Origin of the sequence: Saccharopolyspora karakumensis, assembly GCF_004349225.1 — a bacterium.
Lineage (GTDB): Bacteria > Actinomycetota > Actinomycetes > Mycobacteriales > Pseudonocardiaceae > Saccharopolyspora > Saccharopolyspora endophytica.
Genome location: NZ_SMLA01000002.1, coordinates 169,629 through 259,182, shown reverse-complemented (window position 1 = coordinate 259,182; position 89,554 = coordinate 169,629). Strand labels below are relative to the sequence as shown.

90 protein-coding genes (1 of these 90 running past the window's edge) are annotated in these 89,554 nt (G+C 70.3%); 20 read left to right on the top strand and 70 right to left on the bottom strand.

Annotated elements, in window-relative coordinates; translation table 11 throughout:
- From E1202_RS02520 to rfbA, 3 genes are all read left to right on the top strand, one after another.
- Nucleotides 1-181: VOC family protein (locus E1202_RS02520; protein ID WP_207918425.1), on the top strand; the 181-nt coding region annotated here is incomplete at its 5' end.
- Between the two features lie 46 nt (nucleotides 182-227).
- Nucleotides 228-719, top strand: coding sequence for a YajQ family cyclic di-GMP-binding protein (locus E1202_RS02515; protein ID WP_132680605.1), 492 nt, complete (start codon nucleotides 228-230; stop codon nucleotides 717-719).
- Nucleotides 720-961: 242 nt separating this feature from the next.
- The gene (gene rfbA, locus E1202_RS02510) at nucleotides 962-1,837 is read left to right on the top strand and encodes a glucose-1-phosphate thymidylyltransferase RfbA (protein ID WP_132680604.1); all 876 of its coding nucleotides are present in this window, start codon (nucleotides 962-964) and stop codon (nucleotides 1,835-1,837) included.
- Here the strand turns inward: rfbA and htpX are convergent.
- Complete coding sequence (gene htpX / locus E1202_RS02505) at nucleotides 1,834-2,709, bottom strand: zinc metalloprotease HtpX (RefSeq protein ID WP_132680603.1); 876 nt, start codon at nucleotides 2,707-2,709, stop codon at nucleotides 1,834-1,836. The genes rfbA and htpX overlap by 4 nt on opposite strands.
- 195 nt (nucleotides 2,710-2,904) lie before the next feature.
- Here htpX and E1202_RS02500 point away from each other — a divergent pair, with 195 nt between their 5' ends.
- Entirely contained in the window at nucleotides 2,905-3,813 is a 909-nt protein-coding gene (locus tag E1202_RS02500) for a YceI family protein (protein ID WP_132680602.1), read from the top strand.
- A gap of 49 nt (nucleotides 3,814-3,862) precedes the next feature.
- On the opposite strand, the gene ddaH is transcribed toward E1202_RS02500, so the two are convergent.
- Nucleotides 3,863-4,717 (bottom strand): dimethylargininase, encoded by an 855-nt coding sequence (gene ddaH / locus E1202_RS02495; protein WP_132680601.1) that lies wholly within the window; start codon nucleotides 4,715-4,717, stop codon nucleotides 3,863-3,865.
- 74 nt (nucleotides 4,718-4,791) lie between these two features.
- Here ddaH and E1202_RS02490 point away from each other — a divergent pair, with 74 nt between their 5' ends.
- A complete protein-coding gene (locus tag E1202_RS02490) occupies nucleotides 4,792-5,235 on the top strand; it encodes an Lrp/AsnC family transcriptional regulator (RefSeq protein ID WP_132680600.1) in 444 nt (147 codons plus the stop codon).
- 15 nt (nucleotides 5,236-5,250) lie between these two features.
- Here the strand turns inward: E1202_RS02490 and E1202_RS02485 are convergent, their stop codons facing one another.
- From E1202_RS02485 to E1202_RS02390, 20 genes are all read right to left on the bottom strand, one after another.
- Entirely contained in the window at nucleotides 5,251-6,390 is a 1,140-nt protein-coding gene (locus E1202_RS02485) for a sunset domain-containing protein (RefSeq protein ID WP_132680599.1), read from the bottom strand.
- Between the two features lie 146 nt (nucleotides 6,391-6,536).
- Nucleotides 6,537-7,565, bottom strand: a complete 1,029-nt coding sequence (locus E1202_RS02480) for a polyprenyl synthetase family protein (RefSeq protein WP_132680598.1) — start codon at nucleotides 7,563-7,565, stop codon at nucleotides 6,537-6,539.
- Nucleotides 7,566-7,612: 47 nt separating this feature from the next.
- Nucleotides 7,613-9,154: an NADH-quinone oxidoreductase subunit NuoN gene (gene nuoN / locus E1202_RS02475; RefSeq protein WP_132680657.1), complete on the bottom strand. Its 1,542-nt coding sequence runs from the start codon at nucleotides 9,152-9,154 to the stop codon at nucleotides 7,613-7,615.
- Nucleotides 9,155-9,180: 26 nt separating this feature from the next.
- Complete coding sequence (locus E1202_RS02470; RefSeq protein WP_132680597.1) at nucleotides 9,181-10,758, bottom strand: NADH-quinone oxidoreductase subunit M; 1,578 nt, start codon at nucleotides 10,756-10,758, stop codon at nucleotides 9,181-9,183.
- 64 nt (nucleotides 10,759-10,822) lie between these two features.
- Nucleotides 10,823-12,805, bottom strand: coding sequence for an NADH-quinone oxidoreductase subunit L (gene nuoL / locus E1202_RS02465; protein ID WP_132680596.1), 1,983 nt, complete (start codon nucleotides 12,803-12,805; stop codon nucleotides 10,823-10,825).
- A gap of 23 nt (nucleotides 12,806-12,828) precedes the next feature.
- Nucleotides 12,829-13,128: an NADH-quinone oxidoreductase subunit NuoK gene (gene nuoK / locus E1202_RS02460; protein WP_093414272.1), complete on the bottom strand. Its 300-nt coding sequence runs from the start codon at nucleotides 13,126-13,128 to the stop codon at nucleotides 12,829-12,831.
- Nucleotides 13,125-14,078 (bottom strand): NADH-quinone oxidoreductase subunit J, encoded by a 954-nt coding sequence (locus tag E1202_RS02455; protein ID WP_132680595.1) that lies wholly within the window; start codon nucleotides 14,076-14,078, stop codon nucleotides 13,125-13,127. The genes nuoK and E1202_RS02455 overlap by 4 nt, the downstream gene beginning before the upstream one ends.
- Entirely contained in the window at nucleotides 14,075-14,641 is a 567-nt protein-coding gene (nuoI, locus tag E1202_RS02450) for an NADH-quinone oxidoreductase subunit NuoI (RefSeq protein WP_132680594.1), read from the bottom strand. The genes E1202_RS02455 and nuoI overlap by 4 nt, the downstream gene beginning before the upstream one ends.
- On the bottom strand, nucleotides 14,628-15,935 hold the full coding sequence (gene nuoH, locus E1202_RS02445) for an NADH-quinone oxidoreductase subunit NuoH (protein WP_132680593.1): 1,308 nt from the start codon (nucleotides 15,933-15,935) through the stop codon (nucleotides 14,628-14,630). The genes nuoI and nuoH overlap by 14 nt, the downstream gene beginning before the upstream one ends.
- Nucleotides 15,932-18,460 carry an NADH-quinone oxidoreductase subunit G gene (locus E1202_RS02440; RefSeq protein WP_132680592.1) on the bottom strand — a complete coding sequence of 843 codons (2,529 nt, stop codon included), beginning with the start codon at nucleotides 18,458-18,460 and terminating at the stop codon, nucleotides 15,932-15,934. The genes nuoH and E1202_RS02440 overlap by 4 nt, the downstream gene beginning before the upstream one ends.
- A complete protein-coding gene (nuoF, locus tag E1202_RS02435) occupies nucleotides 18,457-19,755 on the bottom strand; it encodes an NADH-quinone oxidoreductase subunit NuoF (RefSeq protein WP_132680591.1) in 1,299 nt (432 codons plus the stop codon). Before nuoF ends, E1202_RS02440 begins: the two co-directional genes overlap by 4 nt.
- Nucleotides 19,756-19,763: 8 nt before the next feature.
- Nucleotides 19,764-20,519 carry an NADH-quinone oxidoreductase subunit NuoE gene (nuoE, locus tag E1202_RS02430; protein WP_132680590.1) on the bottom strand — a complete coding sequence of 252 codons (756 nt, stop codon included), beginning with the start codon at nucleotides 20,517-20,519 and terminating at the stop codon, nucleotides 19,764-19,766.
- Complete coding sequence (locus tag E1202_RS02425) at nucleotides 20,516-21,844, bottom strand: NADH-quinone oxidoreductase subunit D (RefSeq protein ID WP_132680589.1); 1,329 nt, start codon at nucleotides 21,842-21,844, stop codon at nucleotides 20,516-20,518. The genes nuoE and E1202_RS02425 overlap by 4 nt, the downstream gene beginning before the upstream one ends.
- Before the next feature lie 19 nt (nucleotides 21,845-21,863).
- Nucleotides 21,864-22,625 (bottom strand): NADH-quinone oxidoreductase subunit C, encoded by a 762-nt coding sequence (locus tag E1202_RS02420; protein WP_132680588.1) that lies wholly within the window; start codon nucleotides 22,623-22,625, stop codon nucleotides 21,864-21,866.
- Nucleotides 22,626-22,630: 5 nt separating this feature from the next.
- On the bottom strand, nucleotides 22,631-23,302 hold the full coding sequence (locus tag E1202_RS02415) for a NuoB/complex I 20 kDa subunit family protein (protein WP_132671790.1): 672 nt from the start codon (nucleotides 23,300-23,302) through the stop codon (nucleotides 22,631-22,633).
- A gap of 85 nt (nucleotides 23,303-23,387) precedes the next feature.
- Nucleotides 23,388-23,753, bottom strand: a complete 366-nt coding sequence (locus E1202_RS02410) for an NADH-quinone oxidoreductase subunit A (protein WP_132680587.1) — start codon at nucleotides 23,751-23,753, stop codon at nucleotides 23,388-23,390.
- A 193-nt stretch (nucleotides 23,754-23,946) separates the two neighbouring features.
- On the bottom strand, nucleotides 23,947-25,245 hold the full coding sequence (locus tag E1202_RS02405) for a geranylgeranyl reductase family protein (RefSeq protein WP_132680586.1): 1,299 nt from the start codon (nucleotides 25,243-25,245) through the stop codon (nucleotides 23,947-23,949).
- Between the two features lie 257 nt (nucleotides 25,246-25,502).
- The gene (locus tag E1202_RS02400; RefSeq protein WP_132680585.1) at nucleotides 25,503-25,802 is read right to left on the bottom strand and encodes an AtuA-related protein; all 300 of its coding nucleotides are present in this window, start codon (nucleotides 25,800-25,802) and stop codon (nucleotides 25,503-25,505) included.
- Entirely contained in the window at nucleotides 25,789-27,078 is a 1,290-nt protein-coding gene (locus tag E1202_RS02395; protein WP_132680584.1) for an acyclic terpene utilization AtuA family protein, read from the bottom strand. The genes E1202_RS02400 and E1202_RS02395 overlap by 14 nt, the downstream gene beginning before the upstream one ends.
- Complete coding sequence (locus tag E1202_RS02390) at nucleotides 27,079-28,350, bottom strand: CitMHS family transporter (protein ID WP_132680583.1); 1,272 nt, start codon at nucleotides 28,348-28,350, stop codon at nucleotides 27,079-27,081.
- Nucleotides 28,351-28,448: 98 nt separating this feature from the next.
- Here E1202_RS02390 and E1202_RS02385 point away from each other — a divergent pair, with 98 nt between their 5' ends.
- The gene (locus E1202_RS02385) at nucleotides 28,449-29,366 is read left to right on the top strand and encodes a LysR family transcriptional regulator (protein ID WP_132680582.1); all 918 of its coding nucleotides are present in this window, start codon (nucleotides 28,449-28,451) and stop codon (nucleotides 29,364-29,366) included.
- An 11-nt stretch (nucleotides 29,367-29,377) separates the two neighbouring features.
- On the opposite strand, the gene E1202_RS02380 is transcribed toward E1202_RS02385, so the two are convergent.
- Both E1202_RS02380 and E1202_RS02375 read right to left on the bottom strand, forming a co-directional pair.
- On the bottom strand, nucleotides 29,378-30,067 hold the full coding sequence (locus E1202_RS02380; RefSeq protein WP_132680581.1) for a demethylmenaquinone methyltransferase: 690 nt from the start codon (nucleotides 30,065-30,067) through the stop codon (nucleotides 29,378-29,380).
- A gap of 34 nt (nucleotides 30,068-30,101) precedes the next feature.
- Complete coding sequence (locus E1202_RS02375; RefSeq protein WP_207918424.1) at nucleotides 30,102-31,226, bottom strand: glycosyltransferase family 4 protein; 1,125 nt, start codon at nucleotides 31,224-31,226, stop codon at nucleotides 30,102-30,104.
- 177 nt (nucleotides 31,227-31,403) lie between these two features.
- Here E1202_RS02375 and E1202_RS02370 point away from each other — a divergent pair, with 177 nt between their 5' ends.
- Nucleotides 31,404-32,255: an inositol monophosphatase family protein gene (locus E1202_RS02370; RefSeq protein WP_132680579.1), complete on the top strand. Its 852-nt coding sequence runs from the start codon at nucleotides 31,404-31,406 to the stop codon at nucleotides 32,253-32,255.
- On the opposite strand, the gene E1202_RS02365 is transcribed toward E1202_RS02370, so the two are convergent.
- The 3 genes from E1202_RS02365 to E1202_RS02355 all read right to left on the bottom strand — a co-directional run bounded on the left by E1202_RS02365 (nucleotide 32,248) and on the right by E1202_RS02355 (nucleotide 34,428).
- The gene (locus E1202_RS02365) at nucleotides 32,248-32,763 is read right to left on the bottom strand and encodes a hypothetical protein (protein ID WP_235877571.1); all 516 of its coding nucleotides are present in this window, start codon (nucleotides 32,761-32,763) and stop codon (nucleotides 32,248-32,250) included. The two genes, E1202_RS02370 and E1202_RS02365, sit on opposite strands and share 8 nt — an antisense overlap.
- A 130-nt stretch (nucleotides 32,764-32,893) precedes the next feature.
- Nucleotides 32,894-33,826, bottom strand: coding sequence for a 1,2-phenylacetyl-CoA epoxidase subunit PaaC (gene paaC, locus E1202_RS02360; RefSeq protein ID WP_132680578.1), 933 nt, complete (start codon nucleotides 33,824-33,826; stop codon nucleotides 32,894-32,896).
- Between the two features lie 104 nt (nucleotides 33,827-33,930).
- Nucleotides 33,931-34,428, bottom strand: a complete 498-nt coding sequence (locus tag E1202_RS02355; protein ID WP_235877569.1) for a DUF3592 domain-containing protein — start codon at nucleotides 34,426-34,428, stop codon at nucleotides 33,931-33,933.
- 91 nt (nucleotides 34,429-34,519) lie between these two features.
- Between E1202_RS02355 and E1202_RS02350 the strand changes: the two genes are divergently transcribed.
- Nucleotides 34,520-35,806, top strand: coding sequence for an isochorismate synthase (locus E1202_RS02350; RefSeq protein ID WP_235877566.1), 1,287 nt, complete (start codon nucleotides 34,520-34,522; stop codon nucleotides 35,804-35,806).
- Nucleotides 35,807-35,810: 4 nt separating this feature from the next.
- Here the strand turns inward: E1202_RS02350 and E1202_RS02345 are convergent, their stop codons facing one another.
- Both E1202_RS02345 and menD read right to left on the bottom strand, forming a co-directional pair.
- Entirely contained in the window at nucleotides 35,811-37,310 is a 1,500-nt protein-coding gene (locus E1202_RS02345) for a M1 family metallopeptidase (RefSeq protein ID WP_132680577.1), read from the bottom strand.
- 247 nt (nucleotides 37,311-37,557) lie between these two features.
- Complete coding sequence (menD, locus tag E1202_RS02340) at nucleotides 37,558-39,237, bottom strand: 2-succinyl-5-enolpyruvyl-6-hydroxy-3-cyclohexene-1-carboxylic-acid synthase (RefSeq protein ID WP_132680576.1); 1,680 nt, start codon at nucleotides 39,235-39,237, stop codon at nucleotides 37,558-37,560.
- Between the two features lie 133 nt (nucleotides 39,238-39,370).
- Between menD and E1202_RS02335 the strand changes: the two genes are divergently transcribed.
- From E1202_RS02335 to E1202_RS02325, 3 genes are all read left to right on the top strand, one after another.
- The gene (locus E1202_RS02335; protein ID WP_132680575.1) at nucleotides 39,371-40,294 is read left to right on the top strand and encodes a 1,4-dihydroxy-2-naphthoyl-CoA synthase; all 924 of its coding nucleotides are present in this window, start codon (nucleotides 39,371-39,373) and stop codon (nucleotides 40,292-40,294) included.
- A 338-nt stretch (nucleotides 40,295-40,632) separates the two neighbouring features.
- Entirely contained in the window at nucleotides 40,633-41,802 is a 1,170-nt protein-coding gene (gene menE, locus E1202_RS02330; protein ID WP_132680574.1) for an o-succinylbenzoate--CoA ligase, read from the top strand.
- Nucleotides 41,803-41,837: 35 nt separating this feature from the next.
- Entirely contained in the window at nucleotides 41,838-42,710 is an 873-nt protein-coding gene (locus E1202_RS02325) for a 1,4-dihydroxy-2-naphthoate polyprenyltransferase (protein WP_132680573.1), read from the top strand.
- Nucleotides 42,711-42,845: 135 nt separating this feature from the next.
- On the opposite strand, the gene E1202_RS02320 is transcribed toward E1202_RS02325, so the two are convergent.
- The 3 genes from E1202_RS02320 to E1202_RS02310 are packed head-to-tail and all read right to left on the bottom strand — an operon-like array spanning nucleotide 42,846 to nucleotide 44,918.
- Nucleotides 42,846-43,412 (bottom strand): DUF3558 family protein, encoded by a 567-nt coding sequence (locus E1202_RS02320; protein ID WP_165943707.1) that lies wholly within the window; start codon nucleotides 43,410-43,412, stop codon nucleotides 42,846-42,848.
- Between the two features lie 37 nt (nucleotides 43,413-43,449).
- Nucleotides 43,450-44,547, bottom strand: coding sequence for an L-cysteine desulfhydrase Cds1 (cds1, locus tag E1202_RS02315; protein WP_132680571.1), 1,098 nt, complete (start codon nucleotides 44,545-44,547; stop codon nucleotides 43,450-43,452).
- Nucleotides 44,544-44,918, bottom strand: coding sequence for a DUF4229 domain-containing protein (locus E1202_RS02310; protein ID WP_328590933.1), 375 nt, complete (start codon nucleotides 44,916-44,918; stop codon nucleotides 44,544-44,546). Before E1202_RS02310 ends, cds1 begins: the two co-directional genes overlap by 4 nt.
- Before the next feature lie 194 nt (nucleotides 44,919-45,112).
- On the opposite strand from E1202_RS02310, the gene E1202_RS02305 reads away from it, so the two are divergent.
- Nucleotides 45,113-45,337, top strand: coding sequence for a BldC family transcriptional regulator (locus tag E1202_RS02305; RefSeq protein WP_093414319.1), 225 nt, complete (start codon nucleotides 45,113-45,115; stop codon nucleotides 45,335-45,337).
- Between the two features lie 322 nt (nucleotides 45,338-45,659).
- Entirely contained in the window at nucleotides 45,660-45,857 is a 198-nt protein-coding gene (locus E1202_RS02300) for a hypothetical protein (protein WP_132680570.1), read from the top strand.
- Nucleotides 45,858-46,080: 223 nt separating this feature from the next.
- On the opposite strand, the gene E1202_RS02295 is transcribed toward E1202_RS02300, so the two are convergent.
- The 15 genes from E1202_RS02295 to hemB form a co-directional block, all read right to left on the bottom strand.
- Nucleotides 46,081-47,547 carry a MinD/ParA family ATP-binding protein gene (locus tag E1202_RS02295; RefSeq protein ID WP_132680569.1) on the bottom strand — a complete coding sequence of 489 codons (1,467 nt, stop codon included), beginning with the start codon at nucleotides 47,545-47,547 and terminating at the stop codon, nucleotides 46,081-46,083.
- A gap of 194 nt (nucleotides 47,548-47,741) precedes the next feature.
- A complete protein-coding gene (gene ccsB / locus E1202_RS02290; protein ID WP_132680568.1) occupies nucleotides 47,742-48,740 on the bottom strand; it encodes a c-type cytochrome biogenesis protein CcsB in 999 nt (332 codons plus the stop codon).
- Nucleotides 48,740-50,365: a cytochrome c biogenesis protein ResB gene (resB, locus tag E1202_RS02285; protein WP_132680567.1), complete on the bottom strand. Its 1,626-nt coding sequence runs from the start codon at nucleotides 50,363-50,365 to the stop codon at nucleotides 48,740-48,742. Before resB ends, ccsB begins: the two co-directional genes overlap by 1 nt.
- On the bottom strand, nucleotides 50,365-51,147 hold the full coding sequence (locus E1202_RS02280) for a cytochrome c biogenesis CcdA family protein (protein ID WP_132680566.1): 783 nt from the start codon (nucleotides 51,145-51,147) through the stop codon (nucleotides 50,365-50,367). The genes resB and E1202_RS02280 overlap by 1 nt, the downstream gene beginning before the upstream one ends.
- A 417-nt stretch (nucleotides 51,148-51,564) precedes the next feature.
- Nucleotides 51,565-52,155: a TlpA family protein disulfide reductase gene (locus E1202_RS02275; RefSeq protein ID WP_207918423.1), complete on the bottom strand. Its 591-nt coding sequence runs from the start codon at nucleotides 52,153-52,155 to the stop codon at nucleotides 51,565-51,567.
- The gene (locus tag E1202_RS02270) at nucleotides 52,152-52,796 is read right to left on the bottom strand and encodes a histidine phosphatase family protein (RefSeq protein ID WP_132671814.1); all 645 of its coding nucleotides are present in this window, start codon (nucleotides 52,794-52,796) and stop codon (nucleotides 52,152-52,154) included. Before E1202_RS02270 ends, E1202_RS02275 begins: the two co-directional genes overlap by 4 nt.
- Nucleotides 52,793-54,142 carry a glutamate-1-semialdehyde 2,1-aminomutase gene (hemL, locus tag E1202_RS02265; RefSeq protein ID WP_132680565.1) on the bottom strand — a complete coding sequence of 450 codons (1,350 nt, stop codon included), beginning with the start codon at nucleotides 54,140-54,142 and terminating at the stop codon, nucleotides 52,793-52,795. The genes E1202_RS02270 and hemL overlap by 4 nt, the downstream gene beginning before the upstream one ends.
- Nucleotides 54,143-54,263: 121 nt before the next feature.
- Nucleotides 54,264-54,596: a hypothetical protein gene (locus E1202_RS02260; RefSeq protein ID WP_132680564.1), complete on the bottom strand. Its 333-nt coding sequence runs from the start codon at nucleotides 54,594-54,596 to the stop codon at nucleotides 54,264-54,266.
- Between the two features lie 13 nt (nucleotides 54,597-54,609).
- A complete protein-coding gene (locus E1202_RS02255) occupies nucleotides 54,610-55,245 on the bottom strand; it encodes a hypothetical protein (RefSeq protein WP_132680563.1) in 636 nt (211 codons plus the stop codon).
- 101 nt (nucleotides 55,246-55,346) lie between these two features.
- The gene (locus tag E1202_RS02250) at nucleotides 55,347-55,796 is read right to left on the bottom strand and encodes a DUF3093 family protein (protein WP_132680562.1); all 450 of its coding nucleotides are present in this window, start codon (nucleotides 55,794-55,796) and stop codon (nucleotides 55,347-55,349) included.
- On the bottom strand, nucleotides 55,793-56,152 hold the full coding sequence (locus E1202_RS02245; RefSeq protein WP_132680561.1) for a hypothetical protein: 360 nt from the start codon (nucleotides 56,150-56,152) through the stop codon (nucleotides 55,793-55,795). Before E1202_RS02245 ends, E1202_RS02250 begins: the two co-directional genes overlap by 4 nt.
- Nucleotides 56,152-56,808, bottom strand: coding sequence for a hypothetical protein (locus tag E1202_RS02240; protein ID WP_132680560.1), 657 nt, complete (start codon nucleotides 56,806-56,808; stop codon nucleotides 56,152-56,154). The genes E1202_RS02245 and E1202_RS02240 overlap by 1 nt, the downstream gene beginning before the upstream one ends.
- Before the next feature lie 111 nt (nucleotides 56,809-56,919).
- The gene (locus E1202_RS02235; RefSeq protein WP_132680559.1) at nucleotides 56,920-57,447 is read right to left on the bottom strand and encodes a hypothetical protein; all 528 of its coding nucleotides are present in this window, start codon (nucleotides 57,445-57,447) and stop codon (nucleotides 56,920-56,922) included.
- 43 nt (nucleotides 57,448-57,490) lie between these two features.
- Nucleotides 57,491-58,066, bottom strand: coding sequence for a hypothetical protein (locus tag E1202_RS02230; protein WP_132680558.1), 576 nt, complete (start codon nucleotides 58,064-58,066; stop codon nucleotides 57,491-57,493).
- The gene (gene hemB / locus E1202_RS02225; RefSeq protein WP_132680557.1) at nucleotides 58,063-59,046 is read right to left on the bottom strand and encodes a porphobilinogen synthase; all 984 of its coding nucleotides are present in this window, start codon (nucleotides 59,044-59,046) and stop codon (nucleotides 58,063-58,065) included. The genes E1202_RS02230 and hemB overlap by 4 nt, the downstream gene beginning before the upstream one ends.
- A 995-nt stretch (nucleotides 59,047-60,041) precedes the next feature.
- Between hemB and E1202_RS31220 the strand changes: the two genes are divergently transcribed.
- Nucleotides 60,042-60,182, top strand: coding sequence for a hypothetical protein (locus E1202_RS31220; protein WP_165943706.1), 141 nt, complete (start codon nucleotides 60,042-60,044; stop codon nucleotides 60,180-60,182).
- Nucleotides 60,183-60,255: 73 nt separating this feature from the next.
- On the opposite strand, the gene E1202_RS02220 is transcribed toward E1202_RS31220, so the two are convergent.
- The 5 genes from E1202_RS02220 to E1202_RS02200 all read right to left on the bottom strand — a co-directional run bounded on the left by E1202_RS02220 (nucleotide 60,256) and on the right by E1202_RS02200 (nucleotide 65,503).
- A complete protein-coding gene (locus E1202_RS02220; RefSeq protein WP_132671824.1) occupies nucleotides 60,256-61,788 on the bottom strand; it encodes a bifunctional uroporphyrinogen-III C-methyltransferase/uroporphyrinogen-III synthase in 1,533 nt (510 codons plus the stop codon).
- A 14-nt stretch (nucleotides 61,789-61,802) separates the two neighbouring features.
- Nucleotides 61,803-62,741: a hydroxymethylbilane synthase gene (gene hemC, locus E1202_RS02215; RefSeq protein WP_132680556.1), complete on the bottom strand. Its 939-nt coding sequence runs from the start codon at nucleotides 62,739-62,741 to the stop codon at nucleotides 61,803-61,805.
- Nucleotides 62,738-64,123, bottom strand: coding sequence for a glutamyl-tRNA reductase (locus tag E1202_RS02210; RefSeq protein WP_132680555.1), 1,386 nt, complete (start codon nucleotides 64,121-64,123; stop codon nucleotides 62,738-62,740). Before E1202_RS02210 ends, hemC begins: the two co-directional genes overlap by 4 nt.
- The gene (locus E1202_RS02205; protein ID WP_132671827.1) at nucleotides 64,120-64,986 is read right to left on the bottom strand and encodes a redox-sensing transcriptional repressor Rex; all 867 of its coding nucleotides are present in this window, start codon (nucleotides 64,984-64,986) and stop codon (nucleotides 64,120-64,122) included. Before E1202_RS02205 ends, E1202_RS02210 begins: the two co-directional genes overlap by 4 nt.
- A 298-nt stretch (nucleotides 64,987-65,284) precedes the next feature.
- Complete coding sequence (locus E1202_RS02200; RefSeq protein ID WP_132680646.1) at nucleotides 65,285-65,503, bottom strand: glutaredoxin family protein; 219 nt, start codon at nucleotides 65,501-65,503, stop codon at nucleotides 65,285-65,287.
- A 427-nt stretch (nucleotides 65,504-65,930) separates the two neighbouring features.
- Between E1202_RS02200 and E1202_RS02195 the strand changes: the two genes are divergently transcribed.
- Entirely contained in the window at nucleotides 65,931-66,617 is a 687-nt protein-coding gene (locus E1202_RS02195; RefSeq protein ID WP_132680554.1) for a sigma-70 family RNA polymerase sigma factor, read from the top strand.
- Nucleotides 66,618-66,802: 185 nt separating this feature from the next.
- Nucleotides 66,803-67,690, top strand: a complete 888-nt coding sequence (locus E1202_RS02190) for an HAD family hydrolase (protein ID WP_132680644.1) — start codon at nucleotides 66,803-66,805, stop codon at nucleotides 67,688-67,690.
- A gap of 197 nt (nucleotides 67,691-67,887) precedes the next feature.
- On the opposite strand, the gene E1202_RS02185 is transcribed toward E1202_RS02190, so the two are convergent.
- The 6 genes from E1202_RS02185 to proC form a co-directional block, all read right to left on the bottom strand.
- A complete protein-coding gene (locus E1202_RS02185; protein ID WP_132680553.1) occupies nucleotides 67,888-68,298 on the bottom strand; it encodes a VOC family protein in 411 nt (136 codons plus the stop codon).
- A gap of 143 nt (nucleotides 68,299-68,441) precedes the next feature.
- Entirely contained in the window at nucleotides 68,442-69,350 is a 909-nt protein-coding gene (locus E1202_RS02180; protein ID WP_132671830.1) for a lysophospholipid acyltransferase family protein, read from the bottom strand.
- Nucleotides 69,351-69,373: 23 nt separating this feature from the next.
- Complete coding sequence (locus E1202_RS02175) at nucleotides 69,374-70,408, bottom strand: NAD-dependent epimerase/dehydratase family protein (protein WP_132680552.1); 1,035 nt, start codon at nucleotides 70,406-70,408, stop codon at nucleotides 69,374-69,376.
- A gap of 146 nt (nucleotides 70,409-70,554) precedes the next feature.
- On the bottom strand, nucleotides 70,555-70,656 hold the full coding sequence (locus E1202_RS02170) for a 30S ribosomal protein bS22 (protein WP_010241351.1): 102 nt from the start codon (nucleotides 70,654-70,656) through the stop codon (nucleotides 70,555-70,557).
- A 181-nt stretch (nucleotides 70,657-70,837) separates the two neighbouring features.
- Nucleotides 70,838-71,062 (bottom strand): helix-turn-helix domain-containing protein, encoded by a 225-nt coding sequence (locus E1202_RS02165; RefSeq protein WP_132621425.1) that lies wholly within the window; start codon nucleotides 71,060-71,062, stop codon nucleotides 70,838-70,840.
- Nucleotides 71,063-71,443: 381 nt separating this feature from the next.
- Entirely contained in the window at nucleotides 71,444-72,259 is an 816-nt protein-coding gene (gene proC / locus E1202_RS02160; RefSeq protein ID WP_132680551.1) for a pyrroline-5-carboxylate reductase, read from the bottom strand.
- A 140-nt stretch (nucleotides 72,260-72,399) separates the two neighbouring features.
- On the opposite strand from proC, the gene E1202_RS02155 reads away from it, so the two are divergent.
- Nucleotides 72,400-74,028 (top strand): long-chain fatty acid--CoA ligase, encoded by a 1,629-nt coding sequence (locus E1202_RS02155; RefSeq protein WP_132680550.1) that lies wholly within the window; start codon nucleotides 72,400-72,402, stop codon nucleotides 74,026-74,028.
- A gap of 54 nt (nucleotides 74,029-74,082) precedes the next feature.
- Here the strand turns inward: E1202_RS02155 and E1202_RS02150 are convergent, their stop codons facing one another.
- The 12 genes from E1202_RS02150 to E1202_RS02095 all read right to left on the bottom strand — a co-directional run bounded on the left by E1202_RS02150 (nucleotide 74,083) and on the right by E1202_RS02095 (nucleotide 87,472).
- On the bottom strand, nucleotides 74,083-74,868 hold the full coding sequence (locus E1202_RS02150) for a thioesterase family protein (protein ID WP_132680549.1): 786 nt from the start codon (nucleotides 74,866-74,868) through the stop codon (nucleotides 74,083-74,085).
- A gap of 101 nt (nucleotides 74,869-74,969) precedes the next feature.
- Nucleotides 74,970-75,833, bottom strand: coding sequence for a sugar phosphate isomerase/epimerase family protein (locus E1202_RS02145; protein WP_132680548.1), 864 nt, complete (start codon nucleotides 75,831-75,833; stop codon nucleotides 74,970-74,972).
- A gap of 105 nt (nucleotides 75,834-75,938) precedes the next feature.
- Nucleotides 75,939-77,093, bottom strand: a complete 1,155-nt coding sequence (locus E1202_RS02140; protein ID WP_132680547.1) for a hypothetical protein — start codon at nucleotides 77,091-77,093, stop codon at nucleotides 75,939-75,941.
- Nucleotides 77,090-78,181 carry a Ppx/GppA phosphatase family protein gene (locus E1202_RS02135; RefSeq protein WP_132680546.1) on the bottom strand — a complete coding sequence of 364 codons (1,092 nt, stop codon included), beginning with the start codon at nucleotides 78,179-78,181 and terminating at the stop codon, nucleotides 77,090-77,092. The genes E1202_RS02140 and E1202_RS02135 overlap by 4 nt, the downstream gene beginning before the upstream one ends.
- Before the next feature lie 132 nt (nucleotides 78,182-78,313).
- Nucleotides 78,314-78,994, bottom strand: coding sequence for a response regulator transcription factor (locus E1202_RS02130; protein WP_132621411.1), 681 nt, complete (start codon nucleotides 78,992-78,994; stop codon nucleotides 78,314-78,316).
- Complete coding sequence (locus E1202_RS02125; RefSeq protein ID WP_235877564.1) at nucleotides 78,991-80,232, bottom strand: ATP-binding protein; 1,242 nt, start codon at nucleotides 80,230-80,232, stop codon at nucleotides 78,991-78,993. The genes E1202_RS02130 and E1202_RS02125 overlap by 4 nt, the downstream gene beginning before the upstream one ends.
- Nucleotides 80,233-80,481: 249 nt before the next feature.
- A complete protein-coding gene (locus E1202_RS02120; protein ID WP_132680545.1) occupies nucleotides 80,482-81,225 on the bottom strand; it encodes a phosphoglyceromutase in 744 nt (247 codons plus the stop codon).
- Between the two features lie 642 nt (nucleotides 81,226-81,867).
- Complete coding sequence (locus E1202_RS02115; RefSeq protein ID WP_132671839.1) at nucleotides 81,868-82,350, bottom strand: type III secretion system chaperone family protein; 483 nt, start codon at nucleotides 82,348-82,350, stop codon at nucleotides 81,868-81,870.
- A complete protein-coding gene (gene mshA / locus E1202_RS02110) occupies nucleotides 82,347-83,642 on the bottom strand; it encodes a D-inositol-3-phosphate glycosyltransferase (RefSeq protein WP_132680544.1) in 1,296 nt (431 codons plus the stop codon). Before mshA ends, E1202_RS02115 begins: the two co-directional genes overlap by 4 nt.
- Before the next feature lie 217 nt (nucleotides 83,643-83,859).
- Complete coding sequence (locus E1202_RS02105) at nucleotides 83,860-84,999, bottom strand: L,D-transpeptidase (protein ID WP_132680640.1); 1,140 nt, start codon at nucleotides 84,997-84,999, stop codon at nucleotides 83,860-83,862.
- A gap of 275 nt (nucleotides 85,000-85,274) precedes the next feature.
- Entirely contained in the window at nucleotides 85,275-86,282 is a 1,008-nt protein-coding gene (locus E1202_RS02100) for a chymotrypsin family serine protease (protein ID WP_132680543.1), read from the bottom strand.
- Nucleotides 86,283-86,359: 77 nt separating this feature from the next.
- On the bottom strand, nucleotides 86,360-87,472 hold the full coding sequence (locus E1202_RS02095) for a UDP-N-acetylmuramate dehydrogenase (protein WP_132680638.1): 1,113 nt from the start codon (nucleotides 87,470-87,472) through the stop codon (nucleotides 86,360-86,362).
- Between the two features lie 37 nt (nucleotides 87,473-87,509).
- Between E1202_RS02095 and E1202_RS02090 the strand changes: the two genes are divergently transcribed.
- From E1202_RS02090 to E1202_RS02080, 3 genes are all read left to right on the top strand, one after another.
- Nucleotides 87,510-88,028, top strand: coding sequence for a DUF2505 domain-containing protein (locus tag E1202_RS02090; RefSeq protein WP_132680542.1), 519 nt, complete (start codon nucleotides 87,510-87,512; stop codon nucleotides 88,026-88,028).
- A gap of 104 nt (nucleotides 88,029-88,132) precedes the next feature.
- Complete coding sequence (locus E1202_RS02085) at nucleotides 88,133-88,984, top strand: class I SAM-dependent methyltransferase (RefSeq protein WP_132680636.1); 852 nt, start codon at nucleotides 88,133-88,135, stop codon at nucleotides 88,982-88,984.
- Nucleotides 88,985-89,027: 43 nt separating this feature from the next.
- Nucleotides 89,028-89,554: the 5' portion of a maleylpyruvate isomerase family mycothiol-dependent enzyme gene (locus E1202_RS02080; RefSeq protein WP_132680541.1), read on the top strand. 199 nt of this gene lie beyond the right edge of the window; only the first 527 of its 726 coding nucleotides appear in the window; it begins with the start codon at nucleotides 89,028-89,030; its stop codon lies beyond the right edge, outside the window.

Sequence of the window (89,554 nt, the reverse complement as noted above, 5' to 3'; positions counted from 1 at the left end):
GAACCAGACCGGGGGTCGGGTGGGTTTCTTCCTGCAGGTCGACGACTTCGACGCGCAGTACCGGCGGATGGTCGAGGCCGGGGTGGAGTTCCTGGGCGAACCCCGCAGCGAGCCCTACGGCCGGGTGGTCGTGTTCCGCGACGTCGCGGGTAACAGGTGGGATCTGCTCGGACCCCGGTAGCGTGTCCTGGCAGACCTGAACGACGGCTCAACGGGAGGTAGTCAAGGTGGCAAACCCGTCCTTCGACGTGGTCAGCAAGGTGGATCACCAGGAGGTGGACAACGCGCTGAACCAGGCGGCCAAGGAGCTCGCCAACCGGTTCGACTTCCGCGGCACCGGGACCAAGATCTCCTGGTCCGGCGAGGACGCCGTCGTCCTGGAGTCGGAGACCGAGGAGCGTTGCAAGGCCGCGATCGAGGTCTTCAAGGAGAAGCTGATCAAGCGGAACATCTCGCTGAAGGCCCTGGACATGGGCGAACCGGCGAGTTCCGGCCAGATCTACAAGGTCACCGGCAAGATCGTGCAGGGCATCTCGCAGGAGACCGCGAAGAAGATCTCCAAGAAGGTCCGCGACGAGGCCCCCAAGGGCGTCCAGGCGCAGATCCAGGGCGACGCGCTGCGCGTGTCCGGCAAGAAGAAGGACGACCTGCAGGCCGTCATCTCGCTGCTGAAGTCCTCCGACTTCGACGTGGCGCTGCAGTTCGAGAACTACCGGTAGACCCCAGCTCGTCCGCGCTGGGCCCGGCCCAGCGCGGGGGCCGGGGCCGGTCTCAGGCGGTTGTGGTCCGAACCGTCCATGATCGATGCCCCTCTTGCCCGGTGCGTTCGGACCACGACCGCCCCGCCGTGGCGGGAACCCGCCTCGGAGCTGCGCGGATGTCCCCTTCGCTCCTCTCCCGGATACCCTCGTCGTCGGGTTCGGGGCGGGTACGCCGCGCCGGCTGATCGGGAAGGTGCTGTGTGAAGGGGATCGTGCTGGCCGGAGGCAGCGGGACTCGGTTGCACCCGCTCACCCAGGCCGTGTCGAAGCAGCTTCTCCCGGTCTACGACAAACCGATGATCTACTACCCGATCTCGGTGCTGATGCTCGCCGGCATCCGGGAGGTCCTGCTGATCTCCACCCCGTCCGACCTGCCGCTCTTCCGGCGTCTACTGGGCGACGGGTCGCAGTTCGGCCTGGACATCTCCTACGCCGAGCAGCCGCAGCCCAACGGGCTGGCGGAGGCCTTCGTCATCGGGGCCGACTTCGTCTCCGACGAGCCCGTCGCGCTGGTGCTCGGCGACAACATCTTCTACGGCCAGGGCTTCTCCGGAATCCTCCGCAACTGCGCTCGTGACCTGCGCGGATGCACCCTGTTCGGGTATCCGGTGCGGGATCCGCAGCGGTACGGGGTCGGGGAGGTCGACGCGGACGGCAAGCTGCTGTCGATCGTGGAGAAGCCCGCCGAGCCCCGGTCGAACATGGCGATCACCGGGCTGTACTTCTACGACAACGCCGTCGTCGACATCGCCAAGGGCCTCTCGCCGTCGGCGCGAGGCGAGCTGGAGATCACCGACGTCAACCTCGCCTACCTGCGAGAAGGTCGCGCGCACCTGACCGAGCTGGGCCGCGGCTTCGCCTGGCTGGACACCGGGACGCACGACTCGCTGCTGGAGGCCGGGCAGTTCGTGCAGGTGCTCGAGCACCGCACGGGGGTGCGGATCGCCTGCCTGGAGGAGATCGCGCTCAAGATGGGTTTCATCTCCGCCGAGGCCTGCTACGAGCTCGGCGCGAAGCAGGCCAAGTCCGGGTACGGCGAGTACGTGATGGAGGTCGCCCGCAAGGCGGGTGCCTAGTGGATCGGGGGCAGCTGCCTGCCCGCCATGCCCTCCAGCCGCGCGATGCGCTCGTCCATCGGCGGGTGCGTCGAGAAGAACCGGGTCAACCGCTCGCCCGGGCGGAACGGGTTGGCGATCATCAGGTGCGACTGCGACACCAGCTGCGGCTCCGGGGCCAGCGGCACCGCCTGCGTGCCCAGCTGCAGCTTGCGCAGGGCGGAGGCCAGGGCCAGCGGGTCTCCGGTGAGCTGGGCGCCCGAGGCGTCTGCCTGGTACTCGCGGGAGCGGCTGACCGCCATCTGCACCACGGCCGCCGCGATCGGCCCCAGCAGGGCCACCAGCAGCATCGCGAACGGGTTCGGGCGGTCCTCGTCGCTGCCGCCGAACATGCCGAAGAACATCCCGAAGTTCGCCAGGAAGGTCACGACGCTGGCCAGCGCTCCGGCCACGCTGGAGATCAGGATGTCGCGGTTGTAGACGTGCGAGAGCTCGTGGCCGAGGACCGAGCGCAGCTCGCGCTCGTCGAGCAGCTCCAGGATCCCGGTCGTGCAGCACACCGCGGCGTTGCGCGGGTTGCGGCCGGTCGCGAACGCGTTCGGGGCGCGGGTGGGGCTGATGTACAGCGAGGGCATCGGCTGGCGCGCCGAGGTCGCCAGCTCGCGCACGATCCGGTACATCGCCGGCTGCTCGGCCTCCGAGACCGGCCTGGCGTGCATCGACCGCAAGGCCAGCTTCGCCGAGTTGAAGTAGGCGAACCCGTTCATGCCCAGCGCCACGACCAGCGCGATGACCAGTCCGGCCCGTCCGAAGATCGTACCGACCAGCAGCACCAGCGCGCTCATCCCGCCGAGCAGCACCGCGGTTTTCAGACCGTTGAAATGACTGTGCACCTCTGCCTCCGCCCGTGATTCAACTGGAAAACGCTTGGCGTCGGCGGCTGGTTCCGCTGAACGAATGTGCGGAAGACAACTTCACCCTCCGATCGGGTGAACTCGTTAGTCGATCTAGGCTGAAAACCACAGCCGTTGAAAGCGAAAATTGATCCTCCGGTTCCCCCCGCGGAGGATGCTCAGAAGGGATTCTCAATGGTCCTCGCCAAGCTGCGCCGGCGGTTGTCGGCCAGCCCCGGCACTCCGGCGCGCTCCCCCCGCGGCGGATTCTTCCTGCACCCCAGGCCACTGGACAGCGGTCTGGTGAGCGGGCAGGTGCACGACGAGCGCGGTTCACTGCTCCCCGACGTGAACGTCACCATCGTCGACCGGCTCAACCAGGTCATCGGTGAGACCAAGACCGACTCCTACGGCGGCTTCGCCCTCTCCGTCGCTCCGGGCACGCACAAGCTGTCCCTCACCGCCGGCGGTTACCGACGCTACAGCGCCCGGATCCAGGTGCAGGTCAACCAGCACTCCCCGCTCGGCACCATCGGGGTGGAGCCGGACGACTCGCTGGAGCTGCCGCAGCCCGGCCGCTACCGGTTCGACCCGTACCACACCGAGATCCGTTTCGTCGCCCAGCACATCGGGATGTCCAAGATCCACGGGGAGTTCCGGCGGTTCGACGGCGTGATCGACGTGGCGCCGCGGTTCGAGGACTCCCGGATCGAGGTCGTCATGGAGGCCGCCTCCATCGACACGGGCGTGAAGATGCGCGACGACCACCTCCGGTCGGCGGACTTCCTCGACGTCGAGTCGCACCCGCAGCTGCACTTCCGCAGCAACCGGCTCACCCACGTGCGCGCGGACCGCTGGAAGGTCAGCGGCGCCCTCACCTTGCGCGGCACCACGAGCCCGGTGGATCTGGCCACGGTCTACCTGGGGCAGCGCAAGTTCCAGGGTCCCGGGTTCGACGGCGACCTGCGGGTCGCCTGCGACGCCACCGCGACCCTGCGCCGCGAGGACTACTCGGTGAACTGGCAGGCCACGCTCGCCAAGGGCATCGCGGTGGTCGGCCCGACGGTGAGCATCGAGCTGGGCGTTCAGGCCGTCATGGTGTGACTGCGCGGAGAACGGCTGCACGACCACCTCGTGCAGCCGTTCCACCAGGTCAGGCGTGCAGTTCCATGGTGCAGCACTTGGGTCCGCCTCCGGACTTGCGGAGCTCGGACATGTCCAGCCCGAACACCTCGTAGCCGCGTTCCTCCAGCTGCGCGGCCAGGCCCGTCGCCTCGAACGGCAGCACCACGTGGTGCCCGTCGGAGACGCCGTTGAGGCCCAGGCAGGACGCGTCGGCCTCGTCGGCGATCACCGCGTCCGGGAACATCCGCGCCAGCACCCGGCGCGAGCCCTCCGAGAAGGCGCCCGGGTAGTAGGCGATCTGCGCGTGGGGGCCCTTGTCCAGCACGAACAGGGCCGTGTCCAAGTGGTAGTAGCGCTCGTCGACCAGGTTGAGCGAGACGACCGGAACGCCCAGGGCCTCCTGCGCCTCGGCGTGCGCCGCGGGGTCGGTGCGGAACCCGGTCCCGGCCAGCAGCACCTCACCGGTCCAGGCGAAGTCGCCCTCCGCCTCGTTGATCCGCGTCGGCATCACCAGGTCGCGGTGGCCGCGGGTGACGAACCAGCGGCGGAAGTGCTCGGCCTCCGCGGCGCGCTCGGGAGCCCGGAACTTCGAGCCGAGCACGCGGCCCTCGATCACGGTGCCGGAGTTCGCGGCGAAGACCATGTCGGGCAGGCCGGGCTGCGGCTCGATGGTGTCCACGGTGTGACCGAGCCGCACGTAGGTGTTCTTCAGCTCTTCCCACTGCGCCATCGCCAGCGCCGCATCCACCGGTTCGTCCGGGTTCATCCACGGGTTGATCACGTACTCGACGGTGAAGTACGTGGGCGGGCACATGAGGAAGTGGCGGGTGGTGGCCTGCTTGGCCGCGAGCGTTTCGGCGGGTCGCGCCGCTGTTGCCGTCATGAATCGAAATCTAAGTGCTATGGATACCTACCATCAACGCCGCTCCGTTCGTCGTTTGCGGCAGAATGTTGCACATGGACGCCTTGGACCAACGAATCATTTCGCGCCTGGTCGCCGACGCTCGCGCGAGCTACGCGGAGATCGGTTCGGACGTGGGACTGTCCGCGCCCGCGGTGAAGCGACGGGTCGACAAGCTGCTCGACCAGGGCGTTCTGCAGGGGTTCACCGCGGTGGTCGACCCCGAGGCGCTGGGCTGGGGGACGGAGGCGTTCGTGGAGGTCCACTGCCACGGCAACGTCCCCGCGCACCGGATCCGGACCGGGCTCGAACCGCTGCCGGAGGTCATCGCGGCCTACACGGTCTCCGGGCAGGCGGACGCCATCGTGCACCTGCGCGCGGCCGACATCCACCACCTGGAGGAGGCGATGGAACGGCTCCGCGAGGTCGACTTCGTCTCACGCACGGTCTCCACCGTCGTCCTCTCGCGCCTGCTCGAGCGCCAGCCGCAGGCCGACTGACCCGACCGCGTGGGGTCAGGAGCGGTTCCAGGCTTCGAACCCGGCGATCTCGGCGTCGGAGGGGGTGCGGAACCAGACGTCCGCGCTGATCTGGTCGTACTGCGGGGAGTCCGGCGTGTGGTACGTGCGGGACGCCGAATGCCCCTTGATCACCGGACCCGCCGGGGCCTGGGCCGGCTTGGGCCGAGGGGCCTCCGCCGCTGCCCGGCGGGGTTCCGGCCGGTCCGGGACGGGCTCCTGGGCCTGCGGGGTCTCCGAGGGCTTCTCCCAGTTGGCGTCGCGGCCCGGGTGAGGGCCTGCGCCCGGGGTCCGGCGGGGAAGCGGAGCGGAGTCGTCGGGGTTGTCGACCAGCTTGATCTCCGGGGCTTCCGCGCCCTCGTCACCGCGCGCGAGCGGTTCGCCGTTCTCGACGCGCTGCCGCAGCGCATCCGGGATCTTCGGCGGGTCGGCCTGCACGGGCGAGTCGGAGCGCGGCTGCGGAGTGCGCTTCGGCAGCGGCTTGGCCTCGGCACCGTCGGCGTTCGGGCTGCCGCCGGCCTGCGGCTGCTCGCGGGGGACGGCCGGGATGACCTGCGTGGCGTCGGCGCCGACCGGCGGCGTGTACGGCTCGGCGGCGTCGCCGCTGGACTCCGGCTCGAACAGCGAGCGGAGCTGTCCGGAGAGCTGATCGGACTCCTCGTCGTCGGCTCCCGGCGGGAAGTGCGACGGGCGCGCCTCGGTCCTGGTCTCCTCCACCTCGGGGTTGCGGAACCAGGTGTTGTCCCCGGACGGGGCCTCGGGCTCGGGCTCCGGTTCCGGCAGGCGCTGCGTCTCCGCCGGAGCGGAGCGCAACGTCGCCTCCGCCGCGACCCACGGGCGCGGCCTGCGGTCCCACTCCTCGAGCTGCTGCTCCTCGGGGGACTCCCACTGAGGCGGGCGCTGCTCGAGCAGGTCCAGCGACCGGTGCTCGGTGACCGGCTCGTCCTCGTAGGTCTCGTAGACGGGCTCGTCGTAGACCGGCTCGTCGTAGACGGGTTCGGCGTAGCGCGGCCTGGCCAGCTCAGCCTCGAGCCTGCGCCGCAACGGCCGGACGAACAACGCCCAGGTGACGAGCGCGCCCAACAGGAAAGCGGCGAGGCTCCACAGCCACACCTGGGTGAACAGCCAGGTGATCACGAGAGATGTCCCTCCTCCGGGGCTCCAGCAGCTACGCCGGTCACTCCCGGGTTCCTACCACGCGTGCGGCGCCGCCCGGTACCTCTTTGACCCGCTCGTGACTCGGACGGCGAGTTCAAGACAGACGGCGCGTTGACAGCGGCACGTCACCAGGTGCGGGCGACCACGTAGTCGACGAGGGAGGACAGCGCCTCCCTGGCCGGCACGTCGGGCAGCGACGCGAGTTCCTTGCGGGCGTCGTCGGCGAACTCCTGCAGCGTGCCGCGAGTCCGCTCCAGACCGCGCGACTCGCGCAGCAGCTCCAAGGCCTCGGCGACCTCGGCGTCGGAGGACAGCGGACGTCCCAGCAGCTCGCGCAGCCGGGGCGGGCAGTTCTCGTCGGCCAGCGCGTAGAGCATCGGCAGCGTCTTGACGCCCTCGCGGAGGTCGGTGCCCGGGGTCTTGCCGGACTCCTTCGACGGCGAGGCGATGTCGATGATGTCGTCGGAGATCTGGAAACCGGTGCCGATCAGCTTGCCGATCCGCTCCAGCGACTCGATGGTCGCCGCGTCGGCCCCGGAGAACCAGGCGCCGAACCGGCCGGCGGTCGCGATCAGCGAACCGGTCTTCTCGTAGATCACCTTGAGGTAGAAGTCGATGGCGTCATCGCCCTCGCCGACCCCTTCGGTCTCCCGCATCTGCCCGGTGACCAGCGCCTCGAAGGTGGCCGCCATCCGGCGGACCGCCTCGGCGCCGAGGTCGGCGATCAGCTGGGAGGCCTTGGCGAACAGGAAGTCGCCGGTGAGGATCGCGACGGAGTTGTCCCAGCGGGCGTTGGCGCTGGTCGCGCCCCGCCGCATGGTGGCCTCGTCCATCACGTCGTCGTGGTAGAGCGTCGCGAGGTGGATCATCTCCACCACCGCGCCGGACTTGACCACCTCGTCGGTGGTCGGGTCGCCGAACTGAGCGGCGAGCAGGACGAACAGCGGGCGGAAGCGCTTCCCGCCCGCGTCCACCAGGTGCAACGAGGTGCGCGTGGCGAAGTCGAGGTCGCTTTGCACCTCGTCGTGCAGCAGCTGCTCGACGCGTGCCATGCCCTGCTTGACCGAGTCGGCCAGCTCCGTGTCGGTGATCTGGAAACCACCCAACCCGGCTGCGCTCAGTTCACTGATCGGGTCATCCGCTGGCCTGCTCACGTCACCGTCGCCTTCGCTCCCCCACGATCGCCCTACGGGCGAGCACTCTACGACACGAATCCCCCGACGTTCGCCCAGTCCAGAGCCAACGTCGGCAGCACGCCCAGCAACAACGTCACGACCACGCCCAGCGTGATCGCCGCCGTCGTGAACGCACCCGGCACGCTCACGGTGGGGCCGTCAGCAGCCGGTTCTTGGAAGTGCATCAGCACGATGACACGAAGGTAGAAGAAGGCCGCAACCGCACTCGCCACCAGGGCCACCACGACCAGCGGTGCCATGCCGTCGGTGAGGGCGGCCTCGAAGACCACGAACTTTCCGACGAAACCGCTGGTCATCGGGATGCCGGCGAGGGCCAGCAGCAGGAAGGTGAACACCCAGGCGACCAGGGGTGAACGCTTCGCCAGACCCGCCCAGTCCGAAAGGTGAGTTGCCTCACCGTCGGACCGCCGTACGAGGCTGATCACACCGAACACGGCGATCGTGGTGAACCCGTAGGCGAGCAGGTAGAACAGCGTCGCCGCCAGACCGCGGTCGGAGAGCGCGAGCGCGCCCAGCAGCATGAACCCGGCGTGGGCCACCGAGGAGTAGGCGATCATGCGCTTGATGTCGCGCTGGGTCAGACCCAGCACCACGCCGATCACCATCGAGACCACGGCGATCGTCCAGACCACGCCGCGCCACTCCCAGCTGGAGGCCTCGAAGGCGACCTGCAGCACGCGCAGGATGCCGCCGAAGGCAGCGACCTTCGTGCAGGCCGCCATGAAACCGGTGACCGCGGTCGGGGCTCCCTGGTAGACGTCCGGGGTCCAGGTGTGGAACGGACCCACCGACGCCTTGAACAGCAGACCCACCAGCAGCAGGCCGAGACCGGCGAACAGCAGCGTGTCGGAGCGCTCCGAACCGGCGGTGGCGTCGGCGATCGCCTGCAGCTTCACCGAGCCCGCGTAGCCGTAGAGCAGCGCGAGGCCGTAGAGGAAGAACGCCGAGGCGAACGCGCCCAGCAGGAAGTACTTCACGGCCGCTTCCTGCGACAGCAACCGGCGGCGCTTGGCCAGCCCGCACATCAGGTACAGCGGCAGGCTCAGCACTTCCAGCGCGATGAACATCGTCAGCAGGTCGTTGGCCGCGCAGAACACCATCATCCCGCCCAGCGAGAACAGGGCCAGCGGGAAGACCTCGGTGCGCATCCCGGACGCCGACGCGGCGGCGCGGCTCATCGTCCCCGGGCCCTCGGCCGGGATCGCCTCCGCCACGAACGCGCCGCCCGGCTCCACCGAGCGGTCCGCGATCAGCAGCACCGAACCCAGTCCGAGCGCCAGCAGCGTGCCCCACAGGAACAGCGTCGGCGGGTCGACGGCCAGCGAGTCGGACAGCGTGGTCACACCGGTCCCGGCGGACCGCGCGAACGCGGCCAGCGCGACACCGGCGATGACGATCGACGCCAGGCTGAGCCCGACCTGCACCGACCAGCGCTGGTGGCGGGGCAGGAACGCCTCGACCAGGATCGCCAGGCAGGCGGCACCGAGGATCACCAGCACCGGCGCGATCGCCGCGTAGTCGATCGGCGGAATCTCGACGGAACCCAGCTGGCTCGGGAATCCCTTGACCACTGTCAGTTACCTCCCTGCGAGGTCACGGGGTCGGTGACGCCGACCTCGCTCATGGTTGCCGCGACCGACGGGTTGATCACGTCCAGCACCGGCTTCGGGTACACGCCGAGCCCGATGATCAGCACGACCAGCGGGGCCAGCACGGCGATCTCCCGGGCACCGAGGTCGGCCAGCCGGAGCCGGTGCGCGCCTTCGCGGTTCGGGTCGGTCACCGCCCCGGGGCCGGTCGCGGTGCCCAGCAGCGCGTCTCCGCGGACCGGGCCCTGCATCGTGCGCTGGTACAGCCACAGCACGTAGACCGCGGCCAGCACCATGCCGATCGTGGCCAGCGTCGTGTACACCGGACGGGTCGGGAAGGACCCGACCAGCACGAGGAATTCGCTGACGAAGGAGTTGGTGCCCGGCAGCGACAGGGTGCTCAGACCCGCGATCAGCAGGGTGCCCGCCAGCAGCGGGGTCACCTTCGCCATGCCGCCGTAGTCGGCGATCCGGGTCGAACCGCCGCGCACGATGATCATGCCGATCACCAGGATCAGCATGCCCGTGGCGATGCTGTGGTTGATCATGTACGACACCGCGCCGACGTGCGCCTGCGAGGTGAACGCGAAGATGCCGAGCGCGATGAACCCGAAGTGCGCGATCGAGACGTAGGCGATGAAGCGCTTGAGGTCGGTCTGCCCGAACGCCTGCAGCGAGCCGTAGAGCACCCCGATCACCGCGAGCACCAGCACCAGCGGCGCCAGCTGCTGCGACGCCTGCGGCGTCAGCGGCAGGCTGTAGCGCAGGAAGCCGAAGGTGCCGACCTTGTCCAGCACGCCGACCACGATCACCGCGACGCCGATCGGCGCCTGCTGCGCGGCGTCCGGCAGCCAGGTGTGGAACGGGATCAGAGGGGCCTTGATCGCGAACGCCGCGAAGAAGCCCAGGAACAGCCAGATCTGCACGTTCAGCGGGGCGTCCGACAGGATCGGGACGAGCTTGGCCCAGTCGAACGTGCCCTCGCCGGTGACCTGCGCGCTGTAGCTGTACGCGCCGATGGCCGAGGCCAGCATGATCAGGCCGCCGAGGAACGAGTACAGGAAGAACTTCACCGCCGCGTAGCTGCGCTTCTCACCGCCGTAGCCGCCGATGAGGAAGTACATCGGGATCAGCATGATCTCGAAGAGCACGTAGAACAGGAACACGTCGGTGGCGGCGAAGACCGCCACGGTCAGCGCCTGCTCGAGCAGCAGCAGCGAGAAGAACCCGCCGTGCGTGCGGCCCTCGGGCAGCTTCTCGCCCCAGCTGTAGCCCAGCACCAGCGGCATCAGCACGGCGATGACCAGGACCATCACCAGCGCGATGCCGTCCACGCCGAGCGAGAAGTTGATGTCGAACGACGGGATCCACGGGATCGAGCTGGTCAGCTGCATCCGCGGGCCGGCCGGGTCGTAGGCGAACCACGCGGCCACGGCGATCACGAGCTCGGCGAGGGAGAACCCCAGCGCGGTCCACTTCGCCGCGGCGGCGTTGCCGCGCAGCAGCGCCACCACCACCGACCCGACGATCGGCAGCAGCACCAGGGCGAGCAGCAGGGTCATCGGATCTCCTCCCGGAGCTCACTGTGCCGAACAGGACTGGGCAGAACGGGTCCGTGCGAGGTCGTCATGTCGGGATCCCCACTGCCATCAGGGCGGCGATCACCACGACACCGCCGAAGAGCATGGACAGCGCGTAGGACCGGACGAAACCGGTCTGCCAGCGGCGCATCCGGCCCGAGCTGAAGGTCAGCAGCGCGGCGATGCCGGAGACCGTGCCGTCGACGCCCTTGCGGTCCACCGCGAGCAGGCCCTTGGTGAGGCCGAAGGTCGGGCGCACCGCGACGAGGTCGTTGAGCGCGTTGCCGCCGAGGTCGGCGCGAGCCGCGCGCACCACCGGCGAGACCTTCGCCGGGCGCTCGACCGGTACCGGCTTGCGGCCCACGACCAGCCACGCGATCACCGCTCCCAGCGCCGAGATGGCCACCGTCAGCACGGGGATCATCGCGTGCGGGATGGCGGTGTGGTGAGCTTCCTGCAGCTCGCCCAGCGACGGCGACAGGAACGTCACCAGCCGGTCGCCACCCGCCAGGAACATGCCGGCGCCGATCGAACCGATGGCCAGCACGATCATCGGCGCGGTCATGATCGCCGGCGACTCGTGGGGGTGGAACTCCTGGCCGTTGCTCGCCTTCAGGTCCTTCCAGCGCTTCTCGCCGAAGAACGTCATCAGCACCAGCCGCGTCATGTAGAACGCGGTGATGCCCGCGCCCAGCATCGCGGCGCCGCCGAAGACCCAGCCGCGCCAGCCCTCCTGGCCGAACGCCGCCTCGATGATGGCGTCCTTGGAGTAGAAGCCGGACAGGAACGGGAACCCGATCAGAGCCAGGTAGCCGAGGCCGAACGTGCCGAAGGTGATCGGCATGTACCGGGCGAGGCCGCCGAACTTGCGCATGTCGACCTCGTCGTTCATGCCGTGCATGACCGAACCGGCCCCGAGGAACAGCCCGGCCTTGAAGAAGCCGTGCGTGAGCAGGTGCATGATGCCCAGCGCGTACCCGGCCGGGCCGAGCCCGACCGCCAGCATCATGTAGCCGATCTGGCTGACCGTGGAGTACGCCAGGACCTTCTTGATGTCGTCGTAGGCGCAGCCGATGACGCATCCGACCAGCAGCGTCACGGCGCCGACGATGGTGACGGCCAGCTGCCCGCCCGGCGAGAGCGAGAACAGCGGGTTGGAGCGGGCGACGAGGTAGACGCCCGCGGTGACCATCGTCGCGGCGTGGATCAGCGCCGACACCGGGGTCGGGCCCTCCATGGCGTCCGGCAACCACGCCTGCAGCGGGACCTGGCCGGACTTGCCGCAGGCTCCGAGCAGCAGCAGGAGCGTGATCGCCAGCAGCACGCCCGGCGAGAGCTCACCGGCGCGGGCGAAGACCTCCGCGTACTGCGTGGTGCCGAGGTTGGCGAACAGCAGGAAGATCGCCAGCGCCAGGCCGACGTCGCCGACCCGGTTCATCACGAACGCCTTGGTCGCCGCCGCGGCCGCCGAAGGACGGCCCTGCCAGAAGCCGATCAGCAGGTAGGAGGCCAGACCGACGCCCTCCCAGCCGAGGTAGAGCGTCACGAAGCTGTTGCCCAGCACCAGGATCAACATCGAGGCGACGAACAGGTTCAGGTAGGCGAAGAACCGGCGGCGCTCGGTGTTGGCCGAACCGGTGCGCCCCTGCTGGTCGTGGCTCATGTAGCCGATCGAGTACAGGTGGATCAGCGATCCCACACCCGTGATCAGCAGCAGGAACACCATCGCCAGCGGGTCCAGCCGGAGCCCGAAGTCGACCTGCAGCGCGTTGACCGGGATCCAGGAGAACAGGTGCAGATCGCGGACCTGCTCGCCTTCCGGACTGCCGGCGACGGAGGTGAACAGCCACAGCCCGTAGACGAACGAGGCGATCACCGTGGCCGACCCCAGCAGGTGTCCCCAGCCGTTGGCACGGCGCCCCGCGATCAGCAGGATCGCGGCACCCACCAGCGGGAACGCGACCAGCAGCCAGGCGTAGGACTGCGCGGGCCCGGTCGCCTCGGCGACCCCCGCTGCGGTTTCAAGCATCTTTGCCGTCACCACGCGCCCTCTCAGTACTTGAGCAGGTTGGCGTCATCGACCGAGGCCGAGCGACGCGTCCGGAAGATCGACATGATGATGGCCAGGCCGACCACCACTTCGGCGGCCGCGACGACCATCACGAAGAACGCCATGACCTGCCCGTGCACCGTCCCCTCGATGCGGGCGAAGGTGACCAGCGTCAGGTTGACCGCGTTGAGCATCAGCTCGACGCACATGAAGACCACGATGGCGTTGCGCCGCACCAGGACTCCGACCGCGCCGATCGAGAACAGCAGCGCGGACAGCAGCAGGTAGTACGTGGGGGTCACTGGTGAACCTCCTCGGTGGCGTGACCGGCCCGCTGGTCCGGACGACCGTTGCCGTTGCCCGGCGCCGGGATCTCGGGACCCGCGTCGATGACCGGTTCACCGGACTTGCCGGAACCGGTCTGCTCGGGCAGCTCCGGCTCTTCGGTCAGCGCGTGCGCGTCGGGTTGGGGCTCGTCACCGGCGACCGCGCGACGCTCGTCGTCGAGCCGTTCGGCGGGCAGGTTCTCCAGCAGCTCCGACAGCGACTCCGGCGCGACCGAACCGTCCGGCAGCAGCGCGGGCACGGCGACCGAGTTGGCCGTGGCGTACACGCCGGGACCGGGCAGCGGCGACGGGCGCTCGCCGCGGAACCGCGCGTTGGCGCGCTCCCGCTGGCCCAGGCGCGGGCCGCGGCCCTTGCCGCCGTAGGCCAGCACCATGGCCCCGACCGCTGCGGTGATCAGCAGCGCGGAGGTCAGCTCGAACGGGAACAGGTAGTCGGTGAAGATCAGCCGGCCGAGGCCGCCCGCTCCACCACCGACCGGCTGCCAGGGGTCCAGCGCCGGTGCTGCCTGCACCGAGGTCAGCGACCGGGCCAGTCCCGACACCAGCAGCGCCGCCAGGCCGACCCCGCCGATCCCGGCCCAGAGGCGTTGTCCGCGCAGGACTTCCACCACCGAGTCCGAGGAGTCGCGGCCGACCATCATCAGCACGAACAGGAACAGCATCATGATCGCGCCGGTGTAGACGATGATCTGGGTGAAGCCCAGGAACTGCGCGCTCTGACCCATGTAGAGCACGCCCAGGCTCAGCATCGTCAGCACCAGCCACAGCGCGGAGTGCACCGCGTTGCGGGCGAAGACCATGCCGAGCGCGCCCAGCAGCGACAGCGGACCGAGGACCCAGAACAGCACCGTCTCCCCGGTGCCGACCACGTCGCCGGCCTGTGCCAGCACGATTCCGGTGCTCATCGCGCATCAACCTCCGGACCCGATTCCACCGTCGATCCCTCCGGAACCCCTCGCTGCTTGGCGAGTTCGGGACCGTTGACGTAGTAGTCCTGCTCGTCCTCGCCGAGGCGCATCGGGTGCGGCGGCTGCTCCATACCGGGCAGCAGCGGCGCCAGCATGTCGGCCTTGGTGTAGATCAGGTCCTGCCGGTTGTCGTCCGCGGTCTCGTACTCGTTGGTCATCGTCAGCGCCCGCGTCGGGCACGCCTCGATGCACAACCCGCAGCCGATGCAGCGCAGGTAGTTGATCTGGTAGTCCATGCCGTAGCGCTCACCGGGCGAGAAGCGGGCCTCGTCGGTGTTGTCGCCGCCCTCGACGAAGATCGCGTCGGCCGGGCACGCCCAGGCGCACAGCTCGCAACCCACGCACTTCTCCAGCCCGTCCGGATGCCGGTTGAGCTGGTGGCGGCCGTGGAACCGGGGCGCGGCGACCTTCTTGACCTCGGGGTACTCCTCGGTGACGACCTTCTTGAACATCGTCGAGAAGGTGACGCCGAATCCCTTGATCGGATCAAACATTCCCATGGGGCGCCTCCTCGCCTTCCGGACCCGCGAGCTCGCCGGAACCGGTGCCGCTGCGCACCGGGGTGCGTCGCGACGGGGTCTTGGGGACTTCCAGGTCGATCGGCGGCACCGGGAAGCCGCTGCCCGCGAGCGGCACCTCGTCGGAGTCCTTCTCGGGCTTGCGGTCCGGGATGAGGAACGTGGCCGCGACCAGGATCACCACCACGACCGCGCCGCCGATCATGAACTGCTGGGTGCTGACGGCCTCGGAGTTGCGCAGCGCCCGGATCACGGTCACCGCCATGATCCACACCAGGCTGACCGGGACCAGCAGCTTCCAGCCGAGGTCCATGAACTGGTCGTAGCGCAGGCGGGGCAGCGTGCCGCGCAGCCACACGAAGAAGAACAGGAACGCGATCGTCTTGCCGAGGAACCACAGCACCGGCCACCAACCGGTGTTGAGGACCCCGTCGCCGATCAGCGACAGCGGCCACGGCGCGTGCCAGCCGCCGAGGAACAGCGTGGTGGCCAGCGCGGAGACGGTGACCATGTTGATGTACTCGGCGAGGAAGAACAGCGCGAACTTCAGCGACGAGTACTCGGTGTGGAAACCACCGACCAGCTCGGACTCGGCCTCGGGTAGGTCGAACGGGGCGCGGTTGGTCTCACCGACCATCGACACCATGTAGACCAGGAAGCTCACCGGCAGCAGCGCGAAGAACCAGCCGTTCTCCTGCGCTGCCACGATGCCGGAGGTCGACAGCGTGCCCGCGTACATGATGACCGCGACGAACGACAGGCCCATCGCGATCTCGTAGGAGATCACCTGAGCTGCCGACCGCAGCGAACCCAGCAGCGGGTACGGGGAGCCGGAGGCCCAGCCGGCGAGCACGATGCCGTAGACGCCGATCGAGGCGCAGGCCAGCACGACCAGCAGGCCCACCGGCAGGTCCACCAGCTGGAGCGCGGTGCGCTCGCCGAAGATGGTGACCTCGGGGCCGATCGGTATCACCGCGAACGACACCAGCGCGGGCGTCGCGGAGATGACCGGGGCCAGGAAGTACACCCACTTGTCGGCCATGACCGGGCGGATGTCCTCCTTGAAGGCCAGCTTCAAGCCGTCGGCCAGCGACTGGAGGATGCCGAACGGTCCCGCTCGGTTCGGGCCGGGCCGGTGCTGCATGCGGCCGATGACCCGGCGTTCCGCCCAGATCGTCAGCAGCGTCATCAGCACCAGGAAGACGAAGATGGCCACGACCTTGAGCAGGATCAGCCAGATCGGGTCGTCCGCGAGGAGTTCGGCTGTTCTGGTCATGCGTTCCCCCCGTTGTGGTGGGCCGGGGAATTGCCGTTCAGCGAATGCCCGTTGCTCTCCGGGCTCGCGCTGCTCGGCGCGATGTCGACGAGCGCTCCGTGCCCGGCGCCGAGGACCTTGTGCACGCGGGCCTTCCCGGAGTCGGTGGGCACCCACACGACGTCGTCGGGCATGTCGGCGATCTCGACCGGCAGCACGATCTTGCCCTGCTCGGTGCGGACCTCCAGCCGTTGTCCAGAACTGATCTCGACGCGCTTGGCGGTCTCCGGCGAGACGATCGCGACCCGGTTGCGGGCCGTGCCCGCCAGGCTCGGCTCCTCGTCCTGCAGCGAACCGTTGTCCAGCAGCTGCCGCCAGGTCGCCAGCACGGCCTGGCCGGGGCCGGGTCGCGGTGCGTGCGCGACGGCCTCGTCGGGTCCGTCGGTGCGTCCGCCGGTGTGGGTGCCGAGCCGCTCGAGCTCGGCGCTCGCGGCAGCCGGGCTCTGGGTGAACAGGTCGGCGTCCATCTCGACCGCGAGCGTGTCCAGCACCCGGCAGTCCGGCAGCGCGCCGGTGCCGTCGATGGTGGTGGCGAACTCGCGGCGGCGGCCCTCCCAGTTGAGGTAGCTGCCGCTCTTCTCCACGCTGGGCGCGATCGGCAGCACCACGTCGGCCTGCTCGGTCACCGCGCTCGGGCGCAGCTCCAGGCTGACCACGAAACCGGCGCCGGTCAGGGCCTTGCGGGCCAGCTCCGGGTCGGGCAGGTCGTCCGGATCGACGCCGCCGACCACCAGACCGGAGAGCTCCCCGGAGGCGGCGGCGGTGAGGATCTCGGTGGCGTCGCGACCCGCTGCGGCGGGCAGCGAGCCGGGTGCCATGCCCCAGGTCCGCTCCACGTCGGAGCGGGCGTGGTCGTCGATGACGGGACGCGCGCCGGGCAGCAGCGTCGGCAGCGCACCGGCCTCGATGGCGCCGCGTTCCCCTGCTCGGCGGGGGATCCAGGCGACCCTGGCTCCCGTGCGCTGGGCGGTGCGCAGCACCTCGGACAGCAGGCCGGGCACCTCGGCGGCGCGTTCACCGACGATGAGCACCGCGCCCTGCTGCCGCATCGCTTCGTCCACATCGGACGGCAGCGACTCCAGCGCGGCGGCCTCGCCACCGGGCACGCACTGCACCAGCGAACCGGTTCGCACCGGGCCTCCGGCGTGGGTGATGACCGTGGTCTTCTCCACGCCCGGCGAGGTGCGCGGGGCGACGTGGAAGACCTGCGTCCTGCCCGCCCGCGCGGCCTTGCGCAGCCGCAGGAAGACGATCGGCGACTCCTCCTCCGGCTCGAACGCCACGCACAGCACGGCCGGGGCGGACTCCAGATCGCCGTAGGTGACACCGTTCTCCGGCGTCACCCCGACCACGGTGGACTCCAGGAACCGCAGCTCCTCGGTGGAGTGCGGCCGGGCGCGGTGGTCGATGTCGTTGGTGCGCAGCGCGACGCGGGCGAACTTCGAGTAGGCGTAGGCGTCCTCGACGGTCAACCGGCCACCGGGCAGCACCCCGACCCCACCCGCGTCACGCGCGGCGGTCAGGCCCTCGGCGGCGGCCTGCAGCGCCTCGGTCCAGGACGCCTCGCGCAGCTGACCGTTCTCCCGGATCTGCGGCCGGGTGATGCGGTCCGCGGCGTTGGCGTAGCGGAACGCGAAGCGGCCCTTGTCGCAGATCCACTCCTCGTTGACCTCCGGGTCGTCCCCGGCCAGCCGGCGCATCACCTTGCCGCGCCGCCAGTCCGTCCGGGTCGCGCAGCCCGACGCGCAGTGCTCGCACTGCCCCGGGGTGGAGACCAGGTCGAACGGCCGCGACCGGAACCGGTAGGCGGCGCTGGTCAGCGCACCGACCGGGCAGATCTGGATGGTGTTGCCGGAGAAGTACGACTGGAACGGCTGCTGCTCGCCGATGCCGATCTGCTGCAGCGCACCGCGTTCCAGCAGCTCGATGAACGGGTCACCGGCGATCTGCTTGGAGAACCGGGTGCAGCGCTGGCAGAGCACGCAGCGCTCGCGGTCCAGCAGGACCTGCGAGGAGATCGGCACCGGCTTGGCGAAGGTCCGCTTGGTGTCGTGGAAGCGGGACTCCGCGCGGCCGTGCTTGAGCGCCTGGTTCTGCAGCGGGCACTCGCCGCCCTTGTCGCAGACCGGGCAGTCCAGCGGGTGGTTGATCAGCAGGAGCTCCATCACGCCCTGCTGCGCCTTGTCGGCCACCGGCGAGGTGTTCTGCGTCTTGACGACCATCCCGTCGGCGACCGTCATGGTGCAGGACGCCTGCGGTTTCGGCATCGCCCGGCCGTTCATCTCGACCTCGACGAGGCACTGCCGGCAGGCACCCGCGGGGTCCAGCAGCGGGTGGTCGCAGAACCGCGGGATGGTGATGCCCATCCGCTCGGCGGTCCGGATCAGCAACTCGCCCTTGGGCGCCTCGATCTCGACGCCGTCGATGGTGAGCCGGACGTAGCCCTCGGGGACCGGGCGCGCTTCGGATTCGGGTGCCAGGGTCATCGGGCCGCTCCTACCAGTTCCGCGGCGGACTTGTTCTTGTCGCACAACGCGAGGAACTCCTCGCGGAAGTACTTGATACCGCTGGTGATCGGGCTGACCGCGCCATCGCCGAGGGCGCAGAACGAGCGGCCGAAGATGTTGTCGCAGACGTCCAGGAGGGTGTCGATGTCCTCCTCGGTGCCGTGCCCGTCGACCATCCGCTCCAGCACCTGCGCGAGCCAGTAGGTGCCCTCCCGGCAGGGGGTGCACTTGCCGCAGGACTCGTGCTCGTAGAACTGCGTCCACTTCATCACGGCCCACGGCACCGACACGGTCTCGTTGAACACCTGAACGGCCGTGGTGCCCAGCATCGACCCGGCCTCGGCCGCGCCCTCGAAGTCCAGCGGGACGTCGAGGTGCTCGGCGGTGAACAGCGGCGTCGAGGACCCGCCCGGGGTCCAGAACTTCAGCGGAACGCCGTCCTTCATGCCGCCCGCGAGTTCCAGCAGCTGCCGCAGCGTGGTGCCCATCGGCGCCTCGTACTGGCCGGGCTCGGTGACGTGCCCGGAGATCGAGTAGATCTTCGGGCCCGGCGACTTCTCGCTGCCCATGGTGCGGAACCAGTCCGAGCCGCCGTTGACGATGAACGGGACCGACGCGATGGTCTCCACGTTGTTCACCGTCGTCGGGCAGGCGTAGAGCCCGGCCGCCGCGGGGAACGGGGGCTTGAGCCGCGGCTGACCGCGCTTGCCCTCCAGGGAGTCCAGCAGCGCGGTCTCCTCGCCGCAGATGTAGGCGCCCGCTCCGGCGTGCACGACGATGTCCAGGTCGAAGCCGGAGTCCAGGATGTTCTTGCCCAGGTACCCGGCGGCGTAGGCCTCGCGGACCGCGTTGTGGAGCCGCCGCATCGGGTGCAGGGCCTCACCGCGCACGTAGATCATGCAGTGGTTGGCCCGCATCGCGTAGCTGGCGATGATGCAGCCCTCGATCAGCGAGTGCGGGTCGGCCATCATCAGCGGGATGTCCTTGCACGTCCCCGGTTCGCCCTCGTCGGCGTTGATGACCAGGTAGTGCGGCTTGACCGGGTCCTTGGGCATGAAGCTCCACTTCACGCCCGCCGGGAACCCCGCGCCGCCGCGACCGCGCAGCCCGGACGCCTTGACCAGCTCGATCAGCTGGTCCGGTTGAGCTCGCAGCGCCTTGCGCAGGGCGGTGTAGCCCTCCAGCTGCTCGTAGGTGTGCAGCGTCCAGGAGTTCGGCGACAGCCACCGCTTGGTCAGCACCGGGGTCACCGGGCTGGTGCTCGCTTCGGTCATGGCCACCCTCACTTCTTCTCCGGCAGCGGCGGGAGTTCCGCGTCATCGGGCATGCTCGGCGCCGTCCAGCCGCGTTCCTGGGCCAGCGCGGCGCCGCGGTTGGTCTCGGTCGCCTGCGACGGTCCGGTCACGGTCTCGTCGAGGTCGTCGAAGAACCCGGCCAGCTGGCGCTCGGCGCCCCGGAAGTCCGACAGCGCCGGTCCGCGCGTCGGCGCGGGCTTCTCGCCGCGCTGCAGCGCCCTGACCAGCTCCAGCGCCTGGTCGGGCGTCTGGTTGTCGTAGTACTCGTAGTTGACCTGCAGCACCGGCCCGAGATCGCAGGCCGCGAGGCATTCGGCGTGCTCCAAGGTGATCGAGCCCTCGGTGCCGGGTTCCCCGGCGGTGCCCTCGTGCCCGACGTCCAGGTGCTCGCCCAGCGCCTTGTAGATCGCGTCGCCGCCCAGCACCGCGCACATCGTGTTGGTGCACACGCTGACCAGGTGCTGACCGCACGGCTTGCGCTTGTACATGGTGTAGAAGGTCGCCACGGCGCTGACCTCGGCGACCGACAGCGCCAGCTCCTCGGCGCAGAACTTGATGCCCGCCGGGCTGACGTGTCCCTGCACCGACTGCACGAGGTGCAGCATCGGCAGCAGCGCCGATCGCGACTCCGGGTACCGGGCGATGATCTGCTTCGCCTCGGCCCGGGTGTCCTCGCCGAACACCGAGGTGTCGACCGCGTCGGTCTGCTCCTCGGTGGTGGTGAACTCGAACTGCTCGGTCATCGATCCACCCCGCCCATCACCGGGTCGATGGAGGCGACGGCCGCGATCACGTCGGCCACCAGCCCGCCCTCGGCCATCGCCGGCATCGCCTGCAGATTCACGAAACTGGGTTCGCGCACGTGCACCCGCATCGGCCGGGTGCCGCCGTCGGAGACCATGTGGACGCCCAGCTCGCCGCGCGGCGACTCGACCGGCGCGTAGGCCTGGCCGGGCGGGACGTCGAAGCCCTCGGTCACCAGCTTGAAGTGGTGGATCAGCGACTCCATGGACTGGCCCATGATCTTGCGGACGTGCTCCAGGGAGTTGCCCATGCCGTCGGCGCCGATGCTCAGCTTCGACGGCCAGGCGATCTTGGCGTCGGACACCATGTGCGGGCCGGACTCCATCTTGTCCACGCACTGCCGGATGATCTTCAGCGACTCGTGCATCTCCTGCACCCGCAGCAGGTACCGCGCGTAGCAGTCACCGTCGTTGCTGGTGGGCACCTCGAAGTCGTACTCCTCGTAACCGCAGTACGGTTCGACCTTGCGCAGGTCCCACGGCAGTCCCGCGGCCCGCAGCAGCGGTCCGGTCACGCCCAGCTGCAGCGCCCCGTCCAGCGGCAGGTAACCGACGTCCTTGAGCCGCTGCTTCCAGATCGGCTGACCGCTGAACAGCTTGTCGTAGTCCGGCAGGCGGGTGTCCATGACCTTGATGAACTCGCGCACCTTGTCCTGCCAGCCCTCCGGCATGTCCTGCGCGACGCCGCCGGGCCGGATGAACGCGTGGTTCATCCGCAGACCCGTCAGGAACTCCAGCAGGTGCAGGACCTCTTCGCGCTCGCGGAAGCCGTACGTCATGCCGGTGGTCGCGCCCAGCTCCATCGCACCGGTGGCCAGGAAGACCAGGTGCGAGGAGATCCGGTTGAGCTCCATCAGCATCACGCGGATCGTCTGGGCGCGCTGCGGCGCCTCGATGCCCAGCAGCTTCTCGACGCCGAGGCAGTAGGCGGTCTCGGTGAACAGCGGCGCCAGGTAGTCCATCCGCGTCACGAAGGTGACGCCCTGGGTCCACGTCCGGTACTCGGTGTTCTTCTCGATGCCGGTGTGCAGGTACCCGATGACCGAGCGGGCCTTGGTGACCGTCTCGCCCTCGAGCTCCAGCACCAGCCGCAGAACGCCGTGCGTGGACGGGTGTTGCGGGCCCAGGTTGATGACAACCCGCTCCTCGCCGCCGGTTTCGTCCAGGAACTCGTCCCAGTCGCCGCCGGTGACGGTGAAGATGCGGCCCTCGGTGGTGTCTCTAGACTCGGCGGGGTACGCGCCGGTGAGTGATTCGGTGGTCATTGCCCACACCTCTCCGCGATCACGAGTAGGCCCTGCGCTGGTCCGGCGGCGGGATCTCGGCGCCCTTGTACTCCACCGGGATTCCGCCGAGCGGGTAGTCCTTGCGCTGCGGGTGACCGTCCCAGTCGTCGGGCATCAGGATCCGGGTCAGCGCCGGGTGTCCGTCGTAGACCAGGCCGAACATGTCCCAGGCCTCGCGCTCCTGGAAGTCGGCGGTGGGGTAGACCGACACGATCGACGGGAAGTGCGGGTCCTCCACGTCCACGGCGACCTCCAGCCGGATGCGGCGCCGGTAGGTCATCGACGTCAGGTGGTAGACGGAGTGCAGCCGCTGCGGCGCCTCCGGCCCGTAGTCCACACCGGACACCGAGCTGCACAGCTCGAAGCGCAGCGCCGGGTCGTCGCGCAGGATGCGGCAGACCTCGACGAGGTTGTCGCGGCGCAGGTAGAAGGTGATCTCGCCGCGGTCGACGGTCACCTGCTGCACGGTGTCGTCCGGAAGTCCCTTGGCGCGCAGCGCTTCGAAGAGCGCGTCGGCGACCTCGTCGAACCAGCCGCCGTAGGGGCGCTCGCCGGCCGGTGGCACGTAGGCCGGCAGGCGCAGCCCGCCGAAGCCCGAGGTGTCACCGGTGCCGCGCACGCCGAACATGCCCTGCCGCTCGCGGCCGGCCGCCGGTGCTCCGGCGCGAGCCGGTTCGGCTCCCGTGGGCGCCAGGTCCGCGGCGCGCTCGGCGCTCGAACCGGGTTCGCCCGGGGCCGGGGTGGTTTCCTTGTCCGCCATCGAATTCACCTACCCGACTTGAGTTCCGGGCGCTCGGGCGCGCTCTCGAAGGCGCCGAGCTCGTCCGTTCCGCCCATCTCGCGTCGCTGCGCGGCCTGCTGCCGCTCGGCGCGCTTGCGCTGCGAGGCGTTCTTCGGCGCGTACCGGACCGAGGACGGGATCATCGGGGTGCGGTCGCCGCGTTCGAGCTTCTCCTGCGCGCGCTTGGCGTTGATCGGCTCGTCCATGATCTTGGCGTGCAGCTTGAGGATCGCGTCGAGCAACATCTCCGGGCGCGGCGGGCATCCCGGCAGGTACATGTCCACCGGCACCACGTGGTCGACGCCCTGGACGACCGCGTAGTTGTTGAACATGCCGCCGGTGGAGGCGCACACGCCCATCGCCAGCACCCAGCGCGGCTCGGGCATCTGGTCGTAGATCTGGCGCAACACCGGAGCCATCTTGTTGGTCACCCGACCGGCCACGATCATCAGATCGGCCTGCCTCGGGGTGGCGGAGAAGCGCTCCATGCCGAACCGCGAGATGTCGTAGCGGGAACCGCCAACGGTCATCATCTCGATGGCGCAGCAAGCCAGCCCGAACGTCGCCGGCCACATCGACGTCTTCCGGGTCCAGTTGACGAGCTTCTCCACGTTGGCCAACAGGATGCCGTTGGGCAGCTGCTCTTCGAGCCCCATCGCCGGCACTCCTTCCCGCGTCCTTGCGGCTAGTCCCTGCAGTTCGTCTCAGGCGCCCGGCGGGTGACCGGGCAAAGCGCTCCGGTTAGTTCCAGTCCAATCCGCCTCTCCGCCAGACGTAGATGTAGGCGAAGCCGACGGTCGCTATGAACAGCACGATCTCGATGACGCCGAACATCCCCAGGGCGTCGGCCGAGACCGCGAACGGGTAGAGGAAGACCATCTCGATGTCGAAGAGGATGAACAACATCGCGGTCAGGTAGTAGGCGACGGGCATCCGGCCGCCGCCGATGACGGGCTGCGGCGAGGGCTCGATCCCGCACTCGTAGGCGTCGAGCTTCGCCTTGTTGTAGCGGCGGGGACCGACGAGTGGCGCGATCGCGACCGAGAAGACCGCGAATCCCAGCGCCAGCGCGAACAACAGCACCAACGGGATGTACGGGTCGAGCACCTTTGCTCCCCTCCAACCGGTTCCGGGTTCTGTGGCCCGGGACACACATCGTCAGTCCCCGCCGAGACGCAGGTCACGCCTCAGGCCTCCGGTGCGCACTCTATGCGGTCGCCCGATTCGGCTCCGTAGTGAGGCGTACCTAACTTTATGACTTCTCTCACGGTTACCGGGACATCTGACCAGACACTCAGGGTCACGCGCTAGGGATGGCGCGAGTAGTGGTGCTGATCACACGGTCCATAGCGTCCCCGCCCTTCTCGTCGTAGAGATTTGCCAGCAGCTTCAACACGAAACGCATCAACGTCTGCCGCGGCAGACCGTGCTTGGTGGCCATCCGCATGACCGTGGGATTGCCAATCAACTTGCTGAAGATATTGCCGAGCCGGAAGTAGCCGCCGAGCTCCTGCTGCACCGCCGTCGGGTACCGGCTCAGGGCCTGCTCGCGGGAGAACGCGGTCGGTCGCGCCATCGCGTGCACCGCGCACTCGGCCGCCAGCCGGGCCGACTGCATCGCGTAGGCGATGCCCTCGCCGTTGAACGGGTTGACCATGCCGCCCGCGTCGCCGACCAGCAGCAGGCCGTTGCGGTAGTGCGGGGTGCGGTTGAAGCCCATGGGCAGCGCGGCACCGCCGATCTTGCCGGTGGCGTTGTCCTCCCGGAATCCCCACTCCTCGGGGGTTCCGTCCAGCCAGGACCGCAGCAACTGGCGGTAGTCGGTCTTGCCGTAGGCCGACGAGGTGGACAGGATGCCCAGCCCGACGTTGACCGTCCCGTCGCCCATGCCGAAGATCCAGCCGTAGCCGGGCAGCAGCGTCGGGTCGGCCGGGTTGGACTTGTCCCACAGCTCCAGGTGCGACTCCAGGAAATCGTCCTTGGTGCGCGGGCTGGTGTAGTACCGGCGCACGGCCACGCCCATCGGCCGGTCGTCGCGCTTCTGGATGCCCACCGACAGGGCCAGTCGAGCCGACACCCCGTCGCAGGCCACGACGAGCGGAGCCCGGTAGGTCACCGGCTTGCGCTCAGGTCCGGTCTTGGCCTCCACGCCGACGACCCGGCCGGTGCGCTCGTCGGTGATGGCGCCGCTGACGCTCGTCTGCTGGAACAGGCGAGCCCCGGCGAGCTGGGCGTTGCGGGCCAGCAGGTCGTCGAAGTCGTTGCGCGGGCGGACGACGCCGTACGGCGGGAAGTCGGACAGGCTCGGCCAGTCGAGCTCCAGGCTGACTCCGCCGCCGACGACCCGCAGGCCCTTGTTGTGCAGCCAGCCGGCTTCTTCCCTGGTGTCGATGCCCAGGTCGATGAGCTGCTTGACGCCCCGTGGCGTGATCCCGTCGCCGCAGACCTTCTCCCGCGGGAAGACGCTCTTCTCCAGCAGCAGGACGTCCAGTCCCGCCCTGGCCAGGTACGTCGCAGCCGTCGAGCCGGCCGGTCCCGCTCCGACGACGATCACATCCGCGTCATCGTCCGGTCGGCGGCGGCTGGTGGCGCTGGTCATGACACTCCTCGAACTAGTGCAGTGCTCGGTGCGAAACCCGCTTGTGAACGAGTTCACTAACTCCGAGTCTAAGCCGCTGCACCAGCGCGATCGACCCTTTCGCGTAGGCCACCTGAGTGAGGAAACCCGCCATCCGGTTCAACCCCGCGTGCCTCGCCGAGGGTCACCGGCGGGCGGTTCCGGTCCGCACCGACCGGGCGAAGCGGACATCGATCACGAGCGGTTCCGGACCACCGGCCCCACGCGCCCCTCGCGACTCACAGATCCAGCGCGAGGAGGCGGGAGCTGAGGGTCTTGCCGTGGGTGTCCAGGGACAGCGACGTGGTCACACCCCCGTCGAGAGCTCGCTGGCAGGTGAACTGGAGCGCCTTGAGCAGGGGGAGCTCGCAGCGGGTGACCTCGCCCCGGACCTGACCGGCCAGGTGGGCGCGAACCCGGTCGGCGGTGAGCTCCCGGCGCAGGCGGTCGTAGTCGCCGTCGTCGAGGGGGAACACCGACAGGATCGAGGTGTCGCCCTTGTCGCCCGCTCGGCAGTGCGCGATCTCATGCAGTCGCATCGTTCACCTCCAGGGTCGTGACCTGCGACGTCACATCGGATCGGGGGATCAGGGCGGAGACGATGCCGATCACCTCGCGCACGTCGGTGCGCACCCCGCCGCCTCCGGCGGGGCCGTTGGTGTAGAGCGATTCGACCTCGTGGCAGACGATCTGCGCCGCCGTCCGGTCCTCTCCGATGGCGGCCACCCGCAGCCGGCACTCGCCGTCCGGATCGCCCATCGCCCCCAGCACGTCGGCGCGCACGCGCAGCCCCGTGCCGCGCAGCCGCGCGCTCACCACGTCCGCGGCCAGCCTCGCCCGATCGGCCGCCCCCGGTCCGGCGTAGCTGATGCCGCATTCGGCGCGGTGCCCCGCGCGGTAGCCGACGCTGACCTTCAACTCCTCCGGCCTGGCCCGCCCGCGCGCCCCGCTGATGCGCACCCGGTCCGCACCGGTCCGCTCGGCCCGGACCTCCCGGAAGTCCAGGACCACGTCGGGCGTGCGGTAGGCCGTCGGGTCGGTGACCTCGTAGAGCAGCTGCTCGCGCACCGTCGGGACCGTCACCATCCCGCCGGTCCCGTCCGGTTTGCCGATGGTCGCGCTCCCGTCGGCGTCGACGTCGGCGAACGGGAACCCGAGCTCGGCCAGCCCGGGGACGTCCTTGACGCCCGGGTCGGCGAAGTAGCCGCCGGTCACCTGCCCCGCGCACTCCAGGACGTGGCCGACCAGCGTCGCGGCCGCGGCGCGCGGGACGTCGTCGAGGTCCCAGCCCATCCGCTGCGCGATCGGTGCCACGAACAACGACGGGTCGGCGACCCGTCCGGTGATCACCACGTCCGCGTCCAGCGCGGGCAGCAGCGCCTCGGCGCCGAGGTAGGCGTTGGCGGAGACGATCCCGCCGTGCTCGGCCAGCGGGATGCCGTCCTCCAGCGCGGGTGTCGCCGGATCGAGCCGGTCCAGCACGTCGTCGCCGGTGACCACGGCGATGCGGCCGGACAGCCCAGCGGCCGCCATCACCTCCCGCGTGACCTCACCCGCCCGCAGCGGATGGGCCGCCCCCATGTTGGTGATCACCCGTGCTCCGTTCGGCACCGCGACCGGCAGCAACCGCTCGAACCGCGCGCGCAGCAACGGGTCGTACCCCTGGTCCGGATCGCCCAGCCTGCGCTGCTGCCCGAGGGCGATGGTGCGCTCGGCCAGGCACTCCAGCACCAGGTCGTCCACACCCGCCCGCACGAGCTCCAGCGCCGGTTCGAGGCGGTCACCGGCGAAACCGGCTCCGCTGCCGATGCGCATCTACAGCACCCCCGTGAGCAGCGCGACCGCCGTCATCACCAGCGTGGTGCCGAAGGCCCAGCCGAAGATGAACCGCTGGTGGTCGCCGATATCGACCTTGGACATGCCGAGCAGGATGAACGTCGAGGCGGTCAGCGGGCTCAGCGGGAAGCCGGTGGTCATCTGCCCGAGGATCGCCGCCCGCCCGATCGCGGCGGGATCACCGCCGAACGCCGCGCTGGTCTCCGCCAGCACCGGCACGACCCCGTAGTAGAAGGCGTCGGGGGTGAAGACCAGGCTCAGCGGCATCCCGGCGATGGCCGTGACCACCGGCAGCAACGCACCACCGGCGTCGGGGATGACCGCGACCAGGCTCTCGGCCATCGCCTTGATCATGCCGGTGCCGGTGAGGATGCCGGTGAACACACCGGCCGCGAAGATCACCACGACGACCAGCACCACGTTGTAGGCGTGCTTGGCGAACAGCTCCTGCTGGCCCTCCCACGACGGGCGGTTGATCAGCAGCGCGACCAGGAAGGCCACCAGGAACAGCACTTCCAGGTCGGCGAGCTGGAACAGCAGGCAGCCGACCAGGGCCAGCGTCAGCGCCGCGTTGATCCAGAACCGCGCGCGGTCCGCGCCGGTCAGCCGCACCCGCTCGCCCACCTCGATGCTCACCACTCCGAGGCGCTTCCGCTCGGACCGGCCGATCAGGTAGGCGGCCACCAGCACCCAGCAGATGCCGGCGATCATCGCGGGCAGCACGGGCAGGAACAGCTGCGCGGAATCGAGCTTCAGCGCGGCCATCGCGCGGGCCGTCGGCCCACCCCACGGCACCATGTTCATGACCCCGGCGCCGAGGCAGACCACGCCGGCCAGCACGATCCGGCGCATCCCCAGCCGCTGGTAGATCGGCAGCAGCGCGGAGACGGTGATCAGGAAGGTGGAGGCGCCGTCGCCGTCGAGCGCGACCAGCAGGGTCAGCAGCGCGGTGCCGACGGTGATCTTGAGCGGGTCGCCCTTGGCCCAGCGCAGGATGCGGGTGACGGCGGGGTCGAACAGCCCCGCGTCGATCATCAGGCTGAAGTACAGCACCGCGAAGGTGATCATGATGGCCACCGGTGCGACCGTGACCAGGCCATCGGCCGCCAGCTCACCGAGACCGGCGCCGTGACCGCTGAGCAGCGCCGCCGCGATCGGCACCAGGGTGAGCGCGAACAGCACAGACACCCTGCGCGAGAGCACCAGGGCGAGGAACACGCCGATCGTCAGGAATCCGCTCGCGGCCAGCATGGGCAACCTCCCGAACACCGCCGTTGGGCCGGACGAGAGAACTGTGATCCACCCCGCTCATGCTGGTCAAGCACTGAAAATTGATAGATTCATGCACCATGGGCATGGATCTGACGGTGCAGCAGCTCAGGCTGGTCCTCGCGGTGCACGACACCGGCGGGTTCACCGCCGCCGCCGAGCAGCTGCACCTGGCGCAGTCCTCGATCAGCCGCGCGGTGCGCGACGTCGAGCGCAGGCTCGGCATCACGCTGTTCCAGCGCACCACCCGCAACCTGGTCACCACGCCGGAGGGCGCCGAGTTCTGCCTGGTCGCGCGGCGGGTGGTGGACTCGTTCGACGCCGGGATCAACCACTTCCAGGGTTTCCTGGCAGGCACCCGTGGCCGCGTCCGGGTCGCGGCGCTGCCGTCGATGGCGGCGACCCTGCTGCCCCCTGTCGTCTCGGCCTACCGCGCGGAGCACCCGGACGTGGAGCTGTCGATCGAGGACGGCATGTCCGACGAGGTCCTGGCCAAGGTTCGCGCGGGCACCGTCGACCTGGGCGTCACCGTCGTCGCCGAACCGCTGCCCGACCTGGCCGTGCACCCCATCGCCACCGACCGGATGTGCGCGGTGTTCCCGCAGGAGCACCGCTTCGCCGCGCGCGAGGCGCTGACCTGGGCGGAGCTGGCGAGAGAACCGCACATCGCGTTCGCGCCGAACTCCAGCATCCGCCAGCACGCCGATCGCGCCTTCGCCGCCGCGCAGGCGCATCCCCGCGTCGTCCTGGAATCCGGCAACATCACCGCGGTCGCGGGGCTGGTCGCCGCAGGTCTCGGCACCGCCGTCATGCCGGGGACGGTCCTACCGCTGATCGCCTTCGCGGGCCTGGTCCACGTCCCCCTGGCAGCACCGGAGACGCACCGGCGCATCGCGGTGATCCGCACTCCCCATCACCCGCAGCCCCCGGCCACCAGGGCTTTCACCCGATCCCTCACCTGGACCAGGACCACGACCCCCGAAACGACCTGGCTGTGAGCCGCTTCGCGTCAGGACGGGTTCTTGGCGTGGTGGACGGTCACCACGCCGCTGGTGAGGTTCTTCCAGGTGGTGTCGGTCCAGCCGGCCTCGCCGATGAGCTCGGCGAGGGCTCGCTGGTCGGGCCAGGAGCGGATGGACTCGGCGAGGTAGACGTAGGCGTCCGGGTTGGAGGAGACCGCGCGGGCGATCGAGGGCAGCGCGCGCATCAGGTAGTTCATGTAGACGCCGCGGAAGGGCTGCCACGTCGGGGTGGAGAACTCGCACACCACCAGGCGACCGCCGGGCCGCACCACGCGGCGCATCTCGCGCAGGCCCGCGACCGTGTCGGCGAGGTTGCGCAGGCCGAAGGAGATCGTCGCGGCGTCGAAGGCGTCGTCGGCGAACGGCAGGTGCAGGGCGTCGGCCGCCACCAGCGGCACACCCCGGCCCTTGCCGACCGAGAGCATGCCCAGCGAGAAGTCGGCCGCGACGCAGTAGGCGCCGGAGCGGGCGAACTCGACCGTCGACACGCCGCTGCCGGCAGCGAGATCGAGGACCTTCTCGTCCTGCTGGGGCGCGAGCAGCTGCCGGGTCACCTTCCGCCAGCGCCGGTCCTGCCCGAAGGACAGCACGGTGTTGGTCAGGTCGTACCGACGCGCGACGCCGTCGAACATCGCCGCGACTTCGCGAGGGTTCTTGTCCAAGCCTGCCCGAGACACACCTGAAGCGTACGTGGCCCGCTCCGGAGCCGGTTCAGGCAGCTGCCGACTCCACGTATCCGCTCACCGCCGCGTAGTGGTCCACCAACTGGCGGCACAGGGCGGGCCAGGTGCGACCGGCGACGGCGTTGCGGGCGTGGGTGCCGAAGCGCTCCCGCAGCGCGGGATCGCGCAGGTCGGCGATGGCGCTGCGCAGGGCCGCGGCGTGCTCGGCGTCGTCGTGCGCGGGCAGCAGGTAGCCGGTGCGCCCGACCTCGACCAGGTCGCGGGGACCGCCCGCGTCCGGGGCGACGACCGCGACGCCGGAGGCCATCGCCTCCTGCACCGCCTGGCAGAACGTCTCGTGCGGGCCGGTGTGCACGAAGACGTCGAGGCTGGCGTAGATGCGAGCCAGCTCGTCGCCGGTGCGCTGACCGAGGAACGCGGCGTTGGGCAGTTCCGCGCTCAACCGCTCGCGCTCCGGGCCGTCGCCGACCACGACCAGCCGCACGCCGGACGTGCCGTCGAGCTCGGCGAGCCGCTCGATGCGCTTCTCCGGAGCCAACCGGCCGACGTAGCCCACCAGCAGTTCACCGTTCGGAGCCAGCTCGGCCCGCAGCTGCTCGTCGCGCTTGCGCGGCGTGAACCGCTCGGTGTCGACGCCGCGGCCCCAGCGGTGCACGCGCGGAACGCCGTGCTCGCGCAGCGTCTCCACCGCCCAGGTCGAGGGGGCCAGCGTGCGGTCGGCGTGGCAGTGCAGGCGGCGGATCCACTTCCACGCCGCCTTCGCGGTCAGCCCGAGCCCGTAGGACTCGGCGAAACCCGCCACGTCGGTCTGGTAGACGGCGACCGTCGGGACGCCCAGCCGGCGCGCGGCGTTCATCCCGCGCGCCCCCACCACGAACGGCGAGGCCAGGTGCACCACGTCGGGCGCGAACTCCTGGAGCCCGCGCAGCACGCGGCGGCTCGGGAACCCGATGGGCAGCGACGACACCATCGGCAGGTCCATCGCGGGCAGCCTGATGACCGGGAAGCCCGCGTACTCGTCCGGACCGGGTCCGGGTGCGATGACCAGGGCCTGGTCGCCTCGACGACGCAAGTGCTCCAGCACCCGCAACACCGAGTTCGTCACTCCGTTGATCTGCGGCAGGAAGCTCTCGGTCACGATCGCGATGCGCACGGACAACACGGTCGCCGCCGGTTCCGGCGAGCAGCCGAAGGCAACGTGACGCGATCCCCAACGACAACCGAAGAGCACCCCAACTCGCCCATCGGCCCGCAAACGTGGCTTGCGGCTCCTCAGCCGGTCACCTCGACGTTGCTGAGCGGTCACTCGCCGCGCGGAGGCTGGGGACGCATGACGGCCCTGCCTACTCCACCCGCCCAGATCGAACCGGCCCTGGTGTCGCGGGCGTTCGAGGTCGCCGGTCGGCTTGCCAACGACGCCGCCGACGTCATCATCGCGACCGCGGGTAGAGGGGCGCGGCCCGAGCCCAGCGAGTCGCCGTTCGACTGGGTCACCGACACCGGCCGCACCCTCGAACGGCACACCCGCCGCATCCTCGCCGACGAGTTCCCCGGCACGCCGGTGTTCGGCGAGGAGTTCGGGGACGAACCCAGCGTTCCGCCGCAGCAGGGCGCCTCGGAGTTCCGCTGGTCGGTCGACCCGGTGGACGGCACCGCCAACTACGTGGCCGGGCTGCCCTGGTGCGCCTACAGCCTGGCGATGCTCGACGGCTACGGGCCCGTGGTCGGCGTGGTCGCCGACCCGTACCGGACCCAGATCTACGCGGCCGCGCGCGGCCGGGGCATGCGTGCCAACGGCACCCCGGTGCGGTTGCCCGACCGGTCCGAGATCCGCGGCGGCATCGTGTGCACCGAGCTGACCAAGAACGGGCCGTGGCCGGGCATGGACCGGTTCATCACCAACGCGGCCAGCGCGCAGGTCGGCGTGCGTTTACTGGGTTCACCGGCGCTGGCCATCACCCAGGTCGCCCTCGGCCACACCATCGCCGCCGTGCTCGACGACTACGAGGAGTGGGACGTCGCCGGCGCGCTCGCGCTGGCCACCGAGGCCGGTGCCACGGTCCTCGACCGGCGCGGCGAGCCCAACCCGCTGCCGCGCGACGGGCTGCTCGTCGCCGCGCCCGGTGCGGCCGTCGAGGTCCACGAGTGGTGGGCGCAGGCAGCCGAGGTGCCGGCTAGCTGACCGGTTCGGGCAGGACGGCCGAGATCGGGCGCAGCAGCGGGAACCGCCCGCGCAGCTCGCCCACCCGCTCGGGATCGGGGTCCTCGACGAGTTCGAGCACCTCGCCGGTGACCGCGCCGAAGCGCTTCTCGACCTCCGCCAGCTCCTCGCGCACCCGGCCCGCGATCTCGACGTCGCGGGAGGTCGTCCCCAGCCCCCGACCGAGTTCGGCGAGGACCCGCAGGTTGGGCAGCTCGGCGTCCATCCGGCGCACGACGGTCAGCAACCGGTTGCGGGCCTGCTGCGAGGACATCGCCTCGACCGCCCGGCTCGCCCGCAGGACCGCCTGCTCGCAGTGCTGCACGAACGGTCCCCAGCCGTCCGGCTCCCGCTGCGGCAGCGGCTCCGGTGCGGGTTCGGGTTCCTCCGCGACCTTCGCGACGGGACGTCTGCGCACCGCGAGCACCACGCCCGCACCGGCACATCCCGCCATCAACGCCATGAGCACCTGCAACCAGATCTCGTCCACCCGCGTTGCGCCCTTCCACTAGTCCCCGACCGAGGAACGCGGAAGGCCCCCAGGCCACTGCTTCCGCCGCTCGCTCCGATACCCCCTCGATCACTGTGCGCCCGGCCGGTGCTCATCGGCTTGCGGGGAACTACTCATATTCCATTGCATTTCTGAAACTTCGCTCGTCCTGCGGCTTCTGCGGGGGCCGACCGCTGGCCAGCCCCGCCCTGACCAGGTACTGCATGTCGGCCAGCAGGAACTCCATGGATTCGGTGTGCGCGCCGTCGCGACCGCCCGGCCGGACGAACTCGCCGAACTCGGTGGGCGCCGGGCGCTGGAGGCGCGCGATGGAGAACACCTCGTCGAGCCCCTGCCCCACCTGAACGCGCAGGCCGGACGGGTCCACGCCGCAGCCGGCGTCGGCCAGCCGCGCCTCGACCGGGTGCGCGGTGAACAGCTCCGCGGACAGCGGCCACACGCGTTGCAGGCCGGCGCTCATCAGCCGCGATCCGCTCGGGCTCTGGTCGCCCAGCTTGATCACCCACTGCGCGGCGTGGTTGCGGTGTTCGGCGAGCCGGTGCAGCGACCTCGCCGCCAACGTCCCCAGCACGGCGTCGCGGCAGGTGGCGAGCTCCTCGAAGACCGCGAGGCGCCAGGTCGTGAACAGCAGCAGGCGGGCCACCGTGGTCGGGAAGTCACCGCCCGGCCCAGGACCGCAGTCGATCTCCGCCAACCGCACGTTCCGGTACTCGGCCGGTTCCCGCTGGTAGGCGAGCACGTCCTCGTCCTGCTCGCCGCGCACCTCGACGGCCCGGCCGAACAGGATCCGCGCCTGCCCGAGCAGGTCGTAGGCGATCTCCCCCAGCGCTGCGGATTCCTCCAGGCCCGCGCGCATCCCCCACTCGGTCAGCCGGTGGGCGAGGACCAGGGCGTCGTCGCCGAGCATCGTGCAGTACAGCGCCAGATCGGCGGGATCCACCTCGGCGGGCACCGACCGGTCGACGGTGGACAGCACAGGAGCACCGAGCACCCACTGCTGCTGAACCTGCGGCCCGTCGGACAACGCTCTAGGGGTGTTCATGGGCAGACCTCGCAGACGCGGGGTCGGCCCTTCGGAGTGTGACCACCGACCCCCTTTCGGCGGATACCCAGTTTGGCATCGGCCGAAAGGCCCCGGAAGGGTCCTCAGTCCCTGTCGGATCTCCTGAGCAGCCAATACGTCGGCAGCAGCACCGCCCACAGGACCGCCAGCGTGCTGAGCACCGGCAGCAGCGAGATCACCGCCGTGCGACCCGCGACGCGCACCAGGTCGGGGTTGCGGGAGTCGTACTCGACTCGCACCAGCTGCCCCGCCTGGAGGTCGGTCGGGTAGATCACGCCGTTCGGCGGGATGTAGACCCGCCCGTCCTCGGTGTTGAACCGCACGACGGTCCGGGTCAGCGAGGTGTCCACGACTTCGGCCACCGCCTGGCCTCGGGATTCCACGATCGTGCGGTCGTTGATGAAGCAGGCAACGATGATCGACAAACCCATGACCGACAGCAACAATCCGGTGATCAGCACGCCCCGTGCCACTCGGCGGCGGACACGCCCAGGCGAGGGCTGGGCCACCGACTGATCACCGTCCGTGTCTGAGCCGGTCACCGAGTCGGCCGCGTTCTGGGTCACCGCGTCGCCTGCCACGGTGACCGATTGTAGGGGCCGGGGGTCGTGTCCAGGGCCACGCGGCCGCTCAGCCCACCCGGATCGGCACTCCGAATACGCTCCAAGCGTGGTGACTACATCCAGGCGGCTGACGGCGCGCACCCGCAGACTCGATCCTGCTGACCCACGGCACGACCGCCCGCTGCTGGACCTGCTCCCCGGCTGCGAGTCGCTGAGCTGGGTCCGCGAGGGCCAGGGCCTGGTCGGATGGGGCTGCGCGGCACGGCTGGACACCTCCGGCGCGGATCGCTTCACCGACGCCGACGCGTGGTGGCGGCAGCTGTGCGGGCACATCGACGTCGACGACGCCGTGGGACTGCCCGGCTGCGGACCTGTCGCCTTCACCAGCCTGGCGTTCGCCGACCGCCCCGGCGACTCGGTCCTGGTGCTGCCCGAGGTGATCATCGGCGAGCGGGACGGCGTCCGCTGGATCACCACCATCGGCGACGCGCCCGACCCGGACCCCGAGCCGGTGCGCCAGCCCGGCACGGTCTCCTACAGCGATGGCCGGCTGTCGTCCACGGCGTACCGGCAGGCGGTGACCGAGGCGGTCCGGCTGATGCGGGAATCCGGTGGTGAGCTCCGCAAGGTCGTGCTCGCGCACGACCTCGTCGCCAACACCTCCGAGCCGCTCGACGAGCGCTTCCTGCTGCACAACCTGGCCGCGCGCTACGCGAACTGCTGGACCTTCGCCATCGACGGCCTGGTCGGAGCCACCCCGGAACTGCTGCTGGAGCGGCGCGGTTACGAGGTCCGCTCCCGGGTGCTGGCGGGCACGGCCTGGCCGCACCCGGGCCGCACCGACGACGAGCTCGCCGCCGAACTGCTCGGTTCGGCCAAGAACCGCAGCGAGCACGCCTACGCCGCCGAGTCGCTGGCCGAGAAGCTGCGCCCGTTCTGCAGCGAGCTGTCGGTCCCGACGTCGCCGTCGGTGCTGCGGCTGCGCAACGTGCTGCACCTGGCCACCGACGTCGAGGGCAAGCTCGCCGACACGCCCGACGGGTCCGGGTTGCTGCACCTGGCGGAAGCCGTGCACCCCACGGCGGCGGTCGGTGGCACCCCGACCGAGGACGCCGTCCCGCTGATCTCCGAACTCGAAGGCATGGACCGCGGTCGCTACGCGGGTCCGGTCGGCTGGATCGACGGCGCGGGCAACGGCGAGCTCGGCATCGCGCTGCGCTGCGGGCAGGTCGAACAGCAGAGCACCGCCGGAGCGGGCTCCGGCGGTGCTCGTGGCGGCCGGGTCCGGCTGTTCGCCGGAGGCGGGATCGTGCCCGACTCCGAACCGGACCTGGAGGTGGCCGAGGTGGAAGCGAAGCTCCTCCCGGTGCGCGAAGCCCTGGAAGGAGTGCGCTGACCGGCTAGTGGTCGTGGAGGTGCTCGTGCGCGCGGTCGATCTCGGCGACCGCCGGCGGCGTGGGAACGCTCTCGCGGGCCGCGCTCGCGGCGACCCCGGCCGCCGGGTTCACCGCGGGCTTGCCCTTGGTGAACAGCCAGGTGGTGAACACCTCGTCGAGCTTCTTGCCGGACTTCTGCTCCGCCAACTCGATGAACTGCTCGATGGTGCCGGTCGAGAACCGGTGCTCCGCCGCCCAGGTGCGGGTGATGTCGAGCATCGCTTCGTCACCGACGACGCTGCGCAGCGCGTGCAACGTCATCGCGCCCCGGTCGTAGACGGCGTCGTGGAAGACGTTCTCGGCACCCGGGTCTCCCGGCAGGACCTGCCAGAACGGGTCGTCCGCCGGGTGGGAGTTGTAGTAGTGGTCGAACAGCTCCTGCGCGGTCCCGGTGCCGTGCGCCTCGGACCACAGCCACTCCGAGTAGGACGCGAATCCCTCGTTGATCCAGATGTCGCGCCAGGTGTCCACCGACACCGAGTCGCCGAACCACTGGTGGGCGTTCTCGTGCACGACCACCGACACGTTCGCCGCGCTCTGGAAGAACTTGTGGCTGTAGGTCGGGCGGGTCTGGTTCTCCAGGGCGAAGTTCAGGCCCTCGGACGGGACGACGCCGCCCTGCGCGGAGAACGGGTACTCGCCGAACAGCTGGGTCAGGAAGTCCACGACCTCCGGGGTGCGCTCGATGCTGGCCTTGGCCGGTCCGGCCAGCGGGCCGAGCTCGTCGGAGTAGGCGGTGACGAACGGCTGGCCGAACGCACCGGTCTTCCTGCTGATCTCGTACTGGCCGATGGTCATGAACGCCAGGTAGGTGGCGGTCGGCTCGGTGTTGCGCCAGTTCCAGGTGGTCCACCCGCCGAGGCTGGTGTTGCGGGTGTTCACCCCGTTGGAGATGGCCTCGGTGCCGTCGGGCACGGTGACCGCCACGTCGTAGGTCGCCTTGTCCCTCGGGTGGTCGTTGCCGGGGAACCACCAGGAGGAGATCTCCGGCTGGCCGATCGCCAACGCCCCGTCGGAGGTGCGCACCCAGGGGTTGAAGCCGTCGACGTCCGCGGTCGACGGAGTGCCCTCGTACTCCACGACGAAGGTCGCCATCTCGCCCTGCGGCAGGGTCGCCGGCGGGGTCACGGTGAGCTCCAGGCCGTTCTGGGCGAACTGCGCCGGCATGCCGTTGACCCGCACGGACTTCGCGGTGAGGGCGAAGTCCAGGTTGAACGCCGTCAGGTCCTGCGTGGCGGTCGCGACGATCGTCGCGGTGCCCTGCAGGCGGTCGTCGGCGGGCTGGTAGCGCAGCTGCAGGTCGTAGTGGGAGACGTCGTAGCCGCCGTTGCCGTAACCGGGGAAGTAGGCGTCGCCCGCTCCCGGCGCGCCCGGCCCCTCGCTCCCCGCCAACGCCGGCGCGGCGAACACCGCGCTCGCGCAGCAGGCCGCGATCACCGCGCGCAGGCCCTGTCGTCGAATCACCCTGCCACCTCCTCGAACTTCTCGGTCCGATCAGGAGACTAGGCAAACACGTTCACACCGGGTGCGCCTTTTGCACCGAGTTTTTCCCATCACCAGGCGGAAAAACGCGAATACACACCAACGGGCTAACGCACGCGTCCGGCCACAGTGGCCGGACGCACCCCGCCTCGCCTGCGGCTGACACAGGGCGTTCACGACCCCGAGACGCACATCGCGTTCCACCGCAACGGTTTTCGCGCAGTCGCCCTCAGCCGAGCAGGGCGGAGCGGACGGCTGCGTGGAGCCGCTGGTGCACCGCGCGCAGCTCGTGCCGGTTCGCACGCACCTCGACGACCCGCAGACCGGGTTTCGGACGCAGCGCCCCGCGGAGCTCGGCGTGGCCCGGCACCTGGACGTGCTCGACCCCGTGCGCCGCGCACAACCGGCCCAGGTCGGTGCCGTGCGGCGTGCCGAAGACGCGGTCGAAGGAGTCGCTGTGCTCCGGACCGCCCTGCTCCAACAAGCTGAAGATGCCGCCGCCGTCGTCGTTGAACACCACGATCGTCAGGTCGGGCCGCTGCTCGTACGGGCCGAGCATCAGACCGTTGCTGTCGTGCAGGAACGTCAGGTCGCCCAGCAGTGCGTACGTCGGACCGCCGTGCCCGGTGGCTGCGCCGAGCGCCGTGGACACGGTCCCGTCGATGCCGGCCGCCCCGCGGTTGCGGTGCACCAGCACGTCGGGCCGCTGCCGCGCGGCGAGCGCGACGTCCCGGCTCGGGTTCGACGACCCGAGCACCAGCAGCGAGTTCTCCGGCAGCGCGTCGACCACCTCGCGGGCCACCGCCGGGCCGTTCGGCCACCGCTCCAGGTCGAGGGCGGCGTGCAGCGCGGCAGAGGCCTTCTGGTCGGCCTGCTGCCAGGCCGTCAGCCACTGCGGGTCAACGGGTTCGGGACCTGCGGAGCCGGCCCCGAAGGTCTCGGCGACCTCGCGCACGTTGTGCGCGGGCGCGGGCCAGCCGATCCCGCCGTGCGCCAGCAGCACCTCCACCCCGGAATCGGCGAGGAGCTGCTGGACCTGGCGGAACACCGTCGGACGTCCCACGCACAGCACCTGCTCGGGCCGGTGCTCGCGAAGGAACTCGGGCAGGTTGAGCAGCCACATCCCGGTGCTGATCGCAGCCGATCCGGACACCCCGACGCCGCCGACCTCCGACAGCACGGGCCAGCCGACGCACTCGCCCCAGGCGCTCGCCTCCTCGGCACCCCAGTCGCCCACCAGCACCAGTCCACGACCGGAGCTCAACCGCCCCAGCGAACTCGGCGACGATCCGCGGTCGGCGACCTCGGTCCACCGCTCACCGCCCTGTCGCCCCTCCAGCGGCTCGAACCACTCGGTGTCGCCGTCGGGCACCAGCGGCTCCCGGAACGGCAGGTTGAGGTGCACCGGCCCGCCGCGCATGCCGCTCGCTGCAGCAGCCCAGGCACGGCACACCTGACTCCGCCAATAGGCGTTCTGCCCGGACCGCGCCTCGGCGACGCCGAGCTCGTCGAACAACCGCACCTCGCTGCCGTACAGCCGGTGCTGGTCGATGGTCTGGTTCGCGCCCGCCGCGCGCAGCTCCGGAGGCCGGTCGGCCGTGATCACCAGCAGCGGCACTCCGGCGTGGTACGCCTCGCTGACCGCCGGGTGCAGGTTGCTCGCGGCGGTGCCGGAGGTGCAGAACACCGGAACCGGCTGACGGGTGCGCGCGGCCAGGCCCAAGGCCAGGAAACCGGCGCTGCGCTCGTCGATCCGCACGTGCAGCCTCAAACGCGCAGCGTGCGCGGCCCGGTGCAGAGCGTAGGCGAGAGGTGCGTTGCGCGACCCCGGGGCGAGCACCGCGTGGCGCACCCCGTTTCGGACGAGCTCGTCGACGATGACCTCAGCCTGGGCTGTGGACGGGTTCAACCGATCACCTCTGAAATCGCCTGGCGGACAACGGCGGAGGGTCCGCGGCTCCCTCCGTCGACGTCCACGCAAGCACCGGGCGGTCGCGGGGAGGACCCCGCGCCGAGCACTTGCGCCCCCTATTGTCCCAGGTGTGCAGAATCCCGTTGTCTCTGAGCTGTTCGATCCGAAGTTGTGGGAGCCCATCGAGGGCTTCGACTTCACCGACATCACCTATCACCGCTGCGTCGAGGACGGCCCCGGCAAGGGCACGGTGCGCATCGCCTTCGATCGCCCCGAGGTCCGCAACGCCTTCCGCCCGCACACCGTCGACGAGCTCTACCGCGCCCTGGACCACGCGCGGATGAGCAGCGACGTCGGCTGCGTGCTGATCACCGGAAACGGCCCGTCCGAGAAGGACGGCGGCTGGGCCTTCTGCTCCGGCGGGGACCAGCGCATCCGCGGTCGCTCCGGGTACCAGTACGCCGGTGGCGAGACCGCCGAGTCCGTCGATCCGGCGCGCGCCGGCCGGCTGCACATCCTCGAGGTGCAGCGGCTGATCCGCTTCATGCCCAAGATCGTCATCGCGGTGGTCCCGGGCTGGGCCGCCGGCGGCGGGCACAGTCTGCACGTGGTGTGCGATCTCACCCTCGCCAGCGCCGAGCACGCCATGTTCAAGCAGACCGACGCCGACGTCGGCAGCTTCGACGGCGGTTTCGGGTCGGCGTACCTGGCACGTCAGGTCGGGCAGAAGTTCGCCCGCGAGATCTTCTTCCTCGGACGCCCCTACACCGCCGAGCAGGCCCACCAGATGGGCATGGTCAACGAGGTCGTCCCGCACGCCGAACTGGAGGCCACCGCGTTGCAGTGGTCCCGGGAGATCAACGGCAAGTCCCCGACGGCGCAGCGCATGCTCAAGTACGCGTTCAACGCCATCGACGACGGGCTCGTCGGTCAGCAGCTCTTCGCCGGTGAGACCACCCGGCTCGCCTACATGACCGATGAGGCCGTCGAGGGCAGGGACGCGTTCCTGCAGAAGCGGGACCCCGACTGGTCCCCGTTCCCCTGGTACTTCTGAGACTTCCCACTCCTCTTCGGGCAGCACTCCGGACAGGAACAGCCCCGGAGGGCGTTCCTCCTCCGGTGTCTCCCGCGCGGGCCCGGCCGGGCCGGTGTCAGCACCGGCCCGCGGCCGGCCCTGCGGCGAACACGACGACTGCTGCGGATGCGGCGGAGTCCCGGCGAAGACCGGGACGACCAGCACGAACACGAGAAACATCGCCTCCTCCTTCCGCTCACACCTGGAACATCGACCGAACCTTTCGAACACTTGATCGCTCGAACAGGTGAGCTAGTGGCGAAGCTCTCGGGTCACCGGCGGCGTCGGCACCGGCGCCGGTGCCGAGAATGGAGCTCATGCCGAACCCCCGGGAACTCCAGCCGCTTCCAGCCCCCTCGGGAACCGGCGCGCTGGACGTGCTGCCCGCGCTGCGCCGCGCGCTGGACGGTGAAGGTCCCGCGCTGCTGCCGATCGCGGCCGACGCCCCCGGGCAGGCGCAACACCTGATCGGGCCGCTGAACCCCGGCGAGGACGCCGAGCACGACCCGACGGCCCTGGTCATCGCCACCTCCGGCTCCACCGGAACCCCCAAGGGCGTGCTGCTGCCCGCCGGTTCGCTGCGCGCCTCGGCCGAGGCCACCCACCGCAGGCTCGGCGGCCCGGGCGAGTGGCTGCTGGCGATGCCCGCGCACCACGTCGCCGGCATCCAGGTCCTGGTCCGCGCGCTGATCGCGGGCACCACCCCGCGCGCGGTCGACACCTCCGGCGGCTTCCGCCCGGACGGCTTCGCCGCGGCGGCGCGCGAGCTGCCGGCCTCGGACCGCCCGCGCTACACGGCCCTGGTCCCGACCCAGCTGTCCCGGTTGCTTCACGACGGCGGCGAGGGCCTGGACGCGCTGCGCGGTTTCGACGCGGTGCTGCTCGGCGGCGCCGCCACCCCGCCCGCCCTGCTGTCCCGGGCCCGGGACAGCGGCGTTCGCGTGACCACCACCTACGGCATGAGCGAGACCTCCGGCGGCTGCGTCTACGACGGCGTCCCGCTGGACATCACCGAGGTCGACGTGGACGGCGAGCTGGGGCCGATCCGGCTCACCGGACCCATGTTGGCCAGGGGTTACCGCCACCAGCCTGACGCGGCCGCGTTCGCGGGCGGCTGGTTCCGCACCGGCGACCTCGGTCGCTTCGCCGACGGCGAGCTGGAAGTCCTCGGCCGCGCCGACGACATGATCATCACCGGCGGGGAGAAGGTCGCACCGCTGCCGGTCGAGCGGGTCCTGGCCGAGCAGCCGGGCGTCCACGAGGCCTGCGTGCTGGGCGTTCCCGACCCGGAGTGGGGGCAGGCGGTGGTGGCCGCCGTCGTGCCCGATCCCGCCGCCCGGCCGGACGAGGAGGTCCTGCGCGCCGCCGTGCGCGAGCGCCTCGGCGCCGTGGCCACCCCGAAGCGCATCGCGCTGGTGGACGAGCTCCCGCTGCGCGGCCCCGGCAAACCGGACCGGCGCGCGCTCGCCGAGCAGCTGACCTGCTAGCCGGGGGACTTGCCGGGTGAGCGAAGATGAGGCTCATGGCGACTGTCGCGCAATGGATCGAGGGTGCCCGTCTGCGCACCTTCCCGAATGCGATCGCGCCGGTGCTGGCCGGGTCCGGTGCCGCCGCGGGAGTGGACGAGTTCGACCCGCTGATCGCGCTGCTGGCGCTGGCCGTCTCGGTCAGCCTGATCATCGGGGTGAACTTCGCCAACGACTACTCCGACGGCATCCGCGGCACCGATGACTCCCGCGTCGGCCCGTTCCGCCTCGTCGGGTCGCGGTCGGCGCGGCCGGGCGCGGTGCGCAACGCGGCCTTCGCGTGCTTCGGGGTGGCGGCGCTGGCCGGGATCGGCGTGGTCGCGCTGAGCGGTCAGTGGTGGATGCTGGCGATCGGCGCGCTGTGCATCGCGGGCGCCTGGTTCTACACCGGCGGCAGCAAGCCCTACGGCTACGCCGGGATGGGCGAGCTCGCGGTGTTCGTGTTCTTCGGCCTGATCGCCGTGCTGGGCACGATGTTCGTGCAAGCCGGAACGGTCTCGGGCTTCGGCATCGGAGCCGCCGTGGGCGTCGGCGCGCTGTCCTGCGCCGTCCTGGTGGCCAACAACCTCCGCGACATCCCCTCCGACCGGGTCACGGGCAAGCGGACCCTCGCCGTCATGCTCGGCGACCGGGACACCCGCACGCTCTACACGGCTCTGGCGCTGGTCCCGTTCGTGATCACGGTCCTGATCGGCCTGCGCAACTCCTGGGCGCTGCTGGGATTCCTGGCTCTGCCCCTGCTGCTCATCCCGCTGCGGGCGGTCGTGCGGGGAGCCACCGGCCGCTACCTGGTCCCGGCGGTCCGGGACACCGGGTTCGCCATGCTCGCCTGGGGCGCCATCACGGGTCTGGCGCTGGCCTTCGGCTGACGCTGATGTCCCGCGGCGGGCGCGCCGCTGCGGGACACCGCTCGATCAGGCATCCGCAGGCCGCGCACGCCGACCACGAGGAGGCGCGACGGCGCCGAGCTGCGCGACCCGGTCAGGGGCGGACGACCTTCCGCGTCACGCGACCACGGCGGGCAGCACGTACTGGGCGACGTCCGAAGCGATGCCGCACTGGTCGGTGTCGGCCTGGTCGGCGATCACCACGATCTGCAGGGTCGCTCCCGCGACCGGGGCGTAGACGGTGCAGCCGTCGGCTCGCAGGACCTGCGTGCCGCGAACGGCTCCCAGCTCGACCTCCTCGGTCCCCAGGTCGGCGAAACCGGGGGCCTGCGCTCCGATGAGCACTTCCCGGCCTCCGCTGCGGTCCGGGAACCCGCAGCCGCGCACCGGGGGCTGGATCCCCACCTCGCGCGCCCGTCCGGGCTCGACCTCGAAGGCCAGCGCCGCGATCTCGTCCGGCCGGACCAGCCCGCACAGCTCCTGCGCCGACATCGATCCCAGCATCCGCCGCTGCTCCGGCGGAACGTCGCGGGTGATCGACGGAGCGGTGCTGGTCGCCGTGGACTCCTCGGAGGTGCTGGGCTGCGAGGACGGCGGCCCAGGCACCACCTGCTGCACAGCGGTGCAGCCGGTCAGCGCGGCGCTGGAGAGCACCGCGCTGACCAGCAGGCGCTTGGGGACCACCGGACCTCCTCCCACGCAAGATCGTCGACGTGCGGCCCTAGTCTGCCTGGAACTCGCCGGTGCTGTGGAAGTGGTCCAGGATCTTGCGCGGGGCCTCGAGGTCCATGCCCTGCTCGGCGACCCAGCGGTCGTCGAAGTAGGTGTTGGTGTAGCGCTCGCCGCCGTCGCAGAGCAGCGTGACGATGCTGCCCTTGCGGCCCTCGGAGAGCATCTGGGAGATCAGCGCGAACACGCCCCACAGGTTGGTCCCGGTGGAGCCGCCGACGCGGCGTCCGAGGATCTGCTCGGTGCAGCGGATGGCCGCGATGGAGGCGGCGTCCGGGACCTTGATCATCCGGTCGATGGCCTGCCCGATGAACGACGGTTCCACCCTCGGCCTGCCGATGCCCTCGATGAGCGAGCCGGAGTCGCTGGTGAGCGTGGGGTCGCTGTCGCGCCAGGCTTCGAAGAACACCGAGCGCTGCGGGTCGACGACGGCCAACCGGGTCCCGAGCCTGCGGTAGCGCAGGTAGCGGCCGATGGTGGCGCTGGTGCCGCCGGTGCCCGCACCGACGACGATCCAGGCGGGTTCCGGGTGCGGTTCGAGCGCGAGCTGCTCGAAGATCGACTCGGCGATGTTGTTGTTGCCCCGCCAGTCGGTGGCGCGTTCGGCGTTGGTGAACTGGTCCATGAAGTGGCCGCCGAGCTCGGAGGCCAGCCGCCGGGACTCGGAGTAGATCGCGCCGGGCTCGTCGACGAAGTGGCAGCGGCCGCCCTGCCACTCGATGAGCGCGACCTTCTCGCCGCTGGTGGAGCGGGGCATCACCGCGATGAACGGCAATCCGAGCAGTCGGGCGAAGTAGGCCTCCGAGACCGCCGTCGATCCTGACGAAGCCTCGATCACAGGTGTGTTTTCGGTCACCCAGCCGTTGCAGATGGCGTAGAGGAACAGCGAACGGGCCAGTCGGTGCTTGAGCGAACCGGTCGGATGTGTTGACTCGTCCTTGAGGTAGAGGTCGATCCCCCACTCGGCGGGCAGCGGGTACCGCAGCAGATGGGTGTCGGCGCTGCGGTTCGCGTCGGCCTCGATGATCCGGACGGCCTCGCTGGTCCAGGCCCGCGTGCGCTCGCAGGAGCGGTCGATGTCGCTGGTCATTCGGCATCCGCCGGGGCGTCGCCGCGCAGTTCGGCGCGCAACCGCTCGCGGCGTTCGCGGCGGTCCTTGGTGCGCTCGGCCATGCCGACCGCGACGCGGCGCCGGAGCGTGCCGAAGACCAGCAGCGACAGCGGCATGACCACGACGACGGACACGGCGATGGCGACCAGGACCGGAACCTGGGCCAGCATCAGCAGCACCGCCACGACCGCGACCAGGCCGAACCGGGCCGCGGTGTAGAGCGCGATGTCGCGGGCCAGGTTGGGCTTGACCTCGGACGTCTCGCCGGTCGGCTGCTCAGGGCCCGTTCCGGGGGTCGCGTCGACCGCGGTTTCGGGCTCGTCGGTTCTCGTCTCCTGCTGTTCCCGCACGTCATCCAGGGTAGAGCACCCGCGGGCGCGATCAGCCCGGCGTCCGGGACCGCAGGTCGGAGCGCCCGAAGCGCCGTTTTCGTCCCTTACCTTCCCTTTACCTAAACCCAAACGTTCGAGTACCTGCCCCCTCAGGTGCCACGATTGCGACCGGAATGCCCGAATGCCAGTTATCGCAAAAGTGGAGGTCACACGTGACCGCGTCGACTCAGCAGCCTCGCCAGAACGGTCAGGAGCAGCTCCTCACCCCGGGTGAGGTCGCGGCGCTCTTCCGGGTCGACCCCAAGACCGTGACCCGATGGGCGACCGCCGGCCGGATCGGTTCGATCCGGACCCCCGGTGGCCACCGTCGCTTCCGCGAGTCTGAGGTCCGCACCCTGCTGGCCGAGCTGACCAACGATGTGAACCGCACCGCCTGACCGACCGGTCCGGCAGCGGCGAACATCTCGAAGCGGCGCGGACGTCAACGCAGCGGTGCGCAGGACCACTTGCCAAACCCCTCGTGGTGAGTGCCCCGGGCACCGCGGCAGGCGCCGGAGGAGCAGTCGCAACAGTCGAGAATCGCTGCACCAAGTCGAAGATCGCTGGGCGGCCGGCCGATGACGACCGCCGTCCCTGGTGACGCCTCGCACGTCCGCGAGGCGTCACCAGGGACCCCCGCTGGAACCGGACACCTCCGGACAAAGACACCGCCGTCTCTGATTGGCTAGTGTCGTAAGCGGAACGTTGGAGGTGGCCACGATGATCTATGCCCTCGCCGCCATTGGCGCGCTCACCATCGCTGTGCTGATGTGGAAGGCGTTCGGCCCGCAAATCGCCTCGCCGCCCGCCCGCAGAGCCCCGGTCGCCCCCGACGACGACCCGGAATTCCTCCGCAAGATCGCCGAAGAACAGCGCAAGAACAAGCGCCCGACGGACGAAGACGGCGGCCTCAAGTAAGCAGCCCAACCCCTCAGGCAGCCCGAACCCGTCAGGCAAGCGGCGAAGCCGCTTTCTCGGTACCCCGAGCAAGCAACCGGCACCGCCGCGGGTTCTCAGACGTCTTCTGGTGAGGACAGCCGCAGCGCCGCGTATCCGGTTAATACTCAAGTCGCGGATCCCGGAGCCAGAAGGCGTCTGAGGTTCCGCTACCCGCACCGCCAAGCAACCCGGCCACGGAGTCTTAGGACTGGACCTGGCGGCCAGGAGCGTGGGGGAAGTCGTCGGCGACCATTGCTGCCAGCTCCAGCAGCGCCATCCGCGTCGGAGCCGCCAGCTGGTCGAGTTCGACCTCCGCGCCTTCTTCGAGGTGCGGGTCGAACGGGATGCGCGAGACGGCGCGGCAGCGGGACGCGAAGTGGGCGCCGAGCTTGTCCACGTCGACCTTGCCCGATGCCGGGCGCACGGAGTTGATGACGGCGACGGAGCGGGAGACCAGGTCGCCGTAGCCGTGGGCGTCGAGCCAGTCCAAAGTGGCCGATGCGCTGCGGGCGCCGTCGATCGAGCTGGAGGAGACGATCACCAGCGAGTCGGCGACGTCGAGCACGCCCTTCATGGCGGAGTGCATCAGGCCGGTGCCGCAGTCGGTGAGCACCACGTTGTAGAAGTGCTCCAGCAGCGTCACGGTGCGCCGGTAGTCGTCCTCGCTGAAGGCCTCGGACACGGCCGGATCCTGCTCGCTGGCGAGGATTTCCAGCCGGCTCGGGCCCTGCGAGGTGTAGGAGCGGACGTCGCTGTAACGACGGATGCGGTGCGCGTCGCGCAGCAGGTGCCGAACGGTCGCGGTGGTCTCCAGCGGGATCTTCTGGCTCAGCGTGCCGCGGTCCGGGTTGGCGTCGACGGCGATGACCCGGTCGCCGCGCAGCGAGGCGAAGGTCGCGCCGAGCGTGGCGGTCGCGGTGGTCTTGCCGACGCCGCCCTTGAGGCTGAGCATCGCGATCTTGTAGCAGCCCTGCAGCGGCTGGTTGATCCGCGTGATGAGCTCGCGGCGTCGCCGGTCGGTCGGTCCTTCGCCGAAGTTGACCGTCTTGCCGCTGGCGACGTAGACGGCCTTGCGCCAGCCGGACTGCGGCGGTCGCTTGGTCTGCCGCAGCAGCTGCGCGGACGACAGATCGGCGTTGGGCTGCGGCTGCTGGTGCCCGGGTCGCTGCGGACCCGGCTGCGGCTGACCGGGCTGCTGGGGCGGCTGCTGCGGGTACGGCTGGCCGGCCGGGAACGGTCCCGACGGACCGCCGGAGACGGGCGCGTACGGGCTCACCGGCACCGGCCCGGAGCCACCTTCGGCGACCTGGTGCGGACCCGAGACCTGGTGGGGGCCGGACTGGGTCCCCGGGTAGCCGGGCCACGGCTGCTGCTGCGGGTGCGGACCTGACTGGGACGGGTCGGGGTACACCGGCGCTCCGCTCGGGTAGTACGGCTGCGGGGTGTCCGCGACCGGGTAGGGACCGGACACGTCGGGCTGCGACGGGTCCACGTACGACGGTTCGGGGTGTTCGGGAACCGGCTTGGGCTGGTGCGGCCGCGTCTCCGGGTCGGTGTAGGAGCCGTTGCCGCTCTTGCCCCCGGCCTCGGTGCCGGCCGGGCCGTCGGCCTGCGGCGAGACGGCACCGACGTCCCGCCTCGTCTCGGGCTCTTCGTACTGTCCCGTCACCGTCGCCGTCCCTCCAACGTTCGAGCCGAGCTGTGCAGTGCTTGCGCACAGCAACCTAAACCCACACATACCCCCTAGTCACCATAGGTGGCAGGTACGCGCCGCGGGTTTCTCCGGTCACCGAACGCGATTCACGCCACGGCTGCGAGCCGAACGCGCCGTCGCACTCCTGCGAACGCCGGATCGAGTGCTGCTCACAGACCGGCGTAGGAGTGCAGACCCGTGACGACGAGGTTCACGAAGAACAGGTTGAAGATCATCACTGCCAGGCCGAGGACGTTGATCCACGCCGAGCGAACCCCGCGCCAGCCCGCGGTCGCGCGGGCGTGCAGGTAGGCGGCGTAGACGATCCAGGCGATGAACGCGCAGGTCTCCTTGGGGTCCCAGCCCCAGAAGCGGCCCCACGCGGCCTCCGCCCAGATGGCGCCGGCGACGATCGCGAAGGTCCACACCGGGAAGATGATCACGGTGGCGCGGTAGGCCATCCGGTCCAGCGCCTGGCTGGTGGGCAGCCGCGAACCGAACTTGGCCATCTTCAGCGGGTTGTTCTCGTACCGGCAGCGCAGCAGGTAGAGGACGCTGGCGACACCGGCGAACAGCAGCGCGCCGCTGGAGACGATCGCGGCGGCGACGTGGATGACGATCCAGTACGACTGCAGCGCCGGCTGCAGCGGCGCGGCCTCCGCGTAGAGCACGGTGCCGGACAGGAACAGCAGCAGCGTCACCGGCAGCATCAGGAAGCCGCCGAGGCCGCGCAGCTGGGCCGGAGTGGCTTCGCGGCGGGCGTTGCGCAGCTGCCGGAACAGCACGATCAGCCAGGCGGCGACGGCCGCCAGGCAGATCGCCGAGCCGAACTCGTACATGTTGCCCCACGGCACGCGACCCGTGGCCAGGCCGCGGGTCAGCAGGGAGCCGAAGTGCACCAGCGCGCCGAGCACGGTCATCGACACGGCCATGCCGCCGAGCCGCTCGGCCACCGGCCGCTTGGGCTGCGCCGGGACGTGCCCGACGACGTCCTTGCCCTCGGACGACTTCTCCGCGCCCACCAGCGCGGCTTCGCGGGTGCGGGTCGCGGTGGCGACCCTGCCGTAGGCGAACTCGCCGAAGTACAGCAGCATCGACGCGATGTAGATGACCACCGAGGTGGCGTAGGCCATGTCGCTGTAGTTCGACAGCGTCTCGTTGACCGGCATCAGCTCTTCCTTTCGCGCGCGGTCCCAGCGTCCGCGCGGGGCTGGGGCGAGTGGTCGACATCCGCACCGAGCAGGTCATCGGCGATCCGGGCGAACTCCTCGCCGTAGCCGGCCTGGTCGGTGCGGGCGAGCCCGCCGACCTCGACAACGGTACGCGCGGCGGGGCTTTCGCCGGATTCCGGGTGCGGAGCGGCCCGCACCCAGATGCGGCGGCGCTTGACGATCAGCGAGGTGCCGAGTCCGAAGATGATGAGCACCGCGAAGGCCAGCACCGATGTCTGGAACGGGTCGTGCGAGACCTGCAGGTTCGCCCAGCGCTCGACGCCGTCGAAGCGGACCGTCGTGCCGTCGTCGAGGCGGATCTCCTCGCCGACGCGGACGTTCTCGCGGGCGACCCGGTTGAGCCTGCCCTGCTCGACCATCGACTGGTCGACGCCGAAGATCGACTGACCGCGTCCGGAGTCCAGGCCGAGGTCGCCGCGCATCACGTCGATGGCCGCGGTCGGGTCCAGCAGGTCGGGGAACCCGGAGCTGAGGATCTTGCCGTCGAACGCCGCGGTCGGCGCGAACAGGCCGGTGATGGCCAGCTGGCTCTGCCTGCGCTGCACCTCGTCGGTCACGCCGGGCTGGTCGAACTTGGTGGCGCCCTGCGACAGCATCGTCTGCGGCGACATCGGCTGCCACTGCACGAGTCCGGTGCGCTGCTGGCCGTCCGGCCAGGTCACGGTGAACCGGGGCGCGTAGCCGTTGCCGGTCAGGTAGATCCGGTCGCCAGCGGTGCGCAGCGGGTGGTTGACCTGCAGCGTGTAGGGCTTCCAGGTGTTTGTCTCCAGCCCCTCGCCGGACTGGTACTGCATGCCCACGCGGTAGTTGGCCACCTGACCGTTGGGCTGGTAGTCGACGTCGAAGTCGTCGACCTTGACGCAGAACGGGGACAGCTGGGTGCCGTCGACCGACAGTCCCGCGCGGAACGAGTCGTAGTTGTAGGTGCCGGAGTTGCAGAACTCGGAGCCGTCGGCCACCACGATGACCTGGCCCTCGTAGCCGTAGAGCTTGCCGCCCGCGAGGCCGATGAGCAGTCCGACCAGCGCGAAGTGGAACACGAGGTTGCCGACCTCGCGGAGGAATCCGCGCTCGGCGCTGATCGACCGGGCTCCGTCGGTCTCGGTGTGCTCGACCATCCGCCAGCCGCGCAGCCGCGTCTTGGCCGCGGCGATGGCCTCGTCGACCGAGGTGTCGTCGAGCGTCTTCTCCGCGTGGTGCGGCAGCCGGCCCAGGTTGCGCGGGGTGCGGACCGGCTTGCTGCGCCACTGCTTGTAGTACTCCCAGCAGCGCGGCAGCAGGCAGCCGATCAGCGAGATGAACAGCAGCACGTAGATCGAGGCGAACCAGACCGAGCTGAAGACCTCGAACATCCCGATCTTGTCCAGCAGCGGCGCGATGTCCGGGTGCTGCTGGAAGTACTTGTCCACTTCGGACCGGTTCAGCGAGCGCTGCGGGATCAGCGCACCCGGCAGCGCGGCCATGGCCAGCAGGAACAGCAGCACCAGGGCGGTGCGCATGGACGTCAGGCCGCGCCAGGTGTTGCGCAGGAAGGCGAGGGCGGTCGTGAGGTGGTCGCGCATCAGATCGGCGTCTCGAATCCGGCGATCGGGCCACGAAGCATCGAGATCAGCTCTCCCCACAGACCGGTGACGAGCAGCAGGCCCACCACCACCAGCAGCACTCCACCCGCGATCTGGATCGCCCGGCCGCGCCGCCGCAGCCAGCCCGCGCTGCGCACCGCCCAGCGGGCGCCCAGGGCCAGCAGCACGAACGGGACGCCGAGGCCGACGCAGTAGGCGAGCACCAGCAGGATTCCGCGCAGAGCGGTGCCGGTGTCCACATCGGTGCCGGCGGCGACCGAGATGACGCCGACCAGAGTCGGTCCCAGGCACGGGGTCCAGCCGAGGCCGAACACCGCGCCGAGCAGCGGTGCGCCCCACACCCCGGCGCGCGGCACGCGGTGCACCCGCACGTCGCGCTGCAGGGCGGGGATCAGGCCGAGGAACACCAGGCCCATCGCGACCGTGACGACGCCGCCGATGCGCTGCAGCAGCAGCTCGTTGGTCAGCAGCGCGTCGGACACCCCGAGCAGCAGCAGCGCTCCTGCCGCGAACACGACGCTGAAACCGGCCACGAACAGCAGCGCGGCACCGGCGACCCGCCATCGACCGCGCCGGTTCTCCTCGGTTTCGGCTTCATCGACCGGCGGCGAGTCGGCGCCCACGACACCGGCGAGGTACGCCAGGTAGCCGGGCACCAGCGGGACCACGCAGGGCGAGGCGAAGCTGATCGCCCCGGCGAGCGCCGCGATCGCCGCCGCGAACAGCAGCGGTCCGGACGCGGCGAGCTCGGTGGGGTTCACGCTTCGAGGGTAGGAAAGCCGACGTCGCCCTCACGCACCGGGCTCGCTGAACCGGCCCGCGAACCCCCAGGTGAACGCGATGCCCAGGCACGAACCCGGCACCAGCAGGACCTTGGTCCCACCCATTCCAGGACCAACGCCCACCCCCAAGAGGCAGAAGTCACAGCAAAACGTCAAGCAAGCGACGAGGTCGCTTTCTCAGCACCCACCACCGTCAGGCAAGCGACGAAGCCGGTTTCGCACTACCCCACCAAAGCAGCCGGCGCCGCCGCGGGTTCTGACACGTCTTCTGGGGGAGGACAGCCGTAGCGCCGCTGCATTGGGCATGCACAAGTCTCGGATCCCGGAGCCAGAAGGCGTGTCAGGTTCCGCCACCCGCACCGCTGAGCAAAGAGACCAGGGGGACGCAGCAAGCACCTACGCAGGCTCGGAAGCGATCTTCTGCACCTCGGGGAGCAGTTCGCTCTCGAGCATCTCGGTCAGGAAGATCGCCGCGACCCGGTGCTGCCGGTCCAGGACGATGGTGGCCGGCACGGTGCTGCGCGGGAACTGGCGCAGCGAGAGCAGCGTGCGGCCAGCCGGGTCGAAGATCGACGGGTAGGTCAGGCCGCGGTCGCGGTGGAAGTCCGCTGCCGCGCTCTGGTTGTCCCGCACGTCGATGCCCAGCACCTGCACGCCCTGCGGACCGAGCTTGTCCTGCACGGCCTGCAGGTCGTCGGCTTCGGAGCGGCACGGGCCGCACCAGGAGCCCCAGATGTTGAGCACCACGACCTCGCCCTGGAAGTCCTGGATTCCCAGCTGCTTGCCGGGGTTGAGCAGGTCGTCGCCGGAGAGGTGGCTGATCCGGCCCCGCTCGCCCGCCGGGTAGAAGATGCGCGTCTGCCCGCCGGGCGAGACGAAGGTGAACTCGCCGCCCGCCTTGTTGGAGTCGTCGCCCTCGGTGGCGCAGCCACCGACCATCGCCAGCACGGCCGTGATCAGGCCGAGCCGCACCAGAAGCTTCCTCATGCGCCCGTCACTCTCGGATCGGTGCCACCTGCGGGCTCGACGTAGGCCACCCGCACCAGCTGTTCGCCGCGGAACACCAGCGTCGTCACCGACGCCAGCGAGCACTGCCTGCGGCGGGGGTCGTGCCACATCGGCTTGCCCTCGACGTAGCGGCGCAGCGTCCAGATCGGCAGCTGGTGCGAGACGCACACCGCTTCCCGCCCGGCCGCCGCGGCTCGCGCGCGGTGCGCGGCGCCGAGCATCCGGTGCGCGATCTCCAGGTAGGGCTCGCCCCAGGAGGGTGCGAACGGGTTCCACAGCTTCGGCCAGTGCCGGGGGGAGCGCAGTGCGCCGTCGCCGACGGAGACCTTGAGGCCTTCGAAGCGGTTGTCCGCCTCGATGAGCCGGTCGTCGGTGGCCACGTCGACCTGGAACATCGCGCCCAGCGGGCGGGCGGTCTCCTGGGCGCGCTGCAGCGGCGAGGAGATCACGCGGGCGATGTCGTGCCCGGAGAGGAACTCCGCGACGAGCTTCGCCTGCTGCTCGCCCTTGTCGGACAGCCGGTAGCCGGGCAGCCGGCCGTAGAGGATGCCCTCCGGGTTGTGCACCTCGCCGTGGCGGAGGAAGTGCACGAGGGTCTTCTCAGCCTGGGGTTCGGTCATTTCGACGCCTCCGGGGCGGTCGCGGCGGCGGCTGCCCGCGCGGCGTGCGGCAGGGCGTCGGCGATCTGCTCGAAGGCCGCGTCGTCCATGGCGGCGTTGACGAACCAGGTCTCGAAGGCGCTCGGCGGCGGGTAGATGCCGCGCGCGAGCAGCTCGTGGAAGAAGGCCGGGAAGCGCCAGGTCTGCTGGGCCTGGGCCTGCTCGTAGTCGTGCACCGGGTTCTCGCTGAAGAAGATGCTGAGCATGTTGCCCGCGGAGGCGATCTGGTGGACCACGCCCTCGGCGTTCAGCGCGGACCCGATGAGCTCGCGGAGCCGGTCGGCGTTGCGGTCCAGGGCCGCGTAGACCGAGGCGTCGGCGGCGCGGAGGTTCGCCAGGCCGGAGGCGACGGCGATCGGGTTCCCGGCGAGCGTGCCCGCCTGGTAGACGGGGCCGGTCGGCGCGAGGCGCGACATCACGTCGGCGCGACCGCCGAAGGCGGCGGCGGGCAGACCACCGGACATGACCTTGCCGAAGGTGTAGAGATCACCGGCGACGCCGTCGATGCCGAACCAGCCCGCAGCGGAGACGCGGAACCCGGTCATCACCTCGTCCATGATGAGCAGTGCGCCGTTCGCGCTGGTCAGCTCCTTGAGTCCGGCGTTGAAGCCGGGCAGCGGCGCGACCGTGCCCATGTTGCCGGCGGCGGCTTCGGTGATCACGCAGGCGATCTCGTCGCCCTGCTCGGCGAAGACCTGCCGCACGGCTTCGAGGTCGTTGTAGGGCAGCACGAGGGTGTCGGCGGCCTGCGCGCCGGTGACACCGGGCGAGGTCGGCAGGCCGAGCGTCGCCACACCCGAGCCGGCGCCGGCCAGCAGCGCGTCCACGTGACCGTGGTAGCAGCCGGCGAACTTGACGATCTTCTGCTTGCCGGTGAAGGCGCGGGCGAGCCGCACGGCGCTCATCGTCGCCTCGGTACCCGAGTTGACCAGGCGGACCTGCTCGACCGGCTCGACGCGGTCGATGATCTCCTGCGCCAGGTCGATCTCACCGGTGCCGGGCGTGCCGAAGGACGTGCCGTGCACGGCCGTGTCGCGCACCGCGGCGACGACGTCGGGGTGGGCGTGCCCGTTGATCATCGGGCCCCAGGACGACACCAGGTCGACGTAGCGGTTGTCGTCGGCGTCCCAGAGGTAGGCGCCCTCGCCGCGCACCATGAACCGCGGCGTGCCGCCGACGGACTGGAAGGCGCGGACCGGGGAGTTGACGCCGCCGGGCGTCACCGCCTGCGCACGCTCGAACAGCTGCCGCGACTGCGGAGCCGGATCGTCGTGCCGGGTCGAAGCGGAGTTCGCAGAAGCTGTCACGCCCCCAGTTTGACACTCCCCGCGCTGTGGCCGGGCGCACACCGTTCCGAGGAACGTCCCGCGGTCACCGTGCGTGGCGGTGCGGGCTCACCTCAAGCAGCGGCCCCGCGGCAGCAGAGGACTAGTCACCCGCTCGGATGGCGAGGCCGATCTGGCGCAGGGCGTCGATGAGCAGCAGTCCGGCCAGGGTGGCGGCGATGACGGCGCCGGACAGCCAACTGCCGATGGAACGGGTCACCACGTCCACGGCGCCTCGCGGTCCGGGCAGGTAGATGGTCACCACGCCGCGGTGCCAGGCCCACCACGCGAGCAGCACCAGCGCTACCGCGGCGACCAGTTCGAGACCGGCCACGGCCGCGCGCCACGGCTGGTTCAGCCGGCCACCCGAGCGCACCGGTTCGGCGTCGCCGTCGAGCTTCGGCCCGCTCGCGGGCCACGGTTCGGCAGTCGTCACGGTGGAAAGCGTCTCACACGTCGCGGGCGTCGAGGACCGCGCTGATCCGGTCGGTGCGCTCGGCGTGCCGGGCCGCGTCGTGGGAGAGGTGACCGAGCAGCCGGTAGATGCGCTCGTGGTACTCGGGCAGGTCGAGGTAGAAGATCGGCTCGTGGTGCATGACCCGGTTGCGGAAGTCGAGCATGCCCATGAAGTCGTGGTGCAGCGCGTTGCGCGGGCCCGCGTAGTGGGGGAACGCGCGGTGCGCCGCGGGAACCCAGATCTGCCGGTCGTGGGTGCGGCTGAGCAGCGAGACCCAGAAGCCGAAGGTCAGCTCGGCGACCACGTCATCGGGAGTGTGCTCCGCTCGGCGTTCGGTCTTGCGGCGAGCGCGGCCGATCTTGAACTTGGCGTTGTCGGCCAGCTGCGCGGCCTTCCACCAGTCGTCCCGGCCGAAGCGCTCCCGCAGGCGGTGGTGCAGGGCGTTGCGCAGCGACACCTCCAGCCAGTGCAGCGGGCCGTAGAAGGCCGCCGAGACCTGCACGTTCCAGTCGTAGAGCCGGACGGCGACGTCGACGTCACCACCGGCCTTCTTGAGGTACCGGTCGAAGCGCGATTCCGACAGCAGCTCCCGCACCCAACCGGGGAGCTCGACGTCGTCCCTGGTCATGGGGTTTTCCTTTCGACCGCTGTGGATCTCGTGCTAGGGTGAACGGCGTAGGCCCCGGGTCCGCCTCTGCTTCGCGCATGCCGCCCGGGGCACTTTGCTGCCTAGAGCTCCGACGAGCGCTTCTCGACGAGCTTCGCGAGTTCGGCCGACAGCTCCTCGTGTTCCTTGGCCCAGGCCAGCACCACGGTGCCGTCGGTCAGCCGCAGCGGGATCTCACCGGTGCCCTTCGGGACCGTCCAGCTACCGCCCAGCACGCGCGCCCCGACGGGCGCTCCCACGTCGCTGACGTCGGCGATCTTCTCGACGGCGACGGCCTCCCTGCCGAGCACCAGTTCGGACGTCGTCAGGCGCACCGCGAGCAGCCGACGCCTGCCGTAGACCCAGATGGCGGCGCAGACGGCGAGCGCGAGGCCGACCAGGATCCACATCGCGACGTGCTGCGGGCCGAGCGTGAGCTGCTCGGCGAGGAGCCCCAGCAGCCCGAAGGCCGGACCCCACAGCACCGGCCACCAGCTGCTGCCGCGTTCGGAGTACAACACCGGATCGCTCATCGCTCACCCGTCAGGAAATCGGAGCTCTGCTGCGCCCACATCAATACGGTTCCGGCGAGGCCGAGCACAAGGAGCAGGACGGGGATTCCGAAACCTGCACCCGAAACGACCATCAGCACCGCGTGCACGGCGGCGAACGCGGTGAGCACGAACCGCGCCCACCCCCGGCGGCGGAACACCAGCGCGCCCAGCGCCAGGTAGATCACCGCCATGACGACCCCGACGGCGGTGTTGACCAGCAGCAACCGGCCTTGGACGGCGGGGTCGAACCAGGCCAGCCCGGTCTCCAGCAGGAGCAGCAGGGCCACGACCCACCACAGGACGACCGCGATGCGCAGCGGTTTCGGCGGCGCCATCAGTACCGGCGGTTCGACGCGTCGAAGTAGGCGTTGGACTTCGCCGTGAAGACCAGCACCACGAAGGCGACCGTGCCGGCCACGCCCAACCCGCCCTGCACGTAGCTCAGCGCGTAGTAGCCGCCGGGCAGCGCCTCGGTCTCGCTGAGCCCGGTGGCCATGCCGCCGGAGGCCAGTGTGCCGATGCTCGACATCGCCCAGAACGCGGCGAAGATCGTCAGCGTGACCCGCGCCCAGTTGCGGCCGGCCCGCAGCTTGAAGCCGAAGGCGATCCACAGGCCGGTCAGGATCAGGTAGAAGATCGTCAGGAAGACGAAGAAGACCATCATCACGCCGTTGACCGCGGAGGTCATCTCCGCGGCGACGTCGTCCGAACCCCCGCCGATCGAGTCCTGCACCCAGCCCTGCAGCACCAGGTAGCTGACCACGTTGAGCACGGTCACCAGCAGTGGGAGCACCACGGCGATCCAGAACGCGGTCTCGACCGTCGCGGGCCGCTGCGGCACGGCCATCTCGTGGACGGGCACCGGCGGCGCGCTGAACGGGTTCTGCGAGTAGGGCTGGTATCCGCCGGGCTGCTGCTGCGGAAAACCGCCGGAGGGAGTCCCCGACTGCGGGTAACCACCCTGCTGCCAAGGATTCTGCGGGAAGTTCACGCACGAACCCTAGAAACCAGCCGATACCCCTGTCCACCGGTTCAGGTCAAGTGCCGCGAAGAGGACGTTCACATCACCACCCCGCTCCGGCGAGCGGAGCAACCGGGTGGGTCAGCGGGGCTGGAGGTACTGGTTCGAGGGCGCCAGGTAGGCGTAGACGATGGTGGCGGCGATCGTCGCGAGCTGGAGGAGGGCGACGAGGGCCGTGGCGATCCCGCCGGCCGCACCTCCGACGACCGTGGGGATGGTCAGCAGGAACCACAGCGCGCCGACGACCGTGATCACGATGCGCGCCCAGTTGCGGCCGTTGCGCATGAAGATCAGGAACATGATCCACAACCCGGCCAGGACCAGGCAGAACACCACCGCGATCGCGATCGTGACCTGGAACAGCGCGCGGGCCTGATCGAGGGTCAGCGCCGGCTGACCGGTCGCTCCCGCTTGGCCGAGGACCATCTGCAGCTCGGCGTCGCTGATCGTGGCGAACGCCAGCGCGAACATCACGAACCCGACGACCGGGCTGGCGATCCCCGCCCAGAACGCGTTGTCGATCGTGCGCGGGCGCTGCGATCCGGGCGAGCGCTCCGGCGGTGGCGGCGGGGCAGCGCCGTACGGGTTGACTGCGTCTGGCGGCGTCACCAGGCCAGCCTAGGAACGGTCCGAGGCCGTGTCCACCGAACCGTCACCACACGTCACGAGGTGGCTGCAGACGGAAGCCGCGGGCCTCGCGGAAGAACCGGTTGGCCTCGGGCCGGTACATGAACACGATCGCCGCGACCTCGACCGCGGCCACCAGCACCGCGAACACCACGTCGACGCCGCTCACGGTCATCCCGGTCAGCTGCTTGATCAGCGCCGGGCCGATCAGCGACACCGTCAGCACGGTGATCACGGCGTTGAACACGCCGAAACCGCCGAACACCGTGAGCGTGATCCGGCCCCAGTTGCGGCCTTCCAGCATCCGCTTGCACAGCAGCAGGTACACCATCAGCGTCAACGCCTTGAACATGAAGGTGAACATGATGCCGCTGTTGGCGGCGGCGTCCAGGTCGGTCTGGGTCAGCTCGGGTTGCAGCCTGCGCAGTTCACCGATCAGCCGTTGCCGGTCGAGGAGCTGGACGAACGCCTGCACCACGCCGACCAGCACGGCGCCGACCCACAGCCACCGCGCGATCTGCAGCGCCTGCGGCGGCTGCGGGGGTTCCGGCGGCGGAACCGGTCGGCCGAAGGCGTCCACCCGCTGCTCCAAGTCGGTCATGCGCGCGCGTCCTGCAACCACTGCGCGGCTTCGGTTGCCCAGTAGGTGAGCACGACGTCCGCTCCCGCGCGGCGGATCGAGGTCAGCGTCTCGAGCACGGTGCGCCGGCGTTCGAGCCAGCCGTTGGCCACCGCGGCCTCGATCATCGCGTACTCGCCGGACACCTGGTAGGCGGCGACCGGGACGTCGGCGACACCGGCGATGTCGCGCAGCACGTCCAGGTAGGACATGGCCGGCTTGACCATCACCACGTCGGCGCCCTCGGCCAGGTCCAGGTCCGCTTCGCGCAGGGCTTCGCGGCCGTTGGCCGGGTCCTGCTGGTAGGTCTTGCGGTCACCCTTGAGCTGGGAGTCGACGGCCTCGCGGAACGGGCCGAAGAACGCCGAGGCGTACTTCGCGGAGTAGGCCATGATCGACACGTCGTCGAAGCCGGTGGCGTCCAGCGAATCCCGGATCACGCCGACCTGACCGTCCATCATGCCGCTGGGCCCGACCATGTGGGCGCCGGACTGCGCCTGCACCACGGCCATCTCGCCGTAGATCTGCAGCGTGCGGTCGTTGTCGACGTCGCCGTCCTCGTCCAGGACGCCGCAGTGGCCGTGATCGGTGAACTCGTCCAGGCACAGGTCGGCCATCAGCACCGTGCTGTCGCCGACCTCGGAGCGCAGGTCGCGCAGCGCGACGTTGAGGATCCCGTCGGGATCGACCGCGCCGGAACCGTCCGCGTCGTGCTCCTCCGGCACGCCGAAGAGCATCAGCCCGCCGACGCCCGCGCCGACCGCCTCGACGGCGGCCTTCTTCAGCGAGTCGCGGGTGTGCTGCACGACCCCGGGCATCGACGTGATCGGCACCGGCTCGGAGGCGCCTTCGCGGACGAACATCGGCAGCACCAGGTGCCGCGGCTCCACGGAGGTCTCGGAAACCAGCCGACGCACCGCCGGGTTGCGGCGGAGTCGACGGGGACGGCTCGTCGGATACATAACTGCGGCTCCCCAAGCTGACTAGGCGGGGTGACTCCCCGAGCGTAACCACTCCGGAAATTCGGACTTCGGAGACCTCACCCGACCGTGATCGTCCCCTCAACCCGGACCTGCTCACGCATGTCGAAGGGGCGAGTCCCACATCCATCCCCGGGACGAGGCCGGCAACGATGGAGGACCTCCTCGCCGGTCGGCCCTTCGTTCGGCAGAACTGCGTGCACAACAGGTAGTCGCTGTTCAAAAGAACGTTTAGCGTTGATCACTAGTTCCTCAAGACATGCGCAAACGTATTCACCAAGCAGCGGTGGCCATCGGACTCGGCCTCCTGCTGTCAAGTGGGACTGCGGTAGCAGACCAGGACAGCACCACATACGTCCTACACACGTACGACGCGAAGGGTCGGCTGGTTTCCTCTCTCGGGGATACCAGTGGGTCGGCTGATGTTGCTTGCAGCAGCAGCGTCGACTACCCGCATTGCTCGCCACCACCACGCGCGGGCAGCGTCCTTTTCAAGGTTCGTGTGATGTGCCGGGGGGCAAGGGGCTCCCCGGACATCCATGTGAACGGTGTTCTCGGCTTCGTCCCAGGAGACCCCACCGGGCCACCACCACCGCCTGGGCCGGTCGACCCCGCGCTCTGTGTCGAGCCAAACCCAACGGGTCCCGGTTCCGGGTGAGGTCACTTACTCCACGCGCAGCAGGACAACCACCTGTGCTGGGCTCCGGCTGGTACACGGGTGGCTACGAAGCGGGCTTCGTGGCCCCAATCCAGGGGCCTGTCGGCAACGGGGGTACGCCGTTGGTGCCGATCACGACGCCATTGCCAGGAGGGGCGCTGATCATGCAGGCCATACCGGTGGATGAGCGGGACATGGCGGTCGATGATCACCACCCTGTTTTCCGGGTGCACTTGTGGTCCCAGCCCGTTCCCAATGTCCACCTCGCACCGGAACGAGCGGGATGGCGCAATGACCGCACGAACTCCGGGACTGCGACGTGCGCGACGCGATCACGTGGGCTCAAGAGCAGTTGCCCGAAGGCGGCCGTTACGCGCTGTACGCGTGCTACCGACGTGAGGACGGCCGTCTGACCGCGATCTGGCTCGCGGGCGAGGAACCGACGCGGAGCGACTTCTGAACGCCTGACAGGACAAGCCGAAACGCCGAAGGGCGCCTCCGTCCATGGACGGAGGCGCCCTTCCGTTCAGCGATCAGCTCCGACGGGCTCGCTTGGCCTTGCGGGGAGGCGGCAGCGCGCCTTCCGCGCGGAGGCGGGCCGCGTGCGCCGCGAGGGCGTCGACCAGCTCCTCGACCCGGGGGGCCTCGGGCTGGACGTCGACCCGCAGGCCGAACTCCTTCGCCGTCTCGGCCGTGTTCGGGCCGATGCAGGCGACGAGCGTGCGGGCGTGCGGCTTGCCCGCGATGCCGACGAGGTTGCGGACCGTGGAGGACGAGGTGAAGCAGACGGCGTCGAAGCCACCGGTCTTGATCATCTCGCGGGTCTCCGCGGGCGGCGGGGCGGCGCGGACGGTGCGGTAGGCCGTCACGTCGTCGACCTCCCAGCCGCGCTCCTGCAGCCCGGCCGACAACGTCTCGGTGGCGATGTCGGCGCGCGGCAGCAGAACCCGGTCAACCGGGTCCAGTATGTCGTCGTGCGGCGGGAACTCCTGCAGCAAGCCCTCGCTCGACTGGTCGCCCGAGGGCAGCAGCTCCGGGATGATGCCGAAGGCGCGCACCTTCTCCGCGGTGGCCTCGCCGACGCAGGCGATCTTCACACCGGAGAACGCGCGGGCGTCCAGGCCGAACTCGGCGAACTTCTCCCACACCGCGCGGACCGCGTTCGCCGAGGTGAACACGACCCACTGGTAGCGGCCGTCGACCAGGCCCTTGACCGCGCGCTCCATCTGAGCGGGGCTGCGCGGCGGCTCCACGGAGATGGTGGGCACCTCGTGCGACACCGCACCGTGCGACCACAACCGCTCACTCATCACGCCGGCCTGCTCCTTGGTGCGCGGCACCAGGATCTTCCAGCCGTACAGGGCTCGCGACTCCCACCAGGACAGCTTGCTGCGCTCGGAGACGATGTCGCCGATCGTCACCACCAGGTGGCCCTGCAGCTCGCCGGCGTCGGCGGCCAGCGAAGCCAGCGTGGTGTCGATGGTGCGCTGCTGCACCGTGGTCCCGGACGCGGTCACCGCGACCGGGGTGGTCGCCGGACGGCCGTGCTCGACCAGCCGCGATGCGGCTTCGGCGAGGTGGCTGCCGGTGGTGTGCAGCACCAGCGCGCCGGGCACACCGGCCAGCGCCGGCCAGTCGGCGTCACCGCGGACGTCGACCTCGGTGTGCACCGCGCCCAGCGCGATGCCGGCGTAGGCCGGAACCGCGCTGCCGCCGGAAACACCGGGGATGACGTCGAACGGAGCCTCGGTCTTGGAGACCTCCTGCGTCTCGCGGACCACCGCGTCGGCGGTGAGCGGGTCACCGGCGACCAGGCGCACCACGTTGCGTCCGGTGTCGGCCTCGTTCACCAGGTCCTTGGCCACGTCGGAAGGGTCGCCGACGGCGGGGCGGACTTCCGCCCCCTCGGCGGCCATCGCGACGATGTCGGCGGGTACGTCCGGGTCGGTCACCAGCAGCGAAGCGCGGGCGATCACATCCCGGCCCCGAACGGTGAGAAGTCCCGCGTCACCGGGACCGGAACCCACGAAAGCGATCCGTCCGGGGGTCTTACGTGCTCGGGTCATCAGGGCACTCCCCATCAACTACTGCCGGGACCGCTGAGCAAAGCGGCCCTGGCTTCGAGCAGCTCATCGGCCAGTTCCAGGCCGAGCTGCTCTGCGGCGGTCGTCTCACCAGTGGCGGAAGCGCGGACCAGAACATCGTCGTCGGTCGCTACCACTCCACGAAGGGACAGGCGCAGCGCCACGCGCCCGTCATCGTCGAGGTCCTCCACCACTTCGGCCAGCGCGCCGACCGGCGCGTGGCAGCCGGCTTCAAGCCGGGCCAGCACAGCGCGTTCGGCGGCAACCGCGGCGCGGCTGGCCTGATCGTCCAAAACGGACTGCAGCAAGTGCTCTGTGTCCACGTCGTCGACGCGGCATTCCACTGCGAGCGCGCCCTGAGCGGGCGCGGGCAGCATCTGCAGTGGATCGAGCGTTTCCGTGATCACCGAAAGCCGGCCCACCCGGGCCAGCCCGGCGCGGGCGAGGACGACGGCGTCCAGCTCGCCGTCTGTCACCTTGCGCATTCGGGTGTCCACATTGCCGCGGATGCCGCGCACCTCCAGCCCCAGGCCGGAGGCCCGGAGCTGGCTGGCGCGGCGCGGCGAACCGGTGCCCACAACGGACCCCGGGGGCAGTTCGCCGAGCGTCAGACCGTCCCGTGCCACCAGCGCGTCCCTCGGGTCCTCCCGGACCGGGACAGCCGCCAGCGACAACCGGGGGTCCGGTTCGGTCGGCAGGTCTTTGCAGGAGTGGATGGCGACGTCGACCTCGTCGTTCACGAGCGCTTCGCGCACCGCGGAGGTGAACACGCCGACGCCGATCTCGGCGATCGGGGCCGTCGACTGGTCACCGGGGGTCTCGACGGGCACCAGCTGGGTCGGGTAGCCGGCCGCCTCCAACTGCTCGGCGACCCACGTGCTCTGCGCCATCGCGAGCGCGCTTCCGCGGGTGCCGATCCGGAGGGTCTTGTTCAACGGTCCTCACCGTCCTGTTCCGCCCGGCCGCGCAGCAGCGCCTGGGCGACCGTGACCCCGCCTGGGAGGTTCTCCTCGGCCTGCGGGGTGCCGATCACCGCAGCGGTCTGCGGGTCGAGCTCGAAGAGCTCACGGAGTGCGTCGGCGTAGCCGGAACCACCCGGCTGCGACGCGAGTTGCTTGACGCGGACGGTCGGCGCGTGCAGGAGCTTGTCCACCACGCGGCGCACCGTGCGGCTGAGCTCCTCGCGCGTCGGCGCGTCGATGTCGGGCAGCCGCGAGTCCAGTCGCAGCAGTTCGCTGTCGACGACCTCGGCGGCGCGCTTGCGCAACGCGGTGACCGTGGGGGTCACCTCGGCCGAGCGCTGCGCGGCCAGGTAGCCGCGCACCTCCTCGGCGACGATCTCGGCGGCCCGGTCGGACTCGTTGCCGCCCTGCTTGGCCGACAGCCGGTGCTGCAGGCTGGCCAGGTCGACGACGGTGACGCCGGGCAGGTCGCCGACCTCGGCGGCGATGTCGCGCGGCAGCCCCAGGTCGCAGCACAGCAGCGGCCGGTCGTCCCGGACCACCAGCGCTGCGGAGACGACCTCTTCGGTCACCACGGCACCGACCGCGCCGGTGCAGGCGACCACCAGGTCCGCTGCGGCGATCGCGTCGGCCAGACCCGAGAGGTCCGCGGTGCCGGCGTCCACGCCGTCGGCGCGCAGCGACTCGGCCAGCCGCTCGCCGTTGGCGGCGGTGCGGTTGGCGATGACGATGCGGCCGATGCCCGCGCGCTTGAGCTGCGCGGCGGTCAGGCCGCCCATCGAGCCGGCACCCACCAGCAGCGCGCTCTTGCCTTCGAGCCCGTCGAGCGCGGCCTCGGCGTCGGCCAGGGCCTCCGAGACCACCGAAGCGCCCTCGTTGTCGATGCCGGTCTCGCTGTGCACGCGCTTGCCGACGCGCAGCGCCTGCTGCGCCAGCTCGTGCAGCGTCTTGCCGACGGTGCCGCGCTCGTCGGCGGTTCCGTACGCCTGGCGCAGCTGGCCGAGGATCTGGGCCTCGCCGACGACCATCGAGTCCAGCCCGGACGACACCGAGAACAGGTGCTCGACGGCGGCGCCGGCGTAGTAGACGTAGAGGTGGTCGGCGAGTTCACCGACCTCGGTGCCGGAGTGGCGCGACAGCACGGCCGTCACGTCGTCCAGGCCGCCGTGGAAGGTCTCGGCCAGCGCGTAGATCTCGACCCGGTTGCAGGTGGAGATCACGAACGCCTCGGCGATGTGCTCGCGCAGCACGAGCTCGTCGAGGATCTTGTTGATGTCCCCGCCACTGATGGCGACCCGCTCCAGGACCCGGACCGGTGCGCTGTGGTGGGAAATCCCGACGGTGAGCAGGTTCACAGCCGTTCCACCATCCTGTTCGCCGAATCGATCTCACCCGGAAGTCCCGCGCCGCCGCCCGGCGGTCCGCCGTCGGACGCCGCGCCGTCGACCGCGTTCGCGGCTTCCTGCTGCCGTCGGGCCACGTGGAAGGAAAGGATCTGCATCTCCACCGCCAGGTCGACCTTGCGCACCTCGACGTGCTCGGGGACCTGCAGCACGATCGGGGCGAAATTCAGGATGCACATGACGCCACCGGCCACCAAGCGGTCGCAGACCTCCTGCGCGCCCTGGGTGGGGGTGGCGATGACGCCGATGGTGACCTCGCGCTCGGAGCACACCTCGACGATGTCGTCGATGTGGCTGACCGGGATGCCGCCGACCGGCACGCCGACCAGGTCGTCGTCGAGGTCGAACAGCGCCGAGACCGGGAACCCGCGGCCCGGGAACCCGCCGTAGTTGGCCAGCGCGTGCCCGAGGTTGCCGATGCCGACCACGGCGACGCTGTGCTTGCGGGTCAAGCCGAGCGTCCGCTCGATCTGTCCGATCAGCACCTCGACCTCGTATCCGACGCCGCGGGTGCCGTAGGAGCCGATGTAGGAGAGGTCCTTGCGCAGCTTCGCGGAGTTGACGCCGGCCGCGGTGGCGAGCTCCTCGCTGGAGACCGTGGTGATGTCCTGCTCGGCGAGCGCGGACAGGGCGCGCAGGTAGACCGCGAGCCGGGCGACAGCCGCTTCCGGGATGGAGCGGGCGCGCTCGCGGGCGGCCGGGACGGCGATGGAGGTGCCGTTGGCGTCGGCCCCGTTCGACGCCCCCGGGGACGCAGCGGTCCGGGCAGTGGTCTGCCCGTCTCCTTCTGGCACGTCCGCTCCTTGGGCCGTCACGCTGGATCTCCCTCGCCTGCTGGTGGTCTGCGCCTCGGGCGGCACCGAAGTGGTGCGAACACCGGGGAACGGTGAGACGCCAACCACCCGATCCGCTGCTCCGCGCCGGACAGTCCGACGGGGAGTTCCGGCGGCACGACCCTTACACCGTAGCCATTTGTGAATGCATGCACAAAGTCGGCGGGGGCGAGCGCACCGGAGGCGCAAACCTTCTCCGCCATCATTGCGGATACCCCCCTGAAGTGCCAAAACGGGTGGTACAGGGCACGTGACCGACGTCGCCGGACTCCGAGACGGGTCAGTTCGCCAGCGCGCGGCGGAAGCGCTCTTCCTCGACCTTCCAGAAACCGTGCTCGACTCCATCGATCAAGATCACCGGGACGCGGTCGCCGTACTCGGCGCGCAGCTCCGAGTCGGTGTCGACATCGCTGACCGACCACGCGACGCCCAGCTCATCGCAGATCCGGCGCACGTCGGCGATCGCGTCGACGCAGGAGTGGCAGCCCTCGCGGGACATGACGGTCACCTCGTGCACGTCGCCTCCTCGGCGAGTCGTTCGAAAAATTTCAGCGCTTCCAACGTACTCAGCCCGCGACGCCGCGGAGACCGGGCTCACCGGCACGACCGAGCAGCTCACGTGCGCAAAATCACCCGGCGTGATCATGGTCATTCCGCCCGAACAACACGGAGCGCGACCAGACCGTCACCGCAAAGATCTACCTACTTCCGAGTAACAACACGTATGCTGCTGCTCCAACGCTCACCCCGGTGGGCGTTAGCCAGTCGAGTGAAGGCCCGATCGAGCGGTACCGGCGCGACCCGTCGTAGCCGATCGGTCCCCGGATCAGGTGCCCGTCACGGGTACGACGACATGGTTGCCGGCCCGATGCGGTCCCAGAACCACCAGCGCCGGTGAAGCCAACGAAGGCAGGAGGTCGCCGGAGATGAGCAGCCCCAAGACGCTCACACCCCCCGCCCCCGACACCGCAGACCTCACTCAACACGTCTCGCCGCGGCCGCTGAGTTCAACGCGCACGAACGTCTCCGTGCCGGACAGCTGGCCGACCGAGAAGTTCACCCCGGACACCTGGGCCTACGTCAGCGCGGCGCAGCAAGGCGACAACGACGCCTTCGGCAGGCTCTACGACGAGTACTCCCAGACCGTCTACCGGTACGTGCTGTTCAGGGTCAGCGATCACAGCCTGGCCGAGGACATCACCAGCGAGACGTTCCTGCGGGCGCTGCGTCGCATCGCCTCGATCAGCTACCAGGGCCGCGACGTGGCCGCCTGGTTCATCACCATCGCGAAGAACCTCATACTCGATCACATCAAGTCGAGCCGGAATCGCCTGGAGATCCCGACCTCCGAGGTCACCGACCACCTGCCCGCCAAGGGCTCGCACGTCGGGCCCGAGCACCAGGTGCTGCTCGACGCCACCAACGACGAGCTGCTGCAGTGCATCCGGCAGCTCAACCCCGACCAGCGGGAATGCATCCGGCTGCGGTTCCTCAAGGACATGTCGGTGACCGAGACGGCCATCGCCATGCAACGCAACGAGGGCGCTGTCAAGGCCCTGCAGCACCGCGCGGTCCGCAGACTGGCGCAACTCCTGCCCGACGATCTCCGATAGTGCTTGCCGATCCCGGCGGAGGTGCGCAATCGTGGCGCGGACGAGGTCTTAAGCTATGAGGCAGCCGCCCCGGACCGGGGCCGGTTGGCGATCACGGACTTCGCACACCACCACTCCGGAGGACCCTGGGAGGCGCGGCGGTGCCGACACGGCAGGGCTCGGCCGATGACGCGGACCACAACGGCATGCGCACGTCCAGCACAGAGCAGATCGACAGCGCGAAAGTAGCGGGTCGCGCCTCAGCCGAGGCGGCGGTTGCAGCCGCCCCGGTTCAGGACGGCACGCTCACGACACCGCCGGACCTGACCGCGGCGGCGTTCTTCGACGTCGACAACACGATGATGATGGGCGCCTCGCTGTTCCACTTCGCGCGAGGCCTGGCCGCCCGGAAGTTCTTCAACCCGGGTGACCTGGCCGGGTTCGCCTGGCAGCAGCTGAAGTTCCGGATCGGTGGCCGGGAGAACCCGCAGGACATCCAGGCCAGCCGCGAGCAGGCGCTGTCGTTCGTCGCCGGGCGCAGCGTCGAGGAGCTGGTCAACCTCAGCGAGGAGATCTACGACGAGCTGATGGCCGATCGGATCTGGGCGGGCACCCGCGCGCTCGCGCAGATGCACCTCGACGCCGGGCAGCGGGTGTGGCTGGTCACCGCCACGCCCGTCGAGCTGGCCTCGATCATCGCCCGCCGGCTCGGCCTGACCGGCGCGCTGGGCACGGTCTCCGAGAGCGAGAACGGCATCTACACCGGACGCCTCGTCGGCGAGATGTTGCACGGCCGCGCCAAGGCCCACGCCGTGCGCGCGATCGCCGCCAGCGAGGGCCTGGACCTTCGCCGCTGCACCGCCTACTCCGACTCGGCCAACGACATCCCGATGCTGTCCGTCGTGGGCACCGCCGTGGCGGTCAACCCGGACCAGCGGCTGCGCGAGATCGCCCGAGCCCGGGACTGGGAGGTCCGCGACTTCCGCACCGGGCGCAAGGCCGTCCGCATCGGCCTCAACTCCATGCTCGGCGCGGGCGCCGCAGCGGGCGCGGTCGCAGCAGGCCTCGCCTACCGCCGCAGAGACCGCTCCTGACCAGCGCCGCAGGCGTCAGGCAAGCGGCGAAGCCGCTTTCTCAGTACCCCACCTGAGCAACTCGCACCGCCGGGGGTTCTCAGACGTCCTCCGGTGAGGACAGCCGCAACGCCGCGTATTCGACATGCTCAAGTCGCGGATCCCGCAGCCAGAGGACGTCTGAGGTTCACCCGCACCGCCCAGCAAACCGACGACCCTCAACCGGAAATGTCGACCATCCAGTTGATGCCGTGCCTGTCGGTGCACATCCCGAACTCATCGCCCCACATCTGCTTCTCCAGCGGGACGTGGACCTGACCGCCTTCGGCCAGCTTGACGAAGTAGCCGCGCAGCGCGTCGGCGTCGGCCGCCTCGCCGCTGATGCTGATCGAGAAGTTGCTGCCGGGTTGGGTGGCCATGTCCGGCGGGGCGTCGGCCGCCATCAGCGTGAAACCGAGCTGCGTGATCAGGTTGCCGTGCATGATCTTGTCCGCGGACGGCCCGTCGGCCTGGCCGAACTGGCCGTAGGTGTTCAGCGTCAGTTCGCCGCCGAGCACCGACTGGTAGAACTCCAACGCCTGCCTGGCGTCGCCGTTGAACTGCAGGTACGGGTTGAGCTTCGCCGCCACCGTCGATCGCCTCCAGCACTAGGGGTGCGGGGTGGGACCGGCGCGGCGGCATCCCCGACCGCCGCGCCGGTCCGCTACATCCTCGTCACGCGGCGGCGCCCCACGCACGCCCGGCGGCCCCGGATCATCAGTCCGGGTGGACATCAGCCGAGGAAGACGTTGGTGCGCTGCGACAACAGCCGGTAGAGCGTCTGCTGGATGATCTCCCTGACCTGGTCGGACAGGCTGAACACCAGCATCGGGTCGTCCGCCGCGCCCTCCGGGTACCCGGAGGTCTCGATCGGTTCACCGAACTCGATGTACCACTTCGAGGGCAGCGGCACCGCGCCCAGCGGACCGAAGTGCGGGAACAGCGGCGTCACCGGGAAGTAGGGCAGGCCCAGCAGCCGGGCGATCGGCTTCAGGTCCGCCAGCTTCGGGTAGATCTCCTCGGCGCCCACGATCGCGCAGGGGATGATCGGAGCGCCGGTGCGCAGCGCGGCCGAGACGAAACCGCCGCGACCGAAGCGCTGCAGCTTGTAGCGGTCCTTGAACGGTTTGCCGATGCCCTTGAAGCCCTCCGGCCACACGCCGACGATCTCGCCGCCGGTCAGCAGCCGCTCGGCATCGGGGTTGCACGCCAGCGTGTGCCCGGCCTTGCGGGCCACCGCGCCCAGCATCGGCATCCGGAACACCAGGTCCGCGCCCAGCATCCGCAGGTGCCGCTCGGCCGGGTGGTGGTCGTGCAGCGCGACGGTGGTCATCAGCGCGTCCCACGGCAAGGTGCCCGAGTGGTTGGCGACGACCAGCGCTCCGTCATCGGGAACGTTGTGCGCGCCGATGGTCTCCACCCGGAACCACTTCTCGTAGAACGGGCGGATCAGCCGCAGGAAGACCTCGTCGGTGAGCTCCTCGTCGAAGCCGAACTCGTCGACCCGGTAGTCGCCGAGCAGCCGGCGCCGGGCGAAGGCGAGCACGTCGATGACGGCCTCCTCCCAGCCCGGCTCGCCCGGGGAGGGGGGAATCCGGTCACCGTTCTCCGGTCGCAACGGGATCACCTGCGCATCGGCCATCGCGCCTCCGTCTCGCCTTCCGCTCACCGCAGTCTCGACAGCAGTTCTCCGGCGCGCCGCTCCAACGCCATGATGTTCTCCGGTTCCACGACCGGGCGCAGGCCGCGGCCGCGCACGAAGTCGTCGAACGCCTGCTGGGTGGTCCAGCGCGGGGTGAACCCGAAGGTCTCACGGAGCCGCGTGGTGTCCAGCACCCGGCCGAAGTTGAGGAAGCGCAGCTGCTCCGGCGAGAAGTCCACCAGCCGGGCGCTGCGGAACAGCTGGGTCACGGCGGGCACCGACGGGCTCGGCAGCGGCAGCGCCACCCGGCCCGCCCGGCGGATCGCCTGCGAGAGCATCAGCACCCCGTCACCGGCCACGTTGTAGACGCCGGTCTTGTCGCCCAGCGTCGCGCGCTCCAGCACGGCCAGCGCGTCCTCGGAGTGCAGCAGCTGGAAGCGCGCGTCGAAACCGAGGACGGTGGGCACCACCGGCAGCATGAAGTAGCGGGCCAGCATCGCGTCGATGCGCGGGCCGATCAGGTTCGAGAACCGCAGCGTCGTGACGTCCACGTCGGGCCGACGGCGGCCGAAGCCGCGCACGTAGCCCTCGATCTCCACGGCGTCCTTGGCGTAACCGGACGACGGCAGGTCCTTCGGCTCGATGTCCTCGGTGAACACCGCGGGATCGCGCGAGCTGGACCCGTAGACGGCGCAGGTGGAGCGCACCACGACCTTGCGGACCCGCGGCGACTGCTGGCAGGCCGCCAGCAGCTGCATGGAGCCGATGACGTTCATGTCCTTGAGCGTCGCCCGGCCGCCGGGACCCGTGTGGGTGTTGATCGCCGCGTGCACCACGGTGTCGACGCCGGCGTTGTTGATCACCTTGCTGATCAGCGGGTTGCGGATGTCGGCGCGCACGAACTCGGTGCGCCCCATCCGCCGCATCAGGTCGCGGCCGGGCTGGACCGTGTCCACGCCCAGCACCCGATCGATCGCCGGATCGGCCGCCAGCCGCGCCGCCAGGTGACCGCCCAGGAAGCGGCTCACACCCGTCACCAGCACGACGTTCGGCCCCATGTTCACCCCGCGCAGTCGAAGGAGTGCCGCCCGAGATCGATGCTACAGGCGGACCCGCCTCCGACCAGCCAGCCCGGCGTTACCGGGCGGGGTCGAAAAAGCAAAACCGCCGTCGACTCCGAGGGTCGACGGCGGATTTGGTCAGATCACTTGCCCAACTTGCGACGCTGGACGCGCGTCTTGCGAAGCAGCTTGCGGTGCTTCTTCTTGGACATACGCTTGCGGCGCTTCTTGATGACCGAGCCCATGCGGACTCCTTCACTCTTGACGGCGGTTCGAACGTCTTCCGTGCCGGAGCAGCTGCCAGGAGCGCATCAGGCACGACCAACCCAAAACTTTACCTGCCCTGGTCTCGGCCCTGCCGCCGTGGTCCGGCAAGCGCGGTTCGATCACCCCCGGGCGCACCTGGGGGTGATCTCCACGAGCGGCTCAACCCGCGTCGTAGTAGGCGTGTTCGAGGTAGGCGTGGACGTCCTTCTCGGCCACGCGGAACGAGCGGCCCACCCTGGCAGCGGGCAGCTCACCCGCGTGCACCAGCCGGTAGACCGTCATCTTCGACACCCGCATCAGCTTGGCCACCTCGGCGACGGTGAGGAACCGCACCTGGCCCATGCTCGGAGGTGCCTGGCGACCGGGTTCGGAGTTCGCAGACATGCTTCACCGTGCCCTCCACACGTGTCGCCCCCGGCGGCTTCCCCGTCCGCCGGAAACCTCACGCACGTGCTCCATCGAGACTAACGGGACACAGAGCAATTGTTGAGTTGACTTTTGGCCCGTTGGTTGCCGGTCGCCCTGCTCGGCGGTGCACGTGGCGGAACCTGAGCGCCTTCGTGGGCTCCGCGCGCCGCTCCTTGAGCATGTGAACGCGCGGCGTCACGGCGTACTCGCCACGAAGGCGCTGAAGAACCCGCGGCGGTGCAAGCTGCTCGGGTGGGGTGAAGACCTTCGGTGCTTGCCTGACGTGCCTCGGCGTTGCTCCCGTGGGGTGCTGAGGAACCGGCTTCGCCGGTTGCCTGACGGTGGTTGGTCGGGCTGTCAGTCGTCCTCTTCGTGGGCTTTGCCGAGTTCGACCGAGCGGTCTCGTGCTGCCTCGATGGCGTCGATGAGGGCTGCTCGGACTCCGTGCTTCTCCAGCTCGCGGATGCCGGCGATGGTGGTGCCCGCCGGGGAGGTGACCGCCTCGCGGAGCATGACGGGGTGCCCACCGCCCTCGCGGAGCATGGCCGCCGCGCCGACCGCGGACTGGACGATGAGGTCGGCGGCCGTGGCGCGCGGGATGCCCAGCAGGATCCCGGCGTCGATCATGGCCTCGACCAGGTAGAAGAAGTACGCGGGACCCGAACCCGACAGCGCGGTGACCGCGTCCTGCTGGCTCTCCGGAACCCTCGCGACCTTGCCGACGCTGCCCAGCAGCTCCTCGACCAGGTCCAGGTCGCGGCCCGAGGCGTGCGCGCCACCGGAGATGGCGGCCATGGCCTCGCCGACCAGCATCGGGGTGTTCGGCATGACCCGGACGACCGCCGTGCCCTCCGGCAGCCGGCGCTCGAACAGCTTCGTCGGCAGGCCCGCGCACAGCGACACGACCAGCTTGCCGGCAGGGATCTTCGGCGCCATCTCGTCCAGCAGCGGCTCGATGTCCTGCGGCTTGACCGCCACCACGATCACGTCCGCGCGCTCCACCGCCGCGGGCACGTCCACGTGCGAGATGCCGTAGGTCTTGGTCAGCTCCTCGGCACGGGTCGGGAAGCGCTCGGTGAACAGCAGATCGGACGGGGCTCGTCCGGCTTTGATCAGGCCCGAGAGCAGGGCTTCTCCGATCTTTCCGGCTCCGAGCACGGCGATGGTCGTCATGAGGCTCAGGGTGCCAGACCACGCTGCGTGTCGACCCCTCCCGTTGACCCGCACCGGCGGCTACTGTGTTTCGCACCACACATCGAAGGTCTTTCACCCCGCCGCCACCACGCGATCCCCACAGCGAAGGAGCTTCGACCATGTTGAGCACGATGAACGACGGCCCCCTCTCGATCGCCCGGATCATGCGGCAGGGCACCGGTCCGCACGGTGCCACCGCCGAAGTCGTGACCTGGACCGGAGCCGAGCCCCGGCGCAGCCGGTACGCCGAGGTCGGCCGGGAAGCCGCGCGGCTGGCGCACGCGCTGCGCGGGCTCGGCGTCACGGGTGACCAGCGCGTCGGCACGTTCATGTGGAACAACGCCGAGCACCTGACCGCCTACCTCGCGGTGCCGTCCATGGGGGCGGTGCTGCACACCCTCAACATCCGGCTGTTCCCGGAGCAGCTGGTCTACGTCGCCAACCACGCCGAGGACCACGTGGTGCTGGTCGACCACACCCTGCTGCCGCTGTTCGCCAAGCTGCTGCCCGAGATGAAGACCGTCCGGCACGCGGTCGTGGTCGGCGGTGACGCGAGCGCCCTGGAGGCACCTCCGGGCGTCGAGGTGCACGGCTACGCGGACCTGCTGGCCGGGCGGCCGGAGGAGTTCGACTGGCCCGAGCTGGACGAGCGCTCCGCCGCGGCGATGTGCTACACGTCCGGGACCACCGCCAACCCCAAGGGCGTCGTCTACTCGCACCGCTCGATCTACCTGCACTCGATGCAGGTGTGCATGACCGACGGCATGGCCCTAGAGCAGGGCGACCGGGGGCTCGCGGTGGTGCCGATGTTCCACGCGATGTCGTGGGGCCTGCCCTACGCGGCGTTCATGGTCGGCGCCTCGATGATCATGCCGGACCGGTTCCTGCAGCCCGAACCGCTGGTGGCGATGATGGCCGCCGAGCGCCCGACGATGGCCGCGGCGGTGCCGACGATCTGGCAGGGCGTGCTCGCGGAGCTGGAGGAGGAACCCCGCGACATCTCCTCGCTGCGCGAGGTCGTGATCGGCGGTTCGGCGTGCCCGCCGGCGATGATGCGGACCTTCCAGGAGGACTACGGCATCACGGTCGTGCACGCCTGGGGCATGACCGAGACCTCGCCGCTGGGCAGCCTCGCCCGGCCGCCCGCCGGAGTCACCGGCGAGGACGAGTGGGCCTACCGCGTGAGCCAGGGACGGCTGCCCGCCTCGGTGGAGGCGCGGCTGGTCGACGACGACGGCCGGATCCTGCAATGGGACGGCCAGAGCGTCGGTGAGCTGGAGGTTCGCGGCCCGTGGGTCGCCGAGGCCTACTACGGCGACGACGATCCGGAGAAGTTCCACGACGGCTGGCTGCGCACCGGCGACGTCGGCTACCTGACGCCCGAGGGCTTCCTGCACCTGACCGACCGGGCCAAGGACGTCATCAAGTCCGGCGGCGAGTGGATCTCCTCGGTGGAGCTGGAGAACCAGGTGATGGCCCACCCCGCGGTGGCCGAGGCGATGGTCATCGGCGTCCCGGACGAGAAGTGGTCGGAACGCCCGCTGGTGGCGGTGGTGCTGCGCGAGGGCGAGACCGCCGACGCGGCGGAGCTCCGCGAGTTCCTGTCCGGTTCGGTCGCGCGCTGGCAGCTGCCGGAGTACTGGACGTTCATCACCGAGGCGCCGAAGACCAGCGTCGGCAAGTTCGACAAGAAGCGCCTCCGCAAGCAGCACTCCGAAGGCGATCTCGAGATCATCCACCTCACCTGATCGAGGCGGCGGGGGCGGGGACGAACCGCGGACGTCCCCGCCCCCGCTCCCGCGTCAGGAGGGGGACAGGGCGAGCTGGCGGGCCTGGCAGATGAGGCGACCCACCGAGTCGATGACCTGGACGTCCTCGTCGAACCACTGGCCGTGCACGGCCCGGCAGTCGACCAGCATGCGCAGCCACCCGTTGGCGGGGTGAGCGCGCAGGTAGGCGGTCAGCTGCACCGTCGGCGCCCAGCCGAAGCGGCCCATGTTCAGCGTGACCGGAACCGTGAGGTCCCCCGCGACCAGGCCGAACAGCAGGTCGGGCTGACCCTCGCGCGGCCTGACCCACATCCGGTAGCGGGGCTCGCCGGTGCCGCCGTTGAGGAACTCGGCCGTGTTCGGGTCCAGCCGCAGGTCGCAGACCTCCGCGAGGTGGAAGAACCTCGTGGACTGGCTGAGGTCGATGGCGTCCGGCGGCGGGTTGACCGGCATGGACGGCAGGTCCGACCACTCCGGCTCGGCCGCGGGCATCCGTCCCGCGGTGACCGTCGCGTCGACGCACACCTGGCCGCGCTGCTCCAGCGCCGCGCGCACCACCGTGACGGTCTTGCCGGTCTTGAGCGCCTGCAACCGGATCATCACCGGCCCGACGCGCGGTGGACGCAGGTACTGCGCGCTGATCGACAGCGGTTCGAGCCCGCTGCCGTCGCTGACGGCTCTGGTGAGCAGTGCCAGCAAGTACCCGCCGTGCGGGTTGTCACCGACAGCCCAGTCCGGGTGGAGGTTCGCGACGTAACTGCCGTCGCCGAGCGAACGCACCGAAGTGGCCGCGGAGAACGGATCATGGACCTCGGTCACGTGCGATCCACCGGTCGAACGCCCACTACGCGCAACGAGTTCATGGTCGAAGATTCTAATGACCTTCGCCGAAGTTGATCATCAGGTATCGGTTAGCGGCCCTAAGCTCCCAGCGGCTCCAGGTGGAGACGGGCGAACAGCAGCGCTTCGGCGAGGATTTCCGCTCGTTGCTGGGGATTCCGCGCCTTGCGGGTGTTGACCTCCAGCACCACCGAACCGTCGTAGCCGTCGGCCGCCAGCGCCTCGCAGACCTCCGCGCACGGCTGGCTCCCCTGGCCGGGGAGCAGGTGCTCGTCGCGGGAGGCACCGGTGCCGTCGGCGAGGTGCACGTGCGCGAGGCCGTCGCGCATCCGCTTGAGCAGCTCGATGGCGTCCACGTGCGCCGCGGCGGCGTGCGAGAGGTCCAGCGTGTAGTTGCGGAAGCCCACGTCGGTGGGGTCAGGGGAGGGCTTGAACGCCGAGAGCCCGCTGTTGCTCCGGCCGCTGCGGAGCCGGTTCAGCGTGTTCGGCGGGCGCAGCGGGAACATGTTCTCCACCGCGATCTTGAGGCCGCTGGTCTCCTCCAGCTCCTCGACCAGCTCCGGGAACGCGTCGGCGTAGCGGCGCTGCCAGCGGAACGGCGGGTGCACCACGACCGTCGAAGCGCCCAGCTCGCCGGCCACCACCACGGCCTTGCGCAGGCGCTCCTCGGGTTCCGGCGACCAGACCCGCTGGGTGATCAGCAGGCAGGGCGCGTGCACCGCGAGCACCGGCACGCCGTGCTGCTGCGACAACCGGCTCAGCGCGTCGACGTCCTGGCTGACCGCGTCGGCCCAGACCATCACCTCGACCCCGTCGAAGCCGAGATCGGCGGACATCTCGAAGGCCGCGCGAGCAGGCTGCGGCCACACCGAAGCGCTGGACAGACCCACCGGAATCCGCCCGGGGGTGTCCTGGCGCTCAGGCCGCGATGGTTGTCCCGTCATCTCGAACCAAGCATGACCCACGGCCCTGGTGAGGTTGCGCGGCGGTGGGTCGTCCGGCCTCGCACCGCCCGGCGTTCACCTGTCCGAGCCAACACCGACAACCTCTCACTGATTGATCAACAGCAATGCGGCCGGCGACACCGTGCAGAACAGGCCCACCAGCACCGACAGCAGGATGGTCTGCAGATCGTTGGTGCGGAAGAACTTCCACGCAACGAGCACCAAAAGGCCGGTGAACACCAGTGCCGCGCCGAACGCGGCGATGGTCGCGTTGATCCACAACCAGCGGAATCCCACCCACACGGCACCGCCGCCGACCAGGCCGAGGACGCCCTGCAGCGCGAGCGTGCCCCACTCCTTGCCCGCCGACGGCGGGCGGTCGGCCTCGTCCGGGTCGTAGTCGTCGTTGAGCCCGGCGGGGGCGGAGCTGTCGTAGTCCTCGTCGTAGGCCTGGTCGTACGGCTCGTCGTGGGGCTGCTCGTAGGCGCCGGAGTAGCTCTGCTCGGAGTCGTCGAAGGACTCGTAGTCGTACGGATCAGCGTTGGGCTCGGCCTGCGCCGGGTACGCCTGATCGGCACCGCCGTCTATGCGCGGCAGCTGCTCGGTGAAGTTCTCCGGCAGCTGCGGCGGACCGGCGGGCGCCATCGGCCGCCCCGACCGGGCGGGCGGTGTCGGCAGCGCCGGCTGCCGGATGGTCGCCTCGGCGTCACCGCTCGGCGCGGACGGCGCCGGCGGGTTCGAGGCGGCGCTGCCCGTGCTGCCGAAGCGCTGCGCCCAGTACCCGGCGCTGCCGGGCTTGGGGCCGGACTCGGCAGGCGGTTCGGCCGCGGGACGCGCGGGCGACGCGCTGGGCGGCGACACCGGCCCGGCGGCCTGCGGCGGCTTCGCCGGGGGCTGCGCGGCCGGAGGTTGCGGAGCCGGAGGCTGAGCGGCCGGAGCTTGAGCCGCCGGTGGTGCCGCAGGCGGCTGGGCCGCCGGGGGCTGAGCGGGCGGCTGGCTCGCCGGAGTCGCCTGCGGCGGGGTGGCCGCCGGTCCGCCCTGCCTGCGGCTGGGCGGCGGCTCCTCGTCCGGCTTGACCGGGCGCATCTTGCCGCTGTCGGACAGCACCCGGTTGATGATCTCCTGGGGCGCCGTCTCGGTCGGGTCCTCGGCCTTCCTGCGCCGGCGCCGGGAGCCCTTCTCCGAGCTGCCGCCGTACTCGGCGAGCAGCTCTGCAACGGTGCGCTGGGTGGGCTGGTCCGCCCCGCTGTCCCGACTCATCGTTCCCACCGTGCCCCGTGCCGCGTTCGCAGTCCAGTTCCGTCCACCGGTGCCTCGGTTTCATTCCGTGTCGGGCCGGACGCATTCTCTTGCGCCGGCACGAGCCCGTCCGTGCCCCCCGCACGCACCGGAACGCCGCTCTTGAACGCAGTGTGACTATCTCCGTTGGTGTGGTCCAGCCGCCGAAGGATGACTCCCTCGCGCAACGCCCACGGGCAGATCTCGAGTTCGGTGACCCCCAAGGCCTTCATCGCGGCCTCCGCGACCAGCGCACCGCCGACGAGCTGGTGCGACCGCGCGGCGCTCACACCGTCGAGCGCGGCCAGGTCGCTGGCGGACATGCGTGTGATGAACGCCAAGAGCTGCCGCAGCCCCGTGTCGGTCAGCGTGCGCGACGCGCGCTGCCCCGCCGAGGACGGCGCCGCACCGGTCAGCCGGGCCAGCGAGCGGAACGTCTTCGACGACGCCACCACCCGGTCCGGACGGGCCAGCTTGCGGAACTTCTTGGCGGTGGGCGCCAGCTGACCCTCCAGCCAGTCCCGCGCCTTCTTGATCTCGTCCTGCTTCGGCGGGTCCTTGAGCATCGTGCGGCTCATCCGGCCCGCGCCCAGCGGCAGCGAGACCGCCAGGTCCGGCTGCTCGTCGATGCCCAGCGCCATCTCCAGCGAACCGCCACCGATGTCGAGCAGCAGCAGGTTGCCCGCCGACCAGCCGTACCAGCGGCGGGCCGCGAGGAAGGTGTAGCGGGCCTCGTCCTCGCCCGGCAGCACCTCCAGTTCGACCCCGGTCTCGGCGCGCAGCCGGTCCAGGACCTCCACCGCGTTGTCCGCGTCGCGGATCGCCGAGGTCGCGAAGGCCATCAGCTCGTCGCAACCGGCCACCACGGCCGCATCCCGGGCTTCGGCGATCGTCCGGATCAGTTCGTCGGCGTCGTCGTCGGAGAGCCGTCCGTCGTGCGCACCGATCCGCTCGGCGAGCCGCAGGACGGTCTTCTCCGATGTCATCGGGGTCGGATGCGCACCGCGGTGCGCGTCCACCACGAGCAGGTGGACGGTGTTGGATCCGACGTCGAGGACCCCTAGGCGCATGACCGACAAATTACCGGCTGCGCATGCGCCGGGGCGGCAGGTGGGCGGGAAACTGCGTTCCGGAACACTCCCGCCACGCCCGCCACCAGGTCAGCAGCCCCTCGGGAATGCGACCGGTCACACCCGGCCGGCTCAGGCCTCGAACTTGTAGCCAAGACCACGCACCGTGATCAGGTAGCGCGGGTCCGCGGGGTCCGGTTCGACCTTCGACCGAAGCCGCTTGACGTGCACGTCGAGGGTCTTGGTGTCGCCGACGTAGTCCGCGCCCCACACCCGGTCGATGAGCTGACCGCGGGTGAGCACCCGGCCGACGTTGCGCAGCAGGTACTCCAGGAGGTCGAACTCCTTGAGCGGCAGGCTCACGTCCTCGCCCTCGACGGTGACCACGTGCCGCTCGACGTCCAGCCGGACCGGGCCCGCGGCCAGCACCTGCGGTTGCAGCTCCTCGGCCTCACCGCGGCGGCGCAGCACGGCGCGCACGCGGGCGATCAGCTCGCGCGCCGAGTAGGGCTTGGTGACGTAGTCGTCGGCTCCCAGCTCCAGACCCACGACCTTGTCGATCTCGCTGTCGCGCGCGGTCACCATGATCACCGGGACCGCGGAGCGCTGCCGCAGCTGCTTGCACACGTCGGTGCCGCTCATCCCGGGCAGCATCAGGTCCAGCAGCACTATGTCCGCACCGTTGCGGTCGAACTCGTCCAGGGCATCGGTGCCGTTGGTCGCGACGGCGGCCGTGAAGCCCTCCTTGCGGAGCAGGAAGGCAAGTGGGTCGGCGAAGGACTCCTCGTCCTCCACGATCAACACTCTGGTCACCGGACTCCTCCCGTTTCGACGGTTGTCACGCCGTCCGCACTTTCGGTGATCGACCGCGCGGCTGGTGCCGCCCGATCCGGTTCGGTGGTCGCCTCGTCGGCGTGGTCGACCTCGCCCGTGCCGTGCCTGGGCACCCGGATGGTGAAGGTGGAGCCCGTCCCCGGCCTGCTCCACAGCTTCACCTCGCCTCCGTGGTTCGCGGCGACGTGCTTGACGATGGCCAGCCCCAAACCTGTACCGCCGGTGGCCCGCGAGCGAGCGGGATCCACTCGGAAGAACCGCTCGAACACCCTTTCGTGGTGCTCGGGTTCGATCCCGATACCGCGGTCGGTGACCGCGATCTCGACGAAGTCCTCGGACAGCCGGCGCGAGATCGACACCGGGCTCCCGTGGGACGAGTAGCTGACCGCGTTGGTGATCAGGTTGGTCAGCGCGGTGACCAGCAGCGCCCGGTCGCCTTCCAGGAGGTACCCGGACGGCCCGTCCACCGCGATCTCGATGCCCGCGGACTCGGCGGCCAGCCGGGACCGGCTCAGCGCCTCCTCGACGACCTCGTCCACCTCGACCGAGCTGAGCTCCGGCAGCCGCTCCGCGCCCTGCAGGCGGGACAGCGCGATCAGCTCGGAGACGAGCGTCCCGAGACGGGTCGACTCGTGCAGGATCTTGGTGGAGAAGCGCCGTACCTCCTCCGGGTCCTCGGCGGTGTCCAGCAGCGCCTCGGCCAGCAGCGCCAGCGCGCCCACCGGGGTCTTGAGCTCGTGGCTGACGTTGGCCACGAAGTCCCGCCGGGTCGCCTCCAGGCGCACCGAGTCGGACTGGTCCGCAGCGTCGACGACGGTGAAGCCGTCGCCGAGCGGGCGGACGTCGCCGATCACGGCGGCCGGACCACGTCCGGCCAGCGAGGTGCGCCCGTCCAGCGGGCAGAGGTCGACGGTCACCGTCTCCCCGGTCTTGCGCGCCTGCTCGGCGGCCTTCTGCGCCCGGGGATCGGCTCGGTAGTCGTGGATCACGCCCAGCTCGGCAGCGCGCGGGTTGTGCAGCACCACGTCGCCGAAGCGGTTGAGCAGCACCACGCCGCTGGTGCTGGTGTGCACCTGGCGCTGGAGGAGCTCTGCGACGGTGGGGCCCTGCGGCTGGGACTTGCGGTAGGGCCGGGGTCCTCCGGCTGCCAAGAATCCGCCGACCGCGCCCAGCAGGAGCGCGGCGATGATCAGGGCGGTGTAGCCCAAAGCGGTCACATCTGCATCGTAAGCAAGCGCGGGTGGGGAAAGGCCAGTCCACAAGGGCGTTCAGTGACGCCCGTGACACGAATCGGGCCGTTCTTCACCTCTGGTTCATCCCCTGCTCGGAGCGGGTTCAGCTACCGACCGAGCCTCGGTAGCGCTCCGTTCCCCGAGTGGGCGATTTCTCGCCACTCCTCACCCACATGAGTGACGCATGGAGGGCACCTCGGTGTCGTGCCGGACGCCCTCCACGCGGTCCGCGGCTCAGCGGCCCTGGTTCGCCACGGCGGCGGCGGCCTTCGCCGCGGCCTCCGGGTCCAGGTAGGTGCCGCCCGGGTTGGTGGGCTCGAAGTTCTCGTCCAGGTCGTAGCGCAGCGGGATCCCGGTGGGGATGTTCAGCCCCGCGATGCTCTCGTCGGAGATCCCGTCCAGGTGCTTGACCAGCGCGCGCAGCGAGTTGCCGTGCGCGGCGACCAGCACGGTCTTACCGGCCTCGAGGTCCGGGACGATCGCCGACTCCCAGTACGGCAGCAGCCGGGCCACGACGTCCTTGAGGCACTCCGTGCGCGGCATGTCGGCGCCGAGGTCGGCGTAGCGCGGGTCGGAGTCCTGGCTGAACTCGTCGCCGAGCTCGATCTCCGGCGGCGGGGTGTCGTAGGAGCGGCGCCAGAGCATGAACTGCTCCTCGCCGTAGGTGTCGAGCGTCTGCTTCTTGTTCTTGCCCTGCAGAGCGCCGTAGTGGCGCTCGTTGAGCCGCCAGTCGCGCTTGACCGGGATCCAGTGGCGGTCGGCGCCGTCGAGGGCGATGTTCGCGGTGGAGATCGCGCGCCGCAGCAGCGAGGTGTGCAGCACGTCCGGCAGCACGCCCGCCTCGCGCAGCAGCTCGCCGCCGCGCTTGGCCTCGGCCTGGCCCTTGTCCGACAGCGGGACGTCCACCCAGCCCGTGAACAGGTTCTCGGCGTTCCACGTGCTCTCACCGTGCCGCAGCAGCACCAAAGTCGAAGTCATGACCCCAGGCTATCCGCACCCCTGGGCAGCGCAGCGAGGTTGTGAGCTTCACCCGAGAGTTACTCGATCACCGTACGACTGTGACACGACCGTGTCCGTCGTCACTTTCCGTGGAAGATATGGCCCTCTCCAGGGCTCCTGCTTTAGTTTTCTTGCCGAACATCACACGAATGGAGTAATGCGGCAGCCTTGTGGCGGCTACATAACTCTGCGAAGTTGGCACTGCTCTCCTTGATCGGCTCCCACGCACTCCCCGATCCAGCGAGAGCGAGAAACGCGGTTCAGCTCCCCCAACGAACCGCACCCCGCCGGGTCCAGGGTGCCCCCCGCCCTCACGACCCGACACGCGGGACCAACGTGGTGGGGCGGCTCGAGCTCGTGACTCCCCCTCTCTCCCGAGCCGCCCCCCTCGTGGGGGTTTTCTTTCTCGTTCGTGGTCGTTTTGCAGAGCGGTGCGGGTAGGGGGAACCTGAGCGGCTCCGTGGACTCCGCGCGCCACTCCTCATGTATGCCAATACGCATCGTCGCGGCGTGCTCGCCACGAAGCCGCTGGAGAACCCCCGGCGGTGCGAGTTGCTCAGGTGGGGCAAGGAGAAAGCACCTTCGGTGCTTGCCTGACGGGTTTGCGTGTGGGCTTCCGCCTCAGTCTTCTTGCACCAGTTGCTTGAAGGGTTGGAGGTTGGCGAGGGATTCTCCTCTGGACTCGCGCCAGGCCCACTCCCTGCGGATGGCCGTGGCGAAGCCGAGTTCCAGGAGGGTGTTGAAGTCGCCGTCGGCCGCTTCCAGGACCTGGCCGAGAATCCTGTCCAGCTCTTCCTCGGTGACCGCGTGGAGGCCGATCCGGCCGACCAGGTAGATGTCGCCGGAGGAGTCGATCGTGTAGTGGACGCCGTAGAGCTTGGCGTTGCGGCGCAGCAGGTAGCGGTAGACGTCCTCGTGCGCCTCGTCCGGCTGCCTGCAGACGAACGCCTCGATGAGCAGCGCGTGCTCGGCGACGATGAGCCAGCAGTTGGTCTGCAGCTTCTTGGTGCCGGGCAGCGTCACGAAGAACCGGCCGCCGCCCTTGTCCTGGTAGCCGAGCTCGTTGGCCTCCAGCGTGGACGTGATGACCTGCTCGGGGCTCACGCCGTCACCTCCTCGATCCGCAGACTCCGGTGGAAGGCCAGTTTGGCCTGCGCGTAGGCGTCGAGCAGCGACTCGGTCGTGCGCGTCCAGGAGAACGTGGTCGCGTGCTCGCGGGCGTTGCTCGCCAACCGCTCCCGCAAACCGCGGTCCAGCACGACCGAACCGAGCGCGTCGGCCCACTGCCCGGTGCGGTGCCCGTCGACCAGCACTCCCGAAACACCGTCGCGGACCGCGACCGGCAGACCGCCGACCGCCGCCGCCACGACCGGAGTCCCGCACGCCTGCGCCTCCAGCGCGACCAGGCCGAACGACTCGTTGTGGCTGGGCACCGCCACCACGTCGGCGGCCCGGTAGACCTGCGCGAGCTCCGCGCCGCCGCGCGGCGGGAGGAAGCGCACCACGTCGTCGATGCCCAGGTCCACCGCCAGCTGCTGCAACGCCCGGGGCCGCTCCAGCCCGCTGCCGGACGGCCCGCCGACGACCAGCACGACCAATCGTTCGCGCAGCTCCGGACGACGGCCCAGCAGCTCGGCGGCCGCGCGCAGCAGCACGTCAGGGGCCTTCAGCGGCTGGATCCGGCCGATGAACGCCAGCACCAGCGCGTCCGCCGGAACGCCCAGCTGCTCGCGGGCGGCGGCACCGTCGCCGGGCGTGAAGACCTCCAGGTCCACACCCGGCGGGATGGTCGCGACCGCGTCCGGATCGGCGTCGTAGCGGTCCACGAGATCGGTGGCCTCGAACTCGGTGTTGGCGACCAGCATGTCGGCCTGATCGACGATCTGCTCCTCGCCCAGCACGCGGACCCTCGGTTCCGGCGAATCACCTTCGGCGAGGTTGGCGTTCTTGACCTTCGCCAGGGTGTGCGCGGTGTGCACCAACGGCACACCCCAGCGCTCCCGCGCCAGCCAGCCGACCTGCCCGGACAACCAGTAGTGCGAGTGCACCAGGTCGTAGTAACCGGGTTCGTGCCTGGCCTCCACCCGCAGCGCGCCGGCGGCGAACGCGCACAGCTGCGAGGGGAGGTCGTTCTTGTCCAGGCCCTCGAACGGCCCGGCCACCACGTTGCGGACCAGCACGCCGGGGGCCAGTTCCGCGATTGGCGGGACCTCGGAGGAGGTGGCGCGGGTGAAGATCTCCACCTCGGTGCCGAGTTCGGCCAACCGGCGGGAGGTCTGAGCGATGTAGACGTTCATCCCGCCGGCGTCACCGGTGCCGGGCTGCTCCAGCGGGGAGGTGTGCAACGAGAAGACGGCGGCGCGGCGAGGCCGCATGCGTAATGTCCTGGAAGTCATCTGCTGCCCTCGCAAGCCGGTCCGCCCGAGTCGTTCGGACGCTGATCAACTCCGACATCGCGCGCCGCTGAAACATTCCCGTCGAGCCGGCGAAACCTCGGAGCCAACGCTCGACGCTACCGCCGAGGGGCGGCGGAGCCCTCCACTCCGCCGCCCCTCGGTGGCTTCCATCACAGCGGTCCTTCAGTCCACCGCGCACGCAGAACGAGTGCACCGACTACAAAGCGGACTTCGCCTTCCACTGGTCCCAGGTGAGGATCCAGTCGTAGACGTCGTAGCGGGGCTCCAGCGAGCTGGCCGAGCCCGTGACCTCGACGGGATCGCCCAGCAGGGCGCTGTCGTAGTAGGCCTTGGCGTCGGCGGCGCTGAGGTTGATGCAGCCGTGCGAGTTGTTCACCTTGCCCAGCGCGGCGGCGTTCTCCTGGTTCTCGTGGATGAACTCGCCGTGGTTGGAGAACCGCGCGGCCCAGGTCTTGCGCACGTCGCGATAGCCGTAGCGCGGGTTGTCCATGATCTCGACCGGGTTCTTCTGCATCACGATGTAGGTGCCGTTCGGGGTGTTGCGCCCCGGGTCGTACTCCTCGCCGTAGCTGGCCGGGTAGCTGGCGACCTGCTGCCCGTCGCGCATCACGACCATCTGGTGGGTGCCCACCGCGGCCTTGACGACCTGCGCGCGCCCGATGTCGAACTCGCTGGTCAGGTCGGCAAGGCCGTAGGCGCCGTTGCCGTAGGGCACGCCGTAGAGATCGGCCTTGACAGTCACGCGGGTGTGGGCAGGCCAGTACTCCTCGGGCCGGTAGTCGACCTGCTTGTCCGACAGCCACGCCCACGATCCCTCGACCGGCGTGGAGGTCTGCACGCTCAGCGCCCGCTCGGCCGCCGCCTTGTCCTTGACCGGCTCGTCGAACTTGACGCTGATCGGCATCGCGACGCCGACCTGGGCGTCGTCGGTCGGATTCACGGTCGCTCGGACCGTCTTCTTCGGCTGCACGGTCCGGAAGGAGCCCTGCACCGGCGCCTTCTTCCCGTCGGCGCCGACGGCCTGGCCGGACCAGGTGTAGTCCTTGCCGTAGCCGAGCGCCTCGGAGGCCTGCCACGTCGTGCCGTCCGCGGACAGCTGACCGGCGACCGCCTTGCCGTCGGCGTTGGTCAGCCGGACTGATTCGAATCGGCCCTCCTCGACCGTGGCCTTGATCGGAGCGGTCGGACTGACCTCACCCGCACCGGCACCCGGTTCGAAGTGGACCGCGGCGACCGGCGGAGCGGGTTCGGACTTGTCCGGCGATTGCGCGGAACAGCCCGAGATCAGCAGGACGGCCGCCAACGCCCCCAACAACACGCGCCACGGCAGCCGCATCACACCACTCACTTGTGAAAAATCCTCTCTGAAATTGAGTCGAACCATGACGAAAGGGACATCGCCGAAAAAGCGGGAACGGGTCCACTTCTTCTTCAGCAGACGGTTTCCCTCGCCCCCACCAATGAAGACGTGCGAAGGACCGAAAAGATGTCCGAACCTCGCTGTGCATCGCATCACAACCACCGAACCGCACGTCAACCGGCCCGAAATGCGCGCAATCCGCGCGAATGACGTTCGGTGGGAAAGGCGAAGACAATTCGCGCGAAATGCCGCTACACGCCGAGCGGCTGCGATTGCGGATTGAGCCGGACGTCGAGTTCGGCGAGGACGTCGCCGATGGGCGTCGCGTAACCGATCGCGCCGCTGGAGGCACCCGCGACGTGCAGACCCACCAGCCGGCCGCCCGGGTCGAGAACCGCCGCACCCGCGTCACCGGGACCGCAGAAGCGCGGCCGGTCGGTGGCGATGCGGATCTGCTCGCGCAGCACCCGCACCCCCAGCGCCTCGCCGTGGTCCACGCGGATGGTGGCGTCGATCGAGGTCACGAAACCGTCGGTCAGGCCGGTGCCGAAACCGTGCTTGCGGACGAGCTCCCCCGGGTACGCGCGAGCGCGGCCGGTCACCGGCCCCAGCCCGCCGACCTCGGGCGATGCCGCCAGACCGGGAACGAGGCTGACCGCGGCGGCGTCGACCCTGCCGGACAGCGCCGCCCGCGCGAGCTCGGCGTGCACCCGCCCGCTGTCGGCGTCGGCCATCCGGTCGCCCACCGACCAGGCGTCGTCCAGGCAGCCGACGTCGAAGGTCGTCAGCCCCATCGGCTCGGCAGAATCGCTGGTCACGAGCACCCCTAGGGTGCCGACGCGGCGGTACTCGCCGGACCCGAGCCGGACCGCCCGGCAGGGCGCCAGACCGCTGCCGCCGCGCACCGCCCGGGTCGGGCAACCCGCGCTGCCGCCGTCGGAGCCGATGGTCCGGGTGGGCCACCGCAGCGGTTCGCCGCACGCGCGGTGGATGTGCTGCAGGAGCGGCTGCTCCTCGACGACGTCGGTGGGGATGCCGAAGACCTCAGCGGGCACGCAGCCGGCGCGCCCGAGGGTCTCCCGCGGACGCTTGCCCGCGACCGACACGACGATGACCTGCTCCCGGAGGCGGGTGCCCGCGCGCGTCCTGCTGCCGATGTCCACGCCCGTCACGCCGGGCAGGTCGAGCAGCTGATCCTCGACCGCGCGCTTGATCGGGCGGATCACCGCCCGATCCCGAAGTTCCCTGATGCTCAACATGGTGGCCCCCTCCACCCACACCATTTAACACTCAGGGTTATCGATCAGTCACTAAGCGTCACCCTTACGGCCGCTAGTCAGACCTCGCAGTCGACCATGACCGGCTCGGGAACGAGGGTGACGCCGAAGGCCGAACGCACGCCGTCGCGGACCTCGCGAGCGAGTTCCAGCAGATCAGCGGTGGTGGCGCCGCCCCGGTTGGTCAACGCCAGCGTGTGCTTGGAGGACAGCGCGACGCGCCCGCCCGGACCGCTGTGGCCCTTGGCGAAGCCCGCGCGCTCGATCAACCAGGCCGCCGACAGCTTCCCGCCGCCCGCCGCCGGGTACTGCGGGATCCGCTGGTCGGCGCCGACCTGCGCGGCGATGCGCGCGATCACCTCCGGCAGCTCGGTCTCGGCGATGATCGGGTTGGTGAAGAACGAACCCGCGCTCCAGGTGTCGTGATCGACGGGGTCGAGCACCATTCCCTTGCCGCGCCGCAGTTCCAGCACCGCCTGCCGCGCCTTCGCCGCGTCGACCCGGTCACCGGGCTCGACGCCCAGGGCGCGGGCGAGCTCGGCGTAGCGGATCGGCGCCGACAACCCGCTGTCGTGCAGCTGGAAGCGAGCGCGCAGCACCACCGCCGCGTCGCTGTGCTTGAGCACGCTGTTGCGGTAGGTCAGCCCCAGGTCCGCGGCCCGCACGGTGCGCACCCGGCCGGTCGCCCGGTCCAGCAGATCCACCGAGACCAGCAGCTCGGAGACCTCCACGCCGTAGGCGCCGACGTTCTGCACCGGCGTCGCCCCGGCCAGGCCCGGGATGCCGGACAGGCATTCCAGCCCGCCCAAGCCCTGCTCGACCGAGTCGGCGACCACGTCGTCCCAGTCCTCGCCCGCCTCCGCGGTGAGCTGGACGATCCCGTCGCCGACGTTGTCGTACTCGCGACCCTTGGTGGCGATGCGCACGGCGTGTCCGTCGAAGCCCTCGTCGGCGACGACCAGGTTCGACCCGCCACCGAGCACCAGCAGCCGGTGACCGTTCCCGTCGGCCGCGCGGACCGCGTCGATCAGCGCGTCGTCGCTGGTGGCGACCACGAGACCGGTCGCGGGGCCACCGAGTCGCAGGGTGGTGAACTCGGCCAGCGGCGAGCCACCGCCCGGCCGCTCACCAGGCAGGGCAGTGTTCTCGCGCACTTCTTCGGCACCGGACATGGAGGCACTCACGATTGCCAAAGGTAACCTCCGCTGCATGGCACGCCGCATCGAGCACCGCAGCACCTCCGAACGGTCCGCCGTCGAGGTGTACCGGGCGCTGATCGATTCCGATTACCTCGCAGCCCGGTTGGAGGAGCTCGGCGGCTCCACCGCGTCCCTCGTGCAGCACGTGGGCACCGAGGACGGCGCGCGCTTCCAGACCCGGCAGGGCGTCCCCGTCGACAAGCTCCCGTCGCTGGCCCGCACGGTCGTCGGCGGTGACCTGCTCATCGACCGCAGCGAGTCCTGGCGGCGCGAGGAGGACGGCCACTACACGGGCGAGATCGCCGCGGAGATCGCCGGAGCGCCGTGCTCGATCACCGGCTCGATGTGGCTGCGCGACATCATGGCGCCGACCGGCACCGCGGTCAGCGAGCTCGTCGTGGAGGGCTCGGTCAAGGTCACCGTCCCGTTCATCTCCGGCAAGCTCGAAGACCTCGTCGCCGACCAGGTGCAGAAGATGCTGGTGGACGAGGAGAACTTCACCGCCGCCTGGCTGGTCCAGCACGGCTGATGAGCGCGTCGACGTCCCGCCGCGCGGCGGTGGGGGAACGCTGCTCGGGCTCCCGCAGCGAAGAGAAGGCGGCTCCGCCGCTCCGCACCGGGGACCAGCCCGCGATGAACGTCCCGAAGAAGCGCAATCCCCGGCTCGCCGCCGGACGCGCCCGAGCGATGGGCGTGCCGACGCGCGGCACGACCAACCCGAACCGGCTGCGCCGCATCGACCGCTGGATCGCCGGCACCCCGTGGGTGGCGCGCGCGGTGCGCAACGCCGTCGAGCCGGTCGTCATCGACCTCGGCTACGGCGCCACTCCGACGACGACCGTCGAGCTCGCGCAGCGGCTGTCCGGGCTGCACCCGGAGTTGCGGGTCGTCGGCCTGGAGATCGACCCCGACCGGGTGGCGGCGGGCAAGGCCGTGGCCGACCCGCCCCGGCTGGAGTTCCGGCGCGGCGGCTTCGAACTCGCCGGGCTCGCGGCGGGCGTTCGCGACTCCCCCGGCCCCGCGCTGATCCGCGCGCTCAACGTGCTGCGCCAGTACACCGAGCCGGAGGCGTGGAAGGCGTGGGACGAGGTGCGCTCCCGGCTGGCACCGGACGGACTGCTCGTCGAAGGCACCTGCGACGAGATCGGCCGCCGCTGCTGCTGGGTGACGCTCACCCGGGAAGGCCCCCGCACGCTCACCCTGGCCTGCCTGCCCTCCGACATCGACAAGCCCTCCGATCTGGCAGAACGCCTGCCCAAGACGCTGATCCACCGCAACGTCCCCGGCGAGCGGGTCCACGCGCTGCTCAGCGACCTCGACGTCTGCTGGGCGAAGGCCGCCCCGCACGCCACCTTCGGTCCCCGAGCGCGCTGGGCGCACGCCGCCCGCCTGTTCGCCGAGCGGTGGCCGGTCCTCGACCGGCATCGCCGCTGGCGCCTCGGCGAACTCACCGTCCCCTGGACGGCGGTCGCCCCGCAGGGGTGAGATTTCCGTTTCGCGCCACGGGCTCAGCACCTTTAATGGGGGCATGGATCTCGACTTCCACCTCGATGCGTTCCACGAGCAGGCGGAGGCGTTCCGCCGCGCGGTGCTCAAGGCCGGCCCGGACGTCGCCGTGCCCACCTGCCCGGGCTGGGACGTCCGGCAGCTGACCGGGCACGTCGCGCAGGCCTACTGGCGGGCGCGGGAGTCGCTGAAGCTCGACCGCGGCGGCAGCAGACCGCGAGCACCCGAAGCACCGGCGGATTTCGACGCCGCGCTGTCCTGGTGGGACGAACTCCGCACCGACCTGCGCACCGAGCTGTCCACGGTGGACCCCGATCTCCCGGTGTACGCGATCTTCGCCGGCGGGACGCCGGCCGGGTGGTCGCGCCGGGTCGCGCACGAGACCGCGATCCACCGGCTCGACGTCGAGCTCGTCCTCGGTCAGGGCGGCGACCTGGTCTTCGACCCCGAACTGGCGGCCGACGGCATCGACGAGATGCTGACGAAGCTGCTGCCGCTGGGCGACTGGACGACCCGCGAGCACCACGGCACCGTGCTCTACCACGCGGC

Bases quoted from the DNA above. Each gene is read 5' to 3' on its own strand.
- E1202_RS02500 (WP_132680602.1), top strand. From the start codon at position 2,905: ATGGTCCTCGCCAAGCTGCGCCGGCGGTTGTCGGCCAGCCCCGGCACT.
- ddaH (WP_132680601.1), bottom strand. From the start codon at position 4,717: ATGACGGCAACAGCGGCGCGACCCGCCGAAACGCTCGCGGCCAAGCAG.
- E1202_RS02490 (WP_132680600.1), top strand. From the start codon at position 4,792: ATGGACGCCTTGGACCAACGAATCATTTCGCGCCTGGTCGCCGACGCT.
- E1202_RS02470 (WP_132680597.1), bottom strand. From the start codon at position 10,758: ATGACCCTGCTGCTCGCCCTGGTGCTGCTGCCGATCGTCGGGTCGGTG.
- nuoL (WP_132680596.1), bottom strand. From the start codon at position 12,805: ATGCTTGAAACCGCAGCGGGGGTCGCCGAGGCGACCGGGCCCGCGCAG.
- E1202_RS02455 (WP_132680595.1), bottom strand. From the start codon at position 14,078: ATGAGCACCGGAATCGTGCTGGCACAGGCCGGCGACGTGGTCGGCACC.
- nuoI (WP_132680594.1), bottom strand. From the start codon at position 14,641: ATGGGAATGTTTGATCCGATCAAGGGATTCGGCGTCACCTTCTCGACG.
- nuoH (WP_132680593.1), bottom strand. From the start codon at position 15,935: ATGACCAGAACAGCCGAACTCCTCGCGGACGACCCGATCTGGCTGATC.
- E1202_RS02440 (WP_132680592.1), bottom strand. From the start codon at position 18,460: ATGACCCTGGCACCCGAATCCGAAGCGCGCCCGGTCCCCGAGGGCTAC.
- nuoF (WP_132680591.1), bottom strand. From the start codon at position 19,755: ATGACCGAAGCGAGCACCAGCCCGGTGACCCCGGTGCTGACCAAGCGG.
- nuoE (WP_132680590.1), bottom strand. From the start codon at position 20,519: ATGACCGAGCAGTTCGAGTTCACCACCACCGAGGAGCAGACCGACGCG.
- E1202_RS02425 (WP_132680589.1), bottom strand. From the start codon at position 21,844: ATGACCACCGAATCACTCACCGGCGCGTACCCCGCCGAGTCTAGAGAC.
- E1202_RS02420 (WP_132680588.1), bottom strand. From the start codon at position 22,625: ATGGCGGACAAGGAAACCACCCCGGCCCCGGGCGAACCCGGTTCGAGC.
- E1202_RS02415 (WP_132671790.1), bottom strand. From the start codon at position 23,302: ATGGGGCTCGAAGAGCAGCTGCCCAACGGCATCCTGTTGGCCAACGTG.
- E1202_RS02405 (WP_132680586.1), bottom strand. From the start codon at position 25,245: ATGACCAGCGCCACCAGCCGCCGCCGACCGGACGATGACGCGGATGTG.
- E1202_RS02400 (WP_132680585.1), bottom strand. From the start codon at position 25,802: ATGCGACTGCATGAGATCGCGCACTGCCGAGCGGGCGACAAGGGCGAC.
- E1202_RS02395 (WP_132680584.1), bottom strand. From the start codon at position 27,078: ATGCGCATCGGCAGCGGAGCCGGTTTCGCCGGTGACCGCCTCGAACCG.
- E1202_RS02390 (WP_132680583.1), bottom strand. From the start codon at position 28,350: ATGCTGGCCGCGAGCGGATTCCTGACGATCGGCGTGTTCCTCGCCCTG.
- E1202_RS02385 (WP_132680582.1), top strand. From the start codon at position 28,449: ATGGGCATGGATCTGACGGTGCAGCAGCTCAGGCTGGTCCTCGCGGTG.
- E1202_RS02370 (WP_132680579.1), top strand. From the start codon at position 31,404: ATGACGGCCCTGCCTACTCCACCCGCCCAGATCGAACCGGCCCTGGTG.
- paaC (WP_132680578.1), bottom strand. From the start codon at position 33,826: ATGAACACCCCTAGAGCGTTGTCCGACGGGCCGCAGGTTCAGCAGCAG.
- menE (WP_132680574.1), top strand. From the start codon at position 40,633: ATGCCGAACCCCCGGGAACTCCAGCCGCTTCCAGCCCCCTCGGGAACC.
- E1202_RS02325 (WP_132680573.1), top strand. From the start codon at position 41,838: ATGGCGACTGTCGCGCAATGGATCGAGGGTGCCCGTCTGCGCACCTTC.
- cds1 (WP_132680571.1), bottom strand. From the start codon at position 44,547: ATGACCAGCGACATCGACCGCTCCTGCGAGCGCACGCGGGCCTGGACC.
- E1202_RS02300 (WP_132680570.1), top strand. From the start codon at position 45,660: ATGATCTATGCCCTCGCCGCCATTGGCGCGCTCACCATCGCTGTGCTG.
- ccsB (WP_132680568.1), bottom strand. From the start codon at position 48,740: ATGCCGGTCAACGAGACGCTGTCGAACTACAGCGACATGGCCTACGCC.
- resB (WP_132680567.1), bottom strand. From the start codon at position 50,365: ATGCGCGACCACCTCACGACCGCCCTCGCCTTCCTGCGCAACACCTGG.
- E1202_RS02275 (WP_207918423.1), bottom strand. From the start codon at position 52,155: ATGAGGAAGCTTCTGGTGCGGCTCGGCCTGATCACGGCCGTGCTGGCG.
- E1202_RS02270 (WP_132671814.1), bottom strand. From the start codon at position 52,796: ATGACCGAACCCCAGGCTGAGAAGACCCTCGTGCACTTCCTCCGCCAC.
- E1202_RS02255 (WP_132680563.1), bottom strand. From the start codon at position 55,245: ATGACCAGGGACGACGTCGAGCTCCCCGGTTGGGTGCGGGAGCTGCTG.
- E1202_RS02250 (WP_132680562.1), bottom strand. From the start codon at position 55,796: ATGAGCGATCCGGTGTTGTACTCCGAACGCGGCAGCAGCTGGTGGCCG.
- E1202_RS02245 (WP_132680561.1), bottom strand. From the start codon at position 56,152: ATGGCGCCGCCGAAACCGCTGCGCATCGCGGTCGTCCTGTGGTGGGTC.
- E1202_RS02230 (WP_132680558.1), bottom strand. From the start codon at position 58,066: ATGACCGACTTGGAGCAGCGGGTGGACGCCTTCGGCCGACCGGTTCCG.
- hemB (WP_132680557.1), bottom strand. From the start codon at position 59,046: ATGTATCCGACGAGCCGTCCCCGTCGACTCCGCCGCAACCCGGCGGTG.
- E1202_RS02220 (WP_132671824.1), bottom strand. From the start codon at position 61,788: ATGACCCGAGCACGTAAGACCCCCGGACGGATCGCTTTCGTGGGTTCC.
- E1202_RS02200 (WP_132680646.1), bottom strand. From the start codon at position 65,503: ATGTCCCGCGAGGGCTGCCACTCCTGCGTCGACGCGATCGCCGACGTG.
- E1202_RS02195 (WP_132680554.1), top strand. From the start codon at position 65,931: ATGAGCAGCCCCAAGACGCTCACACCCCCCGCCCCCGACACCGCAGAC.
- E1202_RS02190 (WP_132680644.1), top strand. From the start codon at position 66,803: ATGCGCACGTCCAGCACAGAGCAGATCGACAGCGCGAAAGTAGCGGGT.
- E1202_RS02180 (WP_132671830.1), bottom strand. From the start codon at position 69,350: ATGGCCGATGCGCAGGTGATCCCGTTGCGACCGGAGAACGGTGACCGG.
- E1202_RS02175 (WP_132680552.1), bottom strand. From the start codon at position 70,408: ATGGGGCCGAACGTCGTGCTGGTGACGGGTGTGAGCCGCTTCCTGGGC.
- E1202_RS02170 (WP_010241351.1), bottom strand. From the start codon at position 70,656: ATGGGCTCGGTCATCAAGAAGCGCCGCAAGCGTATGTCCAAGAAGAAG.
- E1202_RS02165 (WP_132621425.1), bottom strand. From the start codon at position 71,062: ATGTCTGCGAACTCCGAACCCGGTCGCCAGGCACCTCCGAGCATGGGC.
- proC (WP_132680551.1), bottom strand. From the start codon at position 72,259: ATGACGACCATCGCCGTGCTCGGAGCCGGAAAGATCGGAGAAGCCCTG.
- E1202_RS02155 (WP_132680550.1), top strand. From the start codon at position 72,400: ATGTTGAGCACGATGAACGACGGCCCCCTCTCGATCGCCCGGATCATG.
- E1202_RS02145 (WP_132680548.1), bottom strand. From the start codon at position 75,833: ATGACGGGACAACCATCGCGGCCTGAGCGCCAGGACACCCCCGGGCGG.
- E1202_RS02140 (WP_132680547.1), bottom strand. From the start codon at position 77,093: ATGAGTCGGGACAGCGGGGCGGACCAGCCCACCCAGCGCACCGTTGCA.
- E1202_RS02135 (WP_132680546.1), bottom strand. From the start codon at position 78,181: ATGCGCCTAGGGGTCCTCGACGTCGGATCCAACACCGTCCACCTGCTC.
- E1202_RS02120 (WP_132680545.1), bottom strand. From the start codon at position 81,225: ATGACTTCGACTTTGGTGCTGCTGCGGCACGGTGAGAGCACGTGGAAC.
- mshA (WP_132680544.1), bottom strand. From the start codon at position 83,642: ATGACTTCCAGGACATTACGCATGCGGCCTCGCCGCGCCGCCGTCTTC.
- E1202_RS02105 (WP_132680640.1), bottom strand. From the start codon at position 84,999: ATGCGGCTGCCGTGGCGCGTGTTGTTGGGGGCGTTGGCGGCCGTCCTG.
- E1202_RS02100 (WP_132680543.1), bottom strand. From the start codon at position 86,282: ATGTTGAGCATCAGGGAACTTCGGGATCGGGCGGTGATCCGCCCGATC.
- E1202_RS02095 (WP_132680638.1), bottom strand. From the start codon at position 87,472: ATGTCCGGTGCCGAAGAAGTGCGCGAGAACACTGCCCTGCCTGGTGAG.
- E1202_RS02090 (WP_132680542.1), top strand. From the start codon at position 87,510: ATGGCACGCCGCATCGAGCACCGCAGCACCTCCGAACGGTCCGCCGTC.
- E1202_RS02085 (WP_132680636.1), top strand. From the start codon at position 88,133: ATGAACGTCCCGAAGAAGCGCAATCCCCGGCTCGCCGCCGGACGCGCC.